The 115343-nt window shown below is 44.0% G+C and carries 100 protein-coding genes and 4 pseudogenes (2 of these 104 running past the window's edge); 47 read left to right on the top strand and 57 right to left on the bottom strand.

The window, feature by feature from the left end:
• Nucleotides 1–362, top strand: partial view of a hybrid sensor histidine kinase/response regulator gene (locus AB8613_RS23795; RefSeq protein WP_372385186.1) — the 3' portion only. It extends 1501 nt beyond the left edge of the window; only the last 362 of its 1863 coding nucleotides appear in the window; the start codon falls outside the window, past its left edge; it ends in the stop codon at nt 360–362.
• A gap of 49 nt (nt 363–411) precedes the next feature.
• Here AB8613_RS23795 and AB8613_RS23790 read toward each other — a convergent pair.
• Nucleotides 412–597, bottom strand: a pseudogene (locus AB8613_RS23790) (helix-turn-helix domain-containing protein); the annotation flags it as partial.
• 1 nt (nt 598) lies between these two features.
• Complete coding sequence (locus AB8613_RS23785; protein WP_372385825.1) at nt 599–1009, bottom strand: response regulator transcription factor; 411 nt, start codon at nt 1007–1009, stop codon at nt 599–601.
• A 292-nt stretch (nt 1010–1301) separates the two neighbouring features.
• On the opposite strand from AB8613_RS23785, the gene AB8613_RS23780 reads away from it, so the two are divergent.
• Nucleotides 1302–1958, top strand: coding sequence for an EAL domain-containing protein (locus AB8613_RS23780; protein ID WP_372385185.1), 657 nt, complete (start codon nt 1302–1304; stop codon nt 1956–1958).
• 4 nt (nt 1959–1962) lie between these two features.
• Here AB8613_RS23780 and AB8613_RS23775 read toward each other — a convergent pair.
• Nucleotides 1963–2808, bottom strand: a pseudogene (locus AB8613_RS23775) (IS256 family transposase); the annotation flags it as partial.
• A 127-nt stretch (nt 2809–2935) separates the two neighbouring features.
• Here AB8613_RS23775 and AB8613_RS23770 point away from each other — a divergent pair.
• From AB8613_RS23770 to AB8613_RS23755, 4 genes and pseudogenes are all read left to right on the top strand, one after another.
• Nucleotides 2936–3037 (top strand): annotated as a pseudogene (locus tag AB8613_RS23770) (KilA-N domain-containing protein); the annotation flags it as partial.
• A gap of 9 nt (nt 3038–3046) precedes the next feature.
• Nucleotides 3047–3454, top strand: a complete 408-nt coding sequence (locus tag AB8613_RS23765; RefSeq protein ID WP_372385184.1) for a hypothetical protein — start codon at nt 3047–3049, stop codon at nt 3452–3454.
• A 262-nt stretch (nt 3455–3716) separates the two neighbouring features.
• A pseudogene (locus AB8613_RS23760) lies at nt 3717–3857 on the top strand (L-threonine 3-dehydrogenase); the annotation flags it as partial.
• A gap of 176 nt (nt 3858–4033) precedes the next feature.
• A complete protein-coding gene (locus tag AB8613_RS23755) occupies nt 4034–4894 on the top strand; it encodes a hypothetical protein (RefSeq protein ID WP_372385183.1) in 861 nt (286 codons plus the stop codon).
• A gap of 80 nt (nt 4895–4974) precedes the next feature.
• Here AB8613_RS23755 and AB8613_RS23750 read toward each other — a convergent pair whose 3' ends face one another.
• The 3 genes from AB8613_RS23750 to AB8613_RS23740 all read right to left on the bottom strand — a co-directional run bounded on the left by AB8613_RS23750 (nt 4975) and on the right by AB8613_RS23740 (nt 9270).
• A complete protein-coding gene (locus AB8613_RS23750) occupies nt 4975–6198 on the bottom strand; it encodes a DUF819 domain-containing protein (RefSeq protein WP_239846724.1) in 1224 nt (407 codons plus the stop codon).
• Between the two features lie 529 nt (nt 6199–6727).
• On the bottom strand, nt 6728–8653 hold the full coding sequence (locus AB8613_RS23745; protein ID WP_372385182.1) for a monovalent cation:proton antiporter-2 (CPA2) family protein: 1926 nt from the start codon (nt 8651–8653) through the stop codon (nt 6728–6730).
• The gene (locus tag AB8613_RS23740; protein ID WP_372385181.1) at nt 8653–9270 is read right to left on the bottom strand and encodes an NAD(P)H-dependent oxidoreductase; all 618 of its coding nucleotides are present in this window, start codon (nt 9268–9270) and stop codon (nt 8653–8655) included. Before AB8613_RS23740 ends, AB8613_RS23745 begins: the two co-directional genes overlap by 1 nt.
• A 303-nt stretch (nt 9271–9573) precedes the next feature.
• On the opposite strand from AB8613_RS23740, the gene AB8613_RS23735 reads away from it, so the two are divergent.
• On the top strand, nt 9574–10650 hold the full coding sequence (locus tag AB8613_RS23735; protein ID WP_285954675.1) for a low specificity L-threonine aldolase: 1077 nt from the start codon (nt 9574–9576) through the stop codon (nt 10648–10650).
• Nucleotides 10651–10745: 95 nt separating this feature from the next.
• Here AB8613_RS23735 and AB8613_RS23730 read toward each other — a convergent pair whose 3' ends face one another.
• Entirely contained in the window at nt 10746–10871 is a 126-nt protein-coding gene (locus AB8613_RS23730; protein ID WP_017060906.1) for a hypothetical protein, read from the bottom strand.
• 234 nt (nt 10872–11105) lie between these two features.
• Here AB8613_RS23730 and AB8613_RS23725 point away from each other — a divergent pair, with 234 nt between their 5' ends.
• Entirely contained in the window at nt 11106–11540 is a 435-nt protein-coding gene (locus AB8613_RS23725) for a YccF domain-containing protein (RefSeq protein ID WP_032544929.1), read from the top strand.
• A gap of 115 nt (nt 11541–11655) precedes the next feature.
• Here the strand turns inward: AB8613_RS23725 and AB8613_RS23720 are convergent, their stop codons facing one another.
• The 3 genes from AB8613_RS23720 to AB8613_RS23710 form a co-directional block, all read right to left on the bottom strand.
• Nucleotides 11656–12579, bottom strand: coding sequence for a hypothetical protein (locus AB8613_RS23720; protein ID WP_372385180.1), 924 nt, complete (start codon nt 12577–12579; stop codon nt 11656–11658).
• Nucleotides 12580–12814: 235 nt separating this feature from the next.
• Nucleotides 12815–13963 (bottom strand): L-threonine dehydrogenase, encoded by a 1149-nt coding sequence (yiaY, locus tag AB8613_RS23715; RefSeq protein WP_146490110.1) that lies wholly within the window; start codon nt 13961–13963, stop codon nt 12815–12817.
• Nucleotides 13964–14223: 260 nt separating this feature from the next.
• A complete protein-coding gene (locus tag AB8613_RS23710) occupies nt 14224–14376 on the bottom strand; it encodes a hypothetical protein (protein ID WP_372385179.1) in 153 nt (50 codons plus the stop codon).
• A gap of 213 nt (nt 14377–14589) precedes the next feature.
• Between AB8613_RS23710 and yjjG the strand changes: the two genes are divergently transcribed.
• Nucleotides 14590–15264 carry a pyrimidine 5'-nucleotidase gene (yjjG, locus tag AB8613_RS23705; protein ID WP_327784403.1) on the top strand — a complete coding sequence of 225 codons (675 nt, stop codon included), beginning with the start codon at nt 14590–14592 and terminating at the stop codon, nt 15262–15264.
• Nucleotides 15265–15451: 187 nt separating this feature from the next.
• Nucleotides 15452–16384: an aromatic amino acid DMT transporter YddG gene (gene yddG / locus AB8613_RS23700; RefSeq protein ID WP_146490112.1), complete on the top strand. Its 933-nt coding sequence runs from the start codon at nt 15452–15454 to the stop codon at nt 16382–16384.
• 49 nt (nt 16385–16433) lie between these two features.
• On the opposite strand, the gene AB8613_RS23695 is transcribed toward yddG, so the two are convergent.
• Nucleotides 16434–17330, bottom strand: coding sequence for a cation diffusion facilitator family transporter (locus tag AB8613_RS23695; RefSeq protein ID WP_017629660.1), 897 nt, complete (start codon nt 17328–17330; stop codon nt 16434–16436).
• A 364-nt stretch (nt 17331–17694) separates the two neighbouring features.
• On the opposite strand from AB8613_RS23695, the gene AB8613_RS23690 reads away from it, so the two are divergent.
• On the top strand, nt 17695–18045 hold the full coding sequence (locus tag AB8613_RS23690; RefSeq protein WP_327784401.1) for a hypothetical protein: 351 nt from the start codon (nt 17695–17697) through the stop codon (nt 18043–18045).
• A gap of 34 nt (nt 18046–18079) precedes the next feature.
• Here AB8613_RS23690 and AB8613_RS23685 read toward each other — a convergent pair whose 3' ends face one another.
• A complete protein-coding gene (locus AB8613_RS23685) occupies nt 18080–18958 on the bottom strand; it encodes a LysR family transcriptional regulator (RefSeq protein WP_146490114.1) in 879 nt (292 codons plus the stop codon).
• Nucleotides 18959–19119: 161 nt separating this feature from the next.
• Here AB8613_RS23685 and AB8613_RS23680 point away from each other — a divergent pair, with 161 nt between their 5' ends.
• From AB8613_RS23680 to AB8613_RS23670, 3 genes are all read left to right on the top strand, one after another.
• Nucleotides 19120–19719, top strand: a complete 600-nt coding sequence (locus AB8613_RS23680; protein ID WP_060981529.1) for a class I SAM-dependent methyltransferase — start codon at nt 19120–19122, stop codon at nt 19717–19719.
• Between the two features lie 273 nt (nt 19720–19992).
• Nucleotides 19993–21549, top strand: coding sequence for a YjjI family glycine radical enzyme (locus AB8613_RS23675; RefSeq protein WP_372385178.1), 1557 nt, complete (start codon nt 19993–19995; stop codon nt 21547–21549).
• Between the two features lie 56 nt (nt 21550–21605).
• Entirely contained in the window at nt 21606–22520 is a 915-nt protein-coding gene (locus AB8613_RS23670) for a YjjW family glycine radical enzyme activase (protein ID WP_372385177.1), read from the top strand.
• A gap of 40 nt (nt 22521–22560) precedes the next feature.
• Here the strand turns inward: AB8613_RS23670 and AB8613_RS23665 are convergent, their stop codons facing one another.
• The 5 genes from AB8613_RS23665 to yccS all read right to left on the bottom strand — a co-directional run bounded on the left by AB8613_RS23665 (nt 22561) and on the right by yccS (nt 28122).
• Complete coding sequence (locus tag AB8613_RS23665; RefSeq protein ID WP_285954634.1) at nt 22561–23481, bottom strand: LysR family transcriptional regulator; 921 nt, start codon at nt 23479–23481, stop codon at nt 22561–22563.
• A gap of 75 nt (nt 23482–23556) precedes the next feature.
• Complete coding sequence (locus AB8613_RS23660) at nt 23557–24819, bottom strand: hydroxymethylglutaryl-CoA reductase (protein WP_146490118.1); 1263 nt, start codon at nt 24817–24819, stop codon at nt 23557–23559.
• 161 nt (nt 24820–24980) lie between these two features.
• A complete protein-coding gene (locus tag AB8613_RS23655) occupies nt 24981–25301 on the bottom strand; it encodes a hypothetical protein (protein WP_060981525.1) in 321 nt (106 codons plus the stop codon).
• A gap of 121 nt (nt 25302–25422) precedes the next feature.
• Nucleotides 25423–25584: a hypothetical protein gene (locus AB8613_RS23650; protein WP_179946897.1), complete on the bottom strand. Its 162-nt coding sequence runs from the start codon at nt 25582–25584 to the stop codon at nt 25423–25425.
• A gap of 354 nt (nt 25585–25938) precedes the next feature.
• A complete protein-coding gene (gene yccS / locus AB8613_RS23645; RefSeq protein ID WP_052880058.1) occupies nt 25939–28122 on the bottom strand; it encodes a YccS family putative transporter in 2184 nt (727 codons plus the stop codon).
• Nucleotides 28123–28299: 177 nt separating this feature from the next.
• Here yccS and helD point away from each other — a divergent pair, with 177 nt between their 5' ends.
• On the top strand, nt 28300–30375 hold the full coding sequence (gene helD / locus AB8613_RS23640; protein ID WP_372385176.1) for a DNA helicase IV: 2076 nt from the start codon (nt 28300–28302) through the stop codon (nt 30373–30375).
• Between the two features lie 82 nt (nt 30376–30457).
• Nucleotides 30458–30808, top strand: coding sequence for a VOC family protein (locus AB8613_RS23635; protein WP_372385175.1), 351 nt, complete (start codon nt 30458–30460; stop codon nt 30806–30808).
• Between the two features lie 93 nt (nt 30809–30901).
• On the opposite strand, the gene AB8613_RS23630 is transcribed toward AB8613_RS23635, so the two are convergent.
• Together AB8613_RS23630 and torT are read right to left on the bottom strand one after the other, a co-directional pair.
• Nucleotides 30902–31357 carry a methylglyoxal synthase gene (locus tag AB8613_RS23630; protein ID WP_052880060.1) on the bottom strand — a complete coding sequence of 152 codons (456 nt, stop codon included), beginning with the start codon at nt 31355–31357 and terminating at the stop codon, nt 30902–30904.
• Between the two features lie 60 nt (nt 31358–31417).
• Nucleotides 31418–32446 (bottom strand): TMAO reductase system periplasmic protein TorT, encoded by a 1029-nt coding sequence (gene torT, locus AB8613_RS23625; protein ID WP_372385174.1) that lies wholly within the window; start codon nt 32444–32446, stop codon nt 31418–31420.
• Nucleotides 32447–32538: 92 nt separating this feature from the next.
• Between torT and torS the strand changes: the two genes are divergently transcribed.
• Entirely contained in the window at nt 32539–35550 is a 3012-nt protein-coding gene (torS, locus tag AB8613_RS23620) for a TMAO reductase system sensor histidine kinase/response regulator TorS (protein WP_146490122.1), read from the top strand.
• 172 nt (nt 35551–35722) lie between these two features.
• On the opposite strand, the gene AB8613_RS23615 is transcribed toward torS, so the two are convergent.
• From AB8613_RS23615 to AB8613_RS23605, 3 genes are all read right to left on the bottom strand, one after another.
• A complete protein-coding gene (locus tag AB8613_RS23615; protein ID WP_372385173.1) occupies nt 35723–38077 on the bottom strand; it encodes a fatty acid cis/trans isomerase in 2355 nt (784 codons plus the stop codon).
• A 201-nt stretch (nt 38078–38278) separates the two neighbouring features.
• On the bottom strand, nt 38279–39943 hold the full coding sequence (locus AB8613_RS23610) for a VRR-NUC domain-containing protein (RefSeq protein ID WP_372385172.1): 1665 nt from the start codon (nt 39941–39943) through the stop codon (nt 38279–38281).
• 57 nt (nt 39944–40000) lie between these two features.
• Nucleotides 40001–41239, bottom strand: a complete 1239-nt coding sequence (locus AB8613_RS23605; RefSeq protein WP_061017387.1) for an OFA family MFS transporter — start codon at nt 41237–41239, stop codon at nt 40001–40003.
• Nucleotides 41240–41833: 594 nt separating this feature from the next.
• On the opposite strand from AB8613_RS23605, the gene AB8613_RS23600 reads away from it, so the two are divergent.
• A complete protein-coding gene (locus AB8613_RS23600; protein WP_146490125.1) occupies nt 41834–42214 on the top strand; it encodes an NADH:ubiquinone oxidoreductase in 381 nt (126 codons plus the stop codon).
• A 136-nt stretch (nt 42215–42350) separates the two neighbouring features.
• On the opposite strand, the gene AB8613_RS23595 is transcribed toward AB8613_RS23600, so the two are convergent.
• Nucleotides 42351–42695: a YajD family HNH nuclease gene (locus tag AB8613_RS23595; RefSeq protein ID WP_017060876.1), complete on the bottom strand. Its 345-nt coding sequence runs from the start codon at nt 42693–42695 to the stop codon at nt 42351–42353.
• 284 nt (nt 42696–42979) lie between these two features.
• Between AB8613_RS23595 and yghU the strand changes: the two genes are divergently transcribed.
• The 6 genes from yghU (at nt 42980) to AB8613_RS23565 (ending at nt 52246) form a co-directional block, all read left to right on the top strand.
• Nucleotides 42980–43837: a glutathione-dependent disulfide-bond oxidoreductase gene (gene yghU, locus AB8613_RS23590; RefSeq protein ID WP_372385171.1), complete on the top strand. Its 858-nt coding sequence runs from the start codon at nt 42980–42982 to the stop codon at nt 43835–43837.
• 318 nt (nt 43838–44155) lie between these two features.
• Nucleotides 44156–45292 carry a hypothetical protein gene (locus tag AB8613_RS23585; RefSeq protein ID WP_372385170.1) on the top strand — a complete coding sequence of 379 codons (1137 nt, stop codon included), beginning with the start codon at nt 44156–44158 and terminating at the stop codon, nt 45290–45292.
• A gap of 16 nt (nt 45293–45308) precedes the next feature.
• Nucleotides 45309–46214 carry a metal ABC transporter solute-binding protein, Zn/Mn family gene (locus AB8613_RS23580; protein WP_372385823.1) on the top strand — a complete coding sequence of 302 codons (906 nt, stop codon included), beginning with the start codon at nt 45309–45311 and terminating at the stop codon, nt 46212–46214.
• Nucleotides 46214–46981, top strand: coding sequence for a metal ABC transporter permease (locus AB8613_RS23575; RefSeq protein WP_372385169.1), 768 nt, complete (start codon nt 46214–46216; stop codon nt 46979–46981). The genes AB8613_RS23580 and AB8613_RS23575 overlap by 1 nt, the downstream gene beginning before the upstream one ends.
• Before the next feature lie 248 nt (nt 46982–47229).
• The gene (locus AB8613_RS23570) at nt 47230–51717 is read left to right on the top strand and encodes an SslE/AcfD family lipoprotein zinc metalloprotease (RefSeq protein WP_372385168.1); all 4488 of its coding nucleotides are present in this window, start codon (nt 47230–47232) and stop codon (nt 51715–51717) included.
• 205 nt (nt 51718–51922) lie between these two features.
• Entirely contained in the window at nt 51923–52246 is a 324-nt protein-coding gene (locus AB8613_RS23565; protein WP_052880068.1) for a DOPA 4,5-dioxygenase family protein, read from the top strand.
• 145 nt (nt 52247–52391) lie between these two features.
• Here AB8613_RS23565 and fruA read toward each other — a convergent pair whose 3' ends face one another.
• From fruA to fruB, 3 genes are read right to left on the bottom strand one after another with little or no spacing between them, the layout of a single operon-like run.
• On the bottom strand, nt 52392–54134 hold the full coding sequence (fruA, locus tag AB8613_RS23560; RefSeq protein ID WP_372385167.1) for a PTS fructose transporter subunit IIBC: 1743 nt from the start codon (nt 54132–54134) through the stop codon (nt 52392–52394).
• Between the two features lie 15 nt (nt 54135–54149).
• On the bottom strand, nt 54150–55127 hold the full coding sequence (gene pfkB, locus AB8613_RS23555) for a 1-phosphofructokinase (RefSeq protein WP_280604129.1): 978 nt from the start codon (nt 55125–55127) through the stop codon (nt 54150–54152).
• Nucleotides 55128–55136: 9 nt separating this feature from the next.
• Nucleotides 55137–56270, bottom strand: coding sequence for a fused PTS fructose transporter subunit IIA/HPr protein (fruB, locus tag AB8613_RS23550; RefSeq protein ID WP_285954623.1), 1134 nt, complete (start codon nt 56268–56270; stop codon nt 55137–55139).
• Between the two features lie 373 nt (nt 56271–56643).
• Between fruB and cra the strand changes: the two genes are divergently transcribed.
• On the top strand, nt 56644–57648 hold the full coding sequence (cra, locus tag AB8613_RS23545) for a catabolite repressor/activator (protein WP_285954622.1): 1005 nt from the start codon (nt 56644–56646) through the stop codon (nt 57646–57648).
• Between the two features lie 50 nt (nt 57649–57698).
• On the opposite strand, the gene AB8613_RS23540 is transcribed toward cra, so the two are convergent.
• From AB8613_RS23540 to nirB, 4 genes are all read right to left on the bottom strand, one after another.
• Nucleotides 57699–59489 (bottom strand): protein kinase, encoded by a 1791-nt coding sequence (locus AB8613_RS23540; protein WP_372385166.1) that lies wholly within the window; start codon nt 59487–59489, stop codon nt 57699–57701.
• Nucleotides 59490–59651: 162 nt separating this feature from the next.
• Entirely contained in the window at nt 59652–61121 is a 1470-nt protein-coding gene (locus AB8613_RS23535; protein WP_372385165.1) for a NarK family nitrate/nitrite MFS transporter, read from the bottom strand.
• A gap of 142 nt (nt 61122–61263) precedes the next feature.
• Complete coding sequence (gene nirD, locus AB8613_RS23530; protein WP_372385164.1) at nt 61264–61608, bottom strand: nitrite reductase small subunit NirD; 345 nt, start codon at nt 61606–61608, stop codon at nt 61264–61266.
• 140 nt (nt 61609–61748) lie between these two features.
• Nucleotides 61749–64331, bottom strand: a complete 2583-nt coding sequence (nirB, locus tag AB8613_RS23525) for a nitrite reductase large subunit NirB (protein ID WP_372385163.1) — start codon at nt 64329–64331, stop codon at nt 61749–61751.
• Nucleotides 64332–64803: 472 nt separating this feature from the next.
• Here nirB and AB8613_RS23520 point away from each other — a divergent pair, with 472 nt between their 5' ends.
• Together AB8613_RS23520 and AB8613_RS23515 are read left to right on the top strand one after the other, a co-directional pair.
• Nucleotides 64804–67386 (top strand): molybdopterin oxidoreductase family protein, encoded by a 2583-nt coding sequence (locus tag AB8613_RS23520; protein WP_372385162.1) that lies wholly within the window; start codon nt 64804–64806, stop codon nt 67384–67386.
• A gap of 217 nt (nt 67387–67603) precedes the next feature.
• Nucleotides 67604–68539 carry a hypothetical protein gene (locus AB8613_RS23515; protein WP_372385161.1) on the top strand — a complete coding sequence of 312 codons (936 nt, stop codon included), beginning with the start codon at nt 67604–67606 and terminating at the stop codon, nt 68537–68539.
• A gap of 745 nt (nt 68540–69284) precedes the next feature.
• Here the strand turns inward: AB8613_RS23515 and AB8613_RS23510 are convergent.
• Complete coding sequence (locus AB8613_RS23510) at nt 69285–70310, bottom strand: IS110-like element ISVisp6 family transposase (protein ID WP_372385160.1); 1026 nt, start codon at nt 70308–70310, stop codon at nt 69285–69287.
• A gap of 91 nt (nt 70311–70401) precedes the next feature.
• Here AB8613_RS23510 and AB8613_RS23505 point away from each other — a divergent pair, with 91 nt between their 5' ends.
• Nucleotides 70402–71139 (top strand): HNH endonuclease signature motif containing protein, encoded by a 738-nt coding sequence (locus AB8613_RS23505; protein ID WP_017420609.1) that lies wholly within the window; start codon nt 70402–70404, stop codon nt 71137–71139.
• A 145-nt stretch (nt 71140–71284) separates the two neighbouring features.
• On the opposite strand, the gene AB8613_RS23500 is transcribed toward AB8613_RS23505, so the two are convergent.
• Nucleotides 71285–72484: an IS4 family transposase gene (locus AB8613_RS23500; protein ID WP_065681753.1), complete on the bottom strand. Its 1200-nt coding sequence runs from the start codon at nt 72482–72484 to the stop codon at nt 71285–71287.
• A 142-nt stretch (nt 72485–72626) separates the two neighbouring features.
• Here AB8613_RS23500 and AB8613_RS23495 point away from each other — a divergent pair, with 142 nt between their 5' ends.
• A complete protein-coding gene (locus AB8613_RS23495) occupies nt 72627–73214 on the top strand; it encodes a hypothetical protein (protein ID WP_372385159.1) in 588 nt (195 codons plus the stop codon).
• Between the two features lie 122 nt (nt 73215–73336).
• On the opposite strand, the gene AB8613_RS23490 is transcribed toward AB8613_RS23495, so the two are convergent.
• The gene (locus AB8613_RS23490; RefSeq protein WP_065681753.1) at nt 73337–74536 is read right to left on the bottom strand and encodes an IS4 family transposase; all 1200 of its coding nucleotides are present in this window, start codon (nt 74534–74536) and stop codon (nt 73337–73339) included.
• Nucleotides 74537–74693: 157 nt separating this feature from the next.
• Between AB8613_RS23490 and AB8613_RS23485 the strand changes: the two genes are divergently transcribed.
• Together AB8613_RS23485 and AB8613_RS23480 are read left to right on the top strand one after the other, a co-directional pair.
• The gene (locus tag AB8613_RS23485; protein WP_372385158.1) at nt 74694–75047 is read left to right on the top strand and encodes a DUF6404 family protein; all 354 of its coding nucleotides are present in this window, start codon (nt 74694–74696) and stop codon (nt 75045–75047) included.
• A 161-nt stretch (nt 75048–75208) separates the two neighbouring features.
• Entirely contained in the window at nt 75209–75697 is a 489-nt protein-coding gene (locus AB8613_RS23480) for a GNAT family N-acetyltransferase (RefSeq protein WP_146490143.1), read from the top strand.
• A gap of 334 nt (nt 75698–76031) precedes the next feature.
• On the opposite strand, the gene AB8613_RS23475 is transcribed toward AB8613_RS23480, so the two are convergent.
• Both AB8613_RS23475 and AB8613_RS23470 read right to left on the bottom strand, forming a co-directional pair.
• Nucleotides 76032–77054, bottom strand: a complete 1023-nt coding sequence (locus tag AB8613_RS23475) for an IS110 family transposase (RefSeq protein WP_372385157.1) — start codon at nt 77052–77054, stop codon at nt 76032–76034.
• A 109-nt stretch (nt 77055–77163) separates the two neighbouring features.
• Nucleotides 77164–78363: an IS4 family transposase gene (locus tag AB8613_RS23470; protein WP_065681753.1), complete on the bottom strand. Its 1200-nt coding sequence runs from the start codon at nt 78361–78363 to the stop codon at nt 77164–77166.
• 156 nt (nt 78364–78519) lie between these two features.
• Between AB8613_RS23470 and AB8613_RS23465 the strand changes: the two genes are divergently transcribed.
• Entirely contained in the window at nt 78520–79401 is an 882-nt protein-coding gene (locus AB8613_RS23465; protein WP_372385156.1) for an NAD-dependent epimerase/dehydratase family protein, read from the top strand.
• Between the two features lie 72 nt (nt 79402–79473).
• On the opposite strand, the gene AB8613_RS23460 is transcribed toward AB8613_RS23465, so the two are convergent.
• Complete coding sequence (locus tag AB8613_RS23460) at nt 79474–79758, bottom strand: DUF1778 domain-containing protein (RefSeq protein ID WP_372385155.1); 285 nt, start codon at nt 79756–79758, stop codon at nt 79474–79476.
• A gap of 148 nt (nt 79759–79906) precedes the next feature.
• Nucleotides 79907–80305: a hypothetical protein gene (locus AB8613_RS23455; protein WP_372385154.1), complete on the bottom strand. Its 399-nt coding sequence runs from the start codon at nt 80303–80305 to the stop codon at nt 79907–79909.
• Nucleotides 80306–80500: 195 nt separating this feature from the next.
• On the opposite strand from AB8613_RS23455, the gene AB8613_RS23450 reads away from it, so the two are divergent.
• Nucleotides 80501–80980 (top strand): Sbal_3080 family lipoprotein, encoded by a 480-nt coding sequence (locus tag AB8613_RS23450; RefSeq protein ID WP_243584923.1) that lies wholly within the window; start codon nt 80501–80503, stop codon nt 80978–80980.
• Between the two features lie 180 nt (nt 80981–81160).
• On the opposite strand, the gene AB8613_RS23445 is transcribed toward AB8613_RS23450, so the two are convergent.
• Nucleotides 81161–82009: a DMT family transporter gene (locus AB8613_RS23445; protein WP_372385153.1), complete on the bottom strand. Its 849-nt coding sequence runs from the start codon at nt 82007–82009 to the stop codon at nt 81161–81163.
• A 139-nt stretch (nt 82010–82148) separates the two neighbouring features.
• Here AB8613_RS23445 and AB8613_RS23440 point away from each other — a divergent pair, with 139 nt between their 5' ends.
• Nucleotides 82149–83048, top strand: a complete 900-nt coding sequence (locus AB8613_RS23440) for a LysR substrate-binding domain-containing protein (protein ID WP_146490147.1) — start codon at nt 82149–82151, stop codon at nt 83046–83048.
• A 108-nt stretch (nt 83049–83156) separates the two neighbouring features.
• Here AB8613_RS23440 and AB8613_RS23435 read toward each other — a convergent pair whose 3' ends face one another.
• Nucleotides 83157–84725 (bottom strand): EAL domain-containing protein, encoded by a 1569-nt coding sequence (locus tag AB8613_RS23435; protein ID WP_372385152.1) that lies wholly within the window; start codon nt 84723–84725, stop codon nt 83157–83159.
• 310 nt (nt 84726–85035) lie between these two features.
• Here AB8613_RS23435 and AB8613_RS23430 point away from each other — a divergent pair, with 310 nt between their 5' ends.
• From AB8613_RS23430 to AB8613_RS23420, 3 genes are all read left to right on the top strand, one after another.
• Nucleotides 85036–85683, top strand: a complete 648-nt coding sequence (locus AB8613_RS23430; protein WP_285954673.1) for a hypothetical protein — start codon at nt 85036–85038, stop codon at nt 85681–85683.
• 38 nt (nt 85684–85721) lie between these two features.
• The gene (locus AB8613_RS23425) at nt 85722–86144 is read left to right on the top strand and encodes a lysozyme inhibitor LprI family protein (RefSeq protein ID WP_285954610.1); all 423 of its coding nucleotides are present in this window, start codon (nt 85722–85724) and stop codon (nt 86142–86144) included.
• A 118-nt stretch (nt 86145–86262) separates the two neighbouring features.
• Nucleotides 86263–87054, top strand: coding sequence for a carbon-nitrogen hydrolase family protein (locus tag AB8613_RS23420; RefSeq protein ID WP_372385151.1), 792 nt, complete (start codon nt 86263–86265; stop codon nt 87052–87054).
• Between the two features lie 86 nt (nt 87055–87140).
• Here AB8613_RS23420 and AB8613_RS23415 read toward each other — a convergent pair whose 3' ends face one another.
• From AB8613_RS23415 to AB8613_RS23385, 7 genes are all read right to left on the bottom strand, one after another.
• Entirely contained in the window at nt 87141–88142 is a 1002-nt protein-coding gene (locus AB8613_RS23415; protein WP_285954608.1) for a substrate-binding domain-containing protein, read from the bottom strand.
• Nucleotides 88143–88237: 95 nt separating this feature from the next.
• Entirely contained in the window at nt 88238–89164 is a 927-nt protein-coding gene (gene rbsK / locus AB8613_RS23410; protein ID WP_285954607.1) for a ribokinase, read from the bottom strand.
• 239 nt (nt 89165–89403) lie between these two features.
• Complete coding sequence (rbsB, locus tag AB8613_RS23405) at nt 89404–90282, bottom strand: ribose ABC transporter substrate-binding protein RbsB (RefSeq protein WP_048660336.1); 879 nt, start codon at nt 90280–90282, stop codon at nt 89404–89406.
• Nucleotides 90283–90409: 127 nt separating this feature from the next.
• Complete coding sequence (rbsC, locus tag AB8613_RS23400) at nt 90410–91396, bottom strand: ribose ABC transporter permease (protein WP_017082395.1); 987 nt, start codon at nt 91394–91396, stop codon at nt 90410–90412.
• A complete protein-coding gene (gene rbsA / locus AB8613_RS23395; RefSeq protein WP_285954606.1) occupies nt 91393–92898 on the bottom strand; it encodes a ribose ABC transporter ATP-binding protein RbsA in 1506 nt (501 codons plus the stop codon). Before rbsA ends, rbsC begins: the two co-directional genes overlap by 4 nt.
• A 61-nt stretch (nt 92899–92959) precedes the next feature.
• The gene (rbsD, locus tag AB8613_RS23390) at nt 92960–93379 is read right to left on the bottom strand and encodes a D-ribose pyranase (RefSeq protein WP_146490154.1); all 420 of its coding nucleotides are present in this window, start codon (nt 93377–93379) and stop codon (nt 92960–92962) included.
• Nucleotides 93380–93580: 201 nt separating this feature from the next.
• On the bottom strand, nt 93581–93895 hold the full coding sequence (locus AB8613_RS23385) for a winged helix-turn-helix domain-containing protein (protein WP_146490155.1): 315 nt from the start codon (nt 93893–93895) through the stop codon (nt 93581–93583).
• A gap of 405 nt (nt 93896–94300) precedes the next feature.
• Between AB8613_RS23385 and AB8613_RS23380 the strand changes: the two genes are divergently transcribed.
• Nucleotides 94301–94918 (top strand): porin family protein, encoded by a 618-nt coding sequence (locus AB8613_RS23380; protein ID WP_048663435.1) that lies wholly within the window; start codon nt 94301–94303, stop codon nt 94916–94918.
• 149 nt (nt 94919–95067) lie between these two features.
• On the opposite strand, the gene AB8613_RS23375 is transcribed toward AB8613_RS23380, so the two are convergent.
• Nucleotides 95068–96111, bottom strand: coding sequence for an endonuclease/exonuclease/phosphatase family protein (locus AB8613_RS23375; RefSeq protein WP_372385150.1), 1044 nt, complete (start codon nt 96109–96111; stop codon nt 95068–95070).
• A gap of 384 nt (nt 96112–96495) precedes the next feature.
• Between AB8613_RS23375 and AB8613_RS23370 the strand changes: the two genes are divergently transcribed.
• The 5 genes from AB8613_RS23370 to AB8613_RS23350 all read left to right on the top strand — a co-directional run bounded on the left by AB8613_RS23370 (nt 96496) and on the right by AB8613_RS23350 (nt 102832).
• The gene (locus tag AB8613_RS23370) at nt 96496–98391 is read left to right on the top strand and encodes an extracellular solute-binding protein (protein WP_372385149.1); all 1896 of its coding nucleotides are present in this window, start codon (nt 96496–96498) and stop codon (nt 98389–98391) included.
• 12 nt (nt 98392–98403) lie between these two features.
• Nucleotides 98404–99492: a microcin C ABC transporter permease YejB gene (locus tag AB8613_RS23365; RefSeq protein WP_004730359.1), complete on the top strand. Its 1089-nt coding sequence runs from the start codon at nt 98404–98406 to the stop codon at nt 99490–99492.
• Nucleotides 99493–99523: 31 nt separating this feature from the next.
• Nucleotides 99524–100546 (top strand): ABC transporter permease, encoded by a 1023-nt coding sequence (locus AB8613_RS23360; protein ID WP_048608646.1) that lies wholly within the window; start codon nt 99524–99526, stop codon nt 100544–100546.
• Between the two features lie 9 nt (nt 100547–100555).
• The gene (yejF, locus tag AB8613_RS23355; RefSeq protein ID WP_372385148.1) at nt 100556–102178 is read left to right on the top strand and encodes a microcin C ABC transporter ATP-binding protein YejF; all 1623 of its coding nucleotides are present in this window, start codon (nt 100556–100558) and stop codon (nt 102176–102178) included.
• Nucleotides 102179–102295: 117 nt separating this feature from the next.
• A complete protein-coding gene (locus AB8613_RS23350) occupies nt 102296–102832 on the top strand; it encodes an RNA-binding S4 domain-containing protein (protein ID WP_372385147.1) in 537 nt (178 codons plus the stop codon).
• A 156-nt stretch (nt 102833–102988) separates the two neighbouring features.
• Here AB8613_RS23350 and AB8613_RS23345 read toward each other — a convergent pair whose 3' ends face one another.
• The 10 genes from AB8613_RS23345 to AB8613_RS23300 all read right to left on the bottom strand — a co-directional run bounded on the left by AB8613_RS23345 (nt 102989) and on the right by AB8613_RS23300 (nt 111489).
• Nucleotides 102989–103432, bottom strand: coding sequence for a F0F1 ATP synthase subunit epsilon (locus tag AB8613_RS23345; protein WP_285954601.1), 444 nt, complete (start codon nt 103430–103432; stop codon nt 102989–102991).
• 14 nt (nt 103433–103446) lie between these two features.
• The gene (gene atpD, locus AB8613_RS23340) at nt 103447–104832 is read right to left on the bottom strand and encodes a F0F1 ATP synthase subunit beta (protein ID WP_086713776.1); all 1386 of its coding nucleotides are present in this window, start codon (nt 104830–104832) and stop codon (nt 103447–103449) included.
• Between the two features lie 43 nt (nt 104833–104875).
• Nucleotides 104876–105745 carry a F0F1 ATP synthase subunit gamma gene (gene atpG / locus AB8613_RS23335; RefSeq protein ID WP_239718946.1) on the bottom strand — a complete coding sequence of 290 codons (870 nt, stop codon included), beginning with the start codon at nt 105743–105745 and terminating at the stop codon, nt 104876–104878.
• Nucleotides 105746–105791: 46 nt separating this feature from the next.
• Nucleotides 105792–107333: a F0F1 ATP synthase subunit alpha gene (gene atpA / locus AB8613_RS23330; protein WP_372385146.1), complete on the bottom strand. Its 1542-nt coding sequence runs from the start codon at nt 107331–107333 to the stop codon at nt 105792–105794.
• A 9-nt stretch (nt 107334–107342) separates the two neighbouring features.
• A complete protein-coding gene (locus AB8613_RS23325; RefSeq protein WP_372385145.1) occupies nt 107343–107894 on the bottom strand; it encodes a F0F1 ATP synthase subunit delta in 552 nt (183 codons plus the stop codon).
• Nucleotides 107895–107905: 11 nt separating this feature from the next.
• Nucleotides 107906–108376 carry a F0F1 ATP synthase subunit B gene (locus AB8613_RS23320; protein WP_086713780.1) on the bottom strand — a complete coding sequence of 157 codons (471 nt, stop codon included), beginning with the start codon at nt 108374–108376 and terminating at the stop codon, nt 107906–107908.
• Nucleotides 108377–108431: 55 nt separating this feature from the next.
• Nucleotides 108432–108668, bottom strand: a complete 237-nt coding sequence (gene atpE / locus AB8613_RS23315; RefSeq protein ID WP_004730405.1) for a F0F1 ATP synthase subunit C — start codon at nt 108666–108668, stop codon at nt 108432–108434.
• A 47-nt stretch (nt 108669–108715) separates the two neighbouring features.
• On the bottom strand, nt 108716–109486 hold the full coding sequence (atpB, locus tag AB8613_RS23310; protein ID WP_048608583.1) for a F0F1 ATP synthase subunit A: 771 nt from the start codon (nt 109484–109486) through the stop codon (nt 108716–108718).
• 1 nt (nt 109487) lies between these two features.
• Complete coding sequence (locus tag AB8613_RS23305; protein ID WP_048608582.1) at nt 109488–109889, bottom strand: ATP synthase subunit I; 402 nt, start codon at nt 109887–109889, stop codon at nt 109488–109490.
• Between the two features lie 718 nt (nt 109890–110607).
• On the bottom strand, nt 110608–111489 hold the full coding sequence (locus AB8613_RS23300) for a LysR family transcriptional regulator (RefSeq protein ID WP_146490164.1): 882 nt from the start codon (nt 111487–111489) through the stop codon (nt 110608–110610).
• Between the two features lie 157 nt (nt 111490–111646).
• On the opposite strand from AB8613_RS23300, the gene AB8613_RS23295 reads away from it, so the two are divergent.
• The 4 genes from AB8613_RS23295 to AB8613_RS23280 all read left to right on the top strand — a co-directional run.
• The gene (locus tag AB8613_RS23295) at nt 111647–112045 is read left to right on the top strand and encodes a RidA family protein (RefSeq protein ID WP_004741170.1); all 399 of its coding nucleotides are present in this window, start codon (nt 111647–111649) and stop codon (nt 112043–112045) included.
• A gap of 199 nt (nt 112046–112244) precedes the next feature.
• Nucleotides 112245–113705: an aldehyde dehydrogenase family protein gene (locus AB8613_RS23290; protein ID WP_327784368.1), complete on the top strand. Its 1461-nt coding sequence runs from the start codon at nt 112245–112247 to the stop codon at nt 113703–113705.
• A 209-nt stretch (nt 113706–113914) separates the two neighbouring features.
• Nucleotides 113915–114910, top strand: a complete 996-nt coding sequence (locus tag AB8613_RS23285; RefSeq protein ID WP_371714437.1) for a membrane dipeptidase — start codon at nt 113915–113917, stop codon at nt 114908–114910.
• 230 nt (nt 114911–115140) lie between these two features.
• Nucleotides 115141–115343, top strand: the beginning of a protein-coding gene (locus AB8613_RS23280) for a BCCT family transporter (protein WP_372385144.1). Its footprint extends 1405 nt past the window's final position; 203 of the gene's 1608 nt are visible here — the first part of the coding sequence; the start codon lies at nt 115141–115143; its stop codon lies beyond the right edge, outside the window.

Below are 115343 nucleotides of genomic sequence, written 5' to 3'. Positions count from 1 at the left end.
TACTCGTAGCTGAAGACTTTATATTAAATCAAAAATTGATAACAAAAACCTTTGAACGATTTGGTATTCACCCTGATTTTGCCAACGATGGAATTGAAGCCGAAAATATGGTTTTAGGATTTGATTATGACGTGATTTTTATGGATATAAAAATGCCAAGAAAAGATGGAATACAAGCCGCCAGAAGTATACGCAATAGCAAAGGTGGTACTGTTAGTATTTATGCTCTAACCGCGGCGTATGATTTTGAAGATCAATCTTCAGAGAATAAAGAGTTGTTTGATGGCTTTTTAGGTAAGCCAATAGATAAAGATAAACTGATTGAGGTTTTGAATAGTACGTATTTGTCTAAATATAATTAGCAACATTATTTTTATTTTCAAAGTGTTTTTGTTAGGAATAAAATTAATTTTATTTCAATATTGAAAATTTATATCCTTTACCTCGAACCGATTCTATTTTAATTTTGTCATTTGTGATTTTTTTTAGTTTGCTTCTTGTCCTCGAAATCATAATATCTAATCCGCGTCCAACCCCATCATAAGGGAAGCCATTAACAATCATTGATAGCTCATCTCGCGAGCATAATTTATTTTGATTATGAAAAAAAGTAAATTAATTTACTTTCACTAGTACTAAGTTGATATTCTCGGTTCTTCCATATGAATTGATGTGTGAATACATCGATAATTTCTGAAAAGCCGTCTGAGGTCTCGTCAGTTTTATCAAGGTCGGATTTACTGATAACTTTAGTTAGACGTGCTAACAAAATAGGTAAACCTCTATCTTTATGGACTAAGTCGTCACCTCCCTTACTTAGCGCCTCAAGCTCTGTGCTATTTTTAGTATCTGAAGTGTAGAAGATTATAGGGCCCTGATAAATAGTTCTAATATCATCAACAGTGTTAATTGAACTCCCAGACGGCAGATTAATATCCAGTATGATTGCATCTAAGGGGTAGGAGCTGATCGCATTTAACGCTCCTCCTAAATCAGTCGCTTTGTAGATAACGAACCCTTTTTTTCAAAAAAGGTAGTCATTAGCCGTACTGTAAACAAGTCATCTTCGACTAACAGTATTCTTTTCATCCTCAGTCCACTTAGTACCTCGTTTTCGACACTTCTTATAATAGTTCATTAGGTTGAAATTGATAGGACTTTATATTAAAAATAGTTTTTTTATATGGTTTTTATAATATAGATCAAAAAAGTAAATCGCTTAAAAATCAGCGCGAAACAAATGCGAAACAAATCGTATTCGGGTTTTGGCTACCATGCTTGTAATATGATCGGGGGAAGATATGTTCAAATTGGAAGTCATCTATGATGTAAACTTAGAACCGTTTGGTTACGAAATACTTAGTAAAAATCCTCCAACCAATCCTTGGGAAAATTGGACGCTGTCCGAGCTAAATAAAAATACTATACAACAACTGAATTACATTTTAAATCACGACCATGACTCCAATGTATTTGTTAACATTGAACGGCAACAGTTTTTTGATTCGTCATTTTTATCTAGAATCGAACCAATAATCAAAAATTTGCTTCGTAAACGGATACATTTAACTTTTGAAGTGACAGAGAGAGGGGGGAATGAAAATGATTGGTTACTGCTGTCTGAGCTAAAACAACGATATAAATTTAAGTTAGCGGCTGATGACGTGATGAATATTAATGATTTTAGAAAAAATGAAATTGAACATGGTATTTATGATTTCGTAAAAATGGAACCTTTTTTCTTACAATCGTATAGTAAAGATAGCGATGAAGTTTGTGAAAGAACGGGCGAATGGATGAAAGAACTATTAAAACGTTTCAATTTGGAATTTATTGCTGAAAGAATAGAAACAGAAAAAGATTTATGCGACGCGAGAGATTATCCGTTTTCATCTTTTCAAGGATATTACTTTAACCGTACTGTCTATAGGTTTGGCCAACGAAGATTATCCCGATGAGCCGTCTCCACGAGCGGCTGATTTTAGGGTGTTTTTCATTCCATTTGTCACCAAAGTGCTCTAGCGCAAGTAACGCTTCATCTTCGGTCGTTGCTTGATAGATTTTCTTTAGGTCTGCGCTAATGGTCTTGTAATCTTTCTACGGAACGTGTTTTATTGAGTTTTTGGGTAAACGGCATTGATTGCATCAGGAAAGTCCTTGAGGCCATCGACACATGCGATGAGGATGTCACTCACGCCTCATTTTTGAGCTCTGTAAGAACGCTTAACCAGAACTTGGTCCCTTAGTTTCGTACATCCACATCCCCAAAAGTTCTTTCTGGCCTTGTATATTGACGCCTAGAGCAAGGTAAATGGCTTTGTTGGTGACTTGCTTATTTCTGCGCACGTTCACATCAATGCATTCCAGGTAAACGATGGGAAAACCGTATCAATAGTGTGAACTGGCCTCTCAATAAATTGTTCTAAAACAGTATCAGTGACTTGGAGATTAGACTCGCGGAGATATCAACATCGTACATTTCTTTGAAGGTTGCGATGATTTCACGGGTAGCCATTTCTTTCGCCTATAGACTTAAGATCTTGTCGTCCATCGGTTGAAGTCGAGTTTGATGCTTACGAACGAGCTTAGGTTCAAAGGGTGCGTCGCGGTCACGAGGGTTTCTAATTGAATCTCACCATCGTCAGTAATCAGGCGCTTAGATGAGTAGCTATTCCGACTATTACTGTCGTTAATTGGAGAGTGTTTTTCGTAACCAAGGTGCTCATCAAGCTCAGCATTAAGTGCAGTTTCAACGGTCACCTTGGTTAACATTTTCCTAAAGTCATCAAGATCTGAAGGTGTCTTAATCGACTTAGCAGGCTAACCTTGTTCAGCTCACCACCCGAAGATTAGTCCCTTTGTGTGGTGATTTAAAGATCATCCCCAAGGAGGTCATCATGCCTAATCTAACAATTCTTACTTTGCTGTAAATACTAAACGTGGCGGTTGCAATTCTGGGACTTGGGTATGCAAAGAACTTGTTTATTCTTATGCAATGTGGATTAGCCCAAAGTTCCATCTAAATGTCATTCGTGCGTTCGACAGTATGCCCACTACTCCAGCAATTCCAACTCCAACCGTTCCGCAAGGCCTATCCTTAAACGACTTAATATTTGAATTGGCCAAGGCAAAAAACGTAACAACGCAGATTGTACATGTGCACTATAATTCTGTATTCAATACTATCGCTTGGTCACAAAAGCATGGCTTTGAACATGCATTGGCAAAAAGAGTACTTAAACAAGACTTAACAAATGAATTGCGTAGTCAACCCCCAGAACTGCAATTACTTAAGCAACAAGCGAGAGAACACGGCCTAGCGTTTGTGGATGAAAGTGAATACCAAAGCTTTCAAGGCCGAATGCAAATGCAGCAAAAGCAAATCGAGAAGTTGGTAGATGATGTAATGGCGTTAAGTCGAAATCATAGTTCGCTAACAAGACATATTTTGTGATCAGTATTACTAATATTTAATAACTTAATGGGGGAGTGATGAATAACTTGAAATCTACTATAAATAGACTGGATGAAATTTGTCATGCTTCCTTTCAATCTCCTGAGAAGCTACAAGAACATTTAGAACTGATAGCTAAAAGTAAAGGCGGAAGAAAATTAGGCTTGTTGGCATTGTTTTTGTCTTAGAGAGAAAAATATGTCGCCATTATCAAATTTGATTGTTTGCAAGTTCATGTTTCTAAATAACTTATTTTCCATTGTATATAATGGCTTCACTAATCCAGTCAGGCCTAGATCTAACGCCAATCATTACTCACCACTACAAAGTGGACGACTTCCAGAAAGGCTTCGACATGATGCGTTCTGGTATGTCTGGTAAAGTAATCCTAGATTGGGAATAAGCAAATAGGAGAGACCCTTAGCTAGTTCTACAATGAAAATGCCCCAAAGAGATTTGGGGCATTTTTTGTTTTCTAGGAACCGATTAATTCTTGATGTCGCTGAATGGCTATTTTGAATACCTGCAATCTTTAAAATACGCGCAATACACTGCGTTTAATTTTTAAAGAGGGCTTCAATGGCTAGTAAACCACTTGCACTGATAATAACTGGAATATTATTAACGCCGAATTTTGCGACCGCTAATACCACTATCTCGGAAGGTAATAGCAACCAAGCAGCAGAAAAGGCAGCAAAGGAACTTGCAAACCCTAACACGGCTTACGCGAGCCTTAACTTAAAGCTCCAATACTCCGGTGGTTATGACGGGGGAGGAGACAGCTTCGCCACAGTGTTACAACCAACTCTTCCTTTCCCTATGGATAATGGCGACAAAGTCATCTTCCGTCCTGCTATTTCTTATGTTCAGAATGATTTCAATGTGAATACGCCGACAAGTTCCCAACATATGGATCAGTCAGGAGTGAGCGACATTTCTTTCGATCTAGTCTATGCGCCCAAAATGGAAGGTGGGACTATTGCTGCTTTTGGCCTGTTTGCTTCTTTACCAACGGGTAGCAGTGAGCTCACTGCAGACCAATTTGCTGTCGGCCCTGAGTTTATGTACGGCAAAGTGAGCGCTGAACGAGTTGTAGGTGTGTTCCCAAGCCACCTTTATGGCGTGTCTGGAAAAGGGGCGGATCACTCTGATACTCGTATCAACAAGACGTCTACGCAGCTATTTTGGGTGGAATTATTGGAAGGAGGGTGGACGGTAGGGTCAGCGCCGACACTGTCCTACGATTGGAATAAAGATCAGGCTGAGATTCCGTTGAATATTAGCGTGAGTAAAACAACCGTTTTGAATGGTCGTCCTTGGAAGTTTGGCATTGAAGCTAATTACTATATCGAGAAAGATGAAAATACGCGTCCAGACTTTATGTTGAGCTTCAACATTAGCCCGGTAGTGGAAAATAAACTGGCGTCTTTGTTTGATTAATTTAAGTGTGAAAGAGTAGAAATGAAAAAGGCAAAACGATCATCGTTCTGCCTTTGTGTTATTCGGTTAGTGAGCTTCGATTAACCCGCCGCAGCCTGCATGATAAGGCCACAAATGTAAGCGCCGTATGTGCCTAGAGCGTAACCCAATACCGCCATCAGGATACCTACTGGTGCCAATGCTGGGTGGAATGCCGCCGCTACGATAGGAGCCGATGCCGCGCCACCTACGTTAGCTTGGCTACCGACTGCCATGAAGAACAGTGGAGCACGGATTAGCTTCGCCATCGCAATCATAAGTAGAGCGTGGATAGTTAGCCATGTGATACCAATGAAGAAGTAACCAGGGTTGTCCAAGATTGCGGTAATATCCATCTGCATACCGATAGTCGCAACTAAGATGTAGATGAACGCAGAACCTACTTTAGACGCGCCACTGTGCTCAAGGCTGCGTGTCGACTTAAAGCATGAAGCGATAAGAGCGAACGTCGTTACCATAACGATTAACCAGAAGAAGCCAGATGTCAGGCTGTATTTCGCAAGTTCCGGAGCGTTGGTCGAGATCCAAGGTGCGATAAGGTCACTGAACAAGTGAGCTAGACCAGTCAAACCAAAGGCAATCGCAGTGATCTTCATTAGATCAGTTGTCGTCGTTGGGCGAGCGTTCTCTTCTTGGTATTTAGATACCGTCTCTTTTAGCTCTTCGATTGATGAAGTGTCTGCTTTAAGCCAAGCATCAATCTTCTTCTGACGACCCGCCATGATAAGCAACACAGCCATCCAAATGTTTGCACAGATAACGTCTACCGTAATCATCGCAGAGAACAGTTGGTCATCAACCTCGAACACTTCTTTCATTGCCGCTTGGTTAGCACCGCCACCGATCCAAGAACCGGCAACAGTCGTTAGGCCACGCCATACGTCGCCCGAAACAAGATCAGGGTTAACTTGATCGATAATCAGAATCGCTAATGGGCCACCAATGATGATGCCGGCAGTACCCGTTAAGAACATGATCACGGCTTTAGAGCCAAGACCAAAGATTTTACGAAGGTCAGCTGAGATGATCAGAAGAACTAATGCACTTGGCAGTAGGTAGCGACTTGCTACGAAGTATAGCTTGGAGTTTGACGCATCAATGATGCCGAAGCTGTTCAACAATGAAGGAACAAAGTAACAGAGCAATAGACCCGGAACGAACGAGTAGAATTTTTTCAGTGCGCTATTTTGGCTACTTTCCGTGATAAAAACACCGCCAAGAATAACAGCTAACATGCCCATTATTACAGCATCATTAGTAATCATTATTATATCTCCTTTAAGGTGAGCGCAAAGGTCTCACTTTTTGAATTGCAGGACTATACCGATAACTTCCACTCGTTACAAATTGTAACGATAGACATACTTTGAAACGTTTGTGTTAACTCAAATGGCTTATATTTGTGAATGCTGTGCGTAATTTATTGGTTTTGTGAATGATTTCGTTGGGATGAGACAGGCTAATTTTGATATATGCAATGTTATTCAAACCCCTGAAACTGGTCATTTCGATTTTAGCGGGTAAGTGAGTCGCTAAAATGAGTGCATATATAACCCTTCTTAAGGTATGGTTTATGCAATGAGGTAATGTTTCATAATTGTAAAAACTGAATTCATTTTTGACGGGTAGCTTGAGATTGAAAATTATAACTGGATCACATAAATCTCGTGGTTCATCTGATTTAGGTCTAGTGATTTGGCTTCATTGGTCGCGCTGTTTGTGTCTAGACAATGAAAAAGCGGCTCGAGAGCCGCTTTTTGAATGGTAACTTAGAGTGTTTATTAGAATTTTCGCTTAGCTTTCTTCTTCCTCAAAGCCGTCGGCATAGCCTTTCGGTGGCGGTGTCCAACCACGTTCCGAGCGAGAGTGCTTATCTGAGCGGTCTTTTTTCATATCTTCTTTCATCGCTTCTTCTAGATGAATAAAGATTTGTCGGTAATTGTTGTCGTAGCGTGGGTTTTCTTCCGCTTCAGACCAAGCTTGGTAGAGCTTTTCAGACTTACGGCTTTCAACACGTTGATACGTCGATTTTTGCTGCTCGACGAAGAATGGGTGGTGCCCTAAAGAGCGCAAGGCTTCTGCGCCCATTTCCAGCGCCGAGTGATACGTTTCTGATTCCACAAAATCTGCACCTACTTCTCGTAAGCGATAACTATGACCACGGTCGAATGCGCGGGCTAAGATTTTCACTTTAGGGTAGGTGTGTTTAACGTACTTCACTAATTCAACGCTTGAGTCTTGGTTATCGATCGCTACTACTAGCATTGCGGCTTCTTCGATTCCGGCGGTATGCAATAAGTCGTGACGAGTCGCATCACCAAAGTAAGATTTGATATTGATGGAGCGTAATAAATCTACTTGGTTGGCTTGGTGATCCAGAACCACAGTATTGACATCATTCGACACCAATAAGCGGTTAACAATCTGGCCGAATCGGCCAATGCCCGCAATGATAACGGTGCCTTTCTCTTCAATTGTATCTTCTTCGCGGTCGTTAGATTTTTGTTCGTAACGTGGCAGAATCACTTTATCAAATAGAATGAACAGCCCTGGTGTTAGGAACATTGAAAGTGCCACAACCAGCGACAATGTTTGGACGATGTCAGCAGGTAATACGTGGTTTTGAGCTGAGAAGCTTAGTAGTACAAAACCAAACTCACCGGCTTGCGCCAAGCTCAATGTAAACAGCCAACGGTCACTGTTTTTGATTTTGAAGATCAACGCCAACGTAAATAGTACTAAGGCTTTAAGAAGCATAACGCCAAGGGTGAGGCCAATGATCAAACCAAAGTCGTTGAATAGAACATCAAAGTTGATGCCAGCACCTACGGTAATGAAGAACAAGCCAAGAAGCAGCCCTTTAAACGGGTCGATATTAGACTCAAGTTCGTGGCGGAATTCACTGTTGGCCAATACCACACCAGCAAGGAAAGTACCTAAAGCCGGTGATAGGCCGACTAGGCTCATTAATGCAGCAATACCAATCACCAACATTAGTGCGGTTGCAGTAAAGATTTCACGCAGGCCTGAGCTTGCCACAAAGCGGAACAGTGGACGACTCAAAAAGTGCCCGCCGACAACAACTATCGCGATAGATGCCGTGATCACAAGGCCATAAGCCCAACCCGGCAGGCCAGCAACAAGACTTAACTCTTCATGGTGATCAGAAGCAGAAGCGACCGCGCTTTGTGCAGCTTCAATTAATTCTGGTAATGCTAATAGAGGGATAAATGCCAACATAGGGATGACGGCAATATCTTGGAACAGTAAAACTGAGAAAGCGTTCTTGCCGCCTTCTGTCTTAGATAGCCCTTTTTCATTAAAGGTTTGGAGAACAATCGCAGTTGATGACAGCGCGAAGATCAAACCGATAGTCAGCGCGATCGTCCAAGGTTGCCCGAAGAAGAGGGCAATACCCATTACAATTGCGGTGGTGCCACCAACTTGCAGACCACCCAGGCCCATAAGGCGATTTCTCATTGCCCAAAGCATTTTAGGCTCAAGTTCAAGACCGACTAAGAACAGCATCATGACCACACCGAACTCGGCAAAGTGTTGAATGGTTGTGGTCTCTTCACCCACGAGGCCAATGATCGGACCAATCACAACACCAGCAATGAGATAACCTAATACAGAGCCAAGGCCAAGCCTTTTGGCAATAGGTACGGCAATGACTGCTGCGACTAAGTAGATAAATGCTTGTAGAAAATATCCCGTCATTATTTAACCTCTGCCATTAGTTCTTCTACGTAGTGGTTTAGCTTTTCTGCTTTGCTGGCTTTCTTGATATTGATCCTGCCGGCAACCAAGGCCTCTAACAGTACTTTATAGTTATCGACATGCTCTTGGATGCGATTCTCTTCCAAAGCGGTACGCGAGCCAAATAGCGCAAAGGGCGCGAGATAGGTCATCCCACACAAAGAAGCGGTTTGTTCGATCGGATGAAGCAGTTCTCGAATGGTGAAATGATTGTAACCGTCACTTTGGTAAGCATCTTTCTTGCCTCCTGCCGTGATACTACATAACAAGTTTTTGCCCTGTAGTTCATTGCCATCGGTACCGTAGGCGAAGCCATATTCAAGAACAAGATCTTGCCATTCTTTAAGAATTGCCGGTGTTGAGTACCAATACAAAGGGAACTGAAAAATGATGATGTCATGCTCTAACAGGCGTTTCTGTTCTCGGTCGATGTTGATTTTGAAGGTCGGATATTCTGCATAGAGATCGACACAGGTTACCCCATCAATGTGCTTGGCTTGCTCAAATAAGGGCTTGTTAGCTTCAGAGCGATGCTGAGAAGGGTGGGCGAATAGCACCAAGACTCGATTTTTCGACATATAGCCCTCTTTGTCCATTAACGAATAATATTTATTGGAATTATAGATATACAATAATAGAAGAATGGTTGAACAACAACGAATTAGCCCATACTTATCTAGTTAGATGCGTGTGTTTTTAGGTGCTTAATTATATAAAACATCCGTCCACTTGAGTATTTCCGGCATACGCAGCCGATGACTAAGTAAAACTAATTATTCGCTAATAATAAAAGCGAATAGGTGCACTTTATGTCACCGTTGAAGGCTAACGTAAATAATTCAATCACCCTACATAGAACGACAATGAATAAAGGAAAAGGTATGAGCACGGACTTGCGTCAACAATGTAATTTGCTGCTTTCTGGCCACTTCGATCCAACACCAGCCCAAACCTTCGCGCAAATGGCTGAATGGTGCGAAACACATGATGTGGCGCACGACACCTATGGTGATGGCGATTTTATTGAGAGTTTTGAAAACAAAGTGGCTGATTTGCTCGGCTATGAGGCCGCCGTGTTTGTGATTACTGGCACAATGAATCAACCGACAGCGTTAGAGATTGCTTGCCAAGAAAAAAGAAACCCAGTAGTGGCGATGCACGAATCCAGCCATATTATGCGCCATGAACGCCAAGGGTATCAGCTCCAAAATCGCTTCAACGTGCTTCCAGTCGGCAACGTTTTTCGCACTTGGACTGTTGATGACCTGAAGGCGTGGCCAGATGAAATCGCGGCGGCGCTGTATGAGTTGCCCATGCGAGAAATTGGCGGTCAATTACCTGAGTGGGAAGAGCTTGAAGCGATCAAGCAGTACTGCAAAGAACAATCGATCCACCTTCATATGGATGGTGCGCGTTTGTGGGAGTGTGGCGCGTATTATCAAAAGTCATACAGTGAGATTTCTAAGGGTTTCGGTAGTGCTTACGTTTCACTGTATAAAGGTCTCAATGGTCTTGGCGGTTCGTTGCTGCTAGGCGATAAAGCCTTTGTAGCGAAAGCATCTGCGTGGATGAAGCGTCAAGGTGGCAATGTTTATCATCGAACGCCTTATGTGGTTTCAGCTGCAATGCAGTTTGATGAGCGATTAGAACTGATGCCTGCTTTATACGAACGCACCAAACAGGTTTATCAAATCCTACAAGATTACCCTCAGTTCAAAGTGAACCCGCAGCAACCCCAAGTAAACATGCTTCACCTCTATTTACCCGTGAGTTTTGAGGATGGCATTATCCTGCGCGACAATATAGCTAAGAAGCATAAGATTTGGATAGGAAATCCAGCGATTAGCGAATTGCCAAACCAATGTAAAATTGAGTGGTATGTAGGGGATAACTTATTAAATCTGCCTGATCATGAGTTGATCGACATTCTTGATTTGATTAACGAAGAGCTGATTTGATTACAGAAGAGCTGACTGCGGAAGAAATGATCTAGTGGAAATGGATACAGACCGTTGGTCCGGTATCCATTTATGCAGCTAGGATGACGGTTCTGTTACATATACTGGTTGATGTAGACGTCGACTAGGAACATGAATACTGGAACTGTGCTTAGAAGTCCGAAGAAGACGATAGGCACCCAATTCTTCATTTTCTTTTTAGGTTGCTCTGTATTGTTCATAGATTCGGCCTTAAATTCGTTGTTGAGTCGGTGCTTAGGTGATAACTGAATGGTATCAAATAAATTCAAATTGCCCTATGCGGATTTGGCGTTTCGTGGCGTGTATCAATCACATAAAATGTAAGTGATTCATAAACGGTTCATAAAGGTTCAACAATAATGAACCTATTACAACAATCAATGCCTTACTCGGCATATTAAATAAACAGCATTCAAAGATTTGGAGAATACAGAATGAAAACAATAGGAAACATCATTTGGTTTCTGTTCGGTGGCGTATTTATGGGGCTAGCTTGGTGGTTCTTCGGACTGCTCGCATTCCTAACCATCGTTGGTATTCCATGGGGCAGAGCATGTTTTGTTATGGGTAACTTCTCATTCTTCCCATTTGGTCAGGAAGCAATTTCTCGTGATGAGCTGACCAATGAAATGGACATTGGCACGAGTCCGCTAGGTGTGATTGGTAACATTATTTGGTTCTTGTTTGCGGGTATCTGGCTGGCTATTGGTCACATCATGTCAGCTGTGGCTTGTTTCATTACCATCATCGGTATTCCGTTCGCGATTCAACACCTTAAACTAGCGGTTATCTCGTTGGCGCCAATCGGTAAGACGGTTGTCGATAAACGTGAAGCAGAAGCGGCACGAGTGAGAAATTATAAAGGTTAAGGCTTCAATTTGAGCTTTATAGAATTGAAAAGCACATCGCATGATGTGCTTTTTTTGTGCTTCTGTTTTTATCTCTCGATGCTCATATCACAAACAATAACTAAACGTGCTTGAGCTAGACATTGTTAAACAGGACTTCAAGCCGAAGGGTGATGTTCGCTTCTTCGGTATGTTTCTCATTGGGCTCTCGTTCCCATTGATAACGAGGAGTGAGTTCGTAGAACAGCCACTCTTTCCATACATTTTGTCGGTAGGTAATCGAAACTTGAGCGTATTCGTAATGATTATAAGGCTCATCTGTTGCATTAATCGTGGCGCTATATTGCAGCGCCTGGTCTTGAGAAAGGTAGTGATACAAGGTTAATCCCGTACCATAGTTCCAACCTTTAAGATCGTCGTTGTACCCCGCAAAGCTTGACCATCGAGCCAAGAAATCATCACTTAAGGAAAGATCAAAATCGATGTCAGTGATTTCGCCCGTCTCTTGTTTTTCTTGATATAGACGTTGGGTTAGCCGGAATACTGCATCTGTGGTGAGAGGGTAGGTAAAACGGTAGCGAGCTTCAATGCGTGGTTTTAGTGTCGCCTTAATATTGAAGCTGCTATAACCCTTGGCATAGGCGTCGTAACGCAGGCCTAACGCACTTTCCAATTCATCTGAATCATTTGGAAAAAAATCCAAGAATTCTTCATCGCTGACAGACTCGTAGATTAGCTTAAGCCTTTTACTGACAAAGGGTAAATGCAAGCGTGCATTGAGTTTGGTGGAATAATCAAGGTCACCACCTTCAGAATAGATGAAATCATTGTACCAACGCACCGAGGTCCCAGCTCTAGCATCTTCCGTAATACGGTCATCAACAAAGAAGCTATCGAACCAGATTGCGGGCTGACAAAACCTGCTGTTTAGGAAGTGATAGGCTTTCTCGACACGTGTGTCTTCCAGCGGCTGGCTGTGACACTCGTCCTTTTCCTCCGCGAGGGCAGAGTGGGTAGCGAGTGATGCCAATAATGAAGTGCTAACTATCCAACGACTCAATGGAACCTATATGTCATTTTATATATCAATAGGTTGACTATAACCAAGCAATTTAAACAATGCGAACTTTTCATCACGAGATGTCGCCGTTAAATCTTGTGAGGCCAAATAGGAAAGGTTGTATTAGTTAGTAGGGTCTGGTTGACCTAAATTAGCAGGGAAGGTTTAGTTTAGGATGAGAAAACGGGCTCTTAAAGAGCCCGTTGTACGTTTCGTTTTTGTATATATTTCTAGATTACATTGCCGCTTCGAAAATCGCAGAAATTTCTTCGTGAGTCGCTTGTTTAGGGTTTGTGAAACCACAAGCGTCTTTCAGTGCGTTGTCAGACAGAGTTGGGATGTCTTCGAGCTTAGCACCAAGTTGCGCGATACCCGTTGGGATGTTCACGTCGTTTGCAAGTTGAACAATCGCATTGATAGCCGCTTCTGCACCTTGCTCTGCTGTCATGCCTTCCACATTCACGCCCATTGCTTTTGCAACATCACGAAGACGCTCAGGACAAACTTGCGCATTGTAGCGTTGAACGTGTGGTAGCAAGATAGCGTTACATACACCGTGTGGAAGGTCGTAGAAACCACCCAGTTGGTGCGCCATTGCATGAACGTAACCCAGTGACGCGTTGTTGAACGCCATGCCAGCCATGAATTGTGCGTAAGCCATTTGCTCACGCGCTTCAATGTCTTCGCCGTGTGACACTGCAGTTCTTAGGTGCGCTTGTACAAGTTCAATCGCTTTAATCGCTACAGCGTCTGTGATTGGTGTTGCTGCGATAGAAACGTAAGCCTCGATTGCGTGGGTTAGCGCATCCATACCGGTTGCAGCAGTTAGTGACGCAGGCTTAGCAAGCATCAACTCAGGATCGTTTACTGAGATAAGCGGTGTTGTGTGCTTGTCAACGATCGCCATTTTAATGTGACGTTCCTCATCAGTGATGATGCAGAAGCGTGTCATTTCTGATGCTGTACCAGCCGTAGTGTTGATAGCGATAAGAGGCATCATTGGCTTTTCAGATTGGTCTACGCCTTCGTAGTCTGCAATCTTGCCGCCGTTAGAAGCAACCAGAGCAATGCCTTTTGCACAGTCGTGTGGAGAACCGCCACCTAGAGAAACAACGAAATCACAATCGTTGTCAGTCAGCAATTCTAGACCATCGTTCACGTTCGTGATGGTTGGGTTTGGTTGAGTGCCATCGAATACAACTGCGTCTACGCCTCGCTGGCTAAGAAGGTCTTGTACCTGCTTAACTACACCAATTTGATTCAAGATCTTATCAGTTACGATCAGACCTTTTTTAAAGCCTTGAGACTGAATACTATCAGCAGCATCCTTCAGACAGCCAGTACCCATGAAGTTGATTGTAGGGATGTAAAATGCAGTAGACATTGGAAAACTCCGTTAATTATGATTTTTAATTTCCTACATGTTGTCGGCATTCAAGTGGTCGACCATTGATCTGGAACAACTTTGAATTCGAACTACCACTTTGTGGCTAGTCGTTGTGATAGGGCTCATATAGCAATCGTTTTCATGGTTTTTGGCTGTGTTGATTGTCAGTAATAGATCGCGATAAATCGACTAAATTAGAGACAGTATGGAGCTCTATAACAATGAAAAATAAGGTTTTTCATTGAAAACTCTTCTAGTTAGGCTGGTGTCGACGTTTTATCTGAGTCATCGCTGCATTCAATTTCAGGTTCTTGTGACTCTTCAGAATCAAGCGCGTCTTCTGACTCCTCGTCATAGTATTTGACAAGAAAAGGGGTAAGCATGACAGACGATGGTAAAAAGTGCTTCATAGTACCTCCCGGTACCTAAGTGTATTTATTGTATGGTATTGGTTTAATATGTGGCAAAATTTGCGATACATCATGACTTGTGGCTTGTTTTCTATAAATTATTAGAACTATATTCAGGCTCACAAAATTGGTAGTAGAATGAACATCTGGTCTTTGAGCCAATGAACAACTAAAGATAAACGCAGCTCAACAGCGTGATTAATAGGAAATAAAATGAAGTACGACTGGATATTCTTTGATGCAGATGAAACCTTGTTCCATTTTGATGCTTATCAGGGAATGAAGCTGATGTTTTCTCGTTTTGGTGTGGACTTCAACGAACAGGATTATTCCGTTTATCAAGAAGTTAACCTACCACTATGGGTAGACTATCAAGATGGTCGCATTACGGCTGATCAACTGAAACACACGCGCTTCGAAAGCTGGGCTGAGAAATTAGAGACAACAACCGCTGCTTTAAACAGTGCATTCTTAACAGCGATGGCGGATATCTGCTCTTTATTACCGGGTGCACAAGAGTTGATGGAGTCTTTAAAAGGCAAAGTAAACATGGGCATCATCACTAATGGTTTTACAGAGCTGCAGTCAATCCGTTTAGAGCGTACAGGAATGACGGATTACTTTGAGCACGTGATCATTTCTGAAGAGGTTGGGGTAGCCAAACCGGATGCACAAATTTTTGAATATGCCCATAAGCTGATCGGGTTACCATCTAAGCAACGAGTATTGATGGTCGGGGATAACCCACATTCCGATATTCTAGGCGGATTAGATTTTGGTATTGAAACCTGTTGGTTAAATAGTCAAGAAAAGGCAACGCCAGCCGGAATTAACCCTCATTATCAGGTTAAGTCTCTGGCTGACCTGCAAGCTCTTTTACTAGCATAATTGCTAATTGCTAATTGCTAATTGCTAATTGCTTTTAGATTTTTGAGTGAATTATTGATAGCCGAGTACAGTTATGTGCTCGGCTACTTATTTTTACTTACTGCAACTTATCGATAGTGGCGTTTAAGCCTACCTTTGCTTTAAGCTCGCTTTGATTACCCCATTACAATAAAAATAAGGAAGAGGCGTGCTGAAATCTCATCGCCATAGCTGCTACGGCATTGCTGCCATTTTACTTTGGAGCTGCTTAATCGCGCTGTCTCGTAGCGTATCAGAACAACTGGGCCCAATTGGTGGCGCCGCGAGTCTTTATACAGTGAGCTCACTGTTGTTGGTCTGTGTTATGGGGTTACCTAAGCTGTCGCGGTTTTCTAAGTCATACCTGTTGATTGGTGGTGCTCTTTTCGTTTGTTATGAGATCTTCTTAGCTCTGGCTTTAGGGATGGCAAACAACCGGCATCAAGCCTTGGAAATGGCCGTTATCAACTACTTATGGCCTGCATTGACGGTGTTGTTCGCGGTATTGCTCAGCGATAAAAAGATTAACTGGTTGGTTTACCCAAGTATTTTCTTAGCCTTCTTTGGTGTGGCTTGGAGTATCAGTGGCGATCAGGGGCTTTCTGTTGATCAAATCGCTGCCAATATTGCCACCAACCCTAAAACCTATTCAATGGCGTTTTTCGGCGCGATTATTTGGGCGGTCTACTGTAATTACACTCAGAAAGTGGCGAAAGGACAGAATGCGATCGTGCTGTTCTTTATCGCGACTGCAATCACCTTGTGGATCAAATACGCAGTGAGTAACGAAACCGGCATGGTGATGACAACCAGTGCTGCAATTGACTTAGTGTTAGCCGGTGTGTGTATGGGCGCAGGTTACGCACTTTGGAATACCGCGATACTTGGCGGCAATATGGTCTTCCTAGCGACCATGTCTTATTTCACGCCTATTTTTGCGACCTTACTGTCTTCTATGATTTTGGGTTTGTCACTGAGCATGACGTTTTGGCAAGGCGTTTGTATGGTGACGATTGGCTCTTTAGCTTGCTGGTGGGTAACCAGAGACAAAAAGCCGACGGTTACGGCGTCGGCTTCTAAAAAGGTTCAATCAGAGTCTTAGTTAACCAGAGGTTGATGGGTTAATTCTTGTTTTTTTTAACTCTCGATTCTTAACTCGCGATATTGAGATTCAATTGAAGCTCATAAGGCATCTTCGATAAGCGTCGCTTAAGTTGGCGGCGCGTACGTTCAATATCATCAACCGCAATTGCATCTTGGTCATTGGTATGAATATCAACGTTGATTCTTAGCTCAGGACCAACCTTAGTCACGCCCATTAGCTCTAAATCTTGATCCGCTTCTTTGTCTACCGCGACAACGTTTTTATCTACCGCATCACAAATGTCTTTGGTTGCCGACATCATCAGTAGTTCACGCATCGCTTCTCGTAACATGTCGAATGGCACTTTGATGAAGTAGAAAGACATCAGCAACATCATCATTGGGTCGGCATATACTGCGTATGATGCAAGAGGTGAGAATGTCATTGCCCACGCTACGACGAAACCAGCCGTTACCGCGACACTCAATAGTGTATCCATCTGCCACTGTTTAGATTCCGCTTGAATAAGACCTGAAGAGATACGTTTGCTCTTATTCGCGATGTACCACCAAGCATAACCACAGCCCAACACGTTGAAAATACCAAACAGAGTTGCGATAGAAGCATCGACCTCACGACCGCCTGTCATCAAGGCACCAATCGCAGAGTAAAGCGAATAACCAACCACAAGTAGAATCACCACGGCTTTAATCGCAATCACAATCGGTTCGATGATAGCTCGACCGAACGGAAACTCTCTATCTGAAGGGCGGTTAATGTATTTTGAAGCAGCTAGTGACAATAAAGTTAACAGTAAGCTGATAAGAGAATAGACACCGTCAAATACTATGACCAGAGAGCCAACGATAAGACCCAACACCAATCCGCCAATAGCGAAGCCTGATGCTAAAAGGGCTGAGAACAATAGTACTCGGTTTTCGTTTTGGCTTTTCCTGTCACACATAATATTTTCCAGATGTTTTTGATAACTTCATTGTTCTAATAATGAGCTAACTTTACAAACCTTATCTGATGACGTTTATATGTACTATTTGATTAGTTCATTTAAATCATTGTAATTCAGTTGGTTAGGTTGATTTTTAGGTGTCAATAAAGTTGACGATGACTGTTTTCTAAGGGATGTGTGCAACTGAGAATAGATGGTTTATGATTAATGAAATATATCAGTCATCAGTGTCGCACAGCTTTGTGAGCTCAATGTTTACATAAACTTAAGCATATCGATAAAGGGAACACTAGCATTCGAATACGTCGCGTAAATCGTTCAGTTGTAACTGTATGACATCTGGGCCAAGGAGTGGATAAATATGAAGTTTGATAACCTCAATGACAGCGAGTTATGGGCGATTGCTACGCCTATCATGGATAACTTGATGGAAGGTTCAACCAAGGTTGACCATGCTCAACACTGCCGAGATTTTACGCAGCGAATGAAGGATATCGTTACGCCAGAATATTTAGAAAAGGTGTGTCACCATTATCAGCACAGTAATGGTTTTTTTGCTGAACGGGAGCAAGTTGCGCTATTTAGACGCTCAGATTCCATCGCCTTTGTATGGAAACAAGCGTACACCATTGCAAAAGGCGAGTTTGTAGCCGAAATGGTGTTGGTTGAAGAAGACGGGCGTTACTTGGTTGATCACGTGATGGTTTTCTAGAGCAAGACTTAGGTATGGAGTAAAAGTCGTCCGTCTAGAAATCAAACAAGTAATCACTAAGCTGGTCGGCCAACCAATTCATTCCAGGGTGTTCTGCCATGCCCGCTGCAGTGAACATACAGTAGTCTTCTTGCGTTAAGCCGTAGGTGTGTTTGATCACGGCTAGCTCTTGTTCACGCAATAAATGGCGAATCAATGGCTCTGGCATTACACCCCACGCCTCTTCACGTAAAATTGTATCCAACATAAAGTCGAAGCTAGAGAAGCCGATGTAACGGCGAGAGAAGGGCTCAAGCTCAGGGTTGTCCTTTTCATTGAGATAAACCATGGTAGCTTGCATAGAATTTCTTAACACCTCATCAGAGACACGTCGCATCGCGCTCAGATCATGCCCTTTTTTGCACACAGACATCATTCGAATCTTACCAAGAGGGTTGTAGATAATTCTAGGGTCATCGACACGTTCATAATCTACACCAAATGCAAAATCGACTTGCTGAGTTTCGACCAGGTTGGCTAAGTCACCACTAGATGCGAGAACAAAATTGAATGAGGTAGAAGGGTACTTGTTATTTAAGGTGTGAGATAAGTCCTGCCACATTTCGTCAGGCAGGGAGTCGTCTCGTGCAATCCAAATTTCCGCGTTAAACTCCCCCGAAACATGTAAGCAGGTTTGCTTAATACGAGCAGCAGTCACCAATAGGCCTTCGCAATCCTTGTAAATCGCTTTGCCTGCTTCAGAAAGTTCAACGTGGTTTCCGCTACGTACAAACAACTCGACATCTAACTCTTTTTCCAAGGCTTTAATCGACATGCTGAGTTTGGTTCGGTTGCATTCTAACTGGCGCGCGGCTTCAGAAACTGATCCTAAATCAGCAACGGAACAAAAGGCTTGGACTTGAGAAAGGTTCATTTCATTTCCATATTAAGCGGGGGTTGGTGCATATTATCTGAATATTGTGCTGACTATCTTAGAAATAGTCCATCTTTGCATGATAACTCTATGACGAATTGACTAATTTGGTTTACTCTGTGGGGGTTCCGAACCTACAAGAAGTAAAGATGGAGGCCATGATGGCGAAACAATGGGACGAGTACGCCGTTGATTGGGATAAAGATCCCGCGACCGCAGTATTCGCACAGTCCGTATTTGACCAGTTAACACAGCTCGTTGATTTAAACGGAACCCGTGTCCTTGATTTTGGTTGTGGTACAGGACTACTCAGCCAGAAGATATCTCCTTTAGCAAAAGAGATCATTGCACTTGATATCTCCGAAGGGATGATTGAAGAGTTAGATAAGAAAGAGCTACCTAACGTTGAACCGGTTGTTGATATTTTATCGCGCGGACTTGCAGCGCAGCATCCAGCATTCAGAAACCAGTTTGATCTAGTGGTAGCCTCTTCGGTGTGTGGTTTTATCCCTAATCTACAAGACACAGTCAGTCTTATTTACACGCTGCTTGAGAATGACGGCACGTTTGTACACTGGGATTGGTACTTAGAAAACGATAGTGAAGACTATGGCGTAAGCCGACAGCGCTCAGAGAATGTATTGAGTGCAGCGGGCTTTGCAGTGGTTGAAGTCTCTACACCGTTCTCGATTGACACTCCACAAGGAGCGTTAAAGGTGTTGATGGGTGTTGGACGCAAGCAAGCGCTTCCTCACCTGTAATCGTTCGTAGCTTGAGTTAGCATTTAGAATACTCATTTAAAAGACTAAACCCACATTAACGACTTTAAGGTCAGTTATGTGGGTTTTGTCTTTTAGGCGGTATACTTTCCACTAATGCTAAATCTTTATTAACTCTTCTTGTCCTTTATTGTTTATCTTTCGTGTACATCCCATATATTTCCATTTTGGAAATATACCATTGCATACATTTCACTAGTGGAAATCTAATGGCCAGATATAGAATAAGCCCATAACAATATCAAGGGTTTAATCATGAGCCACCAATCTGCTTCTCCACAACTTTCAGAGCAACAACAACGCTTTAGCAATATCATTTCAGATGCCAACCTGTCACCAAAACAGAAGTCGAGCTATCTTGCCCTAGAAGCTGAAGCTAGCCTGCCGTATATGTCGGTAAGCAATGAAGTAGAGCAAGCCTTACAACAAGGTGTGCTGTGTGACATGTTCGAAGGCCATGCACCATTTAAGCCGCGCTATGTGCTTCCCGATTATTCTAAATACTTACATCAAGGCTCAAAGTATTTAGAGCTTAGCGCGGCAACTAATTTCGATGAAGCATTGAACATGCTCACCATCCTCTACCACCACGTGCCATCCGTAACATCAATTCCGGTTTATTTAGGTCAGTTGGATGATGTGTTGATGCCTTTCGTTGGCGAGTTAACGGAAGGTCAGCTTTATCAAAAGCTTAAGCTGTTCTGGATCATGCTGGACCGCACACTGCCAGATGCGTTTATGCATGTGAATATCGGGCCAACAGACAATGTTATCTGCCGTACTATTTTACGTGTCGATGCTGAACTTAAGCAGATTGCCCCTAACTTGACCTTTATGTATGACCCAGCCGTGACGCCTGATGATCTGCTTCGTCATGCGGCGAGCAACATCTGTGAATGCAGTAAGCCACACATTGCCAACTACCCAGCGCATGCTGCGGCTTATGGTGATAAACGATTTGGTATTGTGAGTTGCTACAACTCACTGCCTTTAGCTGGTGGTTCTAACACTTTAGTACGTATGAACCTTAAGCAGGTAGCATTGAAGTCTGAAGACAGTGCTGATTTTTTGCAGCAAGTGCTACCAAACTACAGCGCTATCATGGTTGAGCTTATGAATGCGCGTAGCCGATTCTTACATGAAGAATCTAACTTTTTTGAGGGTTTCTTAACCCAAGAAGGCTTGATTGAAGAAGACCGTTTTGCGCCAATGTTCGGCATCTACGGTATGGCTGAAGCCGTGAACATCTTGATGGAGAAAGAAGGCCAAGCAGGACGCTATGGTCACGATGAACAGGCTAATCAGCTTGGCTATCGTATCTCTGAAAAGCTGGCTGAGATCGTTGAAAGCTCTGAAGTGAAGTATGGGTTAGAAGGTAAAGCTCTGCTGCACGCTCAAGGCGGTATTAGCTTAGATGAAGATGTGACGCCGGGTGTTCGTATTCCTTATGGTACCGAACCGGATCCAGTATCTTACGTTCGTGCTACCGCTGGTCACCATAAGTTCTACACCTCGGGCATCAGTGACATTCTGACCATCGACGAAACAGTGAAATCTAACCCTGAAGCGATGTTCAACTTGTGTAAAGGTGCGATTCAAGCGGGTTACCGTGAGTTCACGGCTAACGTGGCATCAAACGATTTGGTTCGTGTGACGGGTTACATGATTAAGCTGTCTGACATTGCAAAATACGACGAGCAAGGCTCACGCACCAATACCACCTTCTTAGGTGCTGAAGCTGCGAAGAACACGGGCATACTAGAGCGTAAACCACGCGTGGTGAGCTTAGAGATGTCGCCGACATACGAATAGCTTTAACGTGCGTGCGTTATGTGTATGGTGCGTTTCGAATGCGAACAATGTGAATTATGAAAATTTCTGATCTAACAACTCAAATGGCTAGGGTTAAAAATAATAAGACAGAAAAACAAGCGAAGGTCAGCCGTGTGCTGACCTTTTCTTGTGTTGATGGCCCGGGAAACCGCTTAGTGCTGTTTCTTCAGGGCTGTAACTTTGACTGTATTACTTGCCACAACCCCCACACAATCAATCACTGTAACCATTGTGGTGACTGCGTTAGCGGCTGTCCTAGTGGCGCTTTGAGCAGTGTTGAAGGCAAAGTAAAATGGGATCCAGTTGCTTGCACCAATTGCGACCAATGCATCGATATCTGCGATCATAAATCGAGCCCGAAAATTACCACAATGACAGTCTCAGAGGTGCTTGAACTCGTTAGACATAATCAGTTTTTCTTAAGTGGCATTACTGTTTCTGGCGGTGAAGCGACCATGCAGTTGCCGTTTATCATCGAACTGTTTCAAGCGATTAAACGTGATCCGCGGCTAGCGTATCTCACGTGCTTTATTGATAGTAATGGCTCGCTGTCACTTCAAGGGTGGGGCAAGGTATTGCCTTATCTTGATGGCGCGATGATAGACCTAAAATCATGGCAATCGGAAACACATCAATGGTTAGTAGGCAGAGGTAATCATAGGGTGTTTGAGACCATCAAATACTTAGCTGATAAAGGGAGGTTACACGAGGTTAGGTTGCTGCATATACCGAACAAAAGCGACCTTGAGGACGAAATTGAACAGGTGGGGCGTTATTTAAAGGTGCTGCCAAGTGATGTTCGAATTCGACTCAATGCGTTTCAACATCACGGCGTGATTGGCGAAGCGCTAGATTGGCCGAAGTGTACAGAGCAACAAATGCAGAGCTTTTACGATAAGCTCTACGCCATAGTTCAAAGACCGATGCAAACCCCTGAGGTTTATACCTAATATCTTTAGATAATCAATTATGAAAAGACTTAGGTTTCTACTAAGAGCATTCAGTTTCCAAAAACAGGTCACACAACCATTTGATCGCCTGATCATTCATGTTTGGCTTGTTCCACACTAAGCTATAAGCCACTTTACCGTAATCAAAGGGAAGTGGCTTGCTCACTAAACCGTGCGCTTGTTTTGCATGTTCGGCCCACTGTTTAGAGCAGGTGAATAGGAAAGGGGTGTGATGACACAACACTGCCGCTGCGCCGAAATCCGCTACTGATATTGCCATCTCTCTTGGCTTATGGCATTGAACCAAGTTTTGCTCAAAATAAGGCTGAGACAGTTCGTTATCTAGAATTCCAATGTGCTTGTAATCTAAGTAGCCTTCAATCGTCAGCTCTTGCTGAGCAAGAGGGTGGTGTGCACCCATTAAACAAACCATCTCATCTGGAAGAATCGTCTCCCAAACCAGCTCTTTATTATCGGTCGGCGGTTGAGATATATCATGGGGTAATAAGATCAAGTTGACCTTGCCGCTGAGCAAAGCATCGAAGCCGAGCTGTTGCTTTGAATAGATGTTGAGTTTGGCTTTTGGCGCGAGTTTAGTGGTGATTTTGCTTATCTTAGACGCGAACACCTCGAAGGTACTTTCACGCATCGAAAGTGAAAAGCTGCCTTGATACTCATCAGGAGCAAAACTCTTCTGATGAAGCAATCCATTCATACTAGAAAGAATTGCGTGAACCGTTGGAGCGACTTGCAGTGCAAAGGGCGTTGGGATGAGCTTAGTACCATCTCGATAGAACAGCTCATCGTTAAGGATCTCACGAAGTTGAGACAGAGTCTTACTCACACTTGAAGGACTGACACAGAGCTGCTCAGAGGTTTGAGTCACGCTATGAGTGTTCAGCATAATATGCAGCGCAGTGAGGTGCTTAAGGCTCACCCTCGATAAGTGTAAGTAATCCATTTATGACTCACGTATTGAGATTGGCTTGTGATTTTGCATGAACGACAAAACCGAACAAGCCAAATTGTATAAAGGTTATTTACGAGCTAGCTTATGGTGCGCTCGTGAAAAGTGGCCTGCGCAAAATGCGCCTACGATTGATAGCTCACCCGCCAAACACAGTGCAGCACAAACTTCAGCGAGAGCTTGTGATTTACCGTTGCCATGCAGGCCAAGTAAATCTAAACAGGCTTTTTGACTTGGTAAGCCGGTACCACCGCCGACAGTCCCTACCATTAAGTTAGGCAGTGTCACGCTAGCGTATAAACCGCCTTCTTTGTTGAGTTCCATACGCGTCATACCAATCGCTGACTCAGCGACACAGGCCGCGTCTTGGCCGCAAGCGATATAAAGTGCCGCCAGCGCATTCGCATAATGAGCATTGATACCGATAGTACCACTCAAAGCGCCACCGACTGTGGTCATTTGACCAAATTGGACCATCTTCTCTGGCGTCGTATGTAGGTATTTCGCGACAAGCTCTGCAGGAATATTCACTTCTGCCGTTACCTTTTTACCACGAACGCTGCGTAAGGTTTGGGTATTGGCTTTCTTATCGCCTGACAAGTTGCCATCAAGGAACGCATGGTCGGGCTTCACTGGAGTATTTTCTATGATGTACTCAAATACAGCATTGGTAGCAATGGTCACCATGTTCTGACCAGAAGCGTCTCCGGTTAGAAATTCAAACACCAAGTAAACGTGGTTACCTTCGATGTTGATGTTGATGTCGGTAAGTTTGCCGTGCGAAGTTGTCGATTCTGCCAAGATCTTGAACTGGTCATACTGGGTAACTGCCCAAGCCACAAACTGTCCGGCTTCAACTAAGCCTTGGAATGCAAACCCAGGAGTGCGTGTTACCCCTTCATTGAGCAACATTGCACTTGCACCACCACATGCGGTGATCAGTTTTGAGCCGCGGTTATAAGATGCGACAAGCGCTGCTTCGGTGGTTGCAAGTGGTACGAGGTAATCACCCGTAGCAAACAGGCCATTAACTCTTAGTGGGCCGGATACACCAACAGGGACTTTAACCGTGCCAATAAAGTGCTCAATGTTTTTCTCATAAGCTTGGATCTGGCTTTGTGTATGAGGGTCGAGCAGTTCTTGCTGTGAATCTGCATTATCGAGAGCTGTCCAACGACGTGTGAGATTCTTTTCTGTCAGGTAGGGGCTAGGTGTCAGCTTATTTGCTGGCTTTTCAAAATGAGGCTGAAGCTTTTTTTCTAATTCGTCTGCGGAGATGTCGCCTCCTAAAATAGAAACATAGTCACGGCGATGCAGATTTAGTTTTGGCATAAATAGTATGAAGTAAAGTTTGTGCAGCAAATTGGTTTGCGCTGATTCTACCGAGTAATAAACCAGAAACAAGCGCCTGATATAATGAGTTACAGTTTGTGTGGTTGTTGAAGCAAAAAGCAGCGAAGTTTCACGAAATATAGGCTGTATTTGAGTGAAATTTAGATATGAATGTCGAGAAGGCTACCGATAGCTTCGTTTTGACGATCAACCACACTCGCACCAATGCGGTTATAACTTGCGCTTTGTGTCAGTTTTATTAGGGCATCAGTTGAGGATGAAGTAGGCTCAGGTTCTTTGTCTTTAAACGAAATGGATTGCTCTGGCTCTATTTGATTAAAGCTGAAATCGCTAGTTTGGAAAGCGTCGTCGGATTCTAAGGAGTGTTTAGAGGCTTGATTAAGCTCGATTGCGGCTTCTTCAGCCATGTTGGTTGACTGCTGAATAATGGCGTAACCAGATTGAATACCAGATATCGACATAACAGAACCTTTTATTGACGTATGAAATGAGTCTAGGTGGACGATATTTTGAGCGCAATGGTGAACAGATGAAATTTACGGTGAAAATGTGAACTTAAGCTAAAATAGTGACGTCTGTCTATTAACTGAACAGGTCATTTAGTGCGTTTAACTCTTCATCAGTTAGCACAGAAGGTTGGTCTGTTTCAAGATTACCGTCGATCTCGCCTTGAAGCGCTTTCAATTGCTGTGGACTAAGAAGCTGTATTTGTTGCTTAAATGCTTCAAATTGCTGTGTATTCATATTGTGACCTTAGTTCAAATTTATATGCTCTATAGAGCATAGCCTACTGATACAGGAAATCAAACAAGATTAAGTGAATATTAAATGATGTTTGAAGTTTCCTAAAGCTAGGACAACTATAAATTTCTGTGGTCGTTTTTTGTCCGAGAAATGTTAGGCAAAGTTATGGCTTGGTCAATCAAAGTCAGAAAATTCCTACAATGTAAAATCTCTTTAACCCTTATGGAGTAAGGCTAAGCAAGTAGTTGCTCTATCAAGGTTGGGGTTTTGATAGAGCAATATATAAAAACATCTAGCGATCAAAATCTGAGCAGCTTCTCTATCTTTTTGTTTTTACGGTATTTTGTTTGTTACTCAAGATACTTCCGTTTCAAACGGTTTATCTATCTTAACCTTAACCGCAAATTTGGTCGCTAAGGTATGCAGTTCTGGTAGCATTCTATAGATCAAATGTAGCTGCTGTAGGACCATTCTGACAGAGCTCTCATCTTCTTCACGCCATTCACTCAAACGTTTATCAAGCTCAGGGTCGTAAGCATTTTTCACTTCACATTGTTCTTGGTGGGAGTAGAGCTGATCATTTAGAGCATCTAGGTGCTCGTGTATTACTCTGTGTGCATCAAGAACTAGCTTATGCGTGGCTTCGTCATCGATACGCGTTCTGTGTGCTCCCAAAGCTGAGATATAGCTGAGTAGGGCATGATTGAGTGTTAGGAATCGGAAGCTCTCATCTTCAGATGTACGGTACTTGCCTGGCTCAACCAACATGCTACTGATCGCGGCAGTCAGATTTGCATCGTTATTGTGTGCACTACGACGAGCGATACGATAGTTGAGGCTGTCTTTCTTGCCTACGCGGTATTGGCCAATGATCTGAGCGAGATAATTTTTATTGGAATCGAGCGCATCCGCCATTACTTTGTGCAGTCGCTTCGATTGCCAATCCGGCAATACATAAATGACAGCAAGTACGGCGAGGGCACAGCCAATAAAGGTATCCGCTAGTCTTGGTAGAACGACTGCGTAGCCTTCTCCTAATTGGTTAAAGCAGAAGAGCACAAGCAGTGTGATAAAACCGGTCGCGAAGCCGTAGTTATTGATTCTGAACGCAAAGAACATCACGCCACTGATCACAATGAACACCAACTGGCTCTCTTGGGAAGGGAAGAAAGTCAGTAGCGGTACGCCAATCAATAGGCCTGCAACCGTGCCTATAACACGGGCAGTTAGCTTTTGGCGGGTAGCGCTATAGTTAGGTTGGCAAACAAACAGTGTTGTTAGCAGGATCCAATAACCACGCTCAATATTAAACCCTTGGATGATTCCGTAGCCGAGTGTCAGCGTGATCGCCATACGAATCGCATGACGAAACAGCATGGAGTCGGTATGCAGGTTGGCTTTGATTTTATGCCACATTGCCGTCAACGTATGTGGGTTTGTGTCGTCTAATACACCTTCTTCAATCTTCTCTGCATCTGGGTTACTGATATTTGAGAGCTGTTTTTCAACCGTTGCCAGGTTATTGAATAAGTAATCCAATTGGTTTAACAGCGATTTCCACTCGGGCTTGTTCTGTTGGTGTAGATGGTTAAGTGAAGACATAAGCTCATCAAGTGCCAGTACAGATTTATCACCATGTTGGTATTCCGCACCAACCTTTAATGAGCTCGCCACTTCTTTACAGGCTGTGGCTTGGGCTTCGAGTAGGTATTTAAAACGGAACAACACGTCAGAGCGTTCAAAGTGTTTTGCCAGCTCTTGATAGCGATAATGGCTTGAGCTTACGCGTTCATGAATATCTTGTGCGATGAAGTAAGTATTTAGGAATCGGTCACTTGGTCCATCAATGTGCCCGCGTTTAGAGCGATTAAGCAGCGTCGCTTTACACATGTTGAGTGCGTTAACAGTACTAGCGTTGAGCTTGGCTTCAATGATTCGGTGTGGTTGAGGAATTAAATCTGAAACGGGATAAAATAGTTCCGCTTTTGAATCAATGTAATTGCCGATTTGATCAAATACCGTAGCTAGGTTTTGCTGCACGGGCTGCATTGGCCATACTATCTGCCAAATCATCGACATGAAGTAGTACCAAGCGGCGCCAGTTAACAGTAAAAGTGGCTGAAACCAAAGGTTGGTACTCTCGTGGGCACCGAGCATGGTATAGATAGCAACTAAGAGAGAACCAAACGCGATACTCGCGTATTTGGGGCCAATTGCCCCGAGTATGATAAAAGAGAAGGTTGAAACGAAAAGCCCTAACGCGAATAACCAAGGCGTATCGAAGAGAATCTCGATAGAGAAAGCCGCAACGGCGAAACAGATAAAGGTCAGTGTGAGTGCTTTTAAACGCCCAGTAAAGCTGTCATCACTTTCAGCAAGAGCCGCAGCAATAACACCTAAAATCAAAGGAGTGATCAGTGTGTTTTGTTCATAATACCAAGCAGGAACCACAACACCGAGCAGAGTGATGAGAATTAATACGCTGTAATTTATGGTTTTGTTCGCCCAATAGAGGCGTAATTTGGCTGAGAAGTCCACAGTTGCTCGCTTGACACACTAAAAACCATAATCCTAACAGAAATCAAGCACAAGAATTTGATACTTATCCATAATTGCCCTTAGGTGGTCATGAATGCGTCGATAAGATGTGAGATATTATTAATTCTCATTGCATCATGATATAAATTCAATATTCCTAATTAAGAGCACACTCCAATGCAGCTAAGCGCTAACAAGACTGCACAATTTTTTATTCAAAATGAATATCATCAGGTTGAACTTGATGGCCCACGCTTGCTGTTATCTTCAGTAGGCAGTGAAGAGCGTATTCCGTTTACTATTTGGAGTGGCAAGATCGCGATCAAACGCGGATTGTTTTGGGGATCGCTGCAATTCTTTGCTAATCAACAAGATGGAAAACAGCGCAGTTGGTTGGTACAAGGCCTACCTTGGGATCAATGTCGTCAATTTGCACGTGCGTCAGTTGCCGCTTATCAGAAGTGGCATGACACCCAATGTGAACAATTGGCTGAACACGTTCCTCAATGGGAAGCTGAATTAACTCGTTTAGAGCAATTGCCAGCTTTCCTACCGCATTCTAAGGTCAACACTTGGGTCGATATGGTCAACGCTGGTTTAGAAAGCATGACTATGACTCTGGATGAAGCCGCGCAGCGTATGCCAAACCGCATCGCGAGAATACAGCCATGGTTATCTGAAACGGAAATCAAGCAAGCTGAAAGAAACCAGCAATGGCTAGAGACCGAGCGAAAAAACTGGGAAGTGTTGTTTGCACAATGTGAATCGTCACCACTAAACTTATCACAGCAATATGCGGTGTTGATGAATGATGATCACAACCTTATTTTAGCAGGCGCAGGCTCGGGTAAAACCAGTGTTCTGACGGCTCGCGTCGCGTATTTACTGCAAAGCCATCAAGCTCAAGCTGAAGAGTTGTTATTGCTCGCCTTTGGTCGAGAAGCAGCTGAAGAGATGAAGCAGCGTCTCGATAGTAAAATTGGTTTATCAGCAGAGAAGGTACAAGTCAGCACCTTCCACCAGTTGGGTTTAAAGATCCTCAATCAGGTAGAGCCTGAACGCGTGGTTATTTCTCCGTTAGCACTTGATGATAACCAACGTCAGGCGTGGTGTATTGATTGGTTGAAAAAGCACTGGATGACGCCGACTAACTTCAAACGTTGGCAGAAGCACTTGTCTAAATGGCCAATTGCTTACTTAACCGGTGACGATGAGCTAGGTAGTCATGTTTCAAACCTCAAACTGATTGGTTGGCTTGAAAAGCAGCTTGAACAGTTGAATGCATCGGGTTTATCGAAGAAAGAAGTACAACAACAGCTGATTGATCACCGAGACTATACGCGCCTCAACAGCGAGCTTTCACTGTGTTGGCCATGTGTGACGGCTTGGCAAAAAGAACTGAAAGAACAGAATCATATCGACTTCTCAATCATGATCAGTCGAGCGACTCAGTATGTCGAGAAAGGCAAATTTATTTCTCCTTGGAAATTCATCATGATCGATGAGTACCAAGACATCTCTCCAGATCGCCTTGCCTTGGTTGAAGCACTTTGTAATCAGTCGAAAGCTGAGCATCAAGCCTCTATTTTTGCGGTAGGCGATGACTGGCAGTCTATTTATCAGTTTGCGGGGGCGGATGTTGATTTGACCACCGGCTTTAAAGGTCGATTTGAAAGCTCGACCATTCATCACCTCGATACCACTTACCGCTTTAACAATCAGTTAGGTGCGGTTGCCAATCGCTTTGTACAAGAAAACCCGATTCAGATTCCGAAAGAACTTAACAGCTTCAAGCAACAGAAACAGAAGGCGGTGTACAGTGCGCCAAGCAAAGAAGTTGAGAAGATCCTTGATCAATTGAACCGCCAAGCTAAAGGCAAAACCAACAAGTCTGTGCTGCTACTTGGACGTAACCATTACCACAAACCAGAGTTGTTGGAAGACTGGAAGAAGATCTTCACCTCCATTGATATCAAGTTCATGACTTGCCACGGCAGTAAAGGTAAAGAGGCGGACTTTGTCATTATTCTTTGTGTTGACGAAGGACAGTTCCCGACCAAGAAGAAACAGCTGCATATTGATGGCGCATTGACCGAATCATCAGACGCGTTCCCTTATGCGGAAGAGCGTCGTTTGTTTTACGTAGCAATGACGCGAGCGAAAGAGAAAGTGTGGATTACGCACAGTGGCGACGGGTCTGGCTTTGTGCAAGAGCTGCATGGTTCTGATTACCCAGTGGTTCGTAAGAAGTAACCGCTTAGATTAGGTGTCGACTAAGGGCTCAAGTTGCTTTCGCTGTATTTTATTCGCAGACATAAAGTAGAAGGACATACATATGGAACATGGCTCAATCAATTACATCGAATTTGCCGCGAAGGATATCGCAGCGACCAAGGCGTTTTTCAGCCAAGTGTTTGCTTGGAAATTTGAAGATTATGGACCTGAGTATTCTGCTTTTGAAGGGAAAGGCTTAATGGGCGGCTTCTATTTAGCAGATCTGGCGTCGAATATAGATAACGGCGCTGCGCTGATGGTTTTCTATAGCGAAGATCTTGAGCAAACTGAGCGCGATGTGATTGATGCTGGTGGTCAGATAAACCGCGAGGTCTTTAGCTTTCCCGGTGGCAGACGTTTCCATTTTAGAGAGCCAAGTGGCAACGAAATGGCGGTGTGGAGTGACAAATAGCCTTTACTAAGAATTTCTATATTTAGATAAACAAAAGCCTGCGATTAAGCAGGCTTTTTAGTCTGTTCAGTAGAGATAACATTTAACGTGCGATTACGTGCGCTCTGCTAGGTACGCTTCGTAGTCAGGGATCTCAATGATCACTTCTTCTTCAAGCAGTGAAGAGTTAAACAGAAAGTTTGCTGTAGCGCGGTTAGTCGCTACAGGAATGTTCCAAACACTTGCGATACGAAGCAGTGCTTTTACGTCCGGGTCGTGTGGAACGGCATTCAGTGGATCCCAGAAGAAAATCAGCATATCGATTTTGCCTTCTGAAATAAGCGCGCCAAGCTGTTGGTCACCACCCATAGGGCCGCTGATCATGCTCTTAATCGCTAAGCCTGTCTCTTTACTCAGTAGAGAACCCGTAGTGCCCGTTGCATAAAGGAAATGTTTTTGTAGTTTTTCTTTGTTCTCTTTGACCCATCTTAGTAGCTCAGGTTTGAAATGGTCATGAGCGACCAAAGCGATATTCTTATGCGTTGGCATAGTACGCGTCGTTTTTTGCATGAATGTTCCCTAAATTATTGTTTCGTTTTTATTGTTTTGAGTTCTTCAGCCAATATAGCACTATGGATTCACACTGAATACCGGTCGAAACTCAGAAGGTGACAATGAGTCGGCGATAATTTGATCTTTGAGTGTTGCCGGTGTTAGCGTTTCGATAGTTGGTGCGCTATGTTCTTCATAAGGTTGTCCGCGCAAGTAATTCGCGGCTTGTTTTACCGATAGGCGACCTTGCTCAACCATTTTATCTGTTGGCGCAAAAAGAACCTTGTTACGAAGTAAGCCACGGTAAGTTCCGTGACTTAAGTAACTCGAAACCAATCCAATTTCTTTGGTTTTACCTGCCGCTCTCAGCTCACTTATCGCGGCTTCAATAGCAACAGCGCTTCCAACAATATATTGAATATCCGGTTGCTCAATGACTTGCTGTACTAAGTTTCTTTGTAGTTCTTTATCGTTATCTGCCCAATAGCTGATCGCGATTTTGATATCGCTCGACTTGATAGCATCATAAAAGCCAAGTGCAACAGGCTTAGTGCCACCACTTGCTTGTGGGCCAAGTAACAGGGCGATAGGTGTTTCTCCTGACCCTTTAGGGTGTCTCTTCGACAAAAATTCTCCGACTTTGAACCCCATTTGATACCAATCAACTCCGACTGTGCCTTTCAATACCTTCTGTTGCTCTTCATTGATGGTTAACTCATTAACGGTCGCAAACACAGGGGTAGAGCCAACCCAATCTGTAAGGTTGTCGTGATAAGCATTAGGCGAAACTGTGCCTAAAATAATGGCATCTGCTCCCCATTGTGTGCAAAGCACCAGTTGTGAGGCTTGTTTGGCCACGTTAGGGTAACCACCAGCTTCCAAAACTCGGAGTTCGACTTGCTGCTTTGCTGCTTCTGAGACCATGCCGTAGTTGACAGATAACCAGTAAGAGTCTTTTAAGTGCGGATAAATGGCGCAAATTTTCTCTTTGTGTGATGTGGCCTCTGCGGGTTTGATTGGGCTTAAAGGCTCGCTAGCACTTGCAACAGTGGTCACTGAGGCCAGTAGTGAGAGAAGAATTTTTGAAGCGAAAGGTCTAGATAGCATGAATTGCCGTTTTATTGGTTTTAGATAAGAAACACTGCAAAATATAGCGTATTCTGCAGGGGTAAAGAAGAACGTTTTAAGGTTTAGAGTTTATGTTGTTAGCTTCAGCGAGTATTGGACGCAAGCTGCTGGCCTCATTCTTAGTGATGGCACTGTTGGTTCTATTGTCTGCATTGATCGGTGTTTCTGGTTTTAGCTTTGTAGCAAAAACGGAAAGAAACGTCGTTGATTCGGCGCTTCCTGCCATGATCGAAGCTCGCCAGGTTTCTGAGTTGAGTAATCGTATTATTTCATCGGTACAAACGCTTTCTAATGCGAGAAACGAGGCTGAGCGAAAAGAGGCTGGAACGGTATTGTTCGACCAACTTGAGTCGCTTCTTCAGCACATCAAAGAGCTTGGCGTCGACAGCTTCGATTCTCAACTCCTCAATAAACTCGAAAACAATGTCCAAAGTGTTATTAATACACTGGCTGAGCTGGGTGTGTCGGTTGAACGTAAGCTTTGGTTAAGCAAAGAGCTGTCGTCTCGTGTTGAAGAGATGCGCCTACTTGCCGAAGAGCTAGAACAGCTGACGCGAACCCAAGTTTTGAACACGGCGACCATTGCAGTTGCTAACGTAACGCACATTTACGACCTGCTAGAAACCAAAGAAACGGATAAAGCCTACCAAGCCCTAGATGCGCTTGTTGAGGTTGACCTTGATTTGTCTGAACGCCTACACGAATTGCATTTGCTGGCGTTTAAAATGCTTAATCAAATTGAAGAAACACAGACAGTTACCAATGTTGAGCGTATTCATCAAATCCAATCTGAATTTGAATCCAACCTAAGAATCATGGCACGTCGTGTTAAAGCGGTCGAAGATCCTACTCGTTCAGCGCAGATGTCTCAGCTTCTTGAAGAGCTAAGAAAACGCCAAGTCGTGTTTGATATTTCGTTAGAACAATATGAGAACACCAAGAAGTCAGAGTTTCTGATGCAAAACACGCTGGAGTTGTTCTCTCAGCTGAATACAACGGTTAACCAACTGGTTGATGATTCAAACCGAAGCACCAAAGAAGCGGTTGATGAGTTGACCAGTACACTGAATCTGGCTCAATGGTCGCTGTCTGTGATTTCGGTTATTGGTTTGGTAATCGTCGCATTTATCGTGTGGCGAGTGGTGTATATCTCGGTTGTTAAACGTCTTACTGAATACTCATCGGCTTTGATGTCTATCGCACAAGGTCGCCTGAATATTGATATCTCGGTTAAGGGTAATGATGAGTTGGCTCATATGGGCGAGGCGATCATTACCGCCAGAAACACCGCGCAGGCACTGCAAGTGGTCGCGGTGGGCGAAGCAAAAGCGAAACGCGAGCTTGAAGAGCACAAAGAGCATCTCGAAGAGTTGATTACTGATCGAACTTATCAACTGCAAAAAACCAATGAAAAGTTGAATATCGAGGTGGGCAATCACGCTAAAGCCCGCAACGCGGCAGAACAAGCAAGCCGAGCGAAATCCGCTTTCCTTGCGACGATGAGTCATGAAATACGAACGCCGATGAACGGTGTGTTAGGGACCGCAAGATTGCTCAAAGATACAGGGTTAGACCCTCTGCAATCAGGCTATGCTGACATCATTAACCGCAGCGGTAAGAACTTACTGGCGATTTTGAATGACGTGTTGGATTACTCCAAGATAGAAGCGGGGCATTTAGAGATACGCACGGCTTCCTTTGACCTTCATCAGATGGTTCAAGACACCTACCAGCTAATGGAAGGACGAGCCGCCGAGAAGAAGCTAAATTTTGATTTCCATATCGAAAGTGACGTGCAACGTTATTGGCGAGGCGACGTAACACGAATTAGCCAAATCTTAAATAACTTGGTCGGCAATGCGATTAAGTTTACTGAAAGTGGCTCGGTCGATATCTTCATTAGCTTAGATGTCGAAGATCAAAATCGAGTGATGTTTGAAGTGTCTGATACTGGTGTCGGAATTGATGCAAGCGAGCAAGCTTGTCTGTTTGACGCTTTTACCCAAACCGATAGCGGTCGTAACAAAACAGGTGGTACTGGACTCGGGTTAGCGATCAGCAAAAGTATTATGCTGGCAATGAATGGGGATATTGGTGTTCATTCTGAAGAAGGCGAGGGAAGCCAGTTCTGGTTCTCACTGCCACTTGAAGCCGGTGAGATGATAGAAACGAAAGTACCGGTCATTGAAGCGTGTATTCGAGCGCAAGTACTTCTAATTGAAGACAATCCGGTGAACTGCATTGTTGCCGAAGGCTTTTTGAATAACTTAGGCCATGATGTTGTGATAGCGACAACCGGGCAAGAAGCGAGAGCCATATTCAGTGAACAAGAGTTTGATATTGCATTGGTAGACATTAACTTACCAGATTGCGATGGGGTTGAGTTAATTCAACAACTTAAAGATGATGCGCTCCAGCATGTGCAAAGTGCCACCCGCAAAGTTCCACCTATGATTGCAGTATCAGCTCACGTATTCAACGAGGAAGTCGAGAGCTATTTAGCATCAGGATTTGATGGTTTCCTACCTAAGCCACTTGAAAAAGAAGCACTTTCTCAGCTCATCGTTGCTCAACTTGATGGTAAAACACTATTGTTGCCACAGCCCGATCCAAATGATGCTGTTTGTAAGCAAAACGGTAACCGTATTATTACGAGCAACTATGATGAACTGCATTCGGCACAGGTGGCTGATGTTTTGGCAAAACACGCGACGACAACTGACGCTCAAGATGAAGGAGATGCTCCGGTGAAACTGATTGATTCAAAAGTGATCGAGGGTGACCTATCGATCCTTGGGTTAGAGAAAATGAAGCAAATCGTTGTGCTTTTCGAGGAGAGCAGCAACCTTACCTTGAATGAATTAGTCGAGGCGAGTGAAGCCGATAATGGACGAGAAGTGAAGTCTTTAGCGCACAAGCTTAAAGGATCTGCGGGTAGCTTGGGTTTATCAGCACTGTACAGTTTGTGTCAGAGCATTGAAGCAAGCGAAGATCCATTATTGCAGTATAGAGATAACGACCAAGCTTTGTCTGAATTGGTAAAAGGCTCGTTGGAGGCTCTTCTCCCTTATGTTTCTGCGTAATGGTATGAGTTTGTTTTAAACAATACCTAAGCTGCACACCAACAAAAAATCCTCTGTACGAATATTCGTCAGAGGATTTTTTATACCGTGCAAGTTAGCCTTCTTTCAGAACGACTAGCCTTTCAAACTAATCTCTCCCAGAGCTAGAACTAAAACCAAGGCTTACCACTTATTATCTATTTTCAAAGCGGTTGTAATCTAATAAACCAAACTCAATCGGTTGGTTTTGTTGATACCAACGATGCACTCGATCACTGAACGGCCAGAACTCACTAGAACTGCGTCGTACCGCAAACTTGTCTAGCATCGCCACGTAGTCCTCTTCTGTGTTTAAGTTTTGCAGCGTTTTAACCAGAGCAGGTATCTCGCTCTCGGTTAATGAAAGGTAAGCGGCAGGGTAGCTTCCCACAACGCCTCGTACGAGTGTTAAGTCGTCGTTGGCGTAATCACGGTTACCTTCTTCATTAAAAAGGCTAGAAATGTTGCTGTGGGCGTTATTGTGAATCATGGTGAACAGTTGCTCTTCGCCGTTTTCACCTTCAATCATGATCATCACTAACTGAGGAACATGACGTAGGCCCTCTCCCTTAATCAAATTCACTTGATTAAGCAGTGCTTCATTCTTTCTACCCAAACCGGTTTCGACAATATCAAAGCGATTATCAAGCACAGGTGCAAGCTTATCTTTTATCATATTAAGCAGTTCACGTTTAGGATCGGCCGTTTTGTAAACCACACTGGTTGGTTGTTCAAAAGGTGCAATATTACGCTGCAAGTAGTCGCTTAATTGTGTGCTTTGGTTTTTATACCAACTAGAGTGCTCAATATGCCGAACGTCTTTAGGAAGAAGGGTTAAGAAATTACTCTCACCTTCAAGGCGCAAGAAGTCCATGAACATGCGTGTAATCAGTTGGTGGCCAAAGTTACCGTAAACATCGAAGCCTGCAACGAGAAGGTAATGAATGCGTTCTAGAAGAGCGTAATCAAGAATCCACGCTGTCTTAGGTTGTGTGCCAACTAACCCTTGCACAACAGATGCGCTATCAAAATGTCTAAAGATGGTGAGGGCTGCATTTGGGTTGACGCCATCGCCATCCCAAATGATGCCAGTGTCTAGGTTCACGCCACTTTCGAACCATTGATTAGTGAAGTCTGATTTCGCATTTAGGTATCGTGCTTGTTGCTTCGCGTATCTTACCCAGTTTGTGACAGGTACAGTGTTGCTCTTGAGCTCACTAGGTAGCTTTAAGTTTTTCTTTTGGCTCGCGTAGAAGGCATTTATTTCTGGTAAATCGGCTTTCTCGGGGTCAATGAAGAAAATCCAAAAGCGGTCGTTAATCACATTTAGGGCAAGTTGACCACGGCACACTGGCCCCTTGATAAAGGCCATGATGGTGTTTTGAGCGTTGTCTAACATGAAATGGAAACGCGAGTTTACTGGCAGCGCTTCAAACGAAGTCATTGGGTTAGCAGAAACATCAATGTTGTAACTAGGAAGTTGTTTTACAGCGTAGTTAGCATCGACAAACCAGGTATTCCACTTTTGTAGTCGTTCCTTATTGAGTGCGAAAGGCATGTGCGTTTTGTCGACAATGGTGCCTTGCTCTGGAATGAGGCGGTAGTAAACACGGTCTACTTTTGGGTCGTCATAAGGGCGACGAGTTGTGATACGTTGTACCGTTTCACCTGGAGGTGTTGCAGAGCGAACAAGGGTGAAGAAACGCGTTGGTTGTGCTAGATCAGAAAAATAGACGTGAGATAAAAACAGGTGCTCGTAGATGTAACGAGCTGAAAGTTGGCTCTTATTATCACTTTTATTTAAAAAGCTTTCGTAGACATTAACGAGCTCTTGTTCAGCATCATTTAGTGGAATATGGTCGTTCATTAATGCGCCATTTTCCAACCAACTCATTAAAGTCGCGTATTCTGTTTTATCTAAATTCGGCATCCCATAAGGCATCCCCCAAGTTGGGTAATCTCTCTCATATTGAGCATACTCTTCAATCGTTGGGCACTGTTGGTCGCGATCGGTTGAAAAGTCGAAACCTTCAAGCTGTGTTTGATCGGGCAGAGGGTGATTCTCTTTCTGAATCAACATGCGAGAAACAAGGCCAGCATCTAGGTTCGCCGTTGAGTTTTGCATGCGCTCGTTGAGAACCGGATGAAAACCCGCATCGCGCCACTCTTGTGTGGTTAAAGCATCTTCAAATAAGCGAGTAGGGGCTGATGCAGTTAAGCGGGTGCCTTGATAAACGAGTGCCTTGCTCGCGCCTCGGTCTATGCCTTCTACTGAAGACATTTTGAGTTGGCAAGGAGCGTCATAACAAGCGTGACAAACCACGCAACGGTTATCAATAATAGGCTTTACTTCGTCAATAAAGTGCTGTGCTTGAGCCGAAAGAATAGGAGCTTGGCGATCGCGTACTTGTTGTTCGCCAAACAGTTCGTCGAAGTTTAAACCCGCGTAGACGGCACAACCTGAGAAGACACTAACAAAAGCTAAAATGAAGAGTTTTTTCAAATTCATACGTATTTATATATTAAGCATTTTCTCTAATTATATCGAAAATGATTGAAAATGCTCATGTTCTAACAATCTTATAGATAAGATCTTGATGGGACAGAGTAACTTGTCGATGCATGTCACTCGCTTTTGCTCGGAAATTAAGGCTTAGACCTAGCTAGATTCAAGTGCCAAGAGCTCACAGCCATGAGCCAAAAGTAAGACTCATTGATTGACGTAACAAACAGAGAAAGGGACGGACAATCGCTCAAACTCTTTGATCCAGCGCCATTGGTTGTCTTGCAGTTTATCTCCTGGGCCTTTGACTTCAATCCAATGAAACCCTTCGTCTTTGAACGCAATCAAATCGGGCATCCCGGTTCTAAATAGCTTTAAGTCACTCAATAACACTTTGAAGAGTTCGATAATCAAGGCGTTAGGAATAGCTTCCATACTGTGTTCGATGAGTGCTTTAGGGAAATGATTCCAATGAACAAAGGGATTGGCGATGCCTTGCTTTTTATCGTACTGCTCAAGTAAGTGGTTCAGCCCATGTTCGGATATGGTTTGGAACACAGCTTCAATTTGCTCGGCTCGTTTGTTTAGGAAGTCTGAGTGATACAAGTCCAGTGGCCGATGTTGGTAACGATTGATAAAAGCACCTTCGACATCAGAGAAAATGACATCCCAGAAAGCCAAACCGAACAAACCACACAGAAAACTGTTTTCAGAAAAGTAGACATCCCAGCCTTGGCTTTCAAAATGTTGTTTTACCGCAAGCTCGACTCGCGTTTGGCTGAGATCCAATTCTAGTTTTATCTGCGCGCAACTTGGCTTTGAAGGGCGAGGAACCTTGTGGCTCTGCTTCCGTAATAACCTCTGTTCAAGCTTAACCGCGACCTCAAGTTCTGACACATCCGATGGAGTAGCTTGCATTTCCGTGACAATGTCACACATTAAGTCTAATTCATCTTGCTTGTCATAGATGCGCGCAAGTCGCTCCCTGCTCGGAGGAAGTCCAGATTGCTTGAACCAAAAGGTAGCTTGGTCATTTTGGTTAAGCCTTTCTAGGTCACGTGCGAGGTCATTGATCAATCGCGATCGTTTTCTAGCAATGCTTCTGTGTTCTGATTCTGTAGGTATCGATTGTAAAAGCTGCTCAAGAAACTCACCGTCTTTGCGGTCTCCTTCTGAATACAAGCGTTGAATATCGCGTATCTGGAGCAATTGATTGAGTTGATCTCTGGAAGTGAAGAAGCGGCGCTGCTTGCTTAATGGATAGCTCTCAAAGGTGTTGAGTCCAAGGTCACTTAACACGAACTGGCTTAGGTCTTGGTAAGTATTGGCGAAGAAGAGAATCAGCAATACATCAATTACTTCGGATTCGACCACGTAAATACAGTCGAAGAGTAGAGTTTGGAACTGATCAAAAGCTTGTGGTTCAAGGAACGCTAACAGTTGGTCTTTTTTAGCAGTTTTGTTGTTCTTAAGAGATGGGAATACATTTAGCAGTTCAGGCTTGGTGAGTAGGTGCAATCCAAGTTCGATCTGAGTGATTTCCAAGTCATGTTTGTCAGTAGGGTGACTTAACGTAATGAAGCCAGAGGTGTTTAACTCTCGTAGTGCACTATTTAAATCAGGAATCTCAACATAGCTGAGTTTATCACTTCGAAACCAGCAGCCCTTGCGAGAAAGCAAACGAACCATTAAACACCGACTAGCAATTGAAAGACGTTTGTATTCAGATAACCAACGGAATTCTTCGTCACTCAAAAGATCGGGGTAGAGTGTTTGAGTGTGTTCAACCAGCCGATTGAAGTTGTCGAGATAGTAAGTAGGGGAGAGCTGAAGAGTGGTTTCGGTCGTCAATGGAGAAGTCGCTTGATACAAAAAGAGCCTAACCCTAAGGTTAAGCTCTTCAGTAACAAATTCAATCTTTTCTGATGATTAAGCTTGTGATGCTTTTAGTTCAGCAACTTTAGCTTCAGAGATTGGCTTAGTGATGATTGCTAGAACAATACACACCGCCATCATAACTGCAGAGATTGTGTAAGCTAGGCCGTAACCTTCGCCGTTTGCCATAGAGAAACCAACAACTGCTGCACCGATAGCGCCGCCGATACCCCATGCCGTGTAAAGCACGCCGTAGTTAGTACCGTAGTTTTTCAGGCCGTAGAATTCAGCTGTAAGTGTTGGGAATACTGCTAGAAGCGTACCGTAACCAACAGCTGCGATAGCCGTACCAATGATTAGCGTGAATTCAGAGTTGAACGTAGCGAATAGAGCCATGTTCGCGCCTTGAAGGATGAACGCTAGAAGTAGAGTGCGTACGCCACCGATTTTATCTGCAAGCATACCCGCAGCAACACGGCCGCCTGAGTTGAATACTGCAAGGATAGACGCTAGGTAAACTGCGTTTGGCAGGTTAGCTTGAACGCTAGCAATCGTAGTGATGTTACCGATGATCATTAGGCCAACAGATGCAGCGAACGCGTACATGATCCATAGAGAGTAGAACTGAGGAGTTTTCAGCATTACTTTCCAAGTTAGGTCTTCAGTCTTCTTAACCGCTTTAGGAGCTTGGCCTGCTTTTACTTTAGGCTCAGCTGGCGTGTAATCCGCTGGTGGGTTGTTGATTGTTGCTGCTAGAGGTACTGCGATTGCAAGTACACCAACACCAAGAATCATAAAGCTAGTTTGGATACCCATGCTGTCGATTAGCGCAGAAGTTACTGGTGCTAGGTAGATAGCTGCAAGACCGAAGCCTGCTGCGATAAGACCGTTAACCATACCTTTCTTAGAAGAATGGAACCATTTCATTGCTGATGGAGAAAGACATGCGTAACCGAAGCCGATACCTGCACCTGTCATAACACCGAACGTGATGTTCAGCATCATAGGTGTTGTAGCGAAACCAGAAGCAATCATGCCTAGGCCTGTAAGCGCTGTACCTAGGATAAGGATCTTACGTGGACCCATACGGTCTTGTAGGATGCCCGCAACAAGAAGACAAACAGAGAATGTGATAGTTGCAATAGCGTAAGGAGAAGATGCTTCAGCAGCACTCCAACCAGCTTCAGTTACTAGCGCTTTGTTAAATACACTCCAAGCATACAGGATGCCAAGACAAAGGTTGATACAGAAGCCTGCTAGCAGGATACGTGTTGCTTTATCAATCTTGCTCATTTTTATTCTCAGTTTTGTCATCGGTTAGTGGAGAGCCACTTAACTAAAGACGGGTTATTGTGATTGTTTCTTCAAAATTAGTTTGCGTTTATCAACAGATGGCGCAAAAGAGCGCGGATTATAACCAATAAAAATGTGATTGGAATCTCTTTTTCCATTTTTGGTAAATTAAATTTAGTTTGTTAATGGGTTGTTTTTCATTGGTTTTCAAAATGTTTTTAACACCTTTCTATTTTGTTCATTTTCGCCCTGCCACCCAATTATTCCTGGGATTTCGAGGTGATCACTTTTTAGTAGACTCGTATTCCGTGCGGATATCACAGAGTTGCAAATAATTTTAATTAATTTCTAAGGTTAAATTTGTGTAACAAAATAAATCGAATTAGTGCTTTTTTCATATGAGACAAGGAGTAACGGAGTTCTATTAGAAATGGGATGTTAACCAATTGTTAATGGTGGTTTTTGTGGGTGCTTTTGCTTACATTTTGTTCGATATGAGGGGTTGTGTTGTTGGGAAAAAGTGGGAAAATAGTACGCAAACTGAGATTCCAAAAATGAAAGGATGCGTTTCTAGTCTATTACGAGGCGAGTATTATGAAACTATTTTTAATTCTATTGATGTCGATTACTGGTGGTGTAGCAGCTGCTGATCATATTCATTCTTTCTTGTTCGGCTTCTACGTTGCGGCATTGGCTGTAGGCAGTTGTTACTGGCTTGCATTCCGCAGCACGCGTTTCCCACAGTTGGCATTAGTGCTATTGATGTGTGGCTTTTTTGCGAAGATTGCAGTGACGGTTATCGGTGTTTCTTGGGGTATCTCGAACGATATCATTCAATCGCCGTTCATTTTCTCATTGTCATACCTGTTCTTCTTAGTGGTTGTGTCTTATGTTTGGTTTGCATACCGCGATAAACTGACGATGAAAAAGCGCGCTAAACAGGTAGAAGAGTCTCGCAAACAAGCGGCAGCATAATTCGATTTGATTCTTAAAAAGCCTTCTTCGGAAGGCTTTTTTGATCCAGAGATAGTCTATATGGCTGCAGATAAAAGAAACCCCAGTATGGTGACATACTGGGGTTTCTTGTTTATTAATCCTTGATGAAGAACGTTTACTTCTTCATCATCTTAGCGAGATCGGCGAACGGGTTGTGTGTTGCTGACTGATGATCATCTAAACTCGCTTTTGCATCCACACCATAACGCTCATGATCAGTGTATTTTGAATGCTCATGATCGTGACAGTATAGGCACAGTAGCTCCCAGTTACTGCCATCTTCAGGGTTGTTTGTATGGTCGTGATCCACGTGGTGAACGGTAAGCTCTCGGAGGTTTGAGTAAACAAATTCACGCGCACATTTACCACAAACCCAAGGGTACAGTTTTAGTGCTTTTTCGCGGTAGCCTTTCTCTTGGCGAGCATACGCTGCACTCGAACCTGTGAAATCAGAAGACATTGCCAAATCCTTATCAATTGTAATATCCCGATTTTATCACAGCTTTCTTGAAGCTGTTGGTATGTCGTTCGTAAAATCATGGCTAAATGATGCGTTGGATTTATCGATATTAGATTGAAGTTTGAATACAGACTTACCTTCTACACACTAACGCTTAAGCGGGTTATGTCTTTCTGGAATAAGCCATGCTTAACAGTTTGAAAATAAATCGTATTCAGGGGTTTTAACCACAGGCATGTGACCTAATATCAGTTTGTGAGACCCTATATTAATAAGGAAATATCATGTCTGAACAATACACTCCGCCAAAAGTTTGGGTTAACGATACTGCTGGTGGTAACAAGTGGGCAAACATCAATAGTCCTGAATCTGGAGCTCGCTTTGATAAAGAGCTTCCTGTTGGTGACCATGCTTTTCAATTGTATTCTCTCGGCACACCTAACGGTCAAAAAGTCACTATCTTACTGGAAGAGTTGTTAGCGGCGGGTGTTGAAGAAGCTGAATATGATGCGTACTTGATCAACATCGGTGAGGCTGATCAGTTCTCATCCGGCTTTGTTGGAGTGAATCCAAATTCTAAAATACCAGCGCTTGTCGACAAGTCTGGTGATGAAGACGTTAATGTTTTCGAATCGGCATCTATCTTGATGCATTTAGCTGAAAAATTTGGTCACTTTTTACCAAAAGAAGGGGCAGCAAGAACACAAACTATTAACTGGTTGTTCTGGGCACAAGGTTCAGCCCCATTCCTAGGTGGAGGCTTTGGCCATTTCTATGCTTACGCTGATGAAAAGCAAGAGTACCCAATTAACCGCTTTGCGATGGAAGCTAAGCGTCAGCTAGACGTGTTAGATAAACAACTCGCTAATAACACATTTGTGGCAGGTGAAGAGCTAAGCATCGCTGATATCGCGATTTGGCCATGGTATGGCAACCTTGTGCTTGGCAAAATCTACGATGCTGCTGAGTTCCTACAGGTTGAGTCTTACACCAACGTTGTGCGCTGGGCGAAGCAACTAGAAGCGCGTGAAGGCTTCCAACGAGGTCGAGTGGTTAACCGTTCATTTGGCGAAGAGTGGGAGCAAGTACCAGAGCGCCATTCTGCGGAAGACATTGACCGAGTTTTAAAGCTACGCCCTTAGTGATTTTAAAACGATAGTCGACACCAGTATCTCTAGAGTTTGTTTTAGCGGCCAACGTTAACTCAAACTCTAGTTTTTTGTTCCATCGAATCATTCCTTCCTTATATCAGTCTTTCGATAAATACCGTTACTATTCGCTTTCACTTGTCAATTGCTGTTTTTGTTTATGTGGTTGAATATTAATGGCTTTTACCCGATTTAATGCCCTGTTATTAGAGTTGTTTCATACTTTGTTACATTTCAACGATTAACTATTTATTGTAATGTTATAACATAACAATAAATTAATTGGTGATGTATCTTAGAAAGGAAAAAGTTGTGAATAAAAAATTGGTTTCTCTAGCGGTTGGTAGCATTCTCGTTTCCCCTGTTTTTGCCGACACGTTATCAAACCCTCAAATTGGCGTTGTTCTTGATGGTTATTATCAAGATGGTCAACGTAATAACTCGGAGCGTGATGAAGGGTTTGGCCTTGGTCATACCGAATTAAACATGTCGGCCAATATCGACGATAAGTTCTATGGCTCTTTAACGACCGTCATTGAAAGTCATGATGATGAAACGGAGTTGTTGCTTGAAGAAGCGTTCATTGAAACCTTAACAATGCCTTACGGCTTGAGTATCCGAGGTGGTCGTTTCCTATCAGATTTTGGTTACCTGAATAACCAACATATGCATACTGATAGTTTTGTTGAGCGTCCTGCGGCTTACCGCACATTCTTAGGCTCTCATTATTACGATGATGGTGTTCGTGCGAACATCGTTCTTCCTACAGATCTGTATGTGAAGTTTGGTGTTGAAGCGCTAAGTGGTAGCAAGATGTCTTCTGTTGATGATGGCTCTGACGTTGGTGTTTACACTACAACTCTTAAGCTGGGTGACGACTTTTCAGAGTCATCAAGCTGGCAGTTTGGTCTGAGCTACTTACGAAATGAAAACGGTAAAGTTCGTGAGTTTGGAGACCATGATCACGGGCATGACCATGACCACGATCATAGCCACGGCGCAGCTGTAACGGGCTCAAACTTATACGGTGCTGATTTTGTATGGAAGTGGGCTCCAAACGGTAACTACAAATACCAAAACTTCACGCTTGCAGCTGAGTACATGCTGTTGGATGGCATCGTTGATGACAAATACAAAAATGATGCGGAATCACCAGATACGCTAGCAGGCTATTATGTATCGGGTGTTTACCGATTCAGCCCAAGCTGGTCTGCTGGCCTGCGCTATGGTGAAGCGGAAAGCTATGATGGACACGCACATGGTGACCACATGCACTTTACTGCAATGAACGACAAAGAAGCGGATGCAATGATCGCTTGGGACTCATCTCATTTTGGTACAGTTAGAGCGCAATACTCTCGTGTTGAAAACCAAAGTAAAGAGACAGATAACGTATTTACCCTTCAGTATGTGATGACCTTTGGGGCGCACGGTGCTCATGCATTCTAGGAAATCTCTACTTACAATGGCAGCAGGTGTTGCCATTGTATCCTCATCTATAATTGTATCTTCGTCTGCAATGGCGTTGAATATTTTCGTTTGTGAGCCTGAATGGCAAGCACTTGTTCACAGTCACGCTCCTGATGCCAACATCTACTCGGCGACTACGGCTAAACAAGACCCGCACTATGTACAAGCAAGACCGTCACTTATTGCCAAAATGCGCCAAGCTGATATGGCAATGTGTTCTGGCTCTGAATTAGAAGTAGGCTGGTTGCCAATGCTGCAAGTACGCAGTGGTAACCCTGCGGTTCAAGATAGCTCGGCAACCATGTTATACGCGAGCGATATGGTTGGTATGCTTGATACCCATGACCATGTCGATCGAAGCATGGGAGACATCCACGCTCATGGAAATCCACATGTTCAGTTTGCTGCTGAGTATATGATTCCTATCTCCAGAGAAGTCACCAAACGTTTACAACTGGTTGATTCTGACAATGCACATATCTACATGCGAAATGGCATGAAGTTTCGTGCCAACTGGCGTAATAAATTGGCAGAGTGGGAAACCAAAGCTGAGCCGTTACAAGGTAAAAAAATAGTCGGTTATCATGCCACGTATCGCTACCTCTTTGACTGGCTAGATATGGCGCAAATTGCTGATTTAGAACCAAAGCCTGGGATATCACCGACTACGTCGCATTTGCAGTCATTGACCAAGTTGGATCCTGCTTCGTTTGATGCGATTGTGTATTCATCACATCAAGATAAGCGTCCTGCCAATTGGCTCAATCAACAAACCGGTAAACCTATGGTTCAGTTACCACTTTCAGTTTCAGAAGGACAGAGCTTAGACGAGATGTACGATCAAGTGATTGATGATCTGTTGGATACATTGGTCGATTCAGAAACACCTAAGAGCTCGTGATGTGGATGGAATATAGCTGGCTGGCACCTGCCGTATTGTGTGGTTTGATTGCATTAGTCGGTAACATCGTGCTTGGAGAGCAAGTCCTCAAACGCCAGATCATCTTTATTGATCTCGCTGTCGCGCAAGTGGCTGCCCTTGGCGCTGCTTTGAGTCAATATTGGCTGAGCCGATATGCACTGTTTAGCGGCTCTTGGTTTGCAGAGATGATTGGCCCGTGGGTCATGTCATTGTTGCTATGCGGATTAATTGCGTTAATGGAAAAGCGTTACAAACAACACTTAGAACCAATGATAGGAAGTTTGTTTGTGGTATCGGCTTCATTAGCGATTCTATTGGTCAGCAAAGATCCTCATGGTGCCGATTTTATTCAAGGCATTCTCAACGGGCAGCTGTTGTGGTCTACCTGGGATGACGTTTGGCCATTGGCAATAATCACGGCCGCGATGTTGGTGTTAATTAGCGTAAAGCCTGAATTTATGCAGGGTAGTGGCTTTTATCTTATCTTTGCTATTTTGATGCCGATCACCGTAAAGCTGACTGGGATATATTTGGAGTTTGCGTTACTGGTGATTCCTGCGTTATGTGCAGCTGCGTATAAAGGCGTTCGCTTCTTTATTGCGAGTATTGGGATTGGCACTGTCGGTATTTTATCGGGCTTAGCGGTGTCGGCTTATTATGACTTACCGAGTGGCGCCAGCATTGTGATCACGCTGTTTTTGGTGGGGGTGATGTTTAATATTGTGATGCAGTTGCGCCGATACTAACGTGATACTAAATTGGCTAAGAGCTATTGAGTAGAAACGCCATATCTCAATCGAGATATGGCGTTTTTCCGTTTTAAGGTAGGGAGAGGTTTTGCAATTGGAATGAGAGTCTCAATTATCATTTTGTTTATCTTATTCAATCGCTTATGAGAAATGGTCTTTGTGGTTAAGACAAAAAACAATAGTCATCGAGATGGAGTAAATCTATAAGATAACGGTCCACTTAAAATTACGACCAACTTCGCTCAATGAAAAAAAACTTAATTGCGCTGGCTATCATATCCGCGGCTCTTTCCGGGTGTAATCACGATTCACTAAGCTATAGTGACGGCCCTGATACGGTTCCTCCAACAGACATTATTCCACCAACGGATATTCTTCCGCCGACAGATATTGTTCCACCAACGGATATTCTTCCGCCGACTGACATTATTCCACCAACAGATATTATCCCCCCAACAACTTACATAGGTTCACTGTTGTCGAGTGGGGCGTTTGTGTCTGGAGATGTATACTGTGACGGCGTTCATCTTGAAAACGGAACGTTCAGTGTTAAACAAGGCGTGAGTTTTAGTTGTACCTTGGGTCACCTTACTTTAGGTGATTTCACGGCTCCTTTCCCTGAAGTTACAGAAAGCACGATTTCAAATGATGCGCTTCATGCGGCATTTGAGTTGACAGAATTACATGGAGACAACGTTACTAAGGTACTCGAATCAATTGATGTTTGTGAGACTGAAAGTGCTATCTGTTTAAAAGAACTGGATGCTTTTGATATTGAAGATGTGTTCTCGCAACTTGATGATCAAGATGCTGTTGATGCGTACTTTTCATCGAAAGAAGAAGAGTCTACAGATGAAGTAGGTAAGGCTCCTAGTTCACACGTAGACACAACAGTTGTTCCTGCGGTTGACCCTAATGCGGACAATAACCTTAACGCTGGTTTTGTTTCTGCAGACGCAGAGTCTACCTATGCTTATAAGCCAAGTGTTGAAGGTAAGGTGTTAACTCGCAGTAAGCTTACAGACGCTAATGGTAAAGCGATTTCTGGGATCAGTTTCTTTTCGGTTAACGCGACGGGCGTGACGGATGAAGAGGGAATCTTTGAGTACCTGTGGGGCGACAGAATCGTTTTTGGTATTGATACGTTTGAGTTTGGCTCCATTACGGGTAATCAGATTGCTTATAAATTGTCTGATGTGACCAATAATGTGGTTGAGAAAGCGAATATCCAGTCATTACTAGAGCGCTACGCGCTTGATCATGTAAGTCATTATGAGATATCTGAAGAAGTCCAAGATACCTTTTCAAAGTACCCTAACGTTATAAATGAACTGATCAACCTAACTCTGCCAAATGGGGGATTAATAGAGGGTACAGACTTTGAACTTCCTAATGAGTTTGTTGGTCAGTTTAGCCAAGGGTTAACGGCAGTAATCGATGAGCAGCTGCGCCAAACGCCTCAGTTTATGGATTATGTTCGTCAACCTGCCGTTTTATCTATGGATTCTGGTCAGTATGTTACGGAGTCTTTGCAGCAAATCTTCCACAACGTCACCACATTCCATGTTTTCAATGACAATGGTAGTTTTTACGGTGCGACGGGGTATACCCGTGGTATGCGAGCTCTGAACATATCGAACAGAGCATTCCCTGTGATGATGCCAAGAACTGATAAAAACCGTCAGCTTTATTTTGGTGAGAAGCAGGCTTGGACTCGTGAAGGCAAACCTTACATCGCACAACACCTAAGTATCTCGATGCCTCCGATTCCTTTAGTCTCTGAAGACAACGCGACTTATGGTTTTCCATTCGTTACAGCAGGCGAGATAGGCAAAGGTAAAGTCGTGTTCATGGGTAATGGCTTATATCCAAGTATTCTGTCATGCCCTGAAAATTATTGGGCCAATCGAACATTGCATATCGATAGCAACAAACAACAGTGCACTGTTTCGACGTTCGAAAACCTACTGCATGATGACCAAGGCAGCATGAGCTTGTTTTTCTCGAACTTGTTTGAGTGGTTCAATAATGGTCTGCCTATTGCTGGGATGAATGCAGTCACCAATATTGACCAAGCTTATTCGGCTTATCACCACTCCACAATGGGTAAGCAGTACACGTTTTTTGTTAGTCCTCAGTATGGTTTTGCATCAGTAGAAAAGCGTGGTTCAGGTGACTTTGATGGTTTGGATATGAGCACTACGCCGATTTTGATCCTTCAGGCATATCCCCCTAAGTTGGTTCAAGATGGTATGACTAACCAGTTTGTTGCTGACTTGGATAACCCGAACTTAAGCCAAGACGATATTACCGCTCTTATCAACTATGTTAATAACGGTGGCAATATCTTGTTTATGGATGCGATTCAAACGACAAACCCTGAACCTATTGGACGCTTGGCGGATGCCGCTGGTGTTTCACTAGGTGGTGAAAACGTTACGCCGACAAACCAAGCTTTCTGCGGTAGCTCTTATTATTGCCAAGCGCCGTATCCAAATCTTCACGTGAAGAGCGAAAAGGAAATGGTGGTTCTTGAGCGTTTTCAAGATAACCAAGGAGAGCCTCCATTCACGGTAAATCAAGATGGTACGGTTGAGTGGATCAAAGATGAATCCAAAATCAAGTTTGAAATCCCGACTTATGAGGTTACTAAGTTAGACGCTGAAGGGAAACCAGTGCTTGATGAGTCTGGCGTACCAGTCATGGAGACAAAATCCGCACGTATCTTTGTTGAATCGGCAGAAGAGCGTGAAGCGGCAATCAAAGAACTGCAGTCGGCATTCGTTAGCACTGAGCTTTGTAAGAACGAGTATGAATATGAATTTAACTGTATAGAGACTCGTTCTGGAGACGGCATCACTGTTCGTGGTGCTTATCATAGAGCCGATTTCGACCGCTATGAAGTGAGTAAAACCGTTGTCGACAGTATGGTGAAAGCAGCAAACTTGGGTTCTAACTTTACAGCGCTTTACGAGCACGAGATTTACTATCGCACGAAGGGCACTAAAGGTAAGCGTCTGTCTAACAGCGAATTGAATCAAGCGTTTGATAACCTGTCTGTTTGGATGTGGAATGACAACGCATACCGTTTTGAAACAGACATACAAGATGAGTTGGGGTTCAAGCAGGCTGTTCAGTTCCTAAACTGTTATACCGAAGACTTACATCAAACAGACACAAATGATGCACAGTGTCCTGTTGACCTAAAAGCGTCGTTAGTCGCTAATGGAATGATTCATGGCGAAGGTGAGTTATCGGGACAGTTGAATCCGAGCTATCCATTAAATTACATGGAGAAACCTCTGACTCGCATTATGTTGGGGCGCTCTTTTTGGGATCATGAAATCGTTGTTGATACCACAATGTATCCCGGTCGAACTTCAGGAGCATCTTCGTCAAGTTCGGTTCTTATCCAAACAGATGGCAAGGGCGTCACGTATTCGGCTGGGAACAATCAATCGACAGGTTTATGGGCTCCTCAGCTTCAAGATGTAACTATTAGTGATGGTGTAGCTGCAACGATCACTGTGATGATGGCGGATGACCTTACAGGTAAGCCGAATCATGAAACCAGTTTGAAGCGCCCTCCGCGTATGCAAATTAACTATGCGTACGACGGTTCAAACTTAACCTTCAAGGTTCCATATGGCGGCCTTATTTACATTCAACCGAAAGTAAAAGAGTTTGGTGAAGTCTCGTTTAGCATTGATGGCGCGTTAAAAGCGGCTTGGTGGAAAGAGGGTGAGTGGATTAACCCAGTTCAATCGGCAGAGGGGCCTATTGCGGAAGTCGATACGGGTTCATTTATTTATACGACACCAATCAGGAATCTAGAATCCGCTGATTTGAACCAATTCGCAACAGATATGAATCGATTCGCTGAAGCTGCAAGTAACTTCTACGGACGTGATGAGATACAAAACGATGGTTTACACCGTAGGTTCACTTATCCAGAACTGAAGGCGTTCCGCCATCGTTTTGTGAATGACGTGCAGATTTCGATTGGTGCGGCTCATTCTGGCTACCCAGTGATGAACTCAAGCTTTAATGCAAATCGAACACACATTCCAACCAACCCTGTGAACGACTGGCTGTTGTGGCATGAAGTTGGTCATAACTTAGCATCAGCTCCTTTCTTAGCGACTGGTAGTACGGAAGTCACCAATAACCTTCTTGCGTTGTATATGCAGGAATTAGAGGGTCGCAATTCAAACCCTGAAATGGATCGCATTAAATCGGATATTAAGAAAGCACCTAAATGGTTGGAGCTTAATAATGAACATGCGTGGTCACATGGTGATGCAGGTTTACGATTAGTTATGTTTGGTCAGCTAAAAATCTGGGCGAAATCGAACTTTGCAATTGATGATTGGTATACACGCGGCGCAAGCCAATCTGATGTGTATGGTGAAGATGAAGGCTGGAATATGTTCAAGCTTATGCATCGTAAAGCGCGAGACGATAGAGAAGGTGACTCTAATACGAACTATTGTAGCGCTAGCGAGACTGGGCTTTCTGGTGGAGACCTAATGATGGTGTGCGCTTCTTATGTTTCGAGCTATGACTTAAGTGATTTCTTTGTTGCTTGGAACGTGGGCGAAACCTCAATGACTAATGCTGATGGCTCTAAGTCTTATAGTGGCGGAATTAGCTCTAAAGGTCTTAGTGCGGTTGAACAGTTAAAACTAGAGAAACCAAAGAACAGCCCTTTGAATGTTGATTCAATTTACTAACGCTAATTCTTGCTAAGGCATTTTATAGCCTAAATACAAACGCCACACTTAAATTACGTGTGGCGTTTTTGTCGCAATGTCCTAGAAATTATCAGCTAGATCAGTCTTCTATATGATGTTTAATACTTCGGCTGCCATTGGTTGGCTGTCCTTGTTAGAGAAAGCAGGTTAAACTGTTCGCATCATAATTCTAAAGGATGGTGCCATGTACCACGGTCATATCTATTTCCCTTTGCGATTTGCAGAGCAGGCAGAAACACTGCGTCAGAAAATCCTCTCAGAACGTAAAGATGTGTTAGAGACTTTCCCATTAATCCAGCGTTTGGTTGGCCCACATAAGATGCCGATGTTTGAAATTCACTTTGCTAACAAAGAGTCGGGTATTGTTGAGTGGCTTGAGCAAGAACGCGGCGATATGTCGGTGCTTATTCACCCGGTAACTGGCGGTGAAGAAACTTTGGATCACACAGTACGTGCGATTTGGCTTGGTCGTGAACTGGGTGTCTTTGAAGAAACGCTGAGTAGTTAATCAAATATACCAATATTGTACTTAACTCATTCCGACCGGAAAATGCACGAATAATAAAAAGGCTCCTCATATGAGGAGCCTTTATTCTGTTTCAAGGAACAGTTTATCAAGAGTCTCTGTTTGTCATCTAAACAGAGTAGGGGGATTAAGCCTCTGCCGTTACTTTAGAGCCGCTCATCTTTTTAAGTGCTGCGTAACCAAAGCCTGTTACTGCTGTACCTGCTGCAATCGCCACTAGGTACATAAGCACTGGAGAGATAGCGCCAGGAATCAGTAGTACGAACAAGCCGCCGTGTGGAGCCATCAGCTGTGCACCAAACATCATTGATAGAGCACCCGTTAGTGCACCACCTGCCATACAAGCTGGGATAACACGCATTGGGTCTTTCGCTGCGAATGGAATCGCACCTTCAGAGATGAAACATAGGCCAAGAACGAATGATGCTTTACCTGCTTCACGCTCGCTTGCTTCAAACTTGTCTTTCACTAGGAAAGTCGCAAGGCCCATACCTAGAGCAGGAACCATACCTGCTGCCATGATAGCCGCCATTGGTGCGTAAGTTTGCGAAGCCAGCAGACCAACACCAAATGTGTAAGCCGCTTTGTTTACCGGACCACCAAGGTCGAAACACATCATTGCGCCTAGAATCACACCTAGAAGAATCGCATTAGACGTACCCATGTTGTTTAGGAAGTCTGTCATTGCGCTCATCACGCCAGATACAGGACCACCAACGATGTACACCATCACAAGGCCAGTGAACAAACTCGCGATAAACGGAATGATCAGGATAGGCTTGAGGGCTTCCATAGATTGTGGAAGCTGAACTTTGTCGGCAATGAGTTTTGCAGAGTAACCCGCAATGAAACCAGCCGCGATACCACCTAGGAAGCCAGCGCCCGTTGAGCTAGCCAGCATACCGCCAATTAGACCTGGAGCAAGACCCGGACGGTCAGCAATCGAGAATGCAATGAAACCAGCAAGAACAGGAATCATCAGTGCGAATGCAGAACCACCACCGATAGTCATCAGTGCTGCTGCCAGTGTGCCTTCTTCTTTAAACGCTTCGATACCGAATACGAAAGAAAGAGCGATGATCAAACCACCCGCAACAACCACTGGAAGCATGTGAGATACACCTGTCATTAGGTGCTTGTACACGCCTTTCTTCTCGTCAGCAGGTGCTGAATTTGAAGAAGCAGTGTGTTGGTATGGTTTAGCTTCTGCGAATGCTTTTTCCATCTCTTGCTTTGTTTTCTTAAGCGCAGGACCCGTTGTCGTTTTGTACAGCGCTTTGCCGTTAAAACGATCAAGAGGTACGTCGATGTCAGCTGCGATGATAACAAGGTCAGCGTCTGCGATTTCTTGGTCTGTCAGTTGGTTTTTCGCACCTACAGAGCCGCGAGTTTCCACTTTAATTTGGTGACCTAGGCGTTTGCCTTCTGCTTCAAGCGCTTCAGCTGCCATAAAGGTATGTGCAACGCCAGTTGGGCAAGCCGTAATCGCTACGATCTTTTTGCTGCCTGTAGCAGGTGACGTACCCGTCACTTTAACAGTGCTTTCAACTTGAGAAGCTTCTAATACCGTTGCCTCTGCTGCCGCTTTCTCTAGAAATGCTTTTGCATCTGCAGTGCACTCAGAGATAGCTGCTTGGTAAACTTTTTTGCCCACGAAACGTGTTTTATCCACGTTTGTGTTAGCTGCAATAACCACAACATCGCTGCTGTCGATAGCGTCTTGTGATACTGGAGATTCAGGTAACACGCTTGATTGACATTCAATAGCGGCGTTCCAACCCAGTGCTTTTGTTGCTTGCTCTAACAAGCCTGCTGCGATGATGCTGTTTGCTACGCCACTAGGGCAAGCTGTGATAATGGTAATATTCATAATAAACCTTTTGTCCTATTTGCTTGTGTCTAACTGGCTAGTTGGAGCACTAAGCGACTGTAATTGGATATTTTGTAGTACTGAATCCAGCTCTTGTTGGCTGGTGATGCCCACGCCTACCTGTGAAACTGCTAGAGCAGATAGGGCAGTGGCGAATTTAATAAGTTCTGGTTTTGGCATCTGTTGCATGTGACCCCAACATAGGCCAGCAACTAAGGTGTCACCTGCGCCTACCGTGCTCACCACTTGCATACGCGGCGGTTGAGCATGTAACCATTCACCTTGGTTTAGCCACATCACGCCTTCTGCGCCAAGTGATACCACGATGTTATCGATGCCTTTTTCACTTAGGGCTTGGCCTGCGTGTTGGCATTGGTCACGTGTTGTCAGTTCTGCGTTGAATAGTTGAGATAGCTCTTCATCGTTTGGCTTAATTAACCAAGGTTGTGCATTGATACCGGCTTTAAGTGCGTCACGGCTACTGTCGAACAGCACCTTTTTACCTAGGTCACGCAAGCGTTGTACCCAAGAAGCGCAAAGCTCTGGCGATACGCCTTGTGGCAAGCTGCCTGCAATCACGAAGTAATCGTGCGTTTCAGCCAGTTCTAACAAGGTTTCTTCAAACGCTTTAATCGCGTCAGCATCAACAGGAACACCTGGGAAGTTGATGTCGCTTACTTGGCCTGAATTCTCTACCAATTTCACGTTGATACGAGTCGCGCCATCAACTCGGATGAAGCGGTCAGTTGCGCCCATCTGTTCGAACAGTTGGCAGAAGGCTTCTTCGTTATTGCGACCAAGGAAACCTGTTACGGTCACTTTAGCGCCAAGCTCTGACAGTACTTTTGCTACGTTTACGCCTTTGCCTGCCGCATGTAGAGAGCCTTTGTTTACTAGGCTCACTGAACCCACGTTAAGTGCGTCGATAGCGCCAGTCAGGTCTAGGGCAGGGTTTAGCGTAACGGTAACGGCTTTGATTTGTTTATCAGACATATCGATTCCTTAACCTTCGCCAAGGCCTGAAGCGATAGCTTTGCCAATCGATTCAAGTGCTTGTGCTGCATCTTCACCTTCAGCAACAAACTGAAGCTGGTGGCCGTGTTTAACGCCAAGTGCGATCACTTTCATCAAGCTCTTCGCGTTCACTTCTTTTCCGTCACCATCTAGGTTTGAAACGCGGATAGTTGATTCGAATTTCTTCGCTTCTGCTACCAGCATTGCACCCGGGCGAGCGTGTAGGCCGTGTGCGTTTTTGATTTTGAATACTGCGCAGTTGTCATCGTCTTGAGACGCTGTAGAAACCGCTTCACCTTTTAGAAGGCCAATCACTTGTGCAACGTCAGCAGTTAACAGTTGTTGCTGTTTACCTTCGAAAACCATCTTGCTTAGGTTTGCCAGAATAGATTGGTGCGCGCTGTTGCAAGCTGCGAATGCGACCAATGCTTTCACTGGTGTGCCTTCATACTCACAATGGTTTGCTGTTGAAACAAACGATACGCCAGTGCGAGTTACGCCTTTATCGCTGCCCAACAACCACAGGCCTTGGCCTAGGTGAGTTGGTGTTTTTGTTACTAGGTCGGCAACGAATGCGTTGTCTGTGCAACCTGTATTCTTAAGAAGGCCGCCTGCAACTGCCGACATTTGAACCATGTCGCTTGCAGGGAACAGTAGCTGAACCAAAGAAGCATCTAGGTCTGCTTCTAGCTGAACTTCGCCGTTAAGTAGGGCGATGATTTCGTCTTCTGATTTCGCTTGCTTTAATTTCTCTTCAACACCGTCAGCCGCTAGCACTTTCGTTAGCTGCTTAAGAATGCCTAAGTGCTCGTCAGATTTAGCTGCAATACCAATTGCTACGTAAACACGGTTGCCGTCTGCCCAATCAATACCTTCAGGGAAGTGGTGTACCGCTACGCCTGTCTTTTTTACTAGGTTGCGAGTGTCAGTCGTTCCGTGAGGAATCGCGATGCCGTTACCTAGGAACGTAGAGTTCTGGTTTTCACGGTTCAGCATTCCTTCAACGTAGCCAGAGTCAACTAAGCCTTTCGCGGTAAGGTCGCCAGCAATGTGTTGGATTGCTTTGAATTTGTCATCGGCCTTTTGACCAAGAGTGATGTCAGATTTTGATAATTTAAGCATGGTGCCTCTTTAGCGTATCGCTTGAGAATTTGTGTATCGCTACGATTCAGTCTAGAGCAAGATTCATGGAGCTTAACTCTTTGCCTTATGCTTGCTGAATCGGTTCAGCATTCAGTGTAAAAAAATTCAGCAAAGCCGATTTTGGTTTTCAAAATAGTTTTGCTGCGTGTCGTAATTTCAGTTTCGTTAATAACGAGAAGTTGAATCACAACAAATGACGCTCAATCCATTCAAAAGGATGATTGAAGTCACTTTTCAGATTTTGCTGAATCCTTTCAGCTTTTATACTGAATCGATTCAGCATATAATTCAACTAATCCGAGGATCAGATCATTGGTTATATGATCCTACGCACAAAATACAGGTCACCCATATGACACTTGATGAAATTGCTAAATTGGCTGGAGTATCGAAAACCACGGCCAGTTATGTCATCAACGGCAAGGCGCAGAAATACAGAATCAGTGAAAAGACTCAGCAGAAAGTCATGGCGGTTGTGGAAGAGTATAACTACCGACCAGACCATGCTGCTTCGTCGCTGCGTGCTGGTAATAGTCGTTCATTTGGTTTGATTATTCCTGATCTCGAAAACAGCAGTTACGCGCGTTTAGCAAAATTGATAGAGCAGAACTCACGTAAAGTGGGCTATCAAATCCTGATTGGGTGTTCTGATGATGATGCTGAAACCGAACGAAAGGTCGCTGAAGCTTTGGTGAGCCGTCGTATCGATGCCTTGCTGGTGGCTAGCTCAATGCCAGACGCCAATGAGTTTTACTTGAAGCTGCAAAACTCAGGTACACCCGTAATCGCGATTGACCGTCCGTTAGATGATGAGCACTTTGCGTGTGTGATCAGTGAAGATTTCGAAGCCGCATTTGAACTGACTCACTCGATCCTTGATGACAGCATTCATAGTGTTGGTTTAATCGGCGCGTTACCTGATCTGAACATTTCACGCGAACGTCACTTAGGTTTTGAAGCAGCGAACAAAGCGCATACTCAACAAACAGGGCTAACAGAAAATAAGCCGATGGTTGTGGGTTATGGAGAACACTTTGATAGAGAATCAGGGCGAGAGGTTTTTGAAGACTGGATAGCTAAAGGCACAGTTCCTGATGCGATTGTGACTATGTCTTACACCTTGTTAGAAGGTGTGTTGGATGTGATGGTCGAAAAGCCAGAGCTGATCAATCAAGTAAAGCTGGCAACCTTTGGTGATAACCGTTTATTGGACTTCTTACCTTTTAAAGTCCATTCACTGCCACAGCAATTCGAAGTGATTGCAGATAGTGCTTTTGCCTTGGCGTTAAATGCTTCCGCTAAGCGTTATCAAGCTGGTATTGAGCTAGTGCCGAGAAGCTTAGTTAGACGAGGCTAACTCGAGCTTTACAGTTAGCTAGAAGCCTCGCGTTTAGCTCGAACTTGGATTTAACTCGTACTCAGTAATAAGCCCATTTCTACAATGGCAACAATGCCGAGCAACAAGGCCAACACTTTCCAAAACTGGATTGGGTTTCGGTTTATCAAAGGTTGCTTGGCTTTGCTTTTTACCAAGCTTTGGTTCGGTGTGTAAAGGTCAGCGACAAAATCCCCCAACACTTGATGACGTTCGCTTGGCGATTCCGCACAGGCTTTTTGTAACACCAAATCCACCCAGCTTGGTAAGTCCGCTCGTTTCTGGGTGATGGGTTGGTATTCCCATTGATGGTGACGAGATTGATTAAGCGATTGTGCGGTCATCTCAGAGTAGGGCAATGTACCCGTTAGCATCTCATAGCCGATCACTGCGATAGAGAACAAATCTGAACTAGTGGTCGCCGTATTGTGCTTGATGGTTTCTGGCGCAATATAATTGACCGCGCCTAATGGTGTATCGTCTTTGTCTGTGAGCTCTCCCTCTTCAAGGCCTCTCACTAACACTGCACCAAGGTCGATGATTTTTATCTCACCATCACGTTGAATCATGATGTTCTCGGGCTTTAAGTCTCGGTGCACCATGTCTGCGCGTTGTAATACTCGAATACCTTGCGTGATCTTTTCTAAGATTTCGCGCACTTCATTGAGTGACGGCTTTGGATTGTCGTACATCCATTGTCTTAGCGTGATGCCTTCAACCCATTCGCAGATTTGATATAAAAATTGCGAATGTTCTGGCGTCGGGTAAACCTTCATTACCTTCTTATTATTCAGCAAGATCCCCGCCCATTGTTCATTAAAGAAGGCTCGGAGTTGCGACGGGCTATCGTGATATTGAACGGAAGGGACTTTTAGCACGAACTCGGTTTGTGTGTCTTTCTGCATAACACGATACACATGGCTTCTTGAGCCTGCATACAACACCTCAAGTACCATAAAGTTGTCGATACTTTGCCCGAGTTTTAAAGCGGGTGGGATGGCACGTTTAGCCAGTTTTTCATGGAATTCAATGAGCGAAGGCTTAGGTAGGTGGTTAACTTGCACAATCAAGCAGCTTACGTTGTCTGAACTGTTGTAGCTTAAAGCGGTATTACAGATCGTTTGTGCAGCGTGTTCGAAATCAACGCCGGGTTTGTCGATATGTTCCTTGAATGTGTTGGGCGAGACAAACTCATGCACACCATCCGATGTGAGGATGAAGCAATCATTCTTCTTGATTGGCAAGGTTTGATAGTCAACGTTGAGCTGATTATCCATACCTAAAGCTCGCGTCAGGTAATGCTTCTGCCCCATGGTTTTACGAGTATGGTCTCGAGTAAGTTGGCGCAGTTCACCATCTCTTAATAGGTAAATTCGACTGTCACCCACATGGAATATATGCGCGGTGTTCGATTTCAATATCACGCTGCTAAAGGTGGAAACGAGCGCATTGTGGTTAACTTGTTGTGCGGGATGAATATTAGAAACAGAAGTGTTGAACAGCCAAGAGTTGAGCGAGGTTAGGACTTTTTGCGCTGAACGCTGAATGCTCCAGCTATTGGGCGTGGCGTAATAGTCGTCGATAAACTGCATCACGCTAGTGTGACTGGCTTTTTGGCCGTGCTCACTGCAACTTGCGCCGTCGGCTATACAAGCAACACTGCCTTTTAGCTCTTGCTCTGCACGAGTCTTAGGGTGCTTTACAATGATGGCGTCTTGGTTTTCATCACGTACGCCTTTATTGGAATAACCACCAAATTTAAGCATAAGCTGATTATTGGATTCAGGCGTGATGACTTGCCCTTGGCTGAATGAAATCGTCATAACTGGTCTGCTTCTTAACTGTCTTCTTCTTAACTGGCTGTTTTCTCATCTGCTTGAGAGCACATCTGAGGAAGAACAAAAGCTCTAGTGAACGTAGAGCTTCTGAACGAAGCACCAAAACGGTGATACCAACCTTGGTGCCTCTCCCGATTCAATGAGTGGTTAGCTCGATACGTTAATTAAGGTCACGCTACCGTCGTCGTTTACTTCGGCGATTTGACCGTTAGGCTCTTCCATGAACATCAGAGTAACGAAGCCTAGTACCGCTGTTCCTGCAATCACTAAGAAGAAGGTTTGGTAACTTACGAATGAAAGTACCGTTAGGTAAACCACCGCACCCACGTTACCGTAAGCGCCAGTCATACCTGCAATTTGACCTGTCATACGACGTTTAATTAGAGGTACTGTTGCAAACACCGCACCTTCCCCCGCTTGTACGAAGAAAGAACACGCCATCGCAGCCACAACTGCTAGCCATACTGGCCATGTACTGTCGACTTGACCCATTGCAAAGTAACCCACAGCAAGACCAATCGTAAGAATAAGCAGTGTTGGTTTACGACCGAATTTATCTGAAATCCAACCGCCACCCGGGCGAGACATCAGGTTCATAAACGCATAAGCCGATGCAACCATACCTGCCAGAACCGGCGTTAATTCAAAGGTTTCAGAGAAGAACAGTGGCAGCATAGAAACAACAGCCAGTTCAGAACCAAATGTCGCGAAATACAACACGTTCAACACAGCAACTTGCTTAAATTTGTACTGGTGAATCTCTGGCACTTCTTCTTTAAATACGTTCTTGTTTACTTTCCAAACCTGAGAAACTTCGTAAACATACAGGGCAGCAAGTACTGCATACACGCCGTAAACCGCTGTGTCCGAAAGCATGCCAATACCTGATGGAGACAGTTTCCAAGCCAGTAGAGCCAGTGCCGCATACATAGGGATCTTCATGAAGAGTAGAAAGAAAAAGTCACCCTTAGACGTCACTTCCATTGCTGTTACTTGAGCAGGTTTGAAGTAAGTAGAACCTTTTGGCGTGTCGGATACATTTTTGTAGAATACAACTGAGAACAGTAGGCTCATTACACCCGTGATACCAACCGCATAACGCCAGCCATCTTCGCCACCAAATACCAATGCCAGTGTAGGAAGTGTGAATGCTGCCGCAGCTGAACCAAAGTTACCCCAACCACCGTAGATACCTTCTGCAGTACCTAATTCATTGTGTGGGAACCACTCAGACACAAGACGAATACCGACCACGAAGCCTGCACCGATGAAGCCTAATAGGAAACGTGCAATCGCCGCTTGAATGAAAGAGTCTGCCATAGCAAACATAAAACAAGGGATTGAACAGACCGCGAGTAGCGAAGAGTAGACCAATCTAGGGCCGTATCTGTCAGTTAACATACCAATGGCGACACGCGCCGGAATGGTTAAGGCAACGTTGAGAATAAGGAGTGTTTTGATCTCTTCAGTAGAAAGACCAAGCGAGGTTTTTACCATTTGCAGTAGTGGAGCAAAGTTGAACCACACTACAAAGGTGATAAAAAAGGCCATCCAACTTAGGTGTAAGGTTTTCATCTTACCCGTAAATGAAAGCAGCGAAAATTTTGTGTTATCCATGGTTTAAATCCTTTAAATCTGGAAAATTACCCGGTTTTAGCTCGTGCGTTACTTCCGAAATTCGAACGCATTCATGTGGCTAAACCCTATGCCGAAATTGCTCACGCCTATAAAGCGTTTACATGATGATGTCGGCGTTTAGTTAACTGGCGATAGCAAGCGGTGCGAGAACCTGTACTTGCTCTCCTTGCTTGCGAACTTCAAATTTCACGAGCTTGAGATCGGGTTGTTCAAGGCACGCGCCAGTTTCTAAGTGGTAATGCTGCTTATATAAGGGCGAGGCTACGTAAGGCTCACCGCTTAATGAACCAATTATACCACGTGACATAACATTCGCCTTGCCGATAGGGTCGTAATTAGAGAGCCCATAAAGCGTGTCGCTGCGCTTGCAGTAAAAAATAGCCACTTGGTTATCGTCTACTTTGGCGCAAATTCCACCATTTGGGGTTAACTCCCGGGTGCTGCATACGGTTGTCCAATTTTCCATGACTTTCTCCTAGTCAAAACATAAAGCTAATAATCAATTTAATTAGGGTGATAGCCGACAGCAGTTTTCTTGGGCTGCGCCACTGTCGACTATCGATATTGGGTTTCGTTGTTACTGATTCACTCACACGTCCATTCGGCTTATGAAACTTCCGTGACTTCGATTTGGTCTGCTTTAGTCAGCTTTGTATCGCGTTTTGTATTCGAAGAATCACTCAAACTTGGCTTTGGAAAGCGTTGCTCTCGTTCTTTGATGAATGACAGGCTAGTGTCCATTTCTTCGCTGTTGATGTAGTGCTGGAAGCGTTTCATCTTTTCAGGGTTTTCGATGGTCGTTTTCCATTCACACTGGTATTTTTCGATGTTGAGGGCGATATCGGCTTCAAGTTCTTCAGCAACGTTGAGCTTGTCTTCAATCACGACTTGTTTGAGGTATTCGATGCCGCCTTCAAGGTTTTCCATCCATACCGATGTACGCTGTAGGCGATCCGCGGTACGTGTGTAGAACATCAGAATGCGGTCGATGTATTGCAGCAGAGTGGTTTCATCAAGGTCGGTAGCAAAAAGGTCACCATGGCGAGGACGCATACCGCCGTTACCACAGATGTAGAGGTTCCAGCCTTTGTCGGTAGCGATAATGCCAAAGTCTTTCGATTGAGCTTCTGCACATTCACGAGTACAGCCAGAAACCGCAAACTTGATCTTGTGTGGCGAGCGTAAGCCTTTGTAGCGGTTCTCGAGTCTAATCGCTAAGCCAACACTGTCGTCGACACCGTATCGACACCAAGTGCTACCGACACACGATTTCACGGTACGTACTGATTTACCGTAGGCATGGCCAGTTTCAAAACCTGCATCGATCAGCTTTTTCCAGATGATTGGCAGTTCGTTAAGTTGCGCGCCAAACAAGTCGACACGTTGACCACCTGTGATTTTGGTATACAGGTCGAACTCTTTTGCGACTTCGCCAAGCACGATTAACTTATCTGGTGTGATTTCACCGCCAGCAATACGTGGTACCACAGAGTAGGTGCCATCTTTTTGCATGTTACCGAGGTAGATGTCGTTGGTGTCTTGCAGTTCGATGTGTTGATCTTCGAGGATGTAATCGTTCCAGTAAGAAGCCAAAATTGAACCGACTGCTGGCTTACATACGGTACAACCTAGTCCGTTTCCGTGAGAATCTAACAGCTCATCAAAGGTCTTAATTTTGTTGACGCGGATGATGTCAGTGAGTTCTTGGCGAGAATAAGCAAAGTGCTCACAAATATCGTTAGAGACTTCAACACCTAGGTTACTTAGCTCACTATCCAGAACCTGTTTAGCAAGAGCAGAACAACCGCCACAACCGGTTGAGGCGTTGGTGGTTTCTTTCAGTGCTGCCATGGTGGTGCAGCCAGCAGATACCGCGTCTTTAATGTCGCCTTTGGTCACATCAAAACATGAACAGATCACAGCGCTGTCTGGCAGAGCTTCAACACCCATTGCCGAACCTGAATCATCCGCCAAGTTAGGTAAAATGAGTACCGATGGGTTTTCAGGAAGGGGCATATCGTTTTGCTTGATTTGCAGTAGCGAGCCATAGGCTTCTGCGTCACCAACCAATACTGCACCGACAATCTTTGTACCGTCAGCTGAGATGATCAGGCGCTTATAAACTTGTTCGATTTCATCGTTATAGGTATACGACTGAGCGCCTTCCGTCTTGCCGTGTACTTCACCAATACTGGCTACGTCTACACCCAGTAGCTTGAGCTTGGTGCTCATGTCTGCGCCAGTGAATTCAGACTCGTCAGTGCCGTCAGAGACAATATGCGAAGCCGCGATTTTTGCCATGGAATAACCAGGGGCTACTAAGCCGAAGATCTTGTTGTCCCATAGGGCACATTCACCAATCGCGTACACGTTGTCGAGGTTGGTTTGGCAGTTGTCGTCGATCACGATGCCGCCACGTTCACCAATGGTAATGTCAGAGCTACGAGCCAGCGCATCCTGTGGGCGAATACCTGCAGAGAACACGATCATATCGGTTTCTAGATGTGTGCCGTCAGCAAAGTTCATGCGGTAGCGAGACGTTTCACCTGCCACAATTTCAGAGGTTGCTTTCTCGGTATGAACTTGCACACCAAGGTCTTCAATTTTTCTGCGCAGTAGGGCGCCGCCACCGTCATCCAGTTGAACCGCCATCAGGCGAGGAGCAAACTCAACCACATGAGTTTCTAATCCAAGGTTTTTGACTGCGTTTGCGGCTTCTAAGCCAAGCAGACCCCCACCAATGACCACGCCTGATTTGCTGCTCTTGCTTGAAAGCTCGATGGCGTCTAAGTCTTCGATAGTACGATAAACGTGACAGTGTTCTTGGTCGTTACCGGGAATAGGAGGAACAAAAGGAAAAGAGCCCGTCGCCAAGATTAGCTTGTCGTAACTTTCAACATGACCACTCTCAGTGATGACTTGTTGATTGGCTGTGTCTAGCTTGGCGACTTTCTGGTTCAACAAGTAGTTCACGCCGTTGCTTTGGTAATACTCTTCACTGGTTAATGACAAGTCATCAGCGGTTTTACCATTAAAGTAGGCGGTGAGCTGAACACGGTCGTACGCTAGCCTTGGCTCTTCGCTAAAAGTAATTACATCAAACTCATCACTGTCTGATTGCAGGATGTTGTCGATAAATTTGTGTCCAACCATGCCGTTACCAACAACGACGATTTTCTTCTTGCTCATAATCCATTCCTTATTCTCGGCATCACCATCACTAGCATCTAATTTCTAGTCGTTAGCAGATGAATACCGGGTTGAGATTCCACTCAATTCATAATCATTAAGAAAAACAAAAATGTTTTTTCTAAGTCTTGGTTTCTAGTGGAGCAAGGAGGGTGCCAGATTGCGAGTTGTTCATTTAAATAAAATTTAATCTATATGTTTCAGATATTTAAAAATTTAAGGTGGCACGTAATTACCCCTAAAGTGGTATGTAAAATTTTTGTTAGATTTATATAAATGAGCGTTTGTGGTGCAACTTTCCGCAAGATGGTGCAAAAATTAAGTTTCTATCTTGGTTAAGTCCGATTTTGTTCGGGGTTGATATTTTGTATTTAATTAAATTATTGTTTTTAATAGAAAATATTTCAATTCGGTCGACTGGTATTAAGTGGCGTGCTATTTGCTTGGTTTGAGTTATTACAATTATGGATAATTGAGCGAGAAACGGATGACCGATTCAAACAGCGGCTGGATAAAATCAACCTGTGCTTATTGTGGTGTAGGGTGTGGAATAGAAGCGAGACCGACATCGTTAGGAAAACTAGAAGTACGTGGTGATAAAGATCATCCATCAAACTATGGAAAGCTATGTACTAAAGGGATTGCGCTTGGTGATACTGTGACGCCTTTAGGACGCCTAACACAGCCTGCTCATATTCAGAATGAGCAAAAACAAGATCTGGATTGGAACAGTGCCACTCAGTTGGTTGCAGACAAATTCAATCAAACGATCGAAGAATTTGGGGCCGATTCGGTTGCGTTCTATGTTTCTGGTCAGCTGCTTACCGAAGACTATTACGTTGCCAATAAATTGATGAAAGGCTTCATCGGCAGTGGCAACATCGATAGTAACTCTCGCCTTTGCATGGCTTCAACTGTGGTCGGGCATAAGCGAGCATTTGGCGCAGACACAGTACCTGTCTGTTATGAAGATTTAGAACAAGCAGAAGTCGTCGTTATCACTGGCTCAAACCTCGCTTGGTGTCACCCTGTGCTATTCCAAAGGTTAAGAGCGGCCAAACAAGCCAACCCTGCATTAAAAGTGATCGTGATTGACCCGCGTTATACCGATACCTGTGAAATTGCCGACATGCACTTGGCGTTGGAGTCAGGCTCAGACGTGGCGCTGTTCAATGGTTTGCTAGCCTACTTAGATGACAACGACAAACTTGATGCTGATTACATTGAAAAACACACTCAAGGTTTTACGGAAGCGATTCGAACAGCCACAGATTACCGTTATACCGAATCAGGCTGGGGCAAAAAAAGCGTTCCTGAACTGACCGGGCTTACTGAGCAGCAACTCGAACAGTTCTACCAGTTTTTTGCATCTAACGAGAAGGTGCTGACTATTTATTCCCAAGGCGTAAACCAATCCACACAAGGGTGCGACAAGGTAAACGCCATTATTAACTGCCATTTAGCGACCGGAAAAATAGGTAAACCGGGCATGGGGCCGTTCTCAGTAACAGGCCAGCCAAACGCAATGGGCGGGCGAGAGGTGGGTGGCCTAGCCAATACCTTAGCGGCGCACTTTGAATTTGGCGATCCGCAATCACACCAAACCGTCAGTGAGTTTTGGCAAACTGACAGCTTGGCTACTCGCGCAGGCTTAAAAGCCATCGATCTATTTGATGCGATGAATGACGGCAAGATAAAAGCCGTGTGGATCATGGCAACCAACCCAGTCGTGAGTTTGCCTGATAGCGAAAAGATCAAAACCGCATTAGAGAAGTGCCCGTTTGTGGTGGTGTCGGACTGCATTGCCGATACGGAAACCACACGCTTGGCCGATGTGGTGCTGCCCGCGCAAGGGTGGAGTGAAAAGTCGGGCACTGTAACCAACTCTGAGCGTCGAATCTCACGCCAGCGCCGCGTGTTACCAAGCCCAGGAGAAGCCAAACCTGATTGGTGGATATTAAAAGAAGTCGCGCAAAATATGGGATTCAAAGAGCAGTTTGATTACCGTCACGAAGGCGAGATCTTCAAAGAGTATTGCGAGATGACAGCGCTCGGTAATGAAGCAGGAAAAGCGCGCGATTTATGCTTAATCGGTCTGACTCAGTTAAATGAGAAAGGCTATGGCGAACTCACTCCACAGCAATGGCCAGTACTTGAATATCAACCAGAGATCATTGAACAGCGCATGTTCACCGATGGCGAGTTCTTTACTGAATCTGGGAAAGCGCAGTTTATCTCGGTTGAACACGACAAGCCAATTGCCGATACCAGTGTCGAATTTCCACTTATCATGAACACAGGCCGAATCCGAGACCAATGGCACACCATGAGCCGCACGGGCTTGGCCGCAGGTTTAGGTGAACACACACCAGAACCCTTTGTCGCCATACATCCAGATACGGTTGCTGAGCTTGGTTTAGATGAGTTTGGGCTAGATGCCTTTAATCACACCACTATTAATCCGGTAGTGAAAGTGCGCAGTGCACAAGGCGAATGCCAAGCTCGATTAGTGGTGACCAAAGAGATGCGCCGAGAACAAGTCTTCATGCCAATTCACTGGAATGCCCCAACCGCCAAAGATAGCAAACCATGTGACCTGATTTTGCCTCATACCGATGCCGCATCAGGCCAGCCAGAATTCAAACACACACCTGTTGTGGTAGAGCCGTGTGGTTATCGCAGTGAAGCCGCACTGGTCAGCGACAAAGTGATGGATTGCAGCGGCTTTGATTACTGGGTACGTCAAAGAGTAGAGGGCGGTTTTCTGTATCGTATATCTTCATCTAAGAACCCAATGGAGTTGGTGATTCAGCTTGCCAACACCCTTGATGCCTTACCAGAACCAAACACGGATGCGATTAAATCACTCCATTACCACGGCAATAAATCGTTCAAGAATTATGGTTCTGCCAAGCTGGATCAATTTGGTGTGAAGCAAGCGTTCGTAGTGAACAGTAAGCTCGACCATCAAAGCATCGATTGGCTGGTGGAGTGCTTAACCCGAGAAGCCGATGAAGAGTTCGAAGCCGAGTTTTTGAGTACATTGGCGAAGTAGTTACTACCTCTCACTCACCATACCTATAGCAAAAACGCCGACAATCATGTCGGCGTTTGTGTTTGAGAACACGGTTTCCAAGATACACCCTTCATAGCCTGAACTGCGGTTTACTCATACATTGGGGGGTTTTCTGCATTTTTCCGAAACTATATGGAAAATATCTGCTTTTCGTCATGTTTGATACGAAGATAAGTAGGTAAGATGATGTTATTAAATGAGTTATTGGGCTTGGCCTGAACGGTTTAGATTACTAGACAGAATTGTTTCAGAGACAAAATGCAGAATTATTCTGTCTAATATAGCTGTTAGCGGTTTTTTAAGTAAGGTATTTATGAAAAGGTATAGGATACTTTCTTTCGATTTTGACTCGAGAGCTTCATCACTAACTCCTGTTAAAGATGAGTGGGATGACACCGTAAAAGAGAATCATATTAATAACTACAAGAATACTGTTGAAGGGTTAAGTTCCCAATATGGCTCTAGTCAGCTAAATGCCAAAATTACAAATTTTGTTGCAATGGGCAACAAGCCATTTTCAGTATCAGCATTCCATAACAAATTCTTAGAGCAAGCTAGAAACGCATTTGTTATTGGTAGTTACTACCCTGCGTTGACGGGAGCTTGTGCTCTTGGTGAGCGTATTCTCAACCAATTGATGTTAGTTCTCCGAACCTATCATTCGGACAAGCCGGAATATAAAAAGGTTTACCGTAAGAGCTCTTTTGATTATTGGCCTTTAGTAATCGATACACTTGAAAGTTGGGGGGAGTTATTGCCAGAAGCAGCAGAAGCATTTCGTAAGCTAAATGTAATGCGAAACAAGGCGATACACTTTAATCCTGAAACCGATACGAACGATCGAGAATTAGCACTAGAGGCAATCTGTACAGTGCAAGATATTGTGAATATCCAGTTTAGTGTATTCGGTGAGCAACCATGGAGCTTTTCGACACCAGGTGAAGTTTATATAAAGAGAGAGTGGGAATCAAAACCACTGATAAAACATATATTTATTCCTAATTGTTGTTATGTTGGTTACAAGCATCGAGTTAAAACCATTTTACCTTCTGTAACTATATCTGATGAGCATGAATATGTTGATAACCCTGTTACAGACGAAGAGTTCGTTGTATTGCGAACAAACCGCTAACAAAGCGTTTAAGACAGATTCGCAACACTCGGCATTTTCAATTCAAGTTGAGTTTTGTGTTTACGGTGTAATGGTTTAGGTAAGGTGGTAGTGTTGCTCACTACTTAACGCGGCTACATGGATTCCCCCGGTTGTCAAACATCCGCTAAACTTATGTTGATGGGTTTTGGACTGCCGCTCTACATTCGGCCTACTTATCGACGATTCGCATACGTCGTGGCCCTGATGACTTGCGCGACTGCGGTGCCTTATTCGTTAGATGACATCTAATGTGTCCGCCGCATTAACAGGCTCTCCGCAAGTGGCCTTAACCTATCTCCATCATTAGCGTCTGCAATGACCCGGTGGGTTTAACTCTTTATGCTGCTTAAGGTTTTACTTAAGCAGCATAGTTTTCATATTCTGTTTGATTGTGTAAAAGCGACCATATAATTCGTGCGTTCTTCGCGGCAAGTGCCACTATTGCTCGGTTCATTCCTCTACATGGATTCCCCCGGTTGTCAAACATCCGCTAAACTTATGTTGATGGGTTTTGGACTGCCGCTCTACATTCGGCCTACTTATCGACGATTCGCATACGTCGTGGCCCTGATGACTTGCGCGACTGCGGTGCCTTATTCGTTAGATGACATCTAGTGTGTCCGCCGCATTAACAGGCTCTCCGTAAGTGGTCTTAACCTATCTCCATCATTAGCGTCTGCAATGACCCGGTGGGTTTAACTCTTTATGCTGCTTAAGGTTTTACTTAAGCAGCATAGTTTTCATATTCTGTTTGATTGTGTAAAAGCGACCATATAATTCGTGCGTTCTTCGCGGCAAGTGCCACTATTGCTCGGTTCATTCCTCTTCGTTCCAGAACGCCTCTGCACCACTGACTTAACTTATCTTGCTTGTCGCCAAGGTTGGCAATCACGGTCCTTGCGCCGTGAACTAATAGTGTTCGTAAGTATTTGTCGCCGTGTTTGGTTATCCGACCTAAGCGAGGTTTTCCTCCTGTGGAATATTGCTTTGGTACTAGTCCTAGCCAAGCAGAGAAATCACGGCTTTTATCAAATTGAGAACCATTGCCTATCGAAGCAAGTATCGCAGTAGCGGTTTGCGGCCCAATACCTCGAACTTTCATCACTCGTTGAACATTAGCGCTGACCTTAGCAAAAGAGTCAAAGACTTGTTCTGTATCGGCGATACGTTGATTCAATTCACCAAGGTGGTGATAAGCATCGGCAATGACTGTTCTTGCGAGGTGTGGCAGTTCATTTTCTGCATCTTCGAGCATTAAGGGAACGTGTTTCATTAACGAAGAGCGGCCAACAGGAATGATCAACCCGAATTCAGAGAGTAGGGCGCGCATGCGATTCATAAGCGCGGTGCGTTCACGAACCCAATGCTCTCTCATTCTATGTACCGATAAGATGGCTTGTTGCTCGGGGGATTTTACGGGTACAAAGCGAGTTGATGGACGCTGAACAGCTTCGCATATGGCAACAGCATTATTAAGGTCGTTCTTTCCTTTAGTTCGATAAGGCATTACGTATTTAACGGCCATAATGCGGGCGTCGTGCCCAAGTTTATTGAGTGTTCTTGCCCAATAATGTGCACCACCACACGCTTCAACGCCTATACGCATGAGTGGCATATTTGCTATTGTAGTCAGTAGTTTAGAGCGAGTTACCGACTTATGAAGTATGACCTTACCATTTTGGTCTACGGCATGAAGACTGAAGTGGTTTTTAGCTAGGTCGATACCGCAGAAATAAGAATAATCAGACATGGTGCCTCCGATGCATTTAAGTACCACATAAGTGTGGCAGATCCTCGGTAGGGGGAATCCATGTCATTCGTTATGCATATAAGAGGAAATCATGGCTATTTCGGATAAGAATCGGAAAATTCTTTGGGGTAAATCTGGAAACAAATGTGCAATGTGCAGGCACACCTTGGTTTTCGAAAAAACTGATCATGATTCTGAGTCGGTTGTCGGGGAAGAATGCCACATTATTTCTGGCGCGAAAAATGGTCCTAGAAGTGACGTAGACTTCCCAAGAGACAAAATAGACGATGTATCAAACTTAATCTTGCTTTGTAGGCTTCATCACAAACAAATAGATGATCAGGTTGAGACATATACCGCAGAGTTATTGCGAATTATCAAAACGAACCACGAAACGTGGGTAGAAGAAAAATTAAAAGACGCTCCTAGCATTCGAAATGTCAGAGTCGTTCGTGATAAGTCTCAGATTCCAAGTAAGTTAAATGTTGTCCATACTGGCAAAGAAATGTTTGAAATCATCACTGGTTGCCAAGCATTTTATATGGATTACACAGATAACCTTTCAGACGATGAACTTGAGCTCGTTGGTAACTTTCTACAGAATGTAAAGGATTGGTCTGAAATCGCGCAAGAATTAGAACCAATTCAAAAAATTAATGCCAGTAAAGATATCGGCTTGGAGCTAGCAGCTCTTCGTGATTGTAACCTATTCGCTTTTACTGCAGTAGAAATACAGAAAATGGTCGGTGGTATAAGTGGTGAGTTACCTTTCCCTGTTTTGCACCTGACCGTCAGTAAGGCAAGTGATCCTAATGTGGTTTCGAGTTAGCCGGAAAAATATGCATAACAAATTGTTCAAGAGTGATTCGGCACGCGTGGCATTTGTATTATGCGTCAGTTTTAGTGGTTAAGGTGCTATGCAGAGGCTGTTGTATTGCGCGCCTCACACCTTAACAAGGCGCTGACGGATCCCCTCATAATTTCCCTAGTCCTGCGTTGTGTGTGAGCCTTTGATATTCGAACATTCCCCATTGATATTGGGATTCATTAATTTGATATCGCCGATGATTTCGAACCTCTCTCCCTAGACGAGGTATGGAGAGAACTCGGCGGTGTTTAATGCTGTTGGCTTGGAAGTCAAAATGCCATTTGGCCTGTACTGCAATGAGGCCATTCCACCACATCAAGATTTCAGCGAGCAACGCAATAAGAAGCAGGATATCTAATCGTTTAGTACAACGAGTTCTGTTGTGACGAAGTGCGATCCCATAGGCGGTACTCTTTAGATCGCGGAAGGCCTCTTCTATCTGCATACGCTTGGCGTACAGATTGGTAATTTGTACTTCATTTAAGATATGTCTAGGGACATTCGTCGCGAGTAGCCACGGCTCCTTCGCACTGCGCTGGTAGAGATGTGTAGCGGAGTGTTTTTGGCTGGTTCTACTATGGCGCTGGGCTTTTCGGCCTTTTTCTAATCCCTTATAAACATAGGCTTCACAAGATATCGGTGATCTCTTTGCTAGTAAGCAGTGGCCAAGATATTTGGGTTTATGGACAGCGGTTGGATAAAAGGTTTTATTTGAGACCCAAGGTTTATGAGGTTGTTTGATTGATACTTCACCTCGGACACGACCTAACCAAAACCAGCCTTTCTCTTGAACTTGTCGGAACCAAGTATTTCGAAAACCCGCATCAGAAACGATGATTGGACTGGTTTTACTGGGTAAAATACTCTGCAATTTATCGAGGAATGTTTGGTGACTTTTCGGTGAATTATATTGGCCATACTCAAAAACTTGTTCAAAGATTGTGATGGCTCGACCATCAAGTGCAACGGATGCTCTTAACGTCATATAACGAAGTTGTTCACGAACATCAGACCAATCCACAAGGATCACAGGGCATGAGTTGGCGCCCGTTATTAAGTAGGCATGCCATTTATAAATTAGGTCTTTTTCACGATGTAGTTGGCGATTTCCAAGCAGTCTATCAACGCGTTTGATCGCATGTTTTACCGTGGTATTAGTTTCCAGTTTGCGACCTAGTTTAGTTAGCGTCAAGTCTGAGCCGTCAAGTACACTTTTTGTAGCAAGTATCAGAGAACTAACGCGTTTTTTGTGAATGGAGGGGCATTGGTTTTGTATGGTTTGTTGTAAAATCTGAATATCGCGCATCGTTAGTTCACTTGTTCGAAATGTGTGTTCAGCGATATTCATTAGATCAAAGACGGCGATGCGCGTCTACCTCATTGTTTTTATGCCTAATTATGAGGGGATTCGCAAGAACAAGGCGTTATGTGATTTATTGAGGTAAGCGGTGAAATTGAACTCAAGTGATATTACTTTGGAACGGATGTATCAAGCACTAATGGTAGTGAATTATTTTCACGAAGATGTATCGATCTCTCGTGATTTACTGGATCAAAGCGACACTCAATTTAATAGAAGACAGTATGTTAGGGTGGCTTTCGCTGCTTTTGAAAGCTCACTTTATCAATATAAGAAAATGTACTTAGAACTGCAAAGTTTGGATGAGTTTTGTAGTTTTTCTAGAGAAGAAATAGCGTACTTAAAAGATAAAGAGATCCGCCTTGGTGAGAGTGGTAAGTTTGAAGAAAAAAATGCAAGAATACCTCTTAAACCTAATGTTAAGTGTTTTATCGAACTAACGAAGAAGCTATTTGGTAATCAAATAGACCCAATGAAAGACCAATATGGGTGGCAAAGCTTTATTCGCTCTATTGAGGTAAGAAATAAGCTAATGCATCCAAAAGAACCTAAAGAGTTTGAAGTAACCGATGAGCAGTTATCTGATATAAAATCAGCATTTAAGTGGTTTATCGATAGTGTTCATTCCAGTACTTTATTTGGTTTTCTTGATCGCTGTGAGCTGAAGCTTGTTTGAAATATGGGCTACAAAATCACATAACAAAGCATTTAAGAGTGATTCGCAACGCTTGGCGTTTTCGCTTCGCTCAAGTATAGCCAAGCGCCGCTCACGCCTTAATGCGGCGCTGACGGATCCCCTCATAATTTCCCTAGTCCTGCGTTGTGTGTGAGCCTTTGATATTCGAACATTCCCCATTGATATTGGGATTCATTAATTTGATATCGCCGATGATTTCGAACCTCTCTCCCTAGACGAGGTATGGAGAGAACTCGGCGGTGTTTAATGCTGTTGGCTTGGAAGTCAAAATGCCATTTGGCCTGTACTGCAATGAGGCCATTCCACCACATCAAGATTTCAGCGAGCAACGCAATAAGAAGCAGGATATCTAATCGTTTAGTACAACGAGTTCTGTTGTGACGAAGTGCGATCCCATAGGCGGTACTCTTTAGATCGCGGAAGGCCTCTTCTATCTGCATACGCTTGGCGTACAGATTGGTAATTTGTACTTCATTTAAGATATGTCTAGGGACATTCGTCGCGAGTAGCCACGGCTCCTTCGCACTGCGCTGGTAGAGATGTGTAGCGGAGTGTTTTTGGCTGGTTCTACTATGGCGCTGGGCTTTTCGGCCTTTTTCTAATCCCTTATAAACATAGGCTTCACAAGATATCGGTGATCTCTTTGCTAGTAAGCAGTGGCCAAGATATTTGGGTTTATGGACAGCGGTTGGATAAAAGGTTTTATTTGAGACCCAAGGTTTATGAGGTTGTTTGATTGATACTTCACCTCGGACACGACCTAACCAAAACCAGCCTTTCTCTTGAACTTGTCGGAACCAAGTATTTCGAAAACCCGCATCAGAAACGATGATTGGACTGGTTTTACTGGGTAAAATACTCTGCAATTTATCGAGGAATGTTTGGTGACTTTTCGGTGAATTATATTGGCCATACTCAAAAACTTGTTCAAAGATTGTGATGGCTCGACCATCAAGTGCAACGGATGCTCTTAACGTCATATAACGAAGTTGTTCACGAACATCAGACCAATCCACAAGGATCACAGGGCATGAGTTGGCGCCCGTTATTAAGTAGGCATGCCATTTATAAATTAGGTCTTTTTCACGATGTAGTTGGCGATTTCCAAGCAGTCTATCAACGCGTTTGATCGCATGTTTTACCGTGGTATTAGTTTCCAGTTTGCGACCTAGTTTAGTTAGCGTCAAGTCTGAGCCGTCAAGTACACTTTTTGTAGCAAGTATCAGAGAACTAACGCGTTTTTTGTGAATGGAGGGGCATTGGTTTTGTATGGTTTGTTGTAAAATCTGAATATCGCGCATCGTTAGTTCACTTGTTCGAAATGTGTGTTCAGCGATATTCATTAGATCAAAGACGGCGATGCGCGTCTACCTCATTGTTTTTATGCCTAATTATGAGGGGATTCGCAAGAATGCGGCGTTAGGTTTTTCCGCGGTCAAATGGAATTGAGGGGATATCATGGATTATCAAACGAAGCTCCAATTTGCACATAAAGAGCTCAATGATAAAGGTGTTTGGAAGTCGAATTACAATCCACCAATAGTCAAGTTACTATGCAAAATGGGACTTAACTTCCCGCCGCCTTATTATCAGACCTTCATGGACAACTGGATTATTTCAGCCATCATGTTCGCTCCTGTTTGGGGTGTTTTAAATTGGTTTGTGGTTTGGAGTAAAGCAGATAAGCCAGTTCTCGAAGCTGTCTATATGTCTCTGATTGGTGGTGTTTTGTCTGGGCTAATTATGGCGACATTTTACTTTGTTAGACGAAAGCAATTGAATCTGTCGGAGTGGAGTTCTTTGGGAGAATAGCCCCAAAATCTAACAAGTATTTAAGAAGGATTCGCAACGCTTGGCGAATTTCGTTTAAATTCAGCTTTAGTGTTTAAGGTGGCTTGTCGAGGCTATGGCGTCGCTCACCTCTTAAGACGGCGTTATGTTGCGGATTGAATTTATCCTATTGGAAGGAATGTATGGTTGTACTGAGGGAAATGCGTCAAGAAGAGTATCCTGATTATTGTCAGTACTTTATTGACGATTATAGTCGAGAAATTGCTCAAAACTATGGGCACTCAATGGAGCTTGCCATTGAGTTGGCAAAAAAAGATCTTCATCGTTGTTTTCCGAACGGGTTGGAGGGGAAAGAGCATTCGTTGCTTTGTATCGAAAGCGAATTGAATGGACAACAGTGCTTAGTTGGATATTTATGGCATTCCGTTAATGTTACTGACAAGTCTACTTTTATATACGACTTTTACGTGTCGAGTGAATATAGAGGTTGTGGTTATGGAACAGCGGCGATATCTGAATTAGAAAAACAGTTGCAAGAATGCGGTGTTGAACAAATTAAGTTGAGGGTTGCTTATCATAATGAACGAGCCCTCAAACTATACCAAGCTGTAGGTTTTGCCATTACGGGCTTCAACATGTCTAAAAAAATAGGTGATATAGCCTCAACATAACAAACTGTTTAAGAGTGATTCGCAACGCGTGGCATTTTTACTATGCGTTGCGTTTAGTGTTTAAGGTGGTATGCGGTGGCATCGGTATTGCGTTGCTCACATATATGGTCTCCCCCAGTTTCGCAAGTCAGCAGTATGATTAAAAGCGCAGGTTAACTTCCATATATACGGCCTGTTTAACGGCTATTGCCTTGGCCAAGATGAGGAAGTCGAACACGAAGTCCTAATCACCTTATCGACTTTATAAGCCAGTGTGAGCATAAGGTTTTCAACGTGTAGGATTTGTCCTGTTATTCATCTTACTACGTACTTTGCAAAGGGTTGGTGATTGTTACTAGCTTTGTGTGGCTTGGTATTCTTCATTTTTAGTTGTAACAGCCCACGCTATTCGCATGAGTTTGTTTGCTAAAGCGACAGCGGCTCTGTTTGGTCCTCGTCGTTCTTGGAGTTCAAGCATCCACTTACTGAGATTATCGGATTTAAATTTGGAGCGCCTCAACGCTGCTCTTGCTCCATGAACGAGAAGGGAGCGGATATACGTATTGCCTCTTTTAGTTATTCCTAGAAGAATGACTTTGTCGCCGCTGGTATCTTGCCTTGGTACAAGCCCCATTGCGGCGGAGGCATCTCTACCGGTTTTGAACTGTTGTCCAGAGCCTAGCCATACCGCCACGGCTTGGCTAGTGAGTGGCCCAAAGCCTGGAATCGACATGAGTCGCTTTGCGTTTTCGAACTGCTTGATGGTTTGGTTAAGTTTATCGTCGAACCATTTTACTTGTTCGTCGATGTATAAATATCGTTCGTACTGATGGGATAGCAACTCTCTTAATATACAAGACAGTTTGTTTTCATCGTTCTCGAGTATTTCGGGTATGGCCTTTCTGAAGGCTGCGGCTCCTTTGGGCATAATGATGCCGTATTCAGAGATAAGGCCACGCACTTGATTAACGATACGAGTTCTTTCAGTGACGAGCAGACGTCTCATTCGAATAAGAGATTGGATGTCTTGTTGCTCGACGGATTTATGAGGCACAGGGTGAGGTCTTTTGTAGAGCGCGACTTCGGCAATGGCTTCGGCATCGTTATAGTCGTTTTTCTGTTTACGCCTTTGAGTTTTCACATGCTGGGGTGCGTAGAGTATGACTTCGTGACCGAACTGAGAGAATTCACGAGCCCAGTAGTGTGCGCCGGAACAAGCTTCCATGGCGATAGTACAAGGTTCTTTATTGGCGATGTAACTAAGTAGTTTACTTCGTTGAAGTTTTTTACGGCAAAGATTCTTCCCTTTATGATTGATTTCAAAAAGAAAGAAGATATTTTTTGCTAAATCGATACCGATGATTTTATGCTGAGTCATGGTCTTCTCCTTTTACTTCGGACCTGAACACTCCAAGCATGGCTTACAGTCATGTGAAGTGGTAGGGGGAGACCATCTCATCACCTTAATCCGGCGCTGACGGATCCCCTCATAATTTCCCTAGTCCTGCGTTGTGTGTGAGCCTTTGATATTCGAACATTCCCCATTGATATTGGGATTCATTAATTTGATATCGCCGATGATTTCGAACCTCTCTCCCTAGACGAGGTATGGAGAGAACTCGGCGGTGTTTAATGCTGTTGGCTTGGAAGTCAAAATGCCATTTGGCCTGTACTGCAATGAGGCCATTCCACCACATCAAGATTTCAGCGAGCAACGCAATAAGAAGCAGGATATCTAATCGTTTAGTACAACGAGTTCTGTTGTGACGAAGTGCGATCCCATAGGCGGTACTCTTTAGATCGCGGAAGGCCTCTTCTATCTGCATACGCTTGGCGTACAGATTGGTAATTTGTACTTCATTTAAGATATGTCTAGGGACATTCGTCGCGAGTAGCCACGGCTCCTTCGCACTGCGCTGGTAGAGATGTGTAGCGGAGTGTTTTTGGCTGGTTCTACTATGGCGCTGGGCTTTTCGGCCTTTTTCTAATCCCTTATAAACATAGGCTTCACAAGATATCGGTGATCTCTTTGCTAGTAAGCAGTGGCCAAGATATTTGGGTTTATGGACAGCGGTTGGATAAAAGGTTTTATTTGAGACCCAAGGTTTATGAGGTTGTTTGATTGATACTTCACCTCGGACACGACCTAACCAAAACCAGCCTTTCTCTTGAACTTGTCGGAACCAAGTATTTCGAAAACCCGCATCAGAAACGATGATTGGACTGGTTTTACTGGGTAAAATACTCTGCAATTTATCGAGGAATGTTTGGTGACTTTTCGGTGAATTATATTGGCCATACTCAAAAACTTGTTCAAAGATTGTGATGGCTCGACCATCAAGTGCAACGGATGCTCTTAACGTCATATAACGAAGTTGTTCACGAACATCAGACCAATCCACAAGGATCACAGGGCATGAGTTGGCGCCCGTTATTAAGTAGGCATGCCATTTATAAATTAGGTCTTTTTCACGATGTAGTTGGCGATTTCCAAGCAGTCTATCAACGCGTTTGATCGCATGTTTTACCGTGGTATTAGTTTCCAGTTTGCGACCTAGTTTAGTTAGCGTCAAGTCTGAGCCGTCAAGTACACTTTTTGTAGCAAGTATCAGAGAACTAACGCGTTTTTTGTGAATGGAGGGGCATTGGTTTTGTATGGTTTGTTGTAAAATCTGAATATCGCGCATCGTTAGTTCACTTGTTCGAAATGTGTGTTCAGCGATATTCATTAGATCAAAGACGGCGATGCGCGTCTACCTCATTGTTTTTATGCCTAATTATGAGGGGATTCGCAAGAATCCGGCGTTAGCTGCTTTGAGGTTAATCATTAGTAAGGTGTCGTAATGAGAATATTGGTAACAGGCTCTGCGGGTAGGGTCGGGCGTGCAATTTATATTAAATTAATGCGAACACATGACGTAGTCGGCATTGATAAAACACCTTGCTCAACAGCCGATTATATTGGTGATATCCGTGATAGCGCTCTGATTGATGGGGTTCTTGAAAATATTGATGTCATCGTTCATACAGCAGCTCTTCATGCTCCTCATGTTGGTTTAGTACCTGATTCAGAGTTTACATCTATCAACGTAGATGCGACTGAGAAATTGGCTTTGGCTGGCGTAAAAGCAGGTGTTAAGCACTTTATTTTTACCAGTACAACCGCGTTATACGGCTATGCCTCGACACCTAAAAGTATTGCAGGTTGGATTGATGAGGAAGTTACCCCAAAACCCAAGTCGATTTATCATAAAAGTAAAATTGCGGCTGAAACTAAGCTAGAAGAAATTTCAAATCTGTTTCAGCTTCCAGTGACTGTGTTGCAAATGTCGAGATGCTTTCCTGAGCCTGCGGATTTAATGGCTATATTTCGCCTGACTCGTGGTATTGATGCTCGCGATGTAGCAAATGCTCATTTATGTGCTGTGGAAAAACGCTTGAGCGGTTTTAATCGTTTTATAATCTCAGGTGCAACGCCTTTTCATTTTTCTGATTGTGAAGCTCTATATAATGAAGCTGGAGCTGTTATCACACATAAGTGCCCAGAAATCGCGCTAGCATTTCAACAAAGAAGCTGGCAATTACCTCAAAGCTTAGATCGCGTATATGATTCGTCGTCCGCACGTGAGAAATTAGGTTGGTCTCCTATACATGGTTTTGAAAGTATTTTAGAAATGCTAGATACTGAAACCGCTGAAGTATTACCAGTTTTGAAACTCAGCTAATAAAGCTTTTAAGACAGATTCGTAACGCGTGGCATTTTGGCGATGCGTTGGTTTTAGTGATTAAAGTGGCTTTTAGAGGCTTTTGTATAGCGTTACGCTCTCGTATCGTTCAGAAGCTGCTTTTAGTTTTGAGTTCTGTGTTGCAGGACGGTCTAAAGCATCCATTAGCAACATAGCATCAGCTTGGCTCAGTTTTAAAGTTTGTTCACGTTCGATGACTTGTTTCGCTTTTTCAACTGCAGCGCTTAGTACAAATGAGTCAATACTAGACATGCCGGCGATCGCGGCTGCTTTAGTTAGTAAATCTTGTGTATCGACATCAACTCTAGCGGTGATGCGAGGCAAGGTAGTAGCCATAATGTTATCTCCTGTTGTGTCAAAGTGTCACATGGGTGTTATGGTCTTAAAGTGTGCAATAAGCAATTCTGTGTCACTTTGGCACTCAAGCCAACAAACGTTTAAGAATCAAGACAACCAAACAGGGCGCCAACAGGCGCCCTTTGTGTTAGTTGGAAACGCTGTAAGTGTCGTAGTCGCGCAGTAAGAAGAGTGCGACACAGGCAGCGAGCATTGGCCAAGAGGCAAAGAAAAGTAGGTTATTGAATGGGTCCATGTATTTAGCGAAAGAAGCGAAGGTGGAACCTGCATGCAAGACCAAAATGGCACCGTAGGTGTACTTCTTCCACATGCCGACGACGAACGCGCCTAAAAAGCCGAGCTGTGCGACACCCAGAGCCATCATCGCATTGTTCGAGATGTCGATGCCATAAAAACCAGACAGCACTTTTGTCGCGTGTTCAGGGACAAGGATCTTATCCAAGCCCCAGAACAAGAAGACGATAAAAATGCCGACTCTCAGTAGTAGTAGGCACGTCGCCAGTTTGGTTTGAAGTGTCTTTTCCATGATATTCCTTTAATGCACTCAACGATGCGATGAAATTAAATGTCCCTCCAAGGAGACCCATCGCTTTCGCATTTTCTTTCGTTGTTTTTTAGTGCCTTATGTAATAAGGAATGTCTGATTAACCTTTGCTTATATAATATGTCATTTTTTTGATGTGGTATCATTTACGCAGTTAATTGTTAATGGATATATAACGTGAAAAAATACCTACTATTATCGCTTTCGGTTTTAATTTTGGCTGGTTGTGGAGCCCCTCGTTACACAGGGAGCGCGATTCCAGAACCTAAGACTGAAGTGGATGTTGTTATTGTTAAAGACGCTGAAACACGTGAAGGGTTCTTGAATACCATGGAAGCGTGGCTGCAAGATAACGATTATACCTACACTGTCGTACCAGATAAGTCGAAGCACGATCTTGATAAGCTAACATTGGAGTATGAAGGCCATTGGAGCTGGGACTTAGCGTTGTTCTTAAAGCAAGCGGAGATCAATGCTTATCAGAACGGGCAAAGAGTCGGTGAAGTAGAGTTTAAAGTTCCATATACAGCGAACCCGAACAAGTTCGGTGATGCATCTAAGCGTATTGGTTTTATGATGGATACGGTATTTGGTAAGAAAACCGCTGAAGAAGCGACGAAAGCGGCCAATTCATCAGATTCAAAAGCGACGAACTAGTTTAATTGGCTTACTAGTTCATCCCTTTATTCTCTTTAAGCTCTGCTCGAAGAGACGAAGATGTGAAGTCGTTGCTTTTACAGTTACGGCTTCACATCGCTCATATTAATTAAAGATCTTGTCTGAAGTGATACCTTACTCATTTGGCTTAGTATTCAGGTCTGGTATCAATAAACTTTGTTAGCTTTGCTTCTTTTCATTTCGAGCCAGCCAGATGAGCGGCAGTATGATCATCGCAGTGCCAATCGCCATTGCAATATCAGGCATTTCACCAAACCAGACCAACCCAACTCCCACCGCACCGAGTAAGCCGCTGTATTCAGCGCTGGCGATTTTATTGCTTTCTGCCGATCGGTAAGTGACGACACATATCGCCGCGTAGATGAGGATAAAGCCGCTTGAACCTGCGGCAGTGATAAGTGGTGACCAATCCCATTCACGGCCTTCCCAAATGGCGAGCCCAAGTGATGCCGGAACGCCTGCTAAATTGGTTAACAACAACGTTTGTGCCACGGTTTGATGCTTCGGAAGTTTGCGAATTAACAAGTTATTACTGGCAATGGTTAACGCCACGATAAGCGCTGCAATGGCCGCCCAATCGATCTCTGTCGGGCGAATGATAACCAGAACGCCCATAAAGCCGAATATTCCAGCAGCAACTGAGTAGCGGTTGAGTTGCTCTTTGAAAAATACCAAGGCTAACGGCAACATCATCAAAGGTGCGGCGTAGAAAATCGCGTTGGCGGTGGCCAATGGCATGGCATTGATGGCAAACACCATAAAGATTGCCCCCAATAACCATATGTGCGCGCGCAGGGCATGCCATTTCAGCCCGTCGGTGAAACTCTTTTTACTCACGCCAAAACAAAAAGGCAGAAGGATTAACACGGCAGTTAGCTGTCTGAAGAAGACAAATTGAAACACAGCAATGTCTTCACCCAAGGTTTTAATTAAGGCATCAGAGAAAACCGCAATGAGATTGCCGACAATGAGTAAACTCATTGCCATTCCAACAGACATTGTAGGCATGAAGAAGCTCCTATCATTGACTGACGCGTGTTCAGTGTGAGTTAAAAAGAAAGTGAATAAATGTGATGGCGTAATCTTAATGCATAAAATCGTTTCATATATAATGATATAAATTCACTTAGTATGAGCTGAACTAATAATGAAATTACCCCCTTTGAGATCAATACAATGTTTCGAATCGGTCGCTCGTTTTAATAGCTTTTCTCAAGCGGCTATAGCGCTTCATGTTACTCAAAGTGCGGTGAGTCATCAGGTTCGCTTGCTGGAGGAATACTTAGGTGAAACCTTGTTTGTGCGTCAGGGAAGGCGTTTATCGCTCACCCCGATAGGAGAGCGTTACTATGAAGAGGTGTCCCATTCATTGCAGAATATCGCGCAAGCCAGCTACCAGATCCGCGAAGGTGACAGTGGCAAAATTCGGATTGCAATGTACAGTTCTCTGGCGGTGAAATGGTTGGTGCCTAGGCTCGAAAACTTACGCCAGCAGCATCCAGAAATTGATTTAACGTTAAGTATGGTGGCCGATGAGCCTGAGTTTTCGGATCAAGTAGCCGACTGCTTTATCACTGCCTACCCGCCAAAGAAAAACTACGTTAGTGACTTCCTATACAAAGAGCAGCTCTATCCGTTCTGTAGCCAAAAGGTGTGGCAGAGAATCGAAGATAAACCTTTGCCAGAGGCACTATGGGATCAGCAGTTACTTTCAGTAAGTTCGATCTTCAAGGACGGCGGTGAAGCGAAAGATTGGATTCAGTGGTGTGAACGTGGTGGTTTCAGCTTGCCAAAGGATGTGAAAATTAGCCAGTTCAGTCACATGGTACTGGCCGCCGAGGCCGTGAAATACCATCAAGGTATCGCGTTCCTGAACGACTACTTTCTTAACGACCAAGATCTTCAACAAAACTTGGTTCGTATCCCAATGCACGATTTGCCGACGGGCGACAATATGTATTTTGTCTACAAAAAGTCGAGAGCTAAGCAGTTTGAAATCAAGACTCTAGGCCATTGGCTTAAACAGCAATGCTTTGATTATGAGTAAACAGTGAAACATAGCGTTGAAAGAAACCGCTCACGCTCATACACATGCGTGGTATCTAGATACCACGCATGTATTTTAGGGGCGTGAACAAGGTTCTTATACTTATTTCTATTCTGGTTTTGAGGTGGACAAGATTTGATCGCTATAGTTCGTGGTCATGTGCTGCTGTCTGAGTAAGCTGACGGTCAGGTTTATCGGCATTGGCTTATAAAAATAGAAGCCTTGAATATAATCGACGCCCAGTTTAGACAAGATGTTCACTTGGGATTCGTACTCGACACCTTCAACGATAACTTGCATGCCCAGAGTTTGAGAAAGTTGCAGCATGGATTCAAGCAAAGGGATACCAAGGCTGGACTCGTCTGAAATGTTTTTCACGAATACACGATCAATTTTGAGAATGCTGAACGGGAATTGCCTGACAAAGTCTAACCCTGCGTAACCAGTACCAAAGTCATCAATCGCGACTCTTACGCCCATGTTCGATAGTTTGGTTAGGTTGTCTCTAATTTTGACCATGTCGGCATCAGAACATTCACCATCCTCTGTTACTTCAAATACCACCTGTTTGAGAATCTCAGGGTGTCTTTTAAATATGCTAAGCACCTTGTTAGAGAAGTTACTGTTAGACACGACGTTTCGGCTGATGTTGACGCTAATGTACTTTGACTCAAATACATCTTGATTGCTTTTCAATGTTATTAAGACTTTGCGTAATACGAAGTAGGTCAGCTCTTCAATCAAGCCTAAGCTTTCGGCAAGCGGTATGAAGATGGCAGGGGACACATTGCCTTCAATTGGGTCGTTCCACCTGAGCAGCGACTCACAGCCGACGATCTCGTTGGTGTTTTGGTTAACGATGGGTTGCATGTGTACATGTAGGTGTTTGTTTTTTAGCGCGCTTGAAAGTGAATACTCTAAGCTACGCTGGCTCTGCTTTTTGTGTTTAGCAGAGAGCAGGCAGATAGTGGTGATTCCCGCCATGAGAAAACCAAACCATGAAAAGCTCATGAGGAAGTGTATGTAGTACTGGTGTCCGATGTAGGAGGTAATGGCCAACGGGTAGGCATCTGATTGTATGCGTACTTCTGCGAGATATGGTCCGGGATCGGTAGGGTGGATATCTCTTTTAATCACTTCAACCTTAGAGTTTATACCATGGCTACTCAGGCTCGTTTCTACAAGGTCGTAGATGAAGTGTGGCGGTATCATAAGGCTCACCCCGGCTTCTTCTTTGTTCGAGAAAATGAGCATGATGGATTGTACTTTAGTAATAGCTGCACTCGAGTAAGACAGAGTGGTTAAATTTGGATCTTCATTGAGCCTTTCTCGAATGGTGCTATATAAGCGAAACGACACATCGCCATCCGTGGTGGAGCAATAAAAGCGGTTGTATTTATTGAATACGGCGGCTTCTTTTACCCAATCGGCATTGAATACATTTTGACGAAGCTCGGTCACTATTGCATCGCAAGAAAGGTCGGGCGTGATCTCTGAGAGAAAGCTTCCAAATCGAGCTTGGATCTCTTGAAGCTTTGTTTCTACTAACTGTGAAGACTTTTCGGTTAACGCATGATAATGAGACGGTGTAAAAGGTATGAGTAATGCCATCGACAAAATGAAAGAAATGGCAAAGTAGAATGTGGTCTTGGCAAAATGTTGGTACTTGATATCCATAGTAGGAAAAGCGTTACCGATTGGATGAGCATTCAATTTAATTTATAAATTTAACGATTGAGTGGCAAGATAAATAATAATTATTGTGAATGTACGCATGTGTTATGCATTGAAATAGCGTATTTTATGCTCTTAGTATAAAAATCAGAGTGTTAGATATGCTTCAAAGGTTGAGTACGTCGTTTTTTTGTTCAGCACTTTTGAGGGGGTTGATGAGGCAGATTGTTGCGGGTTTTAAGTATCAAATTGAGGCCTGTAATTTTTGAAACAACGCGAGTGGGTGGATTTGAGCGTAATGATAAAAAATATGATTTGGATGTTGGTGCGTGTGTTCATCGCGTATTTAATGATTGCTCCTACCTACGCGATCTTTATCTTGTCTAATACCGCAGCCCCTCGCTTTTTAGAGACCAAACCAGAAGTGCTAGCTTGGCTTTCGTGCTTCCTTCTTTTGATTGGCTATGTACTCATCAGGTTTTCCAGAACGAGATATGCAGGGAAGTTATTGTCTCTGAGTGTGCTGGGAGCGGCAGTCTTAATCATGTACGTCGAGGAGCGTTATTGGATTTTTGAAGTCTATGCTAATGCGTGGAGTTTATTTTTGGCTGCTCTGTATTTGATGATGCTTTTGTATTTTATTTTTCCTGTTAAGCAACTTAAGCCTTTACTGAGCTTAGTTCCTGTCGCGGGCGTATCTTGGTTTTTGGTTTGGAGTTTTATGTGGCCAGCAAGCTTAACGTATGATTTGATAAGCAGTAAGGCAACCATTTCACCTGAGCGCTATCAAAAGGTCATCGACTTGCTACCTGAGGTGTACCTAGATGGTCTCCAGTCGGGTTTATTTTCCATGCTGCTTGCTCTGTGGTTATATGCCTTCGTCATCTTGTGTTACAACCCCAAACGTAGCTATCGGACATTGGCCGCTCATATAGATAAGATTCGCAACGCGCGGCATTAATAGGTCTCATATATATGCTTTGGGAATAGGAAAAGACAATGAAAAAGCTTTTATCGATCGTGTTATTAACGTTTATGCCTTTGCTAGCATTAGCATCAGATGATGTTGTCGATTGCGAGAATGCAATGAACACGCTAGAGATTAATCACTGTGCCGCACTTGAGCTTGAATCGGCGCAGTTGGAGCTTGAGAAATACTTAGCAGCCAGCTTTGAACACAACTCTTATGATGCTGAGCTAGTCAGTTCAATCAAAAGCGCGCAGGAGAGTTGGCAAGCCTATATGACAGCGCATTGTGACTCTGTGTATACCCAATGGCGTGACGGTTCTATCCGTGGGCTGATGGCGCTTTCTTGTAAGACTAAGCTAACCAAGCAACGCACACATGAAGTGTGGGAAAACTTCTTAACTTACATGGACAGCACGCCACCTGTATTACCTGAACCTAAGTTGGTGGATTAGATAAGCCAAACAGCCTTGAGAGTGTGCGCTTGCTTCAACGATTTGGCTTGAAGCAGGAAAGAGAAGGGGGATTCCCTTACTCTGCGTCTGATTTGTGTTACCCAGTAAGGATTCGATTTTGAATGATGTCAGTATCACTCTTGTTCAGCTTGAAGTTGAATACAAAAACAAACAGAAAAACCTCGCTCTGGTTTCGGATCTTTTAGATTCTCAAGCCTCTGTCGGTGACATTACTTTGCTACCAGAATTGTTCTCTACGGGTTACATCTTTAACCAAGCGTCAGAAGTTCATGAGCTGAGTGAAAACTTCGCCAATAGCCAGACTATTGATTCTTTGTCGCGATTATCAGCAAAGCATGAAACCTTGATTGTTGCTGGTATTGCAGAGGAAGACCAAGGTCAATATTACAATAGCGTTGCTGTTATTGATGGAACGGGGCTACGCCATAAATACCGAAAAGTCAGTCAAACCAAATTCGATAAGCAGTATTTCTCGAGAGGGGATGAACACCTAATGTTTGAGCACAAAGGCTTAAAGTTTGGTGTCGCGATTTGCTTCGATATTTGGTTCCCAGAGATCATGAGATCTTATCAGTCGGTCGACGTTATTCTTCATCCAGCCAACTTTGGTGGTCACCACAGTTTTGCCATTGGGCAGGCGAGGGCATTAGAAGAAGGTTGCCACATTGTAACGTGTAACCGTGTTGGGCAAGATGTGGTTGATGCGTTTACCGCAACGTACCGTGGTGGAAGCCGAGTTTATTCACCAAAGGGAGACTTAGTACTTCAATGTTCGGATAAACAGTCGGTTGAAACGGTGAGCATTCAAGACCTATCTCTTGCTCCTCAATATAACGGCGTTGATGTGTTAGAAGAAATAGAGCAGATAACGTCTGCGTTGAGTCGTTAGAATGGCGTAGGATCGAAAAGGGGCAAGGTTAGATAACCTTGCCCCTTTGTTGTTTTAGTCTGCTGCTTTGGTCTGTTGAAAGAGCGCTATATTGCTTTTACGCTGCTTCGTTCCACTAACGTCGGTTCCAGTTCAACAACTTGAGGATACGCATCCGGTGTTTCGAGTCGGTTTAATAGCGTGTCTACAGCGGCTTTACCCAAACGATGTTTTGGCTGGTGGACAGTGCTTAACGCCGGTGTCATGTACTTCGACAGGTGGATGTCATCGTAGCCAATAATAGACAGATCATTCGGAATCGATGTGCCATCTTGCGCCGCCGCATGAATCACACCCATTGCCATCATGTCATTGCTAACAAACAGTGCGCTAGGCATTCCACCACGCGCTTTCAATGTTTGGTAAGAATCAAAGCCGCCATCACATTCGAAGTTCGATTCTACAATCCAATTAGGGTTGATCTCTAAATTTGCTTCTTCCATCGCTTGCTTGAAGCCTTGATAACGAGACGAAGCTTGGTTGCGGTGCAGTGGGCCTGTGATACAACCAATCTGAGAATGGCCATTATCGATTAGATGCTTCGTTGCCATGTAGCCACCTTGATGCGAGTTATCTTGGATCTTGTCGCTGGCAAACAGCATAGGGCCCCAGTCCATAACCACAACTGGCAGTTCTGGGTAACGTTCAAACACATCGATATGTTCACCTTCAAGGGTTGAACACATCAGCATTAAGCCATCGACACGCTTTTGCAGCAAAGTATCGATAGACGATTTCATACGCTCGCTGTCGCCTTCGGTGTTACATAATATGAGGTTGTAGCCTTTTTCGTAGCAACGACGTTCAACCCCTTTCACTACTTCACCAAAGAATGGGTTGGTCGAGGTAGTAACTAACATGCCCAAAGTTTTGGTTTGCTTCATTTTCAAGCTACGAGCTAATGCAGAAGGCGCGTAGTTGAGTTCTTTAGCCGCACTGTTAACACGCTCAGCTATCTCTTCACTGACAAAACGTGACTTGTTGATCACATGGCTAACGGTTGAAGTTGAAACCTTTGCTAGCCGAGCGATGTCTTTCATTGTTGCCATAAAAAATCCTTGTGGGAGTAACTTGCCACGCTGCGCGATATTCTGCCTGAAAACAGGGGCTTATGCTTAGTTATTTCTAGTTTGAAAACTAACGACTAAGCCGATAAACGTTCTGCTAAAAACACGTCTGTTTCAGCACGGCTTGGAATAGAGGTTTGAGCACCAAAACGAGTCACTGAAATTGCCGCCGCAGCGTGAGCAAACTTAATCGCTCGTTCTAATGGCATATCTTCAAGTAAGCCTGTCACTAACGCGCCGTTGAAGGTGTCTCCGGCTGCGGTGGTGTCTGTTGCTTCTACGCGGAAGCCTGCGATCAATTCACCTTCACCGTTTTTACTTACCCAAACACCTTTAGCGCCAAGCGTGATCATTACCGTCTCGATGCCTTTAGCGTGCAGAGCCAAAGCAGCTTGGTGAGCCGATTCATTGTCTGTCACGGTAATGCCAGTCAGAACTTCCGCTTCGGTTTCGTTAGGTGTAATCACATCAACACACGCTAACAAGGTATCCGATAGTGGGCGAGCAGGTGCAGGGTTTAGAATGACGCGAGTTCCGCTTTCTTTTGCCACTTTTGCTGCGTATTCAATGCCTTCAATCGGTGTTTCAAGTTGAGTCAGCAGGTACTTAGCACCACGAATTTTCTCTAGATGTGGTTCGATTTGATCGCAAGTCAGCTTGTTGTTGGCTTCAGCTGAAAGACAAATGCTGTTTTCACCTGTTGAGGATACTTGGATCATCGCAATGCCAGTCGGGGTGTTGTCTGCAACGATAACACCGTCGATGTTGATGCCGTCTTTGGCGAAATCTTGACGGATGTTGATGCCAAATGGGTCGTCACCGACACAAGCGATAAAGCCGATATCTGCGTTTAATCGCGCAGCCGCGACCGCTTGGTTTGCGCCTTTACCGCCAGGAATGACCTGATAGTTACCGCCAATCAAGGTTTCACCCGGACGAGGGAACGAAGGAACTTGCAGTACGTGGTCAGCGTTAACGCTACCTAAAACAATCAGTTGAGTCATGATACGAGCCTTATGATATATCGTATTTGAAAATGCATGGGTCTTTCTCATTACGTTAATTCACATTACGTTAATTCTCGTTACGTAAATCGCTCGCCTTGTTAGACGGCGTATGAGAAACAGCGATGCACTGTCGGTATTTTTGTTTTTGGTCTTGAGCCAGCGAGCTAATGAGCAGGGAGATAGGGGACTCCCTGCTTAAATTAGATTCCAGCGCTAAACTGAGTGATTAAATAGAGTTACTTAGCGATGATTTTTAGAGGTACTGGTACGTACTCGTCTACTGTTTCGCCTTTAAGCACTTTGTCTGCCATCTCGATACCTAGAGAGCCGATTAGGTCTGGCTGTTGTGCAACGGTTGCGCCAAGTAGGCCACGGTTAACTGCTGCGATGCCGTCTTCAGTGCCGTCGAAGCCAACGATCATTACGTCTTTACCAGATGCTTGAACTGCGCGAAGTGCACCTAGTGCCATTTCATCGTTCTGAGCGAATACTGCTTCAACGTCTGGGTTCGCTGCAAGTAGGTTTTCCATTACGTTCAGACCTTTAGTACGGTCAAAATCAGCAGGTTGGCTTGCTAGAAGCTCTAGGCCGCTGCCGTTTACCGCGTTCATGAAGCCTTCACCACGTTCACGAGCTGCAGAAGTACCTGCGATGCCTTCAAGTTGAATTACTTTCGCTTTTTCGCCCACTTTTTCCATAATGAAGTGACCCGCCATTTCACCACCGATTACGTTATCAGATGCGATGTGGCTCACTACGTCACCACGGCTTGCGCCACGGTCTAGTGTTAGTACTGGGATGTTAGAGCGGTTAGCCATGCGAATTGCGTTAGACACAGCATCTGAATCTGTTGGGTTAATCAGGATTGCCTTAACACCACGAATGGTTAGATCTTCAATGTTCGAAAGCTCTTTGCTTGGGTCGTTTTGAGAATCAAGAACGATAAGCTTGTAGCCTAGCTCTTCAGCTTTCGCTTCTGCGCCATCTTTCATGGTTACGAAGAATGGGTTGTTCAATGTAGACAGAACGATTGCCATTGTATCTTGCGCCTGTGCAGACACAGATACTGTTGTAGAAAGAAGAGCAGCAGAAATAAGAGTCGCTAATTTTTTCATGGTGTAAGTCCTTTGTGTAGGGTGAGCTAGGAGGTGAGTCCTAGCTCGTAGTTACATTATTTATAGATTCTAATATTTAAAGGTAAAGCAGGGTGTTACTTGTATTAACCTAGAGTGTGAATAGGTTTTATTTGTTTTTGTTGTCGACCAATACCGCCAGAAGAATAACCACTGCTTTTGCAATCATCTGGTAGTAAGAAGATACGTCTAATAGGTTTAGGGCGTTGTTTAGGAAGCCGATAATCAATGCACCAATCAATGTGCCCATGATGCGGCCACGACCACCCGCTAAGCTTGTGCCGCCAAGAACCACGGCTGCGATAGCGTCTAGCTCATAACCCATACCTGCGGTTGGTTGAGCTGATGACAAACGCGATGCCACGATGATGCCTGCGACTGCTGCTAACAGACCACAGATTGCGTAAACGCCGATTTTTACTTTGTCTACGTCGATGCCTGATAGGCGAGTTGCGGATTCGTTGCCACCAAGAGCGTATACGTAGCGACCAAAGCGTGTGTGGTTAAGTAGGTACCATACTGCTGCGAATACCACGACCATGATCCATACTGGAACTGGGATGCCCATTGCATAGCCGGTACCGAACCAAGCGAATGCGTCTGCTGTGTCTGTGAAGCCAGTTGAGATAGGACGACCATCTGTGTAAACCATGGTTACGCCGCGCAGTAGCGTCATGGTCACAAGCGTTGCGATGAAGGCTTGAACCTTACCCTTGGCAATAATTACACCACTGATAGCTCCCAATGCTGCACCTGCTACAAGAGCGGTTGGCACTGCGATCATCACAGGGATTTCCATACCAATCATGCTGGCTGCGAATGCACCACAAAGCGCAAGTACAGAACCAACACTCAAGTCGATACCCGCGGTTAGGATAACCAGCGTCATACCCACAGCGATGATCGCGTTAACCGAAGTTTGGCGCAGAATGTTCAGGATGTTGTCGACAGTAAAGAAGTTCGGGTTTAAGAAAGAAACGACAACAATCAGGAAGATCAAAGCAATCAATGACTTTTGATCAATCAGCCACTCTTTGCTGATTAACGGTTTTTTCTTTGGAGCTTCAGTTGTTTTGCTCATGGTTTTAGTACTCATGCTGCGTCCTCGTTGATCTTTTTACCGACCGCACACGCCAGTAATAATTCTTGGTTTGCTTCTTTAGCATCAAATTCACCGCTTACACGGCCTTCATGCATCACCATGATGCGGTCACTCATTCCTAACACTTCTGGCATTTCAGATGAGACCAAAATAATGCTCATGCCGTCGGCTTTAAATTTATTAATGAGTTGGTAAATTTCTTTCTTAGCACCGACATCGACACCACGTGTTGGCTCGTCGAGAATCAGTACTTTTGGTTTGGTCATCAAGCCCTTTGCGATAGCCACTTTCTGTTGGTTACCACCAGATAGGTTGCCAATAATTTGTTCGCGAGTCGGGGTTTTGATGTTGAATAGCTTGATGAAGTCATCAACCGCAATCACTTCGTCTTTATGTTGGATTTGACCGCTCTTTGTCAGTAGATCAAGCGAACATAGCGACATGTTCTCTTTAACAGAAAGCCCGAGAACCAAGCCGTCGCCTTTACGATCTTCAGAGATGTAAGCAATACCATTGGCTAAGCCATCTTTCGGGCTTACAGGGTTGATGGTTTTGTTTTCTAGGTTGATGACGCCGCGCTCACTTGGAAGGGCACCGTAAATCACTTTCATCAGTTCGGTACGACCAGCGCCCATCAGGCCAGATATACCTAAGATTTCACCGCGTTTTAGCGTAAAGCTCACATCATGAACACCAGAGCCGGTCAAGCCGATCACCTCAAGGCAGGTTTCACCGTGGCTTTGTCCGATACGTGGATATTGTTCGTCTAGCTTACGGCCAACCATCATCTCAATTAGGCCGTCTTCGTCGGTGTCTTTTACTTCACACTGACCGATGAACTTACCGTCACGAAGTACGGTGATGTCATCACAAATCTCAAAGATCTCTTTCAAGCGGTGAGAGATGTAAACAATGCCACAGCCTTCAGAACGAAGTTCGTTAATGACCTTAAACAGAGACTCAGTTTCGGTGTCGGTTAACGCATCGGTTGGCTCATCCATGATGATGACCTTAGACTCAAACGATAGGGCCTTCGCGATCTCTACCATTTGCTGCTCACCAAGGCTCAATTGCCCTAAAGGTGTTTTCGAACTGTGTTTCACGTTAAGGCGTTTAAGTAGTTTGTCGGCTTCTTGGTACATCTCGTTCCACAAGATGCGACCCATGGTGCTCGTGATTTCACGACCTAAGAAGATGTTCTCGGCGATGGTTAACTCAGGGATTAGATTCAGTTCTTGGTGAATGATGCTAATACCTGCTTGTTGAGAATCACGCGGCCCTTTAAATGCTGCAGGTTTTCCTTGGTAGGCGATAGTGCCGCCGTCCAAGTGATAGATACCCGTAAGCACTTTCATTAGTGTTGATTTACCCGCACCGTTTTCACCCATTAACGCCATTACGCGTCCTGGATAAACGTTGAGGCTTGCCTTATCCAGTGCTTTAACACCAGGGAAGGCTTTCTCAATTGAGCTAAGTTCTAAAATGGCTTGAGTCATGTCGGTTCCTTTACTCGGGGCCAGTTGTATTTGGTTGTGTCTGTGTTTGGTTTAGCTTTTTTTAAAACGTTACGCCAGCTTGGAAAATAACATTTGCGTATGGTGTACATTCCCCAGTGCGAATCACTGCGCGGCTATCATGTGTACGCTGCTTAAACTCTTCATGAGTGATGTAAGTAATCGAAAGCGATTTGCCACAACGTACTTCTTCTGTCTTGATTAAATCAATCAGTGATGCGTGATGTTCTGGGCTTACTTTCGCAAACTCTTCTGCAATCACAACGCCTTCAATTTGAGATTCATCTAATAGGGTTTTTACTGTTTGTTGAAAGCTCGGTACACCATGAGTCAGTGCAAGATCAATGCGAGTTACGTGGTCTGGAATCGGCAGGCCCGCGTCACAAATCGTGATTTCATCTGTGTGGCCAAGCGTCGCCACTAGGTAAGAGAGTTCAGAGTTTATTAGAGTACTTTTTTTCATATCACGACCTATCAAAAAATAACGCTTAATGGGTTGAGAACAACTCAAGAAAAAGCCATCGAAACGTTTCGATAGTGATAATAGTGTCTGATTTATCATTTGCACGTTTGATTGTTTTAGAGTGTGATAACGATCATCGAAACGTTTCGATGGTGTGTTTTTTGGTGATCTCAGTCAACGCCATTGATTGCATAAATTTGGCTACGTGGGTTCAATTGATAGCACATAGCCAAACTTACTGATGGTTACTATCTGGACATTTGGTGTTCTCAATCGCGCGAAGACATTGCGTAGGTTATAAACCACATTAGCCAGAGCATGAGGTGACGAGAGATGCCCGTCCCAACACACATCAACAATATGCTCTCTTGAAACCGGCCTTCCAATATTTTCTATCAGCAAACAGAGCACTGCCAAAAGGTGAGGGCGCAACGTTATTTTGTTTCCCTGTGAGTTAGTGATAGTTCGAGCGTCGATATCAAGGGTTAAGCCGTTGAGGTTTATGGTGTGGGTCATCGTGTTTCTGTTCGTCTTCTTTTGAATGGTGGAGATTGATTGGGTAGTTCGTTAGGGGTGCTAGTAATTCAAAGCGCGCGGATTATGCGAAATAACACCACTCTTGAAAGTAAGCGTTCGTAAGTCTGCGCGAATAAAATCTAAAAATGGGATGGTTTGAAAATTGAGTTGAAGGTTTTATCTAGAAAAGACGTATTTTTATTTCTCTATTATTCAGTTATTTATTTGGTTATTACTGATTGTGTTGTTTGAAATGACAAAGTGATTACATATTTATTTATTTTTTTGTTTTCTGTGAGCTTAACCTGCTTGCGAATTCGACGGGGTGTCGGATAACTCTAACAAGATTGTGCAGCAGAGGAAGGCGTAACAATCTTGATTTGCAATAAGTAAGGTCAAGCAGTAATGAACAACAAATTAATTTTAAGCATCGCGCTGATGTCAGCCGTGGCGGCAAGCAATGTAATGGCATCCGATAGTGGTTTTTATCTAGGTGGTGCAATCGGTACTTCTGGTATTGATGATGGAGGGTTAATTGATTCTCAAGCTCCTGTTACTTTTAAAGCAGAAGACAATACTTACCGATTAATTGCTGGTTACAAGTTTAACCGCATTGTGTCGATTGAGGCTCAATATACAGACTTTGGTGATATTGCTCTTAAAACCAATTCTGGAGACAAGGTTTTCACTTGGACACCTCAAATCTTTTCTGTAACGGCTAACCTTGGCTACACGTTTGATAATGGTGTGCGTCCATTTGGTACGATTGGTTTATCTACGATTGACTTAGATATGGAGCTTGCAGATGGATCGCGACCATCAGGTAATGGATTTGATGATACTGGTGATGGAATCCGCATGGGAGTTGGGGTTGAATACACGCCACCAACCATGTCTGCGTTGAGCTTCCGATTAGCGTATGAGGCTGATGCTTTTAATGTTGATAGTTATGACTATGGATATAAAACTGAAAAGACAGTTGTACTTGATTCGTTCTACCTTGGTGCGATGTACACCTTCTAAGTTTCACACTTTGTTAAACGGTAAATCGGTTTCTAAATGGGGCGTCGGTTGGCTCAACCCGTTTGGCTAAAGTGGAAAGCCGCAGTTTGAACTGCGGCTTTTTTAATGCTTATCTTTGGTGAATCTTGAGTGAGAACGTCATCGAATCGCTAGGCTTCACGGATATGCGCAGTAACAGAGACGACGGCATGATCAGTACTGAATTGGTCGTGTTCAAAGCTTGGATTGATCAGGTGATGGTCTAACACTGTGTAGCTCGAGATCTCCATCAAGCTTGATGAGTTCTGGCAATCAAACTCGTTCGACATCAAAATGTAATCTAGTACAGACCCTGAAGCACCGTAGTAATGGGTTGGTTTACGCTGCTCAAGCAAGTCTTCCTCATGCAGTTGATGGTAAAGATCCCAACTGTCTTTTAAGCGAAAGTGGGACAGCCAATGCTTACTGTTTTCGTCTCTGTTGATTGAGTAACTCAACAGCCCTTTAAATTCATCATTAAACAGAGGCTTATTAAAGTCACCCATCAATACGACTGGTTGATCGGTTTGGTAGCGTTGATTGGTGATGTATTGATGCAATATCTGAGCTTCTAGACCGCGTTGGACACTTGATAGCCAAGAGCCAAGTTGTTCTTGGTGGAAGCGAATGAGCGTGTCACTTTGTGGTTTTTCACCTTGCTGGGCGTTGTCTGCATCGACAGATTCTGCCTTTGGTTCTGTTGGACGTTGTGATTTGAAGTGCACGACATAACAGTCGGTTGAACCTAAGTGAGGCAGAGTAATGGTCGCGTGAACAGGTGTTCTGTTGAATGAGAATTTGTTGCCAAGGTTGAATGCTGTCAGTAGTTTCGAATCTGGCGTAACAGGCTGCACGTTTTCAATTGGATAGCGCGATGCAATACCAACGACAGGAGAGGTGTACAGGTAATCATCTTCAACATGTGCGCTATCGACCACTGCAAAGTGAGGGTAACCCAGATCATTCATCAATTGTTCTAAAGATTGCGGGCTAAATATCTCTTGGAAGCCAATCACATCACAATCTAATGAACGAATCGCTTCAGCCATCCAATGTTGCTTCTTTTGCCATTCTTCGAAGCTGTAGATGTTCTCAAAATCATAATAAGCATTCGGTGGCTCTAGATAGTTCAAAAGGTTGAACGTTGCGAATGTTATTTGGTTTGGTTTGTTCAAAGTGTCATTCCATTTAGACCTAGGCAGCAAGGATACTCTAGTAAAGTATAGTTTGTTGATTATTTAGAACCTAAATTTCACTTTAGATGTGAATTAAAGAGAATCTAAGCCGTGGAGGCTTGTGTCATTCACGCTAGAGCAATCTCCGTGCTTCTGTACTTTCCAATGCCACTAAAGTAATCAACGCAATCAAAGCTAACGGCATCCAATAACTTCGAGCGGTGACGAGTAATTTGTAAATAAACCGTCAGAGATAGAGTGCTGATGGTTTTATTAGTTATTACATGATGTTAGATTTGAACCTATACTTGATTTAGCGGTGCGCATTCAAAGCCGATTAATCAACTTGAATATAGAATTCATGACATTTGAAGGGAGAGTCAAATGGGAACAGTTTTTCGACGCAAAGCCTCGCAACGCACTCAGTTTTTCAGGTTTAACTTGAAGTCATGTGCAATCATGTTGCCGCTTATTGCTTTACAACCCTCCGTTACTTACGCTTCTGATACCCAATCAACACCTGCTGTCATCGTAATTGAAACCACACAACTGGTTGGTTTTGGCGAAGCAAAATATCCAGCCGACTTCACTCACTTTGATTACGTTAATCCTGATGCGCCAAAGCAGGGCAAAGTGACTTATGGCAGCATAGGTACTTACGATAGCTTTAATCGATTCGGTTCTCGCGGCGTTGCTGCAAGTTATACTGGAGAGATCTACGATACCTTGATGTTTTCTCCGAGCGACGAGATTGATGCTTATTATCCATTGATCGCTTCAAAGGTTCGCTACGCCAGTGATTTCACTTGGATGGAAATCGATATCAACCCAAAAGCTAGATTCAATGATGGCGAGCCTATTACGGCTCATGATGTGGCATTTACCTTTAATAAGTTTTCAACAGAGGGTGTGCCTCAGTACCGTGTGTATTACAAAGAAATTAAATCAGTTACCGCGGTTTCTGATTTAGTGGTCCGTATTGAAATGGATAAGCCAAACCGCGAGAAGTTGTTTAGCTTTGCCCAAAGTACCCGCGTATTACCAGAGCATTATTGGAAAGACAGAAAACTGTCTGAGCCTCTAAGTGAGCCACCTGTAGGAAGTGGCCCATATAAGATCATCAGTTACAAGTCTGGGCAAAGTGTCACTTACGGCCTCGATGAAAACTACTGGGCAGCCGATCTACCCGTTAACGTTGGTCGTAATAACTTCAAGCAAGTGCAATACGATTACTACCGTGACGACACGGTAATGCTAGAAGCCTTTAAAGCAGGGGAGTTCGATCTTCGAACGGAAAACTCGGCTAAGTTCTGGGCCAACTCTTACACAGGCGCGAACTTCGACAAAGGCTACATCATCAAAGAAGAGATTAACCATGAGAAGCCAGAAACGACTCAAGGTTTTGTCTTCAACATTCAATCTCCTGTGTTCTCAGATCCAAAGGTTCGTGAAGCGTTAACCTACGCGATGGACTTTGAGTGGATGAATAAGAATATGTTCTATGGACAGTACAAGCGAACTCGCAGTTACTTCCAAAACACCGACTATGAAGCGAAAGGCTTGCCAAGCGAAGCTGAAGTAGCGTTACTGTCTCAATACAAAGATCAGATTCCACCGAGAGTTTTCACAGAAGAATTCCAACCTCCGGTCACCGATGGTAGTGGCCGTATTCGTAGCCAAATGCGTACAGCTTTCAAATTGTTGAAAGAGGCGGGTTGGGTGCTGAAAGACAAAGTCATGACTAACGAAAAGACCGGCAAGCCGCTGTCATTTGAGTTGTTGATTTACAGCCCAACTACGGAACGTATTGCAACGCCTGTTCAGAAGAACTTGAAGCGCATGGGTATCGAAATGAAGATCCGTACCATCGATACGACGCAATACATTAAGCGCTTGCGTGATCGTGATTTCGACCTGGTTTCGTCGTCATTTTCTGCAAACCCTTATCCAAGCCCGAACTTAATGATCGTTTGGAACTCTAACTACATTGATTCTACTTACAATACGGCAGGTGTGATGGATCCGGTGGTTGATGCGTTAACAGAACAAATCGCACGTAACCAGCAGAACCCTGAAAAGCTACTTACGCTGGGTCGCTCGCTTGATCGTGTGTTGCAGTGGAATTTTTACAATATCCCACAATGGCATGTTGGCGAATACCGCGTGGCAATGTGGGACAAGTTTGAGCGTCCGGATGTATTACCTAAATACGATTTAGGCATCGATACATGGTGGATTTCAGAAGAGAAGGCGGCTTTGCTTCCTGAAAAACGTCGCTAGGAGTTAGTTAGCATGGCCGCGTATATATTTCGGCGTTTACTGTTGGTGATCCCCACGCTGTGGGCGATCATCACCATCAACTTTTTTATTATTCAGATCGCGCCAGGTGGTCCGGTAGAGCAAGCCGTGGCTCAGTTAGAAGGGCACAACTCCGGTATCATGGAGCGCTTTTCTGGTGGTGGACAAGAAGTTGATTTAAGCGAAAGTGACCAAGCGTCTGCCAGTGGTTATAAAGGCTCTCGCGGGCTTGATCCGGAAGTGGTAGAAGAGATCAAAAAGCAATTTGGTTTTGATAAGCCGATTCACGTCCGCTACTTCGATATGTTGAAAAATTACGCGACCTTTAATTTTGGTGAAAGCCTATTTAAGGGCGGCAACGTGATTGATTTAATCATCGAGCGTTTACCAGTCTCCATTTCCTTGGGGTTGTGGAGTACGTTAATCATCTATGTGATTTCGATACCCTTAGGCATTATGAAGGCAATACATCACGGCTCTCGTTTTGATATTTGGTCTAGTGCGGTGGTGATTGTCGGCTATGCGGTGCCGGGCTTCTTGTTTGCGATTATTCTGATTATCTTGTTTGCAAGCGGTAACTACTTCAGTTGGTTCCCATTGCGTGGCTTGGTGTCGAGTAACTTTGACCAGCTTAATTGGTATCAGCAAATTGGCGACTACTTCTGGCACTTAGCGTTGCCTATTTTTGCGATGGTCATCGGCGGCTTTGCCACATTGAGCATGCTGACCAAAAACTCCTTCCTTGATGAAATCAATAAGCAATATGTGGTGACGGCGAGAGCGAAAGGCTTGGACGAGAGCAGCATTCTCTACAAGCACGTTTTTCGTAACGCGATGTTGATCATTATTGCCGGTTTTCCAAGCGCGTTTATTAGTATTTTCTTCACGGGTTCTATGTTGATTGAGGTAATGTTTTCACTCGAAGGCATTGGTCTGCTTGGCTTTGAGTCCACTATTCAACGTGATTACCCAGTGGTATTTAGCTCTCTGTATATTATGACCTTACTTGGCTTGGTGCTGAGCATTATCTCCGACCTGACTTATACCTGGGTTGATCCTCGAATTGATTTTGAAGCGCGTTAATGGCGAATGAATAACAAGGTATTGATAATAAATGTTTAACAACCCTTTAGCTGAAGCTCGTTGGTTACGTTTTAAAGCAAACAAGCGTGGTTTTATCTCCCTTTGGATATTTACCATATTGTTTGGATTGAGCTTGTTCGCTGAGATCATTGCCAACGATAAACCATTATTGGTTTCGTATGATAATCAGTGGTTTGTGCCCGTCATCAATGAATACGCCGAGACGGAATTTGGTGGTGAGTTTGAAACCGAAGCCGACTACAAAGACCCGTATGTTATCGAACTCATTGAAGACAGTGGTTATATCGTGTGGCCAATCATTCCCTTTAGCTACGACACGATAAATTTCGATATTTCAGGCGCTGTGCCTTCGGAACCTGATTCAGTCAACTGGTTAGGAACCGATGATAAAGGGCGAGATGTATTAGCTCGCATCATTTATGGGTTCCGTATCTCTGTTTTGTTTGGTTTTATTCTGACGATTGTGTCGAGCGTGATAGGTGTGGTTGTCGGTGCAACACAAGGGTACTACGGTGGCTGGGTTGATCTATTCGGGCAGCGCTTCATTGAGGTGTGGTCTGGTATGCCGACCTTATTCTTGTTGATCATTCTGTCGAGTTTTATAGAGCCGAACTTCTGGTGGCTGCTTGGAATTATGGTGCTATTCAGTTGGATGAGTTTGGTTGGGATTGTTCGAGCTGAATTCTTACGCTGTAGAAACTTTGATTACGTACGAGCCGCGCAAGCCATGGGTGTTGATGATAAACGTATTATGCTTCGTCACATGTTGCCCAATGCGATGGTTGCTTCGTTAACCATGATGCCATTTATTCTCTCTGGATCGGTGACCACGTTAACTTCGTTAGATTTCTTGGGCTTTGGTCTTCCTGCGGGTTCGCCTTCATTAGGTGAGCTATTGGCGCAAGGTAAAGCTAACTTGCAAGCGCCTTGGCTTGGCATTTCTGCTTTCGTCGTGCTTTCACTGATGTTGACGTTACTTGTCTTCGTTGGTGAAGCAGTACGTGATGCCTTCGACCCACATCAACAGAAGTAAGGATAGGTTATGACTTCAAATACAGTTCCTGCTTCTCCAGTTTTGACGATAGACAAACTGTCTGTCGGTTTCGGACGTAAAGATTCTATAGAACAAGTGACTCACGATGTCTCGTTGGAAATATTCAAAGGTGAGACACTGGCGCTGGTGGGAGAGAGTGGTTCAGGCAAATCGGTTACCGCTAATTCAGTGTTAAAACTGCTGCCTAAAGGCTCGTCGCACTACTTAAACGGTAAGATTAACTTCTCTGGTACCGATATTCTGAGTTGTTCAGAAAGGCAACTGCGCGGGATTCGTGGTGGTCGCATCGGCATGATCTTCCAAGAGCCTATGGTTTCATTGAACCCGCTTCATCGAATTGGAAAACAGCTTGTTGAAACCCTCGCGATTCACCGAGGTATGCGAACCAATAAAGCGCAAGCCTTGGCGATAGAGTGGCTTTCTAAGGTGGGTATTCGCTACCCTGAGCAAAAGATTTCAGCTTACCCGCATGAGTTGTCTGGTGGCGAACGTCAGCGTGTAATGATAGCGATGGCACTGATCAATGAGCCAGAGCTGCTTATTGCTGATGAACCTACAACAGCATTGGATGTGTCGGTACAAGCGCAGATCCTTGATCTTCTCAAAGACTTGCAGCAAGAACTCGGCATGGCGATGCTCTTCATTACTCATGACTTAAGTATCGTTCGTAAGATTGCCGACAGAGTCGCGGTAATGAAAGATGGTCGTTTGGTTGAAAGTAACGATTGCCAAACATTGTTCAACGCACCAACTCATCCTTACACTCAAAAGCTCATTAACTCTGATCCTAAAGGCTTACCTGTTCCTGTATCACCAGATAGCAAGCCTCTACTCGATGTGGATCAACTTCGAGTTTGGTTCCCGATCACGGGCGGTTTATTCAAGCGTACGGTTTCACACGTCAAAGCCGTTACCGATATGGAGTTTACCTTGAAAAAGGGGCACTCAATCGGTCTAGTAGGTGAGAGTGGTTCTGGTAAATCAACAACTGGAATGGCGATATTAAAGCTGGTGGATAGCGAAGGGTCGATTACCTACGCGAATGAACAAATTCAAGGTTTAAATCGACAACAAATGTTGCCGTTTCGAAGCCGTATGCAAGTTGTATTTCAAGATCCGTTTTCTGCGTTGAACCCAAGAATGTCAGTCGCTCAGGTGATTGGTGAGGGCTTGTTAGTGCATCAACAATTGGATGAGCATGAACTCGACCAACGCATCTGTGAAGTAATGAAAGAGGTCGACCTCGATCCTGAGACTCGCCATCGTTATCCGAACGAGTTTTCTGGCGGTCAAAGGCAACGTATTGCTATTGCTCGTGCTTTGATTCTTAAGCCAGAGTTTATCTTGTTAGATGAACCTACGTCCTCACTAGATAGAACCGTTCAAGCTCAAGTTCTGGATTTGCTGAAGTCACTTCAAGAAAAGTACGGTCTGACCTATCTATTCATCAGCCATGATTTGAATGTCGTGAAATCCTTGTGTCACTACACCATAGTAATGAAAGCCGGTGAGGTAATAGAGAAGGGTGACACTGAGACTCTGTTTGGTAATCCGCAGCATGAATATACTAAGCAACTTGTCAGCCTCTCGAATGTTGGTGGGGCTTTATAACGCAGAGAGTTTATTTAAAACAAATGGGCTCTGGTTGAATTCAACATGGTCATTTAGTTGTTTTAAGATTACACTGCGCCCAATATTTCAGAAGTACATATTTAGGTAGAGGTCACCATGGACCAAGAACATTACGAAGACGCTGATTACGAAGGTTATGAGCACGGTGAAGAAGGCGAAGAAATTGAAATCGAAGCCATTGGTATCGATGTTTCTTCTCAACCAATCGAGCTCTACAAAGTGTTTAAGATTGCTAACTTAGTAAGCGGTGGCGGTGAAGCTAAGCACATTATCTCGGAAGGTTACGTAGCGGTTAATGGTGAGCTAGAAACGCGTAAGCGCCGCAAGATGTACGATGGTGACTTTTTCGAATTCAACCAAGAATACTATGTAGTGGTGTGTGATCAGCCAGTACAAGAAGAATCAGAAAAGCCGAAAAAGAAAGAAGCGCCTAAACAAAATAACAAGGCGAAGAAAGGCCAGTCTAAAAAGGATTCTAAGAAGAAAGAGTCTAAGAAAAGCAAAGCTGAAATGCTAAGCGCAAAGGCTGAACCGAAGAAAGAGAAAAAAGAGAAGAAACCGAAAAAGAAAGCGGATACGCCAAAGCCAACTCGTGACGACAAAAGCGGCCGTAACTCGATTGAATTCTTCTAAGCTATAGCTCTAAATTGCTGCTCTAAAACTATTCGTTTGAAAATCAAGCAACGTTAAACCTCGGTTTTTCGTTAAGCAGATATCAAAAGGCTCACTATTTAGTGAGCCTTTTTGTATTTGTTTGCTAGCACAGCTAACGGCCAATAACGCTTATTCTCAGTGTCGAGTGCGAGAAGACGTCAGTTCTGATGCGCGAAGCTGAGCAACGGCTTTTGCTAGTTCAAGCTGAGCTTGTGCAAAGTTGATGTCTACATTGCCCTTATTGATATTTTCTAGAGCTGCATATTTCGCTTCTTCTGCACGAGCGCGGTCAATGTCTTTACCATGCAAGGCAGTATCGGCCAAAACTGTTACCACATCGGGTTGAACTTCAAGCATCCCACCAGAGACATAAAGCACTTGCCCCTCTGATTTAGGGTCTGTGACAAACACTGTTACGCCCGGTTTTATTTTGCTGAGAAGCGGGGAGTGACCGGGGCGGATACCCAGCTCACCATCCGAGCCAGAAACGGCTAGGGCATACGCTGGACCTGAAAACAGCGTACCTTCCGCACTTACAATATTAAGTTGAAATGTATTATCTGTAATTCCGATAGCCATGGTGCACCTACCTCTTAGAGTGATTTTGCTTTTTTAAGCACTTCGTCGATAGAGCCACAGTACAAGAACGCTTGCTCTGGGATGTCGTCATACTCGCCGCTTAACAGACCTTTAAAGCCTCTTAGTGTTTCGCTTAGCGGTACAAAGACACCTTTCTGACCGGTAAACACTTCTGCTACGTGGTAAGGCTGAGTTAAGAAACGTTCAATCTTACGAGCACGAGATACAATCTGTTTATCTTCAGTTGAAAGCTCATCCATACCAAGAATCGCGATGATGTCTTTTAGCTCTTTGTAGCGTTGCAACGTTGTTTGAACTGTTTGTGCAATGTCGTAATGCTCTTGACCAACCACGAGAGGATCCAATTGACGAGACGTCGAATCTAACGGGTCAATCGCAGGGTACAGACCCAATGCAGCGATATTACGAGACAGTACAACGGTCGCATCTAAGTGAGCAAAGGTTGTTGCAGGTGAGGGGTCAGTCAAATCATCCGCTGGTACGTATACTGCTTGGATAGACGTGATAGAGCCCTGTCTAGTTGAAGTGATACGTTCTTGAAGCACACCCATCTCTTCAGCCAGCGTTGGTTGGTAACCTACCGCGGAAGGCATACGACCTAATAGTGCTGAAACCTCGGTACCCGCAAGCGTGTAACGGTAGATGTTATCAATGAACAACAGTACGTCACGACCTTCATCACGGAAGCGCTCAGCCATAGTCAGGCCAGTAAGTGCAACACGTAGACGGTTTCCAGGTGGCTCGTTCATTTGACCGTAAACCATGGCAACTTTGTCTAATACGCCAGCTTCTTTCATCTCGTAGTAGAAATCGTTACCTTCACGAGTACGTTCACCTACACCGGTAAATACAGACAAACCTGAGTGGGCTTTGGCGATGTTATTGATAAGCTCCATCATGTTGACGGTTTTACCTACACCCGCACCACCGAACAGACCGATTTTACCGCCCTTAGCGAAAGGACAAATAAGGTCGATAACCTTAACACCTGTCTCTAGAAGCTCAGTGCTGTTGGCTTGCTCTTCATAAGAGGGGGCTTCTCGGTGAATTTCGTAGCTTTCTTTCTGACCGATCTCACCACACTCATCGATAGGTTGACCAAGCACGTTCATGATTCGGCCCAGCGTTTCTTCGCCTACAGGGACCGTGATTGGAGAGCCTGTGTTTTCAACGGTTAGGCCGCGGCGCAAGCCATCAGATGTACCCATTGCAATACAACGAACGATGTTGCCGCCAAGTTGTTGCTGAACTTCCAATACTAGCGAGCTTGCTTCGTCGCTGGTGACTTTCAATGCATCATAAACGCGAGGGCTGTTGCCGCCGCTGAATTCGACGTCAACCACAGCGCCGATTACTTTAACTATTTTTCCAACACTCATTCTTAAATCCTCAAATTCTGTTCTGACCCACTCTTTTCTGCCCCTAGACAGCTTGGGCACCTGAGACTATTTCACTCAGCTCTTGGGTAATCGCAGCCTGTCTCGCTTTGTTATATACCAACTGCAAATCATCAATGAGTTGGCCTGCATTATCGGTTGCCGCTTTCATGGCGACCATTCGGGCTGCTTGCTCACAGGCTATACTCTCAACGATGCCTTGATACACTTGTGATTCGATGTATCGATGTAACAGTTCTGAGAGTATGTCTTTGGGTGCTTGCTCATAGATGTAGTCCCAACGACGCGCTTTTTTAGGCTCACTACCAGCCTCAGCTTCTGAAGGGTGGGGGAGCAATTGTAACGTCGTTGGCGCTTGAACCATGGTGTTGACGAATTGGTTGTAAACGAGATACAAGCTATCGATTTTGCCTTCGTCGTAATGCCCTAACATCGCATTTACCGTACCTAAAATGTCTTCTAGTTTAGGTGTATCGCCAAGGCCTGACGTTTGCGCGATGACATTGCCGCCGCGTTGGAAGAACGAGATAGCTTTCGAGCCAATTAAGGTTGTCTCTACCTCGACTCCTTTAGTGCGCCATTGCTCCATTTCCTCTAACACTTTCTTGAACAAGTTTGAGTTCAAGCCACCACACAAGCCTCGATCGGACGAGATAATGATGTAAGCAACACGCTTTGGTTCACGCTGTTGCAGGTATGGGTGCTGGTACTCCAGTGAACCCGATGCGACATGAGAGATAACTTGGCGCATGTTCTCGGCGTAAGGCCGCGTTTGCGTCATGTTGTCTTGAACTTTGCGCATCTTACTTGCTGCAACCATTTCCATTGCACTGGTGATTTTCTGAGTGTTACTAACACTGGCTATCTTGGTGCGAATTTCTTTAGTACTTGCCATAATCTGCTCCTATTTGTTTTGATTTCCAGCTAACAAACCGGAGCACTTACCAAGCTTTCATGCCAACAAAACCATCTAGAATCTCTTTAAGAGCACTCTCGATGTTGTCGTTGTAATCGCCAGTCGCGTTAATTTTGTCGAATAATGCTGGGTTTTGACCTTTGGCGTAAGCGATCAGCTCTTCTTCAAAACGGGCTATGTTGTTTAGTTCAACACCCGCGAGATAGCCTTTCTCTGCTGCGTAAATAACCGTTGCTTGCTCAGCGACCGACATAGGAGAGTATTGCTTTTGTTTCATTAATTCGGTTACACGCTCACCATGGTCGAGTTGTTTTCGGGTCATCTCATCTAAATCAGAAGAGAACTGAGCGAATGCCGCTAGCTCGCGGTATTGAGCTAATGAAGTACGGATACCACCAGACAATTTCTTGATGATCTTGCACTGTGCTGCACCACCCACACGAGATACTGAGATCCCCGGATCGACTGCAGGACGTAGACCTGAGTTAAACAATTGGGTTTGTAGGAAAACCTGACCGTCAGTGATTGAGATTACGTTGGTTGGTACGAACGCAGACACGTCCCCCGCTTGAGTTTCAATGATAGGAAGCGCGGTTAATGAGCCAGTTTGGCCTTTAACTTCACCGTTAGTGAACTTTTCTACATACTCTGCATTCACTCTTGCTGCACGTTCTAGTAGGCGTGAGTGAAGGTAGAATACGTCGCCAGGGAAGGCTTCACGACCCGGTGGGCGTTTAAGTAGCAATGAGATTTGACGGTACGCTACCGCTTGTTTGGATAGATCATCATAAATGATCAGTGCATCTTCACCGCGGTCACGGAAGTATTCACCCATGGTGCAACCCGCGTAGGGTGCTAGGTATTGCAGCGCTGCTGATTCTGATGCAGATGCAACAACCACGATGGTGTTTTTAAGTGCATCGTGCTCTTCGAGCTTGCGAACAACGTTAGCGATGGTTGATGCTTTCTGACCAATTGCCACATACACGCATTTGATGCCAGAATCTTTTTGGTTGATGATCGCATCGATTGCCAAAGCGGTTTTACCTGTCTGACGGTCACCGATGATCAGCTCACGTTGACCACGACCAATAGGTACCATGGTATCTACAGCTTTATAGCCGGTCTGAATTGGCTGGTCCACAGACTTACGTTCAATTACCCCTGGTGCAATGACTTCTACTGGGTCAAGACGCTCACAACTTATTGGGCCTTTACCATCAATCGGTTCACCTAAGGTGTTCACTACACGTCCCAGAAGTCCGTTACCGACAGGTACTTCTAAGATGCGACCCGTGCCTTTCACTTTCATGCCTTCAGAAAGGTCAATGTAAGGACCCATTACCACCGCGCCAACAGAGTGGGTGTCTAGGTTAAGTGCAAGTGCGTACTTGCCACCTGGTAGCTCGATCATCTCGCCTTGCATGACATCAGCAAGGCCATTGATTGTGATGATGCCATCACGAACCGATACGATAGTGCCTTCGTTGCGAGCTTCGGTGCTCACATTAAATTTCGAGATGCGTTCTTTGATTAGATCGCTGATTTCATTTGAATTTAATTGCATAATTGTTACCTATCTCGCGTGAAGTTGATGAGCCAATCGGTCAATTGATGTGTTTAACGAACCATCGATCACGGTTTCACCCGCCTTGATGACCATTCCACCCACTAGCGTGTCATCAATAACCTGCTTCATTTCAACCTGACGCTCTAATTTCTTCTCAAGTGCAGCTGTTAATGACGTAACTTGATCTTGTGTCAGTATTTCTGAACTGGTGACAGTGACAGGCACTACACGTTCATGTTCGTCCTTGAGCTCGCAGAACAATTCAAACAGGTCTCTTACAACAGAAAGGCGGCCGTTCTCGGCCAAGACTCGAATGAGATTAATGACGTGGTCATCAACGAGGCCTTGGCAAATACGAATGATGAGGTTTGCCAACTCTTCGGTTTGTTGTGTAGGAGCACCTTCTGCAGACGAAATCTGACTAGCGATTGTTTCTTCTTCCGCGACAGCCACAAGAATGGACAGCATTGAGTGCCACTCTTGTAACTGGTTCTCACCTAAAGCAAATTCAAACGATGCTTTGGCGTAGGGATGAGCAATATTGGTGTAATCTGACATATTGCCTCTCCTTAGAGTTCGCTAATCATTTGGTCAACCAGCGCGCGGTTCGTTGCAGAATCTAGATTTTTGCTAATCAATTTCTGTGCACTTTGAATCACTGCGTCTGCCATATCCGCCTGAAGTTCACGGCGTATCTTTTGGCGTTCGCCTTCTAGCTCAGCTCTACCTTGTTCTAAGATGCGTGCCTTTTCTTGTTCGGCTTCTTGTTGCGCTAAGCTGATGATTTCGTTGCGGCGTTTTCGGCCTTGTTCAATCAGTTCAGTCACATTCTTTCTTGCATCTTCGATGAGTTGTGCGCCATTGGATTTTGCTAGTTCTAGCTCTTTCGCAGCGTTCTCTGAGTGGCGTAAACCATCAGCGATTTCTTTTTGGCGCTCGTCTAACATCGCGGTGAGAGGGGGCCATACATATTTCATGCAGAGCCAAACAAAAATCACGAATGAGATTGCTTGTCCAAACATGCTTGCATTTAAGTTCATACCTTCCTCACTAAATCTTGATTATGTATAAATCGATCTTTTCAAAGCTGTTTGATTAAGCCACAGCGAAGATGATGTATAGACCGATACCAACGCCGATCATCGGTACAGCATCCACAAGACCCATCATGATGAAGAATTGAGTACGAAGCATTGGAGTTAGGTCTGGTTGACGCGCAACACCTTCAAGGTATTTACCTGCTAAGTTACCAATACCAGATGCTGCACCTGCTGCACCTAAACCGATCAGTAATGCACCTGCTACATATAAAACTGCGCTTACGATATCCATTTGTATCTCCGATAAATAATTTGTTAGTTAATTTTTGTAGTTATTAATTAGTGGTGTTCTTCTGTTGCCATTCCTAAATAAACAACGGTCAGTACCATAAATATAAATGCTTGTAAGAATACGATTAATATGTGGAATAAGGCCCAAGGTACACTCAGTGCCCACTGCATCCACCAAGGCATTAGTGCAATAAGGATGAATATCATCTCGCCTGCATACATATTTCCGAATAATCGTAAACCTAGTGATATTGGCTTTGAAATTAATGTTATTAATTCAAGAACTAAGTTAACAGGATATAAAAGAGGGTTATCAAATGGCTGAGTAGTTAGCTCTTTGATAAAGCCTTTCAAACCTTTATTTTTAAATGTATAGGTTAACAGTAGAATAAAAACACCGAGTGCCATCGACATTGGTATATTTACGTCTGCTGTTGGTAGGTCTCTAAAGTGCTCTAGACCTACAGCTCGGGTTAACCCCGGGATTAAATCAATGGGTAATAGGTCGACTGCATTCATTAACAACACCCAAACAAAAGTGGTTAATGCCAGTGGTCCTATTAATTTATCTTCTGCTTGAAAAATTTCTTTGACGAGATTATTAACGAAGTCAAAGACAAGCTCGATAAAACATTGAAAACGACCTGGAACGCCGCTAGTGCCACGAGTGGCTACATACCGAAATGCACCGATGAAAAGTAAACCTGTAATCCAAGATACCAACATCGAGTCAATGTTAAACGCCCAGAACCCATCACCTGTAGTTAAGAAGGTTAAGTGATGCTCTATGTATTCGTGAGCGGTAGTGACTTGATCCATACTACGCGTACTCCGATCTATTAGAGGCGGTAATAAATGGTGTTAAGAAGTATCCAACCATAGTAAATATGTACGCATATAATATTACTGGGTTATCCAGTTTGAAGAACTGGAATGCCAAGATAAACATTAAAAACGTATATGTTATTTTTACGACACGACTCATTTGCATTAAGTCACGTAAACTATAGTTAGGGTTCTTACGCACCTTTAGGCTTGCATATATAAATCCAAACAGCGGTGGCAACATCGCAATTACGATGCCCAAAGCTGATGATTCCATATCTACTTTATTACCAAAAAACACTTCATATAAAACTACACCGATGGCTAATACTATTTGGCAGAGAACAACTCTTTTAGCGGCAACAAGGATGTCGCTACTAATCCCATTAAGCCTCATAATAAAACCTTATGTTAAACAGTGTAAGTTAATATAAAACACAGTTTAAATTTAACTTGTTACTACATTTCACTTGTTAATAACACTTGATTTGCTTTAAAGAAAAACCCTTGCTGGTTTTATATCTCCTGACGAAATGAAACGAATTAAACTAATTCGCTATCGTTTCGACAAAATATAAATTACGCCTAAAATTATGTGATCAAAACGACAAATATTGATATCAATAATTCCATTTTTGAAATGAGAGTTTTTCATTTATGAAAGTAATCGTTTTATTACTTTATTCATGAATATTTAAGATGCTTTATCCATATGGAAAAGAGGGACTTTTGGGAAGGGTTCTGCGAGCGAAATTATCAACTTATGATCTTATCAATTAAGACTATTCAAACACTTAGGCTCATTTGTAAGCTGAATTGCCAAGTGTGGTTTGAGAGAGATTACGCTTGTTTGAGGCAAGGATGGAAGGTTTCGTTTGTCTGGGATATTAAACGTACGTCGCTCCTTATCAATAAACGAATATTTTTTATATTGTTGTCACTTTGTCATTATTTGCGTACGCGAGCGTGAAAATTCAGCGCCTAAATGTTGATGTTATAGGAGTGATGGTGATTATTGGGTGTGTGAGAAGCATGGTTGGGAGAAGAGACACCGAGTTTTGAGGAAGTAAATGGCAGCAAAGTGCTGCCTAATTTACTTAATCTAGGCTCTCTTATTACTCTTCATAACTGAGGTATTGAACACATAAGTCATGGAAAGCCTGTGCTTGTGGTGAGATCGTACGATCAGACAATCTGAAAATACCAATTTGTCGTTGCAAGGGCGGGTCAATTAATGGAATCCACACTAAGCGGGTTTCGTTGGTTGGGAAAGCCAGTTTAGGTAGCGTAGTTACGCCTATTCCGAGCTCTAACACCGAAAACAGCGAGGTAATGTTCTCTACTGAATACAAAGCTTGTTCGCTGAGCATGCGTGCGGGTGTTGGGTCAAGTAGGGTACAAGTCCCGTTACGAATGAAGGGTTGTTTTAACAATGTTTGCCATTCGATTCCTTCCCGTTGAGAGGCAATAGGATTGTCTTTTAGGCACACCACACCGATCGGATCAGAAAGCAAAGGCGTGAAGTCGATGTTCTCTTCTTCTAAATGGGAGCTATTACCGAGGGCAACATCCACCTCTCCAGAGAGTAATCTTGCTTCTACACCTGCCGCATTATCATCAATCAAACTCACTTCTACATTTGGGTACTGTTCACAAAAAGCCCCTAAAACACTAGGGATTAGTTTTGCGGCTACCGAAGGCACGCTTGCTATTCGAACTCTTCCTTGTTGTCCAGCCGCCGCTGCGCGTAGGTCATTGTCTAATGCTTTGTAAACATTCAAGAATTGAATGATTTTTGGCAAGCATATTTCTCCAAAAGGCGTCAGTGTCGATTTGTTGCCTGTTTCAAACAGAGGTTGGCCGAGTATTTTTTCCAGCTCTTTTATCGATGTAGAAAGTGCCGCTTGCGAGCGATTTGCTCGGTGAGATGCTGCTCGAAATCCCCCTTCTTCGACCACTAAAACAAAATGTTTTAACTGTTGTAGCTTAATACTCATGGCACTGATCCTTCTCTAGCCCTTGCTATACCTTACTTTTTGAAAGGTGATAGATTTTATTTATCAAATGCACAAAATTTACCGTTAGATTTATCAGTCGTCAAGGTGCAGTATTTAACCATCTTGAAACATAGTTGTTACAAAGTTGGATGGAATCGTGAACGCACAAACTAAAAAACACCCAGTAAAAACCGCTCTTTTTGCTTCAAAAGCACCACTAGAGTGGGCAATCGTAAATAACGGCACTCTATACACCGCGCAGATTCCAATTGATGAAACGGGCGCAGTAGTAGAAGGCGGTATCGAAGCGCAAACGCGTCAGACTTTTAACAACCTTGTTCATACGTTGGAGTGTGCAGGCGAATCTATGGATTCCGTGCTGCAAGTTCTGATTTACGTGACAGACCGTGAATATCTAAAAACGGTCAACAGCGTATACGGAGAATACTTCAATGCACCTTATCCAAACCGTGCTGCGGTCGTCGTTGCAGGGTTAGCAAGAGAAGAGATGTTAGTCGAGTTTGTGGTTTATGCATCGGCGTCTCAACCTGAATAATTCGACTGTGAACTAAGGCTATTTGCGGATCAAAACTCTTTTGAATTAAAGCGGTTTATTGATACAAGCGATCGGGTTTACTTTAGATACAAAATGTACGACTTATTTTAGCAATTAATTACCTGAATATTAACAGTTTATTAATTAACCAGATGGTTGCCAGACTCAACCGCAACCTAACCGTTACAAGGACAGAATGATGACTCAATTACAGAATGTTCAAGCAGAAAATGCACTTTACATCGGCGGCGAATGGCAAGCGGGTGTAAGTACCGTTGCGAACATTAACCCATCAGATATTTCTGAAAACATCGGTAACTTTGCACAAGCAAGTGCGGAACAAGTTCAACAAGCGATTTCAGCGGCGAAGCACGCTCAACCAGAGTGGGAAAAAACGCCGATTGAACGCAAGCAAGCGGTGCTTCAAGCGATTGGTGATGAGTTGATTGCACGTTGTGATGAGCTAGGCACGCTTCTTTCTCGTGAAGAAGGTAAGCCTTTTCCTGAAGGTCGTGGTGAGATTTACCGTGCTGGTCAGTTCTTCCAATACTTTGCGGCTGAAGTGCTTCGTCAAATTGGTGACAACGCGGATTCAGTACGCCCAGGCGTTTCTGTAGAAGTGACTCGTGAAGCGGTAGGCGTTATCGGCATCATCTCTCCTTGGAACTTCCCGACAGCAACGGCTGCTTGGAAAATTGCTCCTGCATTGGCTTTCGGTAACAGCGTTATCTGGAAACCAGCAAACCTAACACCAGCAAGTGCGGTTGCGCTTACTGAGATCATCCACCGCCAAGGTATCCCTGCAGGTACGTTTAACCTTGTACTAGGTAGCGGTTCAACGGTAGGTGATGCACTGATCAACTCTAAAGAAGTGAACGGTGTGAGCTTTACTGGTTCTGTTGATACAGGTCGTAAGGTTGCAGCTGCTACAGCGCCAAACTTCGTTCGTTGCCAACTAGAAATGGGCAGTAAGAACGCACTTGTGGTTGCTGATGATGCTGATATCCAAACAGCTGTTGATGCGACTATCGCAGGTTCGTTCTCTGGTGCGGGTCAAAAATGTACAGCATCTTCTCGTCTAGTGGTTATGGATGGCATTCACGACCAATACGTTGAAGCACTGATCAAACGTATGAGCGAACTGAAAGTCGGTCACGCACTAGAAGACGGCGTGTTCATGGGGCCTGTTGTTGACGGCAACCAACTTGAAGCAAACCTAGGTTGGGTTGAGAAAGCACGTCAAAGCGGCGGTGAGCTAGCATTTGGTGGCGAACGCCTAAGCATGAAACACGAAGGTTTCTACATGTCTCCAACGCTGTTCTTGAACACTAAGAACGATTGGGAAGTGAACCAAGAAGAAGTGTTTGCACCAATGGCAAGTGTGATTCGTGTTGCTGACCTAGAAGAGGCTATCGCGACAACCAACGATACTCGCTTTGGTCTAACGGGCGGCATCATCACTCAGAGCCTACGTACTAGCGCGATGTTCAAGCAACAAGCGCAAACCGGTTGTGTGATGGTGAACCTACCAACAGCAGGCACGGATTACCACGTACCGTTTGGTGGCCGTAAAGAGTCTAGCTTCGGTCCTCGTGAGCAAGGTCAATACGCGAAAGAGTTCTACACAGTAGTGAAGACAGCTTACCAGCGTCCTTACTAATCCACTTTCTAAATAAGAATTGGATAGCTGAAGATATTAACTTCCTAGCTATCCAGCTATCGAATTGGCCTGATTCACAGAGTCAGGCCAACATTAAAACCAAAGCAGCAACGAACTTATATAAGTGATTTAACCCATTTTTGAAAACATGTTATTTGAGCGTGTTTTCAAAACCGAGCTAGAACACTGAGCTTTCAATAGGAGTGGTTATGTACCAGCAACGGATTGTTATAGATGGATTGCAATACTGCAATTGGAACAGAGAGTATTTCCAAACACTAAAGGCGAGCGGCATTACAGCAGTTCACGCTACCGCGGTTTACCACGAGACAGCTCGTGAAACCTTATCTCGCTTTGCAGAGTGGAACTTAAGATTCGAGCAGAACGCAGACCTTATCATGCCGATTCACTCAATGGCTGATGTAGAGGCTGCAAAAGCGACTGGCAAAGTCGGCATTTTCCTTGGTGCTCAAAACTGTTCTCCAATCGACGATGAGATTGGTCTTATCGAGGTGATGCGTAAGCAAGGTCTTTTGATCATGCAATTGACGTACAACAACCAGAGCTTATTGGCGACGGGTTGCTACGAAAAGAACGACACCGGTATTACTCGCTTTGGTAAACAAGCTATCGAAGAGATGAACCGAGTGGGCATGATCATCGATATGTCTCACAGTGCCGAGCGTTCAACGCTTGAGGCGATTGACTTGTCTTCTCGTCCTATTTGTATCAGCCATGCGAACCCAACGTTTGCTCATGATGCGCTACGAAACAAATCAAATGATGTGATTAAAGCCCTAACTGCACGCGGTGGCTTAATCGGATTCAGCTTATACCCATTTCACCTACCAAACGGCAGCCAATGTACGTTGGAAGACTTCTGCCAAATGGTTGCGACTACCGCTGACATGGTCGGCGTAGAGCACCTCGGTATTGGTAGTGACCTATGCTTAAACCAACCTCAAGCCGTTCTTGAATGGATGAGAAATGGTCGTTGGTCTAAAGCAATGGACTATGGCGAAGGCTCTGCGAACAACTCAGGTTGGCCAGATGCGTTGCCTTGGTTCTGCGGTAGTGCGGGTATGGAAAACATATATAACGGATTGATGCGTCATGGTTTCAGCGAGTCTGAAGCTGGGCAAGTCTTGGGAGAAAACTGGTTTAACTTCTTGAAAGATGGCCTAGAGCCTCAAACCAAGGGTTAATGGTTTCTCGCGAGCCATCATCGAATTAGCAGCCTTGTAACAAACGTTCAATGAGCAAGTGCTGCTTACACCAATTTCACTATTCAAAAGGAACAACGGTCTATTTCGCAACGCGGTAACCCAAACATGGATTAGCCTGCCCAACACAAAAAACAATAGGGCAGGTGTTAAATACACCCTTGTAGTCATCATTCAAATGACAGCTGCAAAGAAACCTCTGGAGTCAGAGTATGTCTGATTTAACCAATAGCGTGAAATCTTCTAGCTTAAATGCGGGTCAAGCACACACAGCAATTAATGCAAAAAGCAACACAAACGAGTCTGAGTCTACGTCAGACAAATTAGGACTATCCAACCCAGCACTTTGGTACAGCGGCGGTTTTATCGCTCTGTTCGTGGCACTTGCTCTATTTGATGGCGAGCTGTTATCAAG

The organism is Vibrio sp. BS-M-Sm-2 (genome assembly GCF_041504345.1).
In the GTDB taxonomy this organism is placed as follows: domain Bacteria; phylum Pseudomonadota; class Gammaproteobacteria; order Enterobacterales; family Vibrionaceae; genus Vibrio; species Vibrio satsumensis.
This window is presented reverse-complemented; position numbering and strand designations above follow the sequence as displayed.

What these genes read in the sequence shown, in the direction of transcription:
- AB8613_RS23780 (WP_372385185.1), top strand. Translation starts at nt 1,302, where the DNA reads ATGTTCAAATTGGAAGTCATCTATGATGTAAACTTAGAACCGTTTGGT.
- AB8613_RS23765 (WP_372385184.1), top strand. Translation starts at nt 3,047, where the DNA reads ATGCCCACTACTCCAGCAATTCCAACTCCAACCGTTCCGCAAGGCCTA.
- AB8613_RS23755 (WP_372385183.1), top strand. Translation starts at nt 4,034, where the DNA reads ATGGCTAGTAAACCACTTGCACTGATAATAACTGGAATATTATTAACG.
- AB8613_RS23750 (WP_239846724.1), bottom strand. Translation starts at nt 6,198, where the DNA reads ATGATTACTAATGATGCTGTAATAATGGGCATGTTAGCTGTTATTCTT.
- AB8613_RS23745 (WP_372385182.1), bottom strand. Translation starts at nt 8,653, where the DNA reads ATGACGGGATATTTTCTACAAGCATTTATCTACTTAGTCGCAGCAGTC.
- AB8613_RS23740 (WP_372385181.1), bottom strand. Translation starts at nt 9,270, where the DNA reads ATGTCGAAAAATCGAGTCTTGGTGCTATTCGCCCACCCTTCTCAGCAT.
- AB8613_RS23735 (WP_285954675.1), top strand. Translation starts at nt 9,574, where the DNA reads ATGAGCACGGACTTGCGTCAACAATGTAATTTGCTGCTTTCTGGCCAC.
- AB8613_RS23730 (WP_017060906.1), bottom strand. Translation starts at nt 10,871, where the DNA reads ATGAACAATACAGAGCAACCTAAAAAGAAAATGAAGAATTGGGTGCCT.
- AB8613_RS23725 (WP_032544929.1), top strand. Translation starts at nt 11,106, where the DNA reads ATGAAAACAATAGGAAACATCATTTGGTTTCTGTTCGGTGGCGTATTT.
- yiaY (WP_146490110.1), bottom strand. Translation starts at nt 13,963, where the DNA reads ATGTCTACTGCATTTTACATCCCTACAATCAACTTCATGGGTACTGGC.
- AB8613_RS23710 (WP_372385179.1), bottom strand. Translation starts at nt 14,376, where the DNA reads ATGAAGCACTTTTTACCATCGTCTGTCATGCTTACCCCTTTTCTTGTC.
- yjjG (WP_327784403.1), top strand. Translation starts at nt 14,590, where the DNA reads ATGAAGTACGACTGGATATTCTTTGATGCAGATGAAACCTTGTTCCAT.
- AB8613_RS23695 (WP_017629660.1), bottom strand. Translation starts at nt 17,330, where the DNA reads ATGTGTGACAGGAAAAGCCAAAACGAAAACCGAGTACTATTGTTCTCA.
- AB8613_RS23690 (WP_327784401.1), top strand. Translation starts at nt 17,695, where the DNA reads ATGAAGTTTGATAACCTCAATGACAGCGAGTTATGGGCGATTGCTACG.
- AB8613_RS23685 (WP_146490114.1), bottom strand. Translation starts at nt 18,958, where the DNA reads ATGAACCTTTCTCAAGTCCAAGCCTTTTGTTCCGTTGCTGATTTAGGA.
- AB8613_RS23680 (WP_060981529.1), top strand. Translation starts at nt 19,120, where the DNA reads ATGGCGAAACAATGGGACGAGTACGCCGTTGATTGGGATAAAGATCCC.
- AB8613_RS23675 (WP_372385178.1), top strand. Translation starts at nt 19,993, where the DNA reads ATGAGCCACCAATCTGCTTCTCCACAACTTTCAGAGCAACAACAACGC.
- AB8613_RS23670 (WP_372385177.1), top strand. Translation starts at nt 21,606, where the DNA reads ATGAAAATTTCTGATCTAACAACTCAAATGGCTAGGGTTAAAAATAAT.
- AB8613_RS23665 (WP_285954634.1), bottom strand. Translation starts at nt 23,481, where the DNA reads ATGGATTACTTACACTTATCGAGGGTGAGCCTTAAGCACCTCACTGCG.
- AB8613_RS23660 (WP_146490118.1), bottom strand. Translation starts at nt 24,819, where the DNA reads ATGCCAAAACTAAATCTGCATCGCCGTGACTATGTTTCTATTTTAGGA.
- AB8613_RS23655 (WP_060981525.1), bottom strand. Translation starts at nt 25,301, where the DNA reads ATGTCGATATCTGGTATTCAATCTGGTTACGCCATTATTCAGCAGTCA.
- AB8613_RS23650 (WP_179946897.1), bottom strand. Translation starts at nt 25,584, where the DNA reads ATGAATACACAGCAATTTGAAGCATTTAAGCAACAAATACAGCTTCTT.
- helD (WP_372385176.1), top strand. Translation starts at nt 28,300, where the DNA reads ATGCAGCTAAGCGCTAACAAGACTGCACAATTTTTTATTCAAAATGAA.
- AB8613_RS23635 (WP_372385175.1), top strand. Translation starts at nt 30,458, where the DNA reads ATGGAACATGGCTCAATCAATTACATCGAATTTGCCGCGAAGGATATC.
- AB8613_RS23630 (WP_052880060.1), bottom strand. Translation starts at nt 31,357, where the DNA reads ATGCAAAAAACGACGCGTACTATGCCAACGCATAAGAATATCGCTTTG.
- torT (WP_372385174.1), bottom strand. Translation starts at nt 32,446, where the DNA reads ATGCTATCTAGACCTTTCGCTTCAAAAATTCTTCTCTCACTACTGGCC.
- torS (WP_146490122.1), top strand. Translation starts at nt 32,539, where the DNA reads ATGTTGTTAGCTTCAGCGAGTATTGGACGCAAGCTGCTGGCCTCATTC.
- AB8613_RS23615 (WP_372385173.1), bottom strand. Translation starts at nt 38,077, where the DNA reads ATGAATTTGAAAAAACTCTTCATTTTAGCTTTTGTTAGTGTCTTCTCA.
- AB8613_RS23605 (WP_061017387.1), bottom strand. Translation starts at nt 41,239, where the DNA reads ATGAGCAAGATTGATAAAGCAACACGTATCCTGCTAGCAGGCTTCTGT.
- AB8613_RS23600 (WP_146490125.1), top strand. Translation starts at nt 41,834, where the DNA reads ATGAAACTATTTTTAATTCTATTGATGTCGATTACTGGTGGTGTAGCA.
- AB8613_RS23595 (WP_017060876.1), bottom strand. Translation starts at nt 42,695, where the DNA reads ATGTCTTCTGATTTCACAGGTTCGAGTGCAGCGTATGCTCGCCAAGAG.
- yghU (WP_372385171.1), top strand. Translation starts at nt 42,980, where the DNA reads ATGTCTGAACAATACACTCCGCCAAAAGTTTGGGTTAACGATACTGCT.
- AB8613_RS23580 (WP_372385823.1), top strand. Translation starts at nt 45,309, where the DNA reads ATGGCAGCAGGTGTTGCCATTGTATCCTCATCTATAATTGTATCTTCG.
- AB8613_RS23575 (WP_372385169.1), top strand. Translation starts at nt 46,214, where the DNA reads ATGTGGATGGAATATAGCTGGCTGGCACCTGCCGTATTGTGTGGTTTG.
- AB8613_RS23570 (WP_372385168.1), top strand. Translation starts at nt 47,230, where the DNA reads ATGAAAAAAAACTTAATTGCGCTGGCTATCATATCCGCGGCTCTTTCC.
- AB8613_RS23565 (WP_052880068.1), top strand. Translation starts at nt 51,923, where the DNA reads ATGTACCACGGTCATATCTATTTCCCTTTGCGATTTGCAGAGCAGGCA.
- fruA (WP_372385167.1), bottom strand. Translation starts at nt 54,134, where the DNA reads ATGAATATTACCATTATCACAGCTTGCCCTAGTGGCGTAGCAAACAGC.
- pfkB (WP_280604129.1), bottom strand. Translation starts at nt 55,127, where the DNA reads ATGTCTGATAAACAAATCAAAGCCGTTACCGTTACGCTAAACCCTGCC.
- fruB (WP_285954623.1), bottom strand. Translation starts at nt 56,270, where the DNA reads ATGCTTAAATTATCAAAATCTGACATCACTCTTGGTCAAAAGGCCGAT.
- cra (WP_285954622.1), top strand. Translation starts at nt 56,644, where the DNA reads ATGACACTTGATGAAATTGCTAAATTGGCTGGAGTATCGAAAACCACG.
- AB8613_RS23540 (WP_372385166.1), bottom strand. Translation starts at nt 59,489, where the DNA reads ATGACGATTTCATTCAGCCAAGGGCAAGTCATCACGCCTGAATCCAAT.
- AB8613_RS23535 (WP_372385165.1), bottom strand. Translation starts at nt 61,121, where the DNA reads ATGGATAACACAAAATTTTCGCTGCTTTCATTTACGGGTAAGATGAAA.
- nirD (WP_372385164.1), bottom strand. Translation starts at nt 61,608, where the DNA reads ATGGAAAATTGGACAACCGTATGCAGCACCCGGGAGTTAACCCCAAAT.
- nirB (WP_372385163.1), bottom strand. Translation starts at nt 64,331, where the DNA reads ATGAGCAAGAAGAAAATCGTCGTTGTTGGTAACGGCATGGTTGGACAC.
- AB8613_RS23515 (WP_372385161.1), top strand. Translation starts at nt 67,604, where the DNA reads ATGAGTTATTGGGCTTGGCCTGAACGGTTTAGATTACTAGACAGAATT.
- AB8613_RS23510 (WP_372385160.1), bottom strand. Translation starts at nt 70,310, where the DNA reads ATGTCTGATTATTCTTATTTCTGCGGTATCGACCTAGCTAAAAACCAC.
- AB8613_RS23505 (WP_017420609.1), top strand. Translation starts at nt 70,402, where the DNA reads ATGGCTATTTCGGATAAGAATCGGAAAATTCTTTGGGGTAAATCTGGA.
- AB8613_RS23500 (WP_065681753.1), bottom strand. Translation starts at nt 72,484, where the DNA reads ATGCGCGATATTCAGATTTTACAACAAACCATACAAAACCAATGCCCC.
- AB8613_RS23490 (WP_065681753.1), bottom strand. Translation starts at nt 74,536, where the DNA reads ATGCGCGATATTCAGATTTTACAACAAACCATACAAAACCAATGCCCC.
- AB8613_RS23485 (WP_372385158.1), top strand. Translation starts at nt 74,694, where the DNA reads ATGGATTATCAAACGAAGCTCCAATTTGCACATAAAGAGCTCAATGAT.
- AB8613_RS23480 (WP_146490143.1), top strand. Translation starts at nt 75,209, where the DNA reads ATGGTTGTACTGAGGGAAATGCGTCAAGAAGAGTATCCTGATTATTGT.
- AB8613_RS23475 (WP_372385157.1), bottom strand. Translation starts at nt 77,054, where the DNA reads ATGACTCAGCATAAAATCATCGGTATCGATTTAGCAAAAAATATCTTC.
- AB8613_RS23470 (WP_065681753.1), bottom strand. Translation starts at nt 78,363, where the DNA reads ATGCGCGATATTCAGATTTTACAACAAACCATACAAAACCAATGCCCC.
- AB8613_RS23465 (WP_372385156.1), top strand. Translation starts at nt 78,520, where the DNA reads ATGAGAATATTGGTAACAGGCTCTGCGGGTAGGGTCGGGCGTGCAATT.
- AB8613_RS23460 (WP_372385155.1), bottom strand. Translation starts at nt 79,758, where the DNA reads ATGGCTACTACCTTGCCTCGCATCACCGCTAGAGTTGATGTCGATACA.
- AB8613_RS23455 (WP_372385154.1), bottom strand. Translation starts at nt 80,305, where the DNA reads ATGGAAAAGACACTTCAAACCAAACTGGCGACGTGCCTACTACTACTG.
- AB8613_RS23445 (WP_372385153.1), bottom strand. Translation starts at nt 82,009, where the DNA reads ATGCCTACAATGTCTGTTGGAATGGCAATGAGTTTACTCATTGTCGGC.
- AB8613_RS23440 (WP_146490147.1), top strand. Translation starts at nt 82,149, where the DNA reads ATGAAATTACCCCCTTTGAGATCAATACAATGTTTCGAATCGGTCGCT.
- AB8613_RS23435 (WP_372385152.1), bottom strand. Translation starts at nt 84,725, where the DNA reads ATGGATATCAAGTACCAACATTTTGCCAAGACCACATTCTACTTTGCC.
- AB8613_RS23425 (WP_285954610.1), top strand. Translation starts at nt 85,722, where the DNA reads ATGAAAAAGCTTTTATCGATCGTGTTATTAACGTTTATGCCTTTGCTA.
- AB8613_RS23415 (WP_285954608.1), bottom strand. Translation starts at nt 88,142, where the DNA reads ATGGCAACAATGAAAGACATCGCTCGGCTAGCAAAGGTTTCAACTTCA.
- rbsK (WP_285954607.1), bottom strand. Translation starts at nt 89,164, where the DNA reads ATGACTCAACTGATTGTTTTAGGTAGCGTTAACGCTGACCACGTACTG.
- rbsB (WP_048660336.1), bottom strand. Translation starts at nt 90,282, where the DNA reads ATGAAAAAATTAGCGACTCTTATTTCTGCTGCTCTTCTTTCTACAACA.
- rbsC (WP_017082395.1), bottom strand. Translation starts at nt 91,396, where the DNA reads ATGAGTACTAAAACCATGAGCAAAACAACTGAAGCTCCAAAGAAAAAA.
- rbsA (WP_285954606.1), bottom strand. Translation starts at nt 92,898, where the DNA reads ATGACTCAAGCCATTTTAGAACTTAGCTCAATTGAGAAAGCCTTCCCT.
- rbsD (WP_146490154.1), bottom strand. Translation starts at nt 93,379, where the DNA reads ATGAAAAAAAGTACTCTAATAAACTCTGAACTCTCTTACCTAGTGGCG.
- AB8613_RS23385 (WP_146490155.1), bottom strand. Translation starts at nt 93,895, where the DNA reads ATGACCCACACCATAAACCTCAACGGCTTAACCCTTGATATCGACGCT.
- AB8613_RS23380 (WP_048663435.1), top strand. Translation starts at nt 94,301, where the DNA reads ATGAACAACAAATTAATTTTAAGCATCGCGCTGATGTCAGCCGTGGCG.
- AB8613_RS23370 (WP_372385149.1), top strand. Translation starts at nt 96,496, where the DNA reads ATGGGAACAGTTTTTCGACGCAAAGCCTCGCAACGCACTCAGTTTTTC.
- AB8613_RS23365 (WP_004730359.1), top strand. Translation starts at nt 98,404, where the DNA reads ATGGCCGCGTATATATTTCGGCGTTTACTGTTGGTGATCCCCACGCTG.
- AB8613_RS23360 (WP_048608646.1), top strand. Translation starts at nt 99,524, where the DNA reads ATGTTTAACAACCCTTTAGCTGAAGCTCGTTGGTTACGTTTTAAAGCA.
- yejF (WP_372385148.1), top strand. Translation starts at nt 100,556, where the DNA reads ATGACTTCAAATACAGTTCCTGCTTCTCCAGTTTTGACGATAGACAAA.
- AB8613_RS23350 (WP_372385147.1), top strand. Translation starts at nt 102,296, where the DNA reads ATGGACCAAGAACATTACGAAGACGCTGATTACGAAGGTTATGAGCAC.
- AB8613_RS23345 (WP_285954601.1), bottom strand. Translation starts at nt 103,432, where the DNA reads ATGGCTATCGGAATTACAGATAATACATTTCAACTTAATATTGTAAGT.
- atpD (WP_086713776.1), bottom strand. Translation starts at nt 104,832, where the DNA reads ATGAGTGTTGGAAAAATAGTTAAAGTAATCGGCGCTGTGGTTGACGTC.
- atpG (WP_239718946.1), bottom strand. Translation starts at nt 105,745, where the DNA reads ATGGCAAGTACTAAAGAAATTCGCACCAAGATAGCCAGTGTTAGTAAC.
- atpA (WP_372385146.1), bottom strand. Translation starts at nt 107,333, where the DNA reads ATGCAATTAAATTCAAATGAAATCAGCGATCTAATCAAAGAACGCATC.
- AB8613_RS23325 (WP_372385145.1), bottom strand. Translation starts at nt 107,894, where the DNA reads ATGTCAGATTACACCAATATTGCTCATCCCTACGCCAAAGCATCGTTT.
- AB8613_RS23320 (WP_086713780.1), bottom strand. Translation starts at nt 108,376, where the DNA reads ATGAACTTAAATGCAAGCATGTTTGGACAAGCAATCTCATTCGTGATT.
- atpE (WP_004730405.1), bottom strand. Translation starts at nt 108,668, where the DNA reads ATGGATATCGTAAGCGCAGTTTTATATGTAGCAGGTGCATTACTGATC.
- atpB (WP_048608583.1), bottom strand. Translation starts at nt 109,486, where the DNA reads ATGGATCAAGTCACTACCGCTCACGAATACATAGAGCATCACTTAACC.
- AB8613_RS23305 (WP_048608582.1), bottom strand. Translation starts at nt 109,889, where the DNA reads ATGAGGCTTAATGGGATTAGTAGCGACATCCTTGTTGCCGCTAAAAGA.
- AB8613_RS23300 (WP_146490164.1), bottom strand. Translation starts at nt 111,489, where the DNA reads ATGAGTATTAAGCTACAACAGTTAAAACATTTTGTTTTAGTGGTCGAA.
- AB8613_RS23290 (WP_327784368.1), top strand. Translation starts at nt 112,245, where the DNA reads ATGACTCAATTACAGAATGTTCAAGCAGAAAATGCACTTTACATCGGC.
- AB8613_RS23285 (WP_371714437.1), top strand. Translation starts at nt 113,915, where the DNA reads ATGTACCAGCAACGGATTGTTATAGATGGATTGCAATACTGCAATTGG.